99 protein-coding genes and 1 riboswitch (2 of these 100 cut by a window edge) are annotated in these 115343 nt (G+C 54.7%); of the genes, 50 read left to right on the top strand and 49 right to left on the bottom strand.

The genetic code is table 11. From position 1 onward, the window contains the following. The 5 genes from carB to folA all read left to right on the top strand — a co-directional run. Positions 1 to 2073: the 3' portion of a carbamoyl-phosphate synthase large subunit gene (gene carB / locus HYQ67_RS02615; RefSeq protein WP_202301262.1), read on the top strand. Its footprint begins 1152 nt before the window's first position; only the last 2073 of its 3225 coding nucleotides appear in the window; its start codon lies beyond the left edge, outside the window; the stop codon is at positions 2071 to 2073. A 147-nt stretch (positions 2074 to 2220) separates the two neighbouring features. Beyond that, positions 2221 to 2454 (top strand): YgdI/YgdR family lipoprotein, encoded by a 234-nt coding sequence (locus HYQ67_RS02610; protein WP_202301260.1) that lies wholly within the window; start codon positions 2221 to 2223, stop codon positions 2452 to 2454. 103 nt (positions 2455 to 2557) lie between these two features. Continuing rightward, a complete protein-coding gene (gene kefF, locus HYQ67_RS02605) occupies positions 2558 to 3088 on the top strand; it encodes a glutathione-regulated potassium-efflux system oxidoreductase KefF (protein WP_202301258.1) in 531 nt (176 codons plus the stop codon). Then, positions 3081 to 4940, top strand: coding sequence for a glutathione-regulated potassium-efflux system protein KefC (kefC, locus tag HYQ67_RS02600; protein WP_202301257.1), 1860 nt, complete (start codon positions 3081 to 3083; stop codon positions 4938 to 4940). The genes kefF and kefC overlap by 8 nt, the downstream gene beginning before the upstream one ends. A gap of 176 nt (positions 4941 to 5116) precedes the next feature. Continuing rightward, entirely contained in the window at positions 5117 to 5596 is a 480-nt protein-coding gene (gene folA, locus HYQ67_RS02595; RefSeq protein ID WP_202301256.1) for a type 3 dihydrofolate reductase, read from the top strand. A 92-nt stretch (positions 5597 to 5688) separates the two neighbouring features. Here folA and apaH read toward each other — a convergent pair whose 3' ends face one another. From apaH to lptD, 6 genes are read right to left on the bottom strand one after another with little or no spacing between them, the layout of a single operon-like run. Then, entirely contained in the window at positions 5689 to 6540 is an 852-nt protein-coding gene (gene apaH, locus HYQ67_RS02590) for a bis(5'-nucleosyl)-tetraphosphatase (symmetrical) ApaH (RefSeq protein WP_202301255.1), read from the bottom strand. A gap of 4 nt (positions 6541 to 6544) precedes the next feature. Continuing rightward, positions 6545 to 6922 carry a Co2+/Mg2+ efflux protein ApaG gene (apaG, locus tag HYQ67_RS02585; protein ID WP_202301254.1) on the bottom strand — a complete coding sequence of 126 codons (378 nt, stop codon included), beginning with the start codon at positions 6920 to 6922 and terminating at the stop codon, positions 6545 to 6547. A 2-nt stretch (positions 6923 to 6924) separates the two neighbouring features. Continuing rightward, a complete protein-coding gene (gene rsmA / locus HYQ67_RS02580) occupies positions 6925 to 7746 on the bottom strand; it encodes a 16S rRNA (adenine(1518)-N(6)/adenine(1519)-N(6))-dimethyltransferase RsmA (RefSeq protein ID WP_202301253.1) in 822 nt (273 codons plus the stop codon). Further along, positions 7743 to 8732: a 4-hydroxythreonine-4-phosphate dehydrogenase PdxA gene (gene pdxA, locus HYQ67_RS02575; RefSeq protein ID WP_202301252.1), complete on the bottom strand. Its 990-nt coding sequence runs from the start codon at positions 8730 to 8732 to the stop codon at positions 7743 to 7745. Before pdxA ends, rsmA begins: the two co-directional genes overlap by 4 nt. Further along, positions 8725 to 10017 (bottom strand): peptidylprolyl isomerase SurA, encoded by a 1293-nt coding sequence (surA, locus tag HYQ67_RS02570; protein ID WP_202301251.1) that lies wholly within the window; start codon positions 10015 to 10017, stop codon positions 8725 to 8727. The genes pdxA and surA overlap by 8 nt, the downstream gene beginning before the upstream one ends. A gap of 56 nt (positions 10018 to 10073) precedes the next feature. Next, positions 10074 to 12428 carry an LPS assembly protein LptD gene (lptD, locus tag HYQ67_RS02565; protein WP_202301250.1) on the bottom strand — a complete coding sequence of 785 codons (2355 nt, stop codon included), beginning with the start codon at positions 12426 to 12428 and terminating at the stop codon, positions 10074 to 10076. A gap of 182 nt (positions 12429 to 12610) precedes the next feature. Between lptD and djlA the strand changes: the two genes are divergently transcribed. Then, entirely contained in the window at positions 12611 to 13420 is an 810-nt protein-coding gene (djlA, locus tag HYQ67_RS02560; RefSeq protein WP_202301249.1) for a co-chaperone DjlA, read from the top strand. Between the two features lie 48 nt (positions 13421 to 13468). Here the strand turns inward: djlA and rluA are convergent, their stop codons facing one another. The 6 genes from rluA to araB form a co-directional block, all read right to left on the bottom strand. Continuing rightward, positions 13469 to 14128: a bifunctional tRNA pseudouridine(32) synthase/23S rRNA pseudouridine(746) synthase RluA gene (gene rluA / locus HYQ67_RS02555; RefSeq protein ID WP_202301248.1), complete on the bottom strand. Its 660-nt coding sequence runs from the start codon at positions 14126 to 14128 to the stop codon at positions 13469 to 13471. Further along, a complete protein-coding gene (gene rapA, locus HYQ67_RS02550; RefSeq protein WP_202301247.1) occupies positions 14128 to 17034 on the bottom strand; it encodes an RNA polymerase-associated protein RapA in 2907 nt (968 codons plus the stop codon). Before rapA ends, rluA begins: the two co-directional genes overlap by 1 nt. Positions 17035 to 17176: 142 nt before the next feature. Continuing rightward, entirely contained in the window at positions 17177 to 19537 is a 2361-nt protein-coding gene (gene polB / locus HYQ67_RS02545) for a DNA polymerase II (protein WP_202301246.1), read from the bottom strand. A 75-nt stretch (positions 19538 to 19612) separates the two neighbouring features. Next, on the bottom strand, positions 19613 to 20308 hold the full coding sequence (araD, locus tag HYQ67_RS02540; protein WP_202301245.1) for an L-ribulose-5-phosphate 4-epimerase: 696 nt from the start codon (positions 20306 to 20308) through the stop codon (positions 19613 to 19615). A gap of 70 nt (positions 20309 to 20378) precedes the next feature. Further along, on the bottom strand, positions 20379 to 21881 hold the full coding sequence (araA, locus tag HYQ67_RS02535) for an L-arabinose isomerase (protein ID WP_202301244.1): 1503 nt from the start codon (positions 21879 to 21881) through the stop codon (positions 20379 to 20381). A gap of 10 nt (positions 21882 to 21891) precedes the next feature. After that, complete coding sequence (araB, locus tag HYQ67_RS02530; protein ID WP_202301242.1) at positions 21892 to 23598, bottom strand: ribulokinase; 1707 nt, start codon at positions 23596 to 23598, stop codon at positions 21892 to 21894. Positions 23599 to 23937: 339 nt separating this feature from the next. On the opposite strand from araB, the gene araC reads away from it, so the two are divergent. Both araC and HYQ67_RS02520 read left to right on the top strand, forming a co-directional pair. Next, on the top strand, positions 23938 to 24783 hold the full coding sequence (gene araC / locus HYQ67_RS02525) for an arabinose operon transcriptional regulator AraC (protein WP_202301240.1): 846 nt from the start codon (positions 23938 to 23940) through the stop codon (positions 24781 to 24783). An 87-nt stretch (positions 24784 to 24870) separates the two neighbouring features. Then, positions 24871 to 25644, top strand: coding sequence for a DedA family protein (locus HYQ67_RS02520; protein WP_202301238.1), 774 nt, complete (start codon positions 24871 to 24873; stop codon positions 25642 to 25644). On the opposite strand, the gene thiQ is transcribed toward HYQ67_RS02520, so the two are convergent. From thiQ to sgrR, 4 genes are all read right to left on the bottom strand, one after another. Then, positions 25635 to 26342 carry a thiamine ABC transporter ATP-binding protein ThiQ gene (gene thiQ / locus HYQ67_RS02515; RefSeq protein WP_202301237.1) on the bottom strand — a complete coding sequence of 236 codons (708 nt, stop codon included), beginning with the start codon at positions 26340 to 26342 and terminating at the stop codon, positions 25635 to 25637. The genes HYQ67_RS02520 and thiQ overlap by 10 nt on opposite strands. Continuing rightward, positions 26326 to 27936, bottom strand: a complete 1611-nt coding sequence (gene thiP / locus HYQ67_RS02510) for a thiamine/thiamine pyrophosphate ABC transporter permease ThiP (RefSeq protein WP_202301236.1) — start codon at positions 27934 to 27936, stop codon at positions 26326 to 26328. Before thiP ends, thiQ begins: the two co-directional genes overlap by 17 nt. After that, entirely contained in the window at positions 27912 to 28895 is a 984-nt protein-coding gene (gene thiB / locus HYQ67_RS02505) for a thiamine ABC transporter substrate binding subunit (RefSeq protein ID WP_202301235.1), read from the bottom strand. The genes thiP and thiB overlap by 25 nt, the downstream gene beginning before the upstream one ends. 35 nt (positions 28896 to 28930) lie before the next feature. After that, positions 28931 to 29031, bottom strand: a riboswitch (TPP riboswitch). A 35-nt stretch (positions 29032 to 29066) separates the two neighbouring features. Further along, the gene (sgrR, locus tag HYQ67_RS02500; RefSeq protein WP_202301234.1) at positions 29067 to 30725 is read right to left on the bottom strand and encodes an HTH-type transcriptional regulator SgrR; all 1659 of its coding nucleotides are present in this window, start codon (positions 30723 to 30725) and stop codon (positions 29067 to 29069) included. Between the two features lie 88 nt (positions 30726 to 30813). Here sgrR and sgrT point away from each other — a divergent pair, with 88 nt between their 5' ends. Both sgrT and HYQ67_RS02490 read left to right on the top strand, forming a co-directional pair. Beyond that, positions 30814 to 30984, top strand: coding sequence for a glucose uptake inhibitor SgrT (gene sgrT / locus HYQ67_RS02495; protein WP_202301233.1), 171 nt, complete (start codon positions 30814 to 30816; stop codon positions 30982 to 30984). A gap of 107 nt (positions 30985 to 31091) precedes the next feature. Then, positions 31092 to 32270 carry a sugar efflux transporter gene (locus tag HYQ67_RS02490; RefSeq protein ID WP_202301232.1) on the top strand — a complete coding sequence of 393 codons (1179 nt, stop codon included), beginning with the start codon at positions 31092 to 31094 and terminating at the stop codon, positions 32268 to 32270. Positions 32271 to 32357: 87 nt separating this feature from the next. Here the strand turns inward: HYQ67_RS02490 and leuD are convergent, their stop codons facing one another. Genes leuD through leuA form a run of 4 tightly spaced genes read right to left on the bottom strand, consistent with a single transcriptional unit; the run spans position 32358 to position 37039 of the window. After that, positions 32358 to 32963, bottom strand: a complete 606-nt coding sequence (leuD, locus tag HYQ67_RS02485; RefSeq protein ID WP_202301231.1) for a 3-isopropylmalate dehydratase small subunit — start codon at positions 32961 to 32963, stop codon at positions 32358 to 32360. A gap of 11 nt (positions 32964 to 32974) precedes the next feature. Next, on the bottom strand, positions 32975 to 34375 hold the full coding sequence (gene leuC / locus HYQ67_RS02480; protein ID WP_202301230.1) for a 3-isopropylmalate dehydratase large subunit: 1401 nt from the start codon (positions 34373 to 34375) through the stop codon (positions 32975 to 32977). A 2-nt stretch (positions 34376 to 34377) separates the two neighbouring features. Next, positions 34378 to 35469, bottom strand: coding sequence for a 3-isopropylmalate dehydrogenase (gene leuB / locus HYQ67_RS02475; RefSeq protein WP_202301228.1), 1092 nt, complete (start codon positions 35467 to 35469; stop codon positions 34378 to 34380). 1 nt (position 35470) lies between these two features. Next, complete coding sequence (leuA, locus tag HYQ67_RS02470; protein WP_202301226.1) at positions 35471 to 37039, bottom strand: 2-isopropylmalate synthase; 1569 nt, start codon at positions 37037 to 37039, stop codon at positions 35471 to 35473. Positions 37040 to 37874: 835 nt separating this feature from the next. Here leuA and leuO point away from each other — a divergent pair. The 20 genes from leuO to lpxC all read left to right on the top strand — a co-directional run bounded on the left by leuO (position 37875) and on the right by lpxC (position 61067). Further along, the gene (gene leuO, locus HYQ67_RS02460; RefSeq protein ID WP_202301224.1) at positions 37875 to 38819 is read left to right on the top strand and encodes a transcriptional regulator LeuO; all 945 of its coding nucleotides are present in this window, start codon (positions 37875 to 37877) and stop codon (positions 38817 to 38819) included. Positions 38820 to 39225: 406 nt separating this feature from the next. Beyond that, positions 39226 to 40950 (top strand): acetolactate synthase 3 large subunit, encoded by a 1725-nt coding sequence (gene ilvI / locus HYQ67_RS02455; protein ID WP_202301222.1) that lies wholly within the window; start codon positions 39226 to 39228, stop codon positions 40948 to 40950. A 1-nt stretch (position 40951) separates the two neighbouring features. After that, positions 40952 to 41443 (top strand): acetolactate synthase small subunit, encoded by a 492-nt coding sequence (ilvN, locus tag HYQ67_RS02450; protein WP_202301221.1) that lies wholly within the window; start codon positions 40952 to 40954, stop codon positions 41441 to 41443. A gap of 175 nt (positions 41444 to 41618) precedes the next feature. Further along, positions 41619 to 42623: a catabolite repressor/activator gene (gene cra / locus HYQ67_RS02445; RefSeq protein ID WP_202301220.1), complete on the top strand. Its 1005-nt coding sequence runs from the start codon at positions 41619 to 41621 to the stop codon at positions 42621 to 42623. A gap of 571 nt (positions 42624 to 43194) precedes the next feature. Beyond that, the gene (gene mraZ, locus HYQ67_RS02440) at positions 43195 to 43653 is read left to right on the top strand and encodes a division/cell wall cluster transcriptional repressor MraZ (protein WP_202301219.1); all 459 of its coding nucleotides are present in this window, start codon (positions 43195 to 43197) and stop codon (positions 43651 to 43653) included. 3 nt (positions 43654 to 43656) lie between these two features. Further along, a complete protein-coding gene (rsmH, locus tag HYQ67_RS02435; RefSeq protein WP_202301218.1) occupies positions 43657 to 44598 on the top strand; it encodes a 16S rRNA (cytosine(1402)-N(4))-methyltransferase RsmH in 942 nt (313 codons plus the stop codon). Then, positions 44595 to 44957, top strand: a complete 363-nt coding sequence (gene ftsL / locus HYQ67_RS02430) for a cell division protein FtsL (protein WP_202301217.1) — start codon at positions 44595 to 44597, stop codon at positions 44955 to 44957. Before rsmH ends, ftsL begins: the two co-directional genes overlap by 4 nt. 15 nt (positions 44958 to 44972) lie before the next feature. Then, positions 44973 to 46739, top strand: coding sequence for a peptidoglycan glycosyltransferase FtsI (locus tag HYQ67_RS02425; RefSeq protein ID WP_202301216.1), 1767 nt, complete (start codon positions 44973 to 44975; stop codon positions 46737 to 46739). Next, positions 46726 to 48213 (top strand): UDP-N-acetylmuramoyl-L-alanyl-D-glutamate--2,6-diaminopimelate ligase, encoded by a 1488-nt coding sequence (gene murE, locus HYQ67_RS02420; protein WP_202301215.1) that lies wholly within the window; start codon positions 46726 to 46728, stop codon positions 48211 to 48213. The genes HYQ67_RS02425 and murE overlap by 14 nt, the downstream gene beginning before the upstream one ends. Continuing rightward, positions 48210 to 49568: a UDP-N-acetylmuramoyl-tripeptide--D-alanyl-D-alanine ligase gene (murF, locus tag HYQ67_RS02415; RefSeq protein WP_202301213.1), complete on the top strand. Its 1359-nt coding sequence runs from the start codon at positions 48210 to 48212 to the stop codon at positions 49566 to 49568. The genes murE and murF overlap by 4 nt, the downstream gene beginning before the upstream one ends. Further along, complete coding sequence (gene mraY / locus HYQ67_RS02410; RefSeq protein WP_202301211.1) at positions 49562 to 50644, top strand: phospho-N-acetylmuramoyl-pentapeptide-transferase; 1083 nt, start codon at positions 49562 to 49564, stop codon at positions 50642 to 50644. Before murF ends, mraY begins: the two co-directional genes overlap by 7 nt. A gap of 2 nt (positions 50645 to 50646) precedes the next feature. Then, the gene (gene murD, locus HYQ67_RS02405; RefSeq protein WP_202301210.1) at positions 50647 to 51963 is read left to right on the top strand and encodes a UDP-N-acetylmuramoyl-L-alanine--D-glutamate ligase; all 1317 of its coding nucleotides are present in this window, start codon (positions 50647 to 50649) and stop codon (positions 51961 to 51963) included. Then, entirely contained in the window at positions 51963 to 53207 is a 1245-nt protein-coding gene (ftsW, locus tag HYQ67_RS02400) for a cell division protein FtsW (protein WP_202301209.1), read from the top strand. Before murD ends, ftsW begins: the two co-directional genes overlap by 1 nt. After that, a complete protein-coding gene (gene murG, locus HYQ67_RS02395) occupies positions 53204 to 54271 on the top strand; it encodes an undecaprenyldiphospho-muramoylpentapeptide beta-N-acetylglucosaminyltransferase (RefSeq protein ID WP_202301208.1) in 1068 nt (355 codons plus the stop codon). Before ftsW ends, murG begins: the two co-directional genes overlap by 4 nt. A gap of 74 nt (positions 54272 to 54345) precedes the next feature. After that, positions 54346 to 55821, top strand: a complete 1476-nt coding sequence (gene murC / locus HYQ67_RS02390; protein ID WP_202301207.1) for a UDP-N-acetylmuramate--L-alanine ligase — start codon at positions 54346 to 54348, stop codon at positions 55819 to 55821. Then, complete coding sequence (locus tag HYQ67_RS02385; RefSeq protein WP_202301206.1) at positions 55814 to 56734, top strand: D-alanine--D-alanine ligase; 921 nt, start codon at positions 55814 to 55816, stop codon at positions 56732 to 56734. The genes murC and HYQ67_RS02385 overlap by 8 nt, the downstream gene beginning before the upstream one ends. Before the next feature lies 1 nt (position 56735). Continuing rightward, the gene (gene ftsQ, locus HYQ67_RS02380) at positions 56736 to 57572 is read left to right on the top strand and encodes a cell division protein FtsQ (protein ID WP_202301205.1); all 837 of its coding nucleotides are present in this window, start codon (positions 56736 to 56738) and stop codon (positions 57570 to 57572) included. A 2-nt stretch (positions 57573 to 57574) separates the two neighbouring features. Next, positions 57575 to 58831 (top strand): cell division protein FtsA, encoded by a 1257-nt coding sequence (ftsA, locus tag HYQ67_RS02375; protein WP_202301204.1) that lies wholly within the window; start codon positions 57575 to 57577, stop codon positions 58829 to 58831. A 63-nt stretch (positions 58832 to 58894) separates the two neighbouring features. Continuing rightward, positions 58895 to 60049: a cell division protein FtsZ gene (gene ftsZ / locus HYQ67_RS02370; protein WP_202301202.1), complete on the top strand. Its 1155-nt coding sequence runs from the start codon at positions 58895 to 58897 to the stop codon at positions 60047 to 60049. A gap of 100 nt (positions 60050 to 60149) precedes the next feature. Next, positions 60150 to 61067, top strand: a complete 918-nt coding sequence (gene lpxC / locus HYQ67_RS02365) for a UDP-3-O-acyl-N-acetylglucosamine deacetylase (RefSeq protein WP_202301200.1) — start codon at positions 60150 to 60152, stop codon at positions 61065 to 61067. Positions 61068 to 61076: 9 nt separating this feature from the next. Here the strand turns inward: lpxC and HYQ67_RS02360 are convergent, their stop codons facing one another. Continuing rightward, the gene (locus tag HYQ67_RS02360; RefSeq protein WP_202301198.1) at positions 61077 to 61592 is read right to left on the bottom strand and encodes a DUF721 domain-containing protein; all 516 of its coding nucleotides are present in this window, start codon (positions 61590 to 61592) and stop codon (positions 61077 to 61079) included. Between the two features lie 22 nt (positions 61593 to 61614). Here HYQ67_RS02360 and secM point away from each other — a divergent pair, with 22 nt between their 5' ends. The 3 genes from secM (at position 61615) to mutT (ending at position 65344) form a co-directional block, all read left to right on the top strand. Beyond that, positions 61615 to 62118 carry a secA translation cis-regulator SecM gene (secM, locus tag HYQ67_RS02355; RefSeq protein ID WP_202301196.1) on the top strand — a complete coding sequence of 168 codons (504 nt, stop codon included), beginning with the start codon at positions 61615 to 61617 and terminating at the stop codon, positions 62116 to 62118. Between the two features lie 66 nt (positions 62119 to 62184). Continuing rightward, the gene (secA, locus tag HYQ67_RS02350) at positions 62185 to 64890 is read left to right on the top strand and encodes a preprotein translocase subunit SecA (RefSeq protein ID WP_202301194.1); all 2706 of its coding nucleotides are present in this window, start codon (positions 62185 to 62187) and stop codon (positions 64888 to 64890) included. A gap of 64 nt (positions 64891 to 64954) precedes the next feature. Next, entirely contained in the window at positions 64955 to 65344 is a 390-nt protein-coding gene (mutT, locus tag HYQ67_RS02345) for an 8-oxo-dGTP diphosphatase MutT (protein ID WP_202301192.1), read from the top strand. Between the two features lie 134 nt (positions 65345 to 65478). Here the strand turns inward: mutT and yacG are convergent, their stop codons facing one another. The 3 genes from yacG to coaE are packed head-to-tail and all read right to left on the bottom strand — an operon-like array spanning position 65479 to position 67049. Further along, on the bottom strand, positions 65479 to 65676 hold the full coding sequence (yacG, locus tag HYQ67_RS02340; protein WP_202301190.1) for a DNA gyrase inhibitor YacG: 198 nt from the start codon (positions 65674 to 65676) through the stop codon (positions 65479 to 65481). A gap of 9 nt (positions 65677 to 65685) precedes the next feature. Beyond that, entirely contained in the window at positions 65686 to 66429 is a 744-nt protein-coding gene (zapD, locus tag HYQ67_RS02335; RefSeq protein ID WP_202301188.1) for a cell division protein ZapD, read from the bottom strand. Further along, the gene (coaE, locus tag HYQ67_RS02330) at positions 66429 to 67049 is read right to left on the bottom strand and encodes a dephospho-CoA kinase (RefSeq protein ID WP_202301186.1); all 621 of its coding nucleotides are present in this window, start codon (positions 67047 to 67049) and stop codon (positions 66429 to 66431) included. The genes zapD and coaE overlap by 1 nt, the downstream gene beginning before the upstream one ends. Positions 67050 to 67324: 275 nt before the next feature. On the opposite strand from coaE, the gene HYQ67_RS02325 reads away from it, so the two are divergent. Further along, positions 67325 to 68368 carry a GMP reductase gene (locus tag HYQ67_RS02325; RefSeq protein WP_202301185.1) on the top strand — a complete coding sequence of 348 codons (1044 nt, stop codon included), beginning with the start codon at positions 67325 to 67327 and terminating at the stop codon, positions 68366 to 68368. Positions 68369 to 68398: 30 nt separating this feature from the next. Here the strand turns inward: HYQ67_RS02325 and hofC are convergent, their stop codons facing one another. From hofC to nadC, 4 genes are all read right to left on the bottom strand, one after another. Beyond that, on the bottom strand, positions 68399 to 69604 hold the full coding sequence (hofC, locus tag HYQ67_RS02320) for a protein transport protein HofC (RefSeq protein WP_202301184.1): 1206 nt from the start codon (positions 69602 to 69604) through the stop codon (positions 68399 to 68401). After that, positions 69597 to 70982 (bottom strand): type II secretion system protein GspE, encoded by a 1386-nt coding sequence (gene gspE, locus HYQ67_RS02315; RefSeq protein ID WP_202301183.1) that lies wholly within the window; start codon positions 70980 to 70982, stop codon positions 69597 to 69599. The genes hofC and gspE overlap by 8 nt, the downstream gene beginning before the upstream one ends. Positions 70983 to 70984: 2 nt before the next feature. Next, a complete protein-coding gene (ppdD, locus tag HYQ67_RS02310) occupies positions 70985 to 71434 on the bottom strand; it encodes a prepilin peptidase-dependent pilin (protein ID WP_202301182.1) in 450 nt (149 codons plus the stop codon). 187 nt (positions 71435 to 71621) lie between these two features. Continuing rightward, a complete protein-coding gene (nadC, locus tag HYQ67_RS02305; RefSeq protein ID WP_202301181.1) occupies positions 71622 to 72512 on the bottom strand; it encodes a carboxylating nicotinate-nucleotide diphosphorylase in 891 nt (296 codons plus the stop codon). Between the two features lie 81 nt (positions 72513 to 72593). Here nadC and ampD point away from each other — a divergent pair, with 81 nt between their 5' ends. Both ampD and ampE read left to right on the top strand, forming a co-directional pair. Further along, positions 72594 to 73157, top strand: a complete 564-nt coding sequence (gene ampD, locus HYQ67_RS02300) for a 1,6-anhydro-N-acetylmuramyl-L-alanine amidase AmpD (protein ID WP_202301180.1) — start codon at positions 72594 to 72596, stop codon at positions 73155 to 73157. Beyond that, entirely contained in the window at positions 73154 to 74008 is an 855-nt protein-coding gene (gene ampE, locus HYQ67_RS02295) for a beta-lactamase regulator AmpE (RefSeq protein WP_202301179.1), read from the top strand. Before ampD ends, ampE begins: the two co-directional genes overlap by 4 nt. Before the next feature lie 15 nt (positions 74009 to 74023). On the opposite strand, the gene HYQ67_RS02290 is transcribed toward ampE, so the two are convergent. From HYQ67_RS02290 to aroP, 3 genes are all read right to left on the bottom strand, one after another. After that, the gene (locus HYQ67_RS02290; RefSeq protein WP_202301178.1) at positions 74024 to 74974 is read right to left on the bottom strand and encodes a glycoside hydrolase family 43 protein; all 951 of its coding nucleotides are present in this window, start codon (positions 74972 to 74974) and stop codon (positions 74024 to 74026) included. Continuing rightward, the gene (locus HYQ67_RS02285) at positions 74974 to 76380 is read right to left on the bottom strand and encodes a glycoside-pentoside-hexuronide (GPH):cation symporter (protein ID WP_202301177.1); all 1407 of its coding nucleotides are present in this window, start codon (positions 76378 to 76380) and stop codon (positions 74974 to 74976) included. The genes HYQ67_RS02290 and HYQ67_RS02285 overlap by 1 nt, the downstream gene beginning before the upstream one ends. A gap of 164 nt (positions 76381 to 76544) precedes the next feature. Next, positions 76545 to 77918 (bottom strand): aromatic amino acid transporter AroP, encoded by a 1374-nt coding sequence (gene aroP / locus HYQ67_RS02280; protein ID WP_202301175.1) that lies wholly within the window; start codon positions 77916 to 77918, stop codon positions 76545 to 76547. A gap of 554 nt (positions 77919 to 78472) precedes the next feature. Here aroP and pdhR point away from each other — a divergent pair. From pdhR to yacL, 6 genes are all read left to right on the top strand, one after another. Then, positions 78473 to 79237, top strand: a complete 765-nt coding sequence (gene pdhR, locus HYQ67_RS02275) for a pyruvate dehydrogenase complex transcriptional repressor PdhR (RefSeq protein WP_202301174.1) — start codon at positions 78473 to 78475, stop codon at positions 79235 to 79237. A 143-nt stretch (positions 79238 to 79380) separates the two neighbouring features. Continuing rightward, positions 79381 to 82044: a pyruvate dehydrogenase (acetyl-transferring), homodimeric type gene (gene aceE / locus HYQ67_RS02270; protein WP_202301173.1), complete on the top strand. Its 2664-nt coding sequence runs from the start codon at positions 79381 to 79383 to the stop codon at positions 82042 to 82044. Between the two features lie 15 nt (positions 82045 to 82059). Next, positions 82060 to 83928 carry a pyruvate dehydrogenase complex dihydrolipoyllysine-residue acetyltransferase gene (gene aceF, locus HYQ67_RS02265; RefSeq protein WP_202301172.1) on the top strand — a complete coding sequence of 623 codons (1869 nt, stop codon included), beginning with the start codon at positions 82060 to 82062 and terminating at the stop codon, positions 83926 to 83928. A gap of 218 nt (positions 83929 to 84146) precedes the next feature. Continuing rightward, entirely contained in the window at positions 84147 to 85571 is a 1425-nt protein-coding gene (gene lpdA, locus HYQ67_RS02260; RefSeq protein WP_202301171.1) for a dihydrolipoyl dehydrogenase, read from the top strand. 1303 nt (positions 85572 to 86874) lie between these two features. After that, positions 86875 to 89472, top strand: a complete 2598-nt coding sequence (gene acnB / locus HYQ67_RS02255) for a bifunctional aconitate hydratase 2/2-methylisocitrate dehydratase (RefSeq protein ID WP_202301170.1) — start codon at positions 86875 to 86877, stop codon at positions 89470 to 89472. A 152-nt stretch (positions 89473 to 89624) separates the two neighbouring features. Continuing rightward, a complete protein-coding gene (gene yacL / locus HYQ67_RS02250; protein ID WP_202301169.1) occupies positions 89625 to 89987 on the top strand; it encodes a protein YacL in 363 nt (120 codons plus the stop codon). 33 nt (positions 89988 to 90020) lie between these two features. Here the strand turns inward: yacL and HYQ67_RS02245 are convergent, their stop codons facing one another. The 4 genes from HYQ67_RS02245 to HYQ67_RS02230 all read right to left on the bottom strand — a co-directional run bounded on the left by HYQ67_RS02245 (position 90021) and on the right by HYQ67_RS02230 (position 92953). Then, positions 90021 to 90989, bottom strand: a complete 969-nt coding sequence (locus tag HYQ67_RS02245) for a hypothetical protein (protein ID WP_202301168.1) — start codon at positions 90987 to 90989, stop codon at positions 90021 to 90023. 18 nt (positions 90990 to 91007) lie between these two features. Next, the gene (locus HYQ67_RS02240; protein ID WP_202301166.1) at positions 91008 to 91457 is read right to left on the bottom strand and encodes a lysozyme; all 450 of its coding nucleotides are present in this window, start codon (positions 91455 to 91457) and stop codon (positions 91008 to 91010) included. After that, positions 91441 to 92205, bottom strand: coding sequence for a DUF2589 domain-containing protein (locus HYQ67_RS02235; RefSeq protein ID WP_202301164.1), 765 nt, complete (start codon positions 92203 to 92205; stop codon positions 91441 to 91443). The genes HYQ67_RS02240 and HYQ67_RS02235 overlap by 17 nt, the downstream gene beginning before the upstream one ends. Before the next feature lie 85 nt (positions 92206 to 92290). Then, positions 92291 to 92953 (bottom strand): DUF2589 domain-containing protein, encoded by a 663-nt coding sequence (locus HYQ67_RS02230; protein ID WP_202301162.1) that lies wholly within the window; start codon positions 92951 to 92953, stop codon positions 92291 to 92293. A gap of 312 nt (positions 92954 to 93265) precedes the next feature. Here HYQ67_RS02230 and HYQ67_RS02225 point away from each other — a divergent pair, with 312 nt between their 5' ends. Beyond that, the gene (locus HYQ67_RS02225) at positions 93266 to 93886 is read left to right on the top strand and encodes a response regulator transcription factor (protein ID WP_202301160.1); all 621 of its coding nucleotides are present in this window, start codon (positions 93266 to 93268) and stop codon (positions 93884 to 93886) included. 34 nt (positions 93887 to 93920) lie between these two features. On the opposite strand, the gene speD is transcribed toward HYQ67_RS02225, so the two are convergent. The 3 genes from speD to HYQ67_RS02210 form a co-directional block, all read right to left on the bottom strand. Then, positions 93921 to 94715, bottom strand: coding sequence for an adenosylmethionine decarboxylase (gene speD / locus HYQ67_RS02220; RefSeq protein WP_202301158.1), 795 nt, complete (start codon positions 94713 to 94715; stop codon positions 93921 to 93923). A 14-nt stretch (positions 94716 to 94729) separates the two neighbouring features. Then, entirely contained in the window at positions 94730 to 95596 is an 867-nt protein-coding gene (gene speE / locus HYQ67_RS02215; RefSeq protein ID WP_202301157.1) for a polyamine aminopropyltransferase, read from the bottom strand. A gap of 107 nt (positions 95597 to 95703) precedes the next feature. Further along, the gene (locus HYQ67_RS02210; protein ID WP_202301156.1) at positions 95704 to 96051 is read right to left on the bottom strand and encodes a YacC family pilotin-like protein; all 348 of its coding nucleotides are present in this window, start codon (positions 96049 to 96051) and stop codon (positions 95704 to 95706) included. A 144-nt stretch (positions 96052 to 96195) separates the two neighbouring features. Here HYQ67_RS02210 and cueO point away from each other — a divergent pair, with 144 nt between their 5' ends. Beyond that, entirely contained in the window at positions 96196 to 97797 is a 1602-nt protein-coding gene (cueO, locus tag HYQ67_RS02205; protein ID WP_202301155.1) for a multicopper oxidase CueO, read from the top strand. Positions 97798 to 97891: 94 nt separating this feature from the next. On the opposite strand, the gene HYQ67_RS02200 is transcribed toward cueO, so the two are convergent. Beyond that, positions 97892 to 100276 carry a glucose/quinate/shikimate family membrane-bound PQQ-dependent dehydrogenase gene (locus HYQ67_RS02200; protein WP_348519205.1) on the bottom strand — a complete coding sequence of 795 codons (2385 nt, stop codon included), beginning with the start codon at positions 100274 to 100276 and terminating at the stop codon, positions 97892 to 97894. A 193-nt stretch (positions 100277 to 100469) separates the two neighbouring features. On the opposite strand from HYQ67_RS02200, the gene hpt reads away from it, so the two are divergent. Further along, entirely contained in the window at positions 100470 to 101006 is a 537-nt protein-coding gene (hpt, locus tag HYQ67_RS02195) for a hypoxanthine phosphoribosyltransferase (protein ID WP_202301153.1), read from the top strand. A gap of 53 nt (positions 101007 to 101059) precedes the next feature. On the opposite strand, the gene can is transcribed toward hpt, so the two are convergent. Then, on the bottom strand, positions 101060 to 101740 hold the full coding sequence (gene can, locus HYQ67_RS02190) for a carbonate dehydratase (RefSeq protein ID WP_202301152.1): 681 nt from the start codon (positions 101738 to 101740) through the stop codon (positions 101060 to 101062). Between the two features lie 107 nt (positions 101741 to 101847). Here can and HYQ67_RS02185 point away from each other — a divergent pair, with 107 nt between their 5' ends. The 4 genes from HYQ67_RS02185 (at position 101848) to HYQ67_RS02170 (ending at position 105423) form a co-directional block, all read left to right on the top strand. After that, positions 101848 to 102771: an ABC transporter ATP-binding protein gene (locus HYQ67_RS02185; RefSeq protein ID WP_202301151.1), complete on the top strand. Its 924-nt coding sequence runs from the start codon at positions 101848 to 101850 to the stop codon at positions 102769 to 102771. Continuing rightward, the gene (locus HYQ67_RS02180; RefSeq protein WP_202301149.1) at positions 102768 to 103538 is read left to right on the top strand and encodes an ABC transporter permease; all 771 of its coding nucleotides are present in this window, start codon (positions 102768 to 102770) and stop codon (positions 103536 to 103538) included. Before HYQ67_RS02185 ends, HYQ67_RS02180 begins: the two co-directional genes overlap by 4 nt. A 119-nt stretch (positions 103539 to 103657) precedes the next feature. Beyond that, positions 103658 to 104089 carry a PTS sugar transporter subunit IIA gene (locus HYQ67_RS02175; protein ID WP_202301147.1) on the top strand — a complete coding sequence of 144 codons (432 nt, stop codon included), beginning with the start codon at positions 103658 to 103660 and terminating at the stop codon, positions 104087 to 104089. 83 nt (positions 104090 to 104172) lie between these two features. After that, positions 104173 to 105423 carry a polysaccharide deacetylase family protein gene (locus HYQ67_RS02170; RefSeq protein WP_202301145.1) on the top strand — a complete coding sequence of 417 codons (1251 nt, stop codon included), beginning with the start codon at positions 104173 to 104175 and terminating at the stop codon, positions 105421 to 105423. An 834-nt stretch (positions 105424 to 106257) separates the two neighbouring features. Here the strand turns inward: HYQ67_RS02170 and panD are convergent. From panD to thpR, 9 genes are all read right to left on the bottom strand, one after another. Beyond that, positions 106258 to 106638, bottom strand: a complete 381-nt coding sequence (gene panD / locus HYQ67_RS02165) for an aspartate 1-decarboxylase (RefSeq protein WP_202301143.1) — start codon at positions 106636 to 106638, stop codon at positions 106258 to 106260. A gap of 94 nt (positions 106639 to 106732) precedes the next feature. Continuing rightward, positions 106733 to 107587 carry a pantoate--beta-alanine ligase gene (gene panC / locus HYQ67_RS02160; protein WP_202301141.1) on the bottom strand — a complete coding sequence of 285 codons (855 nt, stop codon included), beginning with the start codon at positions 107585 to 107587 and terminating at the stop codon, positions 106733 to 106735. A 13-nt stretch (positions 107588 to 107600) separates the two neighbouring features. Next, the gene (gene panB, locus HYQ67_RS02155) at positions 107601 to 108395 is read right to left on the bottom strand and encodes a 3-methyl-2-oxobutanoate hydroxymethyltransferase (protein ID WP_202301139.1); all 795 of its coding nucleotides are present in this window, start codon (positions 108393 to 108395) and stop codon (positions 107601 to 107603) included. A gap of 57 nt (positions 108396 to 108452) precedes the next feature. Beyond that, positions 108453 to 108932 (bottom strand): 2-amino-4-hydroxy-6-hydroxymethyldihydropteridine diphosphokinase, encoded by a 480-nt coding sequence (folK, locus tag HYQ67_RS02150; RefSeq protein WP_202301138.1) that lies wholly within the window; start codon positions 108930 to 108932, stop codon positions 108453 to 108455. Continuing rightward, positions 108929 to 110326 carry a polynucleotide adenylyltransferase PcnB gene (pcnB, locus tag HYQ67_RS02145; protein ID WP_271131840.1) on the bottom strand — a complete coding sequence of 466 codons (1398 nt, stop codon included), beginning with the start codon at positions 110324 to 110326 and terminating at the stop codon, positions 108929 to 108931. The genes folK and pcnB overlap by 4 nt, the downstream gene beginning before the upstream one ends. A 57-nt stretch (positions 110327 to 110383) precedes the next feature. Beyond that, entirely contained in the window at positions 110384 to 111280 is an 897-nt protein-coding gene (gene gluQRS / locus HYQ67_RS02140; RefSeq protein WP_202301136.1) for a tRNA glutamyl-Q(34) synthetase GluQRS, read from the bottom strand. A gap of 63 nt (positions 111281 to 111343) precedes the next feature. Further along, the gene (gene dksA / locus HYQ67_RS02135) at positions 111344 to 111799 is read right to left on the bottom strand and encodes an RNA polymerase-binding protein DksA (protein WP_202301135.1); all 456 of its coding nucleotides are present in this window, start codon (positions 111797 to 111799) and stop codon (positions 111344 to 111346) included. Between the two features lie 192 nt (positions 111800 to 111991). Continuing rightward, complete coding sequence (gene sfsA / locus HYQ67_RS02130; protein WP_202301134.1) at positions 111992 to 112696, bottom strand: DNA/RNA nuclease SfsA; 705 nt, start codon at positions 112694 to 112696, stop codon at positions 111992 to 111994. Further along, a complete protein-coding gene (thpR, locus tag HYQ67_RS02125; protein ID WP_202301133.1) occupies positions 112697 to 113236 on the bottom strand; it encodes an RNA 2',3'-cyclic phosphodiesterase in 540 nt (179 codons plus the stop codon). It abuts the gene before it with no gap. A gap of 73 nt (positions 113237 to 113309) precedes the next feature. Between thpR and hrpB the strand changes: the two genes are divergently transcribed. Further along, positions 113310 to 115343: the 5' portion of an ATP-dependent helicase HrpB gene (gene hrpB, locus HYQ67_RS02120; RefSeq protein ID WP_202301132.1), read on the top strand. 399 nt of this gene lie beyond the right edge of the window; only the first 2034 of its 2433 coding nucleotides appear in the window; its start codon is at positions 113310 to 113312; its stop codon lies off the right edge, out of view.

The raw sequence follows: 115343 nt of genomic DNA, 5'->3' as shown, positions 1-115343 counted from the left end.
ATGGCGATTGGCCGCACGCAGCAGGAATCTCTGCAAAAAGCGCTGCGCGGTCTGGAAGTTGGCGCAACGGGCTTTGATCCGAAAGTGAATCTGGACGACCCGGAAGCGCTGACCAAAATCCGCCGTGAGCTGAAAGACGCGGGCGCTGACCGTATCTGGTACGTGGCCGACGCCTTCCGTGCTGGCCTGTCCGTCGACGGCGTGTTCAACCTGACCAACATCGACCGCTGGTTCCTGGTGCAGATTGAAGAGCTGGTGCGCCTGGAAGAAAAAGTGGAAGAGCTGGGGATCACCGGCCTGGACTACGACTTCCTGCGTATGCTCAAGCGTAAAGGCTTCGCCGATGCGCGCCTGGCTAAACTGGCTGGCGTGCGCGAGTCTGAAATCCGCAAGCTGCGTGAACAGCATAACCTGCACCCGGTTTATAAGCGCGTTGATACCTGCGCGGCGGAGTTTTCTACCGATACCGCCTACATGTACTCCACTTATGAAGACGAGTGTGAAGCCAATCCGAACAACGACCGTGACAAAATCATGGTGCTTGGCGGCGGGCCGAACCGTATCGGCCAGGGCATCGAGTTCGACTACTGCTGCGTACACGCCTCGCTGGCGCTGCGTGAAGATGGTTACGAGACCATCATGGTTAACTGCAACCCGGAAACCGTATCTACCGACTACGATACCTCCGACCGCCTGTACTTCGAGCCGGTAACCCTGGAAGACGTGCTGGAAATCGTCCGCGTTGAGAAGCCAAAAGGCGTTATCGTGCAGTACGGCGGCCAGACCCCGCTGAAGCTGGCTCGTGAGCTGGAAGCCGCTGGCGTACCGATTATCGGCACCAGCCCGGACGCAATCGACCGCGCCGAAGACCGCGAGCGCTTCCAGCACGCGGTTGACCGCCTGAAGCTGAAGCAGCCTGCCAACGCCACCGTGACCGCAATCGAAATGGCGGTAGAGAAAGCGGCGCATATCGGGTATCCGCTGGTCGTTCGTCCTTCTTATGTGCTGGGCGGCCGCGCGATGGAAATCGTCTATGACGAAGCCGACCTGCGTCGCTACTTCCAGACCGCAGTTAGCGTCTCTAACGATGCGCCGGTGCTGCTGGACCGCTTCCTGGACGACGCGGTTGAAGTGGACGTCGACGCCATCTGCGACGGCGAAACCGTGCTGATTGGCGGCATCATGGAGCACATTGAGCAGGCGGGCGTGCATTCCGGCGACTCCGCATGTTCTCTGCCAGCCTATACGCTGAGCAAAGAGATCCAGGACGTGATGCGCCAGCAGGTGCAGAAACTGGCCTTCGAGCTGCAGGTTCGCGGCCTGATGAACGTGCAGTTTGCGGTGAAGGACAACGAAGTCTATCTGATTGAAGTGAACCCGCGTGCCGCCCGTACCGTACCGTTTGTCTCTAAAGCAACCGGGATGGCGCTGGCAAAAGTAGCCGCGCGCGTGATGGTTGGGCAGACGCTGGTTGAGCAGGGCATGACGAAAGAGATCATCCCGCCGTACTACTCTGTTAAAGAAGTGGTGCTGCCGTTCAACAAGTTCCCGGGCGTCGACCCGCTGTTAGGGCCAGAAATGCGCTCTACCGGTGAAGTCATGGGCGTGGGCCGCACCTTCGCAGAAGCCTTCTCCAAGGCGATGCTGGGTAGCCAGTCCACCATGCGTAAACCTGGCCGTGCGCTGCTCTCCGTTCGCGAAGGCGACAAAGAGCGCGTTGTTGATCTGGCCGCCAAGCTGCTGAAGCAGGGCTTCGAGCTGGACGCGACCCACGGCACGGCTATCGTGCTGGGCGAGGCGGGCATCAACCCACGCCTGGTGAACAAGGTGCATGAAGGTCGTCCGCACATTCAGGACCGTATTAAGAATGGCGAGTACACCTACATCATCAACACCACCGCGGGCCGCCAGGCGATTGAGGATTCCAAGCTCATCCGCCGCAGCGCGCTGCAGTATAAAGTGCATTACGACACCACGCTGAACGGCGGCTTCGCCACCGCGATGGCGATGAACGCGGATGCGACCGAGAAGGTAATTTCGGTGCAGGAAATGCACGCGCAAATCACGAAGTAATCACTTCGGCACCATGCAAAACCCGCTTCGGCGGGTTTTTTATTGCCTGCTTTATCCGTTCAGAGTGTTCCGTATTTTTCTGCGACGCCGGAAAATCCTGCTAAAGTTTTCAGTCAGATAATCAGGTTTACCCACAGGGAGAGCAACATGCAAAACAAAATTCTGATGGCTTCCATCTTCGCTGCCGCAACGCTGTTTACCGTAGCTGGCTGTTCGTCTAACCAGGCGGTGAAAACAACCGACGGCAAAACCATCGTTACCGACGGCAAACCTCAGGTTGATGATGAAACTGGTCTGGTTTCTTATAAAAACGCTGAAACCGGCAAGACCGAGCAGATCAATCGCGACCAGGTGAAGTCGATGGGCGAACTGGATAACTAATTCAGATTTACCCGTTTAGCCCGTCAAGAATATTGACTATTAGCCTGTTAGATTACTGACTACACTCTTTGGAAAAGACGTCGGTAAAACAACAGGCTAATTGATGATATTAATTATTTATGCGCACCCCTATCCGCAACACTCTCACGCCAATCGAAAAATGCTCGAAAGTGCTACGACGCTGCCCGATGTGGAAGTCCGTTCGTTGTATGAGCTCTATCCTGATTTCAATATCGATATTGCCGCTGAACAAGAGGCGCTAAGCCGTGCCGATCTGGTTATCTGGCAGCATCCCATGCAGTGGTACAGCATGCCGCCGCTGATGAAGCTGTGGATCGATAAAGTGCTTGCCCACGGCTGGGCTTACGGTCGTGGCGGGAAGGCTCTGCATGGCAAAAACGTGATGTGGGCGGTAACCACAGGCGGGGGAGACGGTCATTTCGACCTGGGGGATCATCCGGGGTTTGACGTACTGGGACAGCCGCTGCAGGCGACGGCGATCTATTGTGGAATGAGCTGGCAGCCAAATTTTGCCATCCATTTCACTTTTGTCTGTGATGAGGCGACGCTGGACGCGGAGGCTGAGCAGTACAAGCAGCGCCTGCTGGCATGGCGGGAGGTAAACCGTGGATAGTCACAGCATGATTCAGGTTCTTATTTATCTCGGCGCAGCCGCACTGATTGTGCCCATCGCCGTTCGTCTGGGGTTAGGCTCGGTCCTTGGCTACCTGATTGCGGGCTGTATTATCGGCCCGTGGGGGTTACGGCTGGTGACGGATGCCGGGACGATTCTGCACTTCGCTGAAATCGGCGTGGTGCTGATGCTGTTTGTTATCGGCCTTGAGCTGGATCCGCGCAGGCTATGGACGCTGCGCGCCTCGGTGTTTGGCGGGGGCTTCCTGCAAATGGCCGCCTGCGGCTTGCTCCTTGGGCTGTTCTGCATGCTGATGGGTCTGCGCTGGCAGGTCGCGGTGCTGGTAGGTCTGACGCTTGCGCTGTCCTCAACCGCCATCGCCATGCAGGCGATGAACGAACGTAACCTGACCCTCTCGCAAATGGGGCGCAGCACCTTTGCCGTTCTGCTCTTCCAGGATATTGCCGCCATCCCGCTGGTGGCGATGATCCCCTTGCTGGCAACCAGCGGGGCGACCACTACGCTTGCGGCATTTTCTCTATCAGCCTTAAAGGTCGTCGGCGCGCTGGCGCTGGTGGTGGTCCTGGGGCGTTATGTGACGCGCCCGGTGCTGCGCTTTGTGGCCCGCTCCGGCCTGCGCGAAGTATTCAGCGCCGTGGCACTCTTCCTCGTGTTTGGTTTTGGGCTGCTGCTGGAAGAGGCTGGTTTATCCATGGCAATGGGCGCGTTTCTGGCGGGTGTATTGCTGGCAAGCTCCGAATATCGCCACGCGCTGGAGAGCGATATCGAACCGTTTAAGGGGCTGCTGCTCGGGCTGTTCTTTATCGGCGTCGGCATGTCGATAGATTTCGGCACGCTGATGGATAATCCGCTGCGCATTATCGGCCTGCTGGTGGGGTTCCTGGTGATCAAGTGCGTGATGCTGTGGCTGGTTGCTAAACCATTGAAAGTACCGCGTAAGCAGCGCCGTTGGTTTGCCGTACTGCTGGGCCAGGGGAGCGAATTCGCCTTTGTGATTTTTGGTGCTGCCAGAATGGCTGAGGTGCTGGACGACAGCTGGGCGAAATCGCTGACCCTGGCGGTAGCGCTTTCTATGGCTGCCACACCGCTGCTGCTTGTGCTGCTCAGCCGTCGGGAGAAATCCGGTAAAGAGCAGGCCCGCGAGGCGGATGAAATTGATGAAGAGCAGCCGCGGGTGATTATTGCCGGCTTTGGGCGCTTCGGGCAAATCGCCGGGCGTCTGCTGCTAACCAGCGGGGTGAAAATGGTGGTGCTTGACCACGATCCTGACCATATCGAAACGCTGCGTAAATTCGGTACCAAAGTATTTTATGGCGATGCGACGCGGGTAGATTTGCTCGAATCCGCAGGGGCGGCAAAAGCCGAGGTGCTGATCAATGCCATCGACGATCCTGATGCGAATATGCAGCTCTCCGGGCTGGTGCAGGAGCACTTCCCGAACCTGCGGGTTATCGCCAGGGCGAGGGACCTCGACCACTTTATTCGCCTGCGTCAGGCGGGCGTTGAGCAACCTGAGCGTGAAACCTTCGAGAGTTCGCTAAAAGTGGGGCGTCGTGCGCTTGAGGCGCTGGGCGTTGGCAGCTATGAAGCGCGCGAGCGGGCCGATCATTTCCGTCGTTTCAATACTCAAATGGTGGAAGAGATGGTTATCGCCGCTGATTTGCCCGCGAGGGCGGATGTGCTCAAACGCACCAGTGCGATGCTGACGGAGGTCATTAACGAAGACCGCACGCATCTCAATGTTATTCAACGCCACGGCTGGCAGGGAACGGAGGAGGGCGTTCACAGCGGTAAATTAGCAGACGAACCTCCTGCCAAACCAGCGGACTGATTTTCCGCAAGAATCGGCGCTAACTCATTGTTCGTGTTAGCGCACCTTGCCAATTAAGGAAGCTGCGGCTTTGCAGAACAAAAAAAATTCTTCCGGCAAGAGGATCGGGCAGTCGACGAAAGATTGCGCTTTCCGTATAGTGGCGGCAATTTTTTCACCTTCCTTGGGTTAACAGAATGATCAGTCTGATTGCTGCATTAGCGGTAGATCGCGTTATTGGTATGGAAAACGCCATGCCATGGAATTTGCCTGCCGACCTGGCCTGGTTTAAACGTAATACGTTAAATAAACCGGTGGTGATGGGGCGTTTGACCTGGGAATCCATTGGTCGCCCGCTGCCAGGCCGTAAGAATATTGTTATCAGCAGTAAGCCGGGCACCGACGACCGCGTTGAATGGGTGACTTCCGTAGAGGATGCTATCAGCGCCTGCGGTGACGCGGAAGAAGTGATGGTGATCGGCGGTGGCCGCATCTATGAACAGTTCCTGCCAAAAGCGCAGCGCCTGTATCTGACGCACATTGATGCCGAAGTAGAAGGGGATACCCATTTCCCGGATTACGATCCGGACGAGTGGCAGTCAACGTTCAGCGAATTCCACGACGCCGACGAGCAAAACTCGCACGGTTATTGCTTTGAGATTCTGGAACGTCGCTAAAACGGGGTCGGTTGTTGAGTCGGATGGCGCTTCGCTTATCCGACCTACGGCTTTTCCGACCAACGTAAAAACCCGGTTTTCACCGGGTTTTTTTATGAGGCTATTGCGGTATCACCGTCGCCGACGTCGGCTTTACGGTTCGAGGGCTGCACGAAATACGCTTTATCTTCCCAGCGCAGGCAGGTTAAATCCCCACCCCAGCAGCAGCCGGTGTCCAGACCGTAAATGCCTTCCGGCGTTCCTTTCCCTTCAAGCGAAGCCCAGTGGCCGAAGATCACCGAGTACGCATCCGTTACCGGCCCGGGAATGGCAAACCACGGCTTGAGCGGCGCAGGCGCGCTTTCCGGCGTGTCTTTGCAGTACATGTCCAGCTGGCCGTTCGGGAAGCAGTAGCGCATGCGGGTAAGAGAATTAGTGATGAACCGCAAACGCGCAAGCCCCGACAGCTCCGGGGACCAGTTGTTCGGCATATCGCCGTACATGGCGTCCAGGAACAGCGGATAGCTGTCGCTTGAGAGCACGGCTTCGACATCACGGGCGCAGGCTATAGCGGTGTCGATATCCCACTGCGGCGTGATTCCCGCATGGGCCATCACCAGCATTTTTTCGTTATCGACCTGGATTAGCGGCTGGCGACGCAGCCAGTTCAGCAGCTCGTCAACGTCCGGTGCTTCCAGCAGCTGTGACACGCGGTCTTTGGGTTTATTGCGGCTGATACCGGCGTATACCGCCAGCAGGTGCAGGTCGTGATTGCCGAGCACCAGACGCACGCTGTCGCCCAGCCCACGCACATAGCGCAGGACTTCAAGCGAACCGGGGCCGCGCGCGACTAAATCGCCCGTGAGCCATAAAATATCTTTGCCAGGCGTGAACTCAACCTGTTGCAGCAGGGCGATCAGTTCATCGTAACAGCCGTGAACATCGCCAATCAGGTATGTTGACATCGTATCAGTGAATGAAGGCTGGAATGGCCAGACGGAAGACGGGAACAGCGACGCGGAATGCCTCGCCCTGAGAATCGACCATTTCGTAATGGCCTTGCATGGTGCCCAGCGGCGTTTCAATGACCGCACCGCTGGTATAGCTGTATTCGTTGCCCGGTTCGATGTGGGGCTGGACGCCAATCACGCCTTCGCCCTGGACTTCGGTTTCATGGCCGTTACCGTTGGTAATTAGCCAGTAACGCCCAAGAAGCTGCACCGGCGTTCGCCCCAGGTTTCGGATGGTTACGGTATAAGCAAAGACGAAACGTTCATTCTCCGGGGAGGACTGGGATTCGATATAGACGCTTTGTACCTGCACGCATACGCGGGGCGAATTTAACATCGTTAACTCTCCTTCGGCTGTGGGTGCTCAGCCAAATAGTTTGCCAGCTGGCAATACTGGGCGACTGAGATGTTCTCAGCGCGCAGGGTCGCGTCGACGCCCAGCTCTGCCATCACCTCAGCGCTGAACAGATGGCCAAGGCTGTTGCGAATTGTCTTGCGGCGCTTGTTAAAGGCCTCAGTCGTGATGCGGCTCAACACGCGCAGCTCTTTGACCGGATGCGGAATGGTGGCATGAGGCACCAGGCGCACCACGGCGGAATCCACTTTCGGCGCAGGCGTAAAGGCCGTTGGCGGCACTTCCAGCACCGGGATCACGTTGCAATAATATTGCGCCATCACTGATAAACGACCATACGCTTTACTGTTTGGTCCTGCAACCAGACGGTTCACCACCTCTTTTTGCAGCATGAAGTGCATGTCCGCAATGGCATCAGTATAGCTAAAGAGATGGAACATCAACGGCGTAGAGATGTTGTACGGCAGGTTACCGAACACGCGCAGCGGCTGGCCGATTTTCTTCGACAGCTCGGCGAAGTCCATGGTCATGGCATCCTGCTGATAAATGGTCAGCTTCGGTGCGAGGAACGGATGCGTTTGCAGACGGGCCGCCAGATCGCGGTCGAGTTCGATAACGGTCATTTCGTCCAGGCGTTCACCCACAGGCTCGGTTAATGCACCGAGGCCGGGGCCGATTTCAACCATCGCCTGGCCTTTCTGTGGATTAATAGCGGAGACAATACTTTCGATAACGAACTGGTCATTAAGGAAGTTTTGTCCAAAACGTTTACGGGCTAAATGGCCCTGGTGGACGCGAGTATTCATTGAGTATTCGTAATCATTTTGATGGCGAGATTAAGCGCCGTAGTAAAACTGCCGACATCTGCTTTTCCCTGGCCTGCCAGCTCTAGCGCTGTGCCATGGTCAACCGAAGTGCGGATAAAAGGTAAGCCTAACGTGATATTCACCGCGCGACCGAAGCCCTGATATTTCAGAACCGGTAATCCCTGGTCGTGATACATCGCCAGTACTGCATCGGCGTGGTCGAGATACTTTGGCTGAAAGAGTGTATCAGCAGGCAGCGGGCCGGATAAATTCATGCCCTGTGCGCGCATCTCGTTAAGTACCGGGATTATCGTATCGATCTCTTCCGTACCCATGTGTCCACCTTCCCCTGCATGAGGGTTCAGGCCACACACCAGCACGTGAGGCAGTGCAATACCAAACTTGGTTTGCAGGTCATGATACAGGATGGTGATTATCTGACGTAATAAATCTGGCGTAATTGCCTCAGAAATGGCTTTTAGCGGCAAATGCGTCGTGGCCAGCGCAACGCGAAGCTCTTCGGTTGCGAGCATCATCACCACTTTTTCGCTGTGCGAGCGCTCTTCAAAGAACTCGGTATGACCGATAAACGGCACGCCTGCGTCGTTGATAATGCCTTTATGCACGGGCCCGGTTATCAGCGCGGCGAATTCACCGCTTGTGCAGCCGTCGCAGGCGCGAGCGAGTGTTTCTACCACATAAGTGCTGTTACGGACATCAAGCTGGCCTGGTACCACCGGAGCATGCAAAGCAACGGGCAGAATCGTTAGCGTGCCTGCTGCCTGCGGCTGCGGAGCCTGGTCGGGCCGGTAAGGAATCAGGGTCAGCGGGAGGTTCAGCGTGGCGGCTCGTTCGAGCAGTAATTCAGGGGAGGCGCAGACGACCAATTCAGCAGGCCAGTCGCGGCTTGCCAGCGCGACAACCAGGTCGGGACCAATCCCGGCGGGTTCGCCGGGAGTGATGGTCACACGAGCAATATTAGCCATTGCTGCCGATGATCTTAACGTATGCGCTGGCGCGTTGTTCCTGCATCCAGGTCTGCGCTTCTTCCGAGAACTTACGGTTAAACAGCATACGGTAGGCACGATCTTTCTGAGCCGCGTCAGTTTTATCCACTTTACGGGTATCCAGCAGCTCAATTAAGTGCCAGCCGAAGGAGGAGTGAACTGGTTCGCTGGTCTGGCCCTTGTTCAGCTTCATGATCGCATCGCGGAAGGCAGGGTCGTAGATGTCTGGAGATGCCCAGCCCAGATCGCCACCCTGGTTTGCAGAACCCGGATCGTCAGAGAACTCTTTCGCCGCTTTATCGAAGGTGGTTTTACCACTTTTGATGTCAGTTGCGATTTGCTCAAGCTTCAGACGCGCCTGCTGATCGGTCATGATCGGTGACGGCTTAAGCAGAATGTGACGAGCGTGAACTTCGGTGACAGAGATGCTCTGAGTCTGACCACGCAGATCGTTCACTTTCAGGATATGGAAACCTACGCCGGAACGAACGGGACCAATAACGTCACCTTTTTTGGCGGTAGCCAGTGCCTGCGCGAAGATAGACGGCAGCTCCTGGATACGTCCCCAGCCCATCTGGCCACCTTTCAGGGCCTGCTGGTCAGCAGAGTAGGTAATCGCCAGCTTGCCAAAGTCCGCGCCGTTTTGCGCCTGAGAAACAATGTCACGCGCCTGTTTTTCCGCATCGTCAACCTGAGCAGACGTTGGGTTTTCCGGCAGCGCAATCAGGATGTGGCTCAGGTTCAGCTCGGTGCTGCTGTCGTTCTGGCTGCCAACCTGCTGCGCCAGCGAGTCAACTTCCTGAGGCAGGATGGTGACGCGACGACGCACTTCGTTGTTACGCACTTCCGAAATCGTCATCTCTTTACGGATCTGGCTACGGTAAGTGTTGTAGTTGATGCCGTCATAGGCCAGACGGCTACGCATCTGATCCATATTCATTTTGTTCTGTGCTGCGATATCCGCAATCGCTTTATCAAGCTGATCGTCGGTGACCTTCACGCCCATCTTGGTGCCCATCTGCAGGATGATTTGATCCATGATCAGACGTTCCAGGATCTGGTGGCGCAGGGCGTTATCGTCAGGTAACTGCTGACCAGCCTGCTGAGCGTTAAGTTTTACCGATTGCATCAAGCCATCGACATCGCTTTCCAGAACGACACCGTTATTAACCACGGCTGCTACTTTGTCGACTACTTGTGGCGCTGCGAAGGCAGTGTTCGCCACCAGGGCGACACCAAGAAGCAGCGTTCTCCAGTTCTTCATACTTTTTCCATTTTTACTTAGCCGCAATGCGGATTACGTTTTTAAGTCAAAGTGAATTACAACGAGTTCTGATACGGCAGAATGTTAGAGCGCAGCATCTGCTGTGTGCCCAGGCCATAGTTTGAACTCAGGCCGCGTAACTCGATGTTAAAGCCAAACACGTTGTCGTATTTGCTTTCGGCGTCTTCCCAGCCGTTGATTTTGCGCTCGTAGCCAACACGAATCGCATAACAGCAGGAGTTATACTGCACTGCAAGCATTGAATCCGCTGTCTGCTGTGCCTTGGTATCGTAGTAGTAAGCCCCTACGACGGACCAACGGTCAACAACCGGCCAGCTTGCGGTCATACCAACCTGCGAAATCCCTTCCTTGTACTGCTCTGCCGTTGAGAAACTTGGCAGCGTAGCCTGGATAAAGGCCGGGCTGGCATAACGATAGTTCAGCTGTACCAGACGATCGTTATCACGACGGTATTCGATGACACCGTTACCTGTTGAGACGCTAGCCAGACGCGCATCGTATTGCAAACCACCGCGTAAACCCCAGCGGTCTGTCATACGCCAGTAGGTATCACCAGCCCAAATAACGGAACCTGTATCCTTGTCTTTTTCCCAGTTGATGTTGTCATCGCCGGTACGGGACTGGGTAAAGTAGTAGATTTGACCCAGGGAAACGTTAAAACGTTCAATTGAGGCATCATCATAAATACGTGATGTGACACCGGTCGTCACCTGGTTTGCCGACGCGATACGGTCAAGGCCACCATAAGTTCTGTCACGGAACAGGCCACTGTAATCAGATTGCAGCAGCGAGGAGTCATAGTTGTTGATATTGCTCTGATCGCGATACGGGACATACAGATATTGAACGCGAGGTTCCAGCGTTTGTGACCAGCCCAGGGCTGAATCCATGTCGCGATCGAAGATCAGCTTTCCGTCAACCTTGAACTGCGGCATGGTGCGGTTGACTGAACTCTCAAGCTCGCTGTTTGAATTGACATATTTTTTATATTTATCGAGATTGTCCTGCTGATAGTGTGTTGCCAGCAGCTTCGCTTCGGTATTCAGACTCGCCCAGCCGTTAGAGAGCGGCAGGCTGATGGTTGGCTCGATATGCAGACGCGTCGCTTCCGGCATATTGTCATTCACGTTGGTGAATTTAACGGCCTGGCCATAAACGCGGGTATCAAATGGTCCAACATCATTCTGATAGAAATTGACGTCCAGCTGCGGCTGCGCGCTGTATGAATTTCTGCCTTGCTGGGACTCAAAGACCTGGAACTGTTTGGTCGACAGCGTGGCGTCAAAGTTCTCAACGGCGTAGCCGACGCTGAATTTCTGCGTCGCGTAGCCATCGGTGCTTGAGCCGTATTCGGAGTCGAAGTCATTGAAGTATTTATCATCACTGACTTTGGTGTAGTCAATGTTGAAGCGCCACACCTGATCCAGTACGCCGGAGTGCTGCCAGTAGAATAACCAGCGGCGGCTGTCGTCGTCCGGATTGACACCCGACTCGTTTTTATATTCATCATCCGAGGTCAGGTAGTCAAACTCCATCAAACCTGCACCCGCTTTGGTCAGGTAGCGGAATTCGTTCTGCCACATCGTGCCGCGCTTTTCCATATAGTGCGGCGTGATGGTGGCATCAAAGTTTGGCGCGATGTTCCAGTAATAAGGCAGCGTAAATTCAAGGCCATTATTGGAACTGTACTTACCGTCCGGCAACAGGAAACCGGAGCGACGTTTATCGCCGATCGGTAACTGTAAATACGGGCTGTAGAACACCGGAACCGGACCAATTTTGAAACGCGCATTCCAGATTTCCGCCACTTCTTCTTCGCGGTCCTGAATGACAGTTGTACCCACTACGCTCCAGGTATTTGAACCCGGCAGGCATGATGTAAAGGTACCGTTATCCAGAATGGTATAGCGATTGTTCTCGCGCTGTTTCATCAGGTCTGCGGTGCCGCGGCCCTGGCGGTCAACCATCTGGTAATCGCCTTTCCAGACGTTGGTATCTTTGGTGTTTAAGTTGGACCAGGCTTTAGGACCTTTCAGGATGACCTGATTGTCGTCGTAATGCACATTACCCAGCGCATCTACAGTGCGTACCGGGTCAGGTTGGCCATCAACTTGTTTTTGATGCAGCTGAACTTCGTCGGACTGCAGACGACTATTCCCCTGCTGAATATCTACGTTACCGGTAAACACCGCATTGTCGGGGTAATCCCCTTTTGCATGATCGGCATTAATCGTAACCGGAAGGTTATTGGTGTCGCCTTCGATCAACGGGCGATTATAGCTCGGCACGCCCAGCATACACTGCGAGGCAAGATCGGCAGCCATCCCTTGTTGGCTATAAATCGCTGTGCCAATTAGCGTGGCCAGCAAAGTGGGAATACGTTTTTTCATACGTTTTATTCGTTGTTCCATCATCAATGGCTTAGCGCGGCAAACGGTCAGAGACTAACTTACTCATCATCGCAGCGCTAGTGTTAATCCTGTCCGTTGTACAGTCTGCTGTTAGGCAGCGCTATCAATGACGGGTATGATAAAGCAAATTCTAGCCGACAGCATGACGATTTGGGGAGTATATGCAGTATTGGGGTAAAGTTCTCGGTGTCGCAATAGCACTTATTATGGGCGGTGGCTTCTGGGGTGTGGTATTTGGCTTACTTATCGGTCATGCCATTGATAAGGCTCGCACCCGCCGTAGCGCCTGGTTCTCTAACCAGCAGCAGCGCCAGTCTTTGTTCTTTAGCACCACTTTTGAAGTGATGGGGCATCTCACCAAATCGAAAGGTCGTGTGACCGAAGCCGATATTCAAATTGCGTCGCTGTTGATGGATCGTATGCAGCTGCATGGCGAAGCAAGAGGTGCGGCCCAGCACGCATTTCGTGTCGGAAAAGAAAACGGTTATCCGCTGCGCGAAAAAATGCGCCAGTTGCGAAGCGTCTGTTTTGGCCGCTTTGACCTGATTAGGATGTTTCTGGAAATTCAAATCCAGGCGGCCTTTGCCGACGGTTCGTTACATCCTAACGAACGGGAGGTTTTATACGTCATTGCCGAAGAGCTGGGGATCTCACGCGTTCAGTTCGATCAGTTTTTACGGATGATGGAAGGAGGCCAGCAGTTTGGTGGCGGTTACAGCCAGCAGGGCGGCGGGGGCTTCCAGCAGCAACGCGGTCCGACGTTAGAAGATGCCTGTAACGTATTAGGAGTGAAAAGTACCGATGAGCCAACGGTTATCAAACGTGCTTATCGCAAGCTGATGAGCGAACACCATCCGGATAAGCTGGTTGCCAAAGGCCTGCCGCCGGAGATGATGCAGATGGCGAAGCAGAAAGCGCAGGAAATCCAGAAAGCCTACGATCTGATCAAGACGGCGAAAGGGTTTAAGTAACATCGAACCTCAACCTCGCCCCTTTGGGGAGAGGTTGAGGGGGGGATTTTAAAAATCAGCCGGAGCGCGGAACGTCATTGGCGTGCCGTAGGCGGGGTGGGTGATGGTCAGCATTTCAGCATGCAGCTGCAAACGCGGAGCCATTGCCAGCGCCTCAGGCGTGGCGTAGAAGCGGTCACCCAGAATCGGGTGACCCAGCGCCAGCATATGCACGCGCAGCTGGTGGGAACGTCCGGTTATCGGTTTCAGCAGTACGCGGGCGGAGTTATCCGCTGCGTACTCCAGCACTTCATATTCCGTCTGCGCCGACTTGCCGGTTTCATGACACACCATCTGCTTTGGTCGGTTCGGCCAGTCGCATATCAGCGGTAAATCCACCAGGCCCGTTTCCGGCTGTGGATGACCCCATACCCGCGCCACATACTGCTTCTTCGGCTCACGTTCACGGAACTGGCGTTTCAGCTCGCGTTCGGCGGCCTTGGTCAGCGCCACCGCAATCACGCCGCTGGTGGCCATATCCAGGCGATGAACAGATTCCGCCTGCGGGAAGTCGCGCTGAATGCGCGTCATCACGCTGTCTTTATGCTCTTCCAGACGCCCTGGCACGGACAACAACCCCGAAGGCTTGTTGACCACCATGATGTGGTCATCCTGATAAAGGATGACCAGCCAGGGATCGGCTGGCGGGTTATAGGGTTCCATAATCATTACTGGTGCGTCACCACGATGAGACGCAGCGCGTCCAGTCGCCAGTTGGCCTGCGCGAGGCTTTCCAGCACCTGCAGGCGGTTGCTTTCGATGGCTTCCAGCTCGTCATCACGAATGTTCGGGTTAACGGCCTTCAGCGCTTCCAGACGGGACAGTTCAGCGCTGAGCTTCTCGTCCGCCTCTTCGCGAGCGGCTTTGATCAGCACCTGGGCTGCCTCTTCAACTTTCTCTTCTGCAAGCTGCAAAATGGCATGCACATCAGGCTGCACGGCGTTGACCAGCTTGCTGCCAGTGTGGCGGTTTACCGCGCTCAGCTGGCGGTTGAAGCTTTCGAACTCCACCTGCGCCGCGAGGTTGGTGCCGTTTTTGTCCACCAGCATGCGTACTGGCGTTGGCGGCAGGAAGCGGTTGAGCTGGAGCTGCTTCGGCGCTTTCGCTTCAACGACGTACACCAGTTCCACCAGCAGCGTGCCTACCGGCAATGCTTTGTTCTTCAGCAGGGAGAGCGCACAGCTGCCGGTATCGCCGGAGAGAATAAGATCCAGACCGTTGCGGATGATTGGGTGTTCCCAGGTAACAAACTGCGCGTCTTCACGGGACAGGGCGACGTCACGCTCGAAGGTAATCGTGCAGCCATCTTCCGGCAGACCAGGGAAGTCCGGCACCAGCATGTGATCGCCAGGCGTCAGCACGACCATATTGTCGCCGCGATCGTCCTGGTTAATACCCACGATATCGAACAGGTTCAGGGCGAAGCTCACCAGATTGGTGTCGTTATCCTGCTCGGAAATCGCCTGCGCCAGCGCCTGGGATTTCTCGCCGCCGTTGGAGTGGATCTCCAGCAGGCGGTCGCGGCCCTGTTCCAGCTGCAGCTTCAGCGCGTCGTGCTGCTCGCGACACTGTTTGATAAGCGTGTCGAAGCCGTCGGTATTTTCAGGTGACGCCAGGTACTCAATCAGCTGGGTATAAACGTTGTCGTAGATTGCGCGGCCGGTAGGGCAGGTGTGTTCGAACGCATCCAGCCCTTCGTGGAACCACTTCACCAGCACCGACTGCGCCGTTTTTTCGAGGTACGGCACGTGGATCTGAATATCGTGCGCCTGGCCGATACGGTCCAGACGGCCGATACGCTGCTCGAGCAGGTCCGGGTTGAACGGCAGGTCGAACATCACCAGGTTGCTTGCGAACTGGAAGTTACGGCCTTCGGAGCCGATTTCAGAACACAGCAGCACCTGCGCACCGGTGTCTTCTTCGGCAAACCAGGCGGCGGCGCGGTCACGCTCGATAATCGACATGCCTTCGTGGAACACGGCGGCACGAATGCCTTCACGCTCGCGCAGTACCTGCTCGAGCTGAAGTGCCGTGGCTGCTTTGGCACAAATCACCAGCACCTTTTTAGAGCGATGGCTGGTCAGGTAGCCCATCAGCCACTCAACGCGCGGGTCGAAGTTCCACCAGGTACCGGTGTCACCTTCAAACTCCTGATAAATCTGCTCCGGGTAGAGCATATCGCGGGCGCGGTCTTCTACAGACTTACGAGCCGCCATAATGCCGGAGACTTTAATGGCGGTCTGATACTGCGTTGGCAGCGGCAGGCGAATCGTGTGCAGCTCGCGTTTCGGGAAGCCTTTCACGCCGTTACGGGTATTACGGAACAGCACGCGGCTGGTGCCGTGGCGGTCCATCAGCATGGAAATCAGTTCCTGACGGGCGGCCTGGCTGCCGTCACGATCGCTGTTGGCGGTTTGCAGCAGCGGTTCGATGTCCTGCTCGCCGATAAGCTCGCTCAGGGCATTAAGCTGGTCGTTGGTCAGCGGGTTCCCCGCCAGCAGAAGCGCTACGGCATCGGCCACCGGGCGGTAGTTCTGCTGCTCTTCGACAAACTGCTCGAAATCGTGGAAGCGGCTTGGGTCCAGCAGGCGCAGACGCGCGAAGTGGCTCTCCATGCCGAGCTGTTCCGGGGTGGCGGTCAGCAGCAGTACGCCTGGTACACGTTCAGCAAGCTGCTCGATGGCCTGGTATTCACGGCTCGGGGCGTCTTCGCTCCACACCAGGTGGTGGGCTTCATCGACCACCATCAGGTCCCACTCGGCGTCGCACAGGTGCTCAAGGCGCTGTTTGCTGCGGCGGACAAAATCAAGGGAGCAGATAACCAGCTGTTCGGTTTCGAACGGGTTATCGCTGTCGTGCTGGGCTTCGGCGTAGCGCTCGTCGTCGAACAGCGCGAAACGCAGGTTAAAGCGGCGCAGCATTTCCACCAGCCACTGATGTTGCAGGGTTTCTGGTACCACGATCAGCACGCGCTCGGCGCTGCCGGCCAGCAGCTGCTGGTGCAGGATCATTCCGGCTTCGATGGTTTTACCCAGGCCAACTTCATCGGCCAGCAGGACGCGCGGTGCATGGCGGCGGCCTACATCATGGGCGATGTTCAACTGATGGGGGATGAGGCTGGTACGCATGCCGCGCAGGCCGCTCCACGGCTGGCGATACTGCTCGCTCTGATAGACACGGGAGCGGTAGCGCAGGGCAAAACGATCCATACGGTCAATCTGACCGGCAAACAGACGGTCCTGCGGCTTGCTGAAGACCAGCTTGCTGTCGAGGAACACTTCGCGCAGCAGGGTATCAGCCTCTTCGGTGTCCAGACGGGTGCCAACATAGGCGAGCAGGCCGTTTTCTTCCTTAACTTCATCAACTTTGAGTTGCCAGCCTTCATGGCTGGTGACGGTATCGCCCGGATTAAACATCACGCGGGTGATAGGCGAGTCATTTCTGGCGTACAGACGATTTTCACCGGTGGCGGGAAAAAGCAGGGTGACCATGCGTGGGTCGATGGCGACCACGGTTCCCAGTCCCAGTTCGCTTTCGGTATCGCTGATCCAACGTTGACCAAGTGTAAAAGGCATAAGATTTCGGCTCTATTATCAGTGACTAAGATTTGCAGGCAATAGCATTACGACCGCGCGCAAAGGGCGGTAGGTTAAAAAGTAGATTCAGGAAAGTGAAAGAGGGCGCTATGGTACTGGAAGCTGGCGCGTTCGTCACCGTCTAAAATAGCCCAAGTTGCCCAGTCATCAGTGTAGCAAAGTCATCTTCAAGGAAGGGTAAAATTCCTTCCGCCACGGGCTGGAGCTGTCGAGTGAGATAATGATCGTAGTCCAGCGGCGACTGCTGGTAATCCACAGGTTCAGGGCCGCTTAGCGTCATGACGTACTTTATGGTGCCGCGATTCTGGTACTGAGACGGCCGACCGAGGCGCTGATTGTGCTCGTCGGCAAGGCGGGCCGCCCGTACGTGAGGCGGCACGTTTTTTTGGTATTCACTCAGCGGACGGCGCAGTCTTTTTCTGTAAACCAGCTGGTTGTCCAGCTCGCCCGCCATCAGGCTGGCGATAGTCTCGCGAATGTAATCCTGGTAGGGCTCGTTGCGGAAGATACGCAGATACAGCGTCTGCTGAAACTGCTGGGCCAGCGGCGTCCAGTCCGTGCGCACCGTCTCCAGTCCTTTGAACACCATGCGCTGCTTATTGCCCTCCTGGATCATCCCCGCGTAGCGCTTTTTGCTGCCCTCAACGGTGCCGCGGATGGTCGGCATCAGGAAGCGGCAAAAGTGCGTTTCAAACTCAATTTCCAGCGCGCTGTTCAGCTGCTGCGTCTCTTGCAGATGCTGTGTCCACCAGCTATTCACGTGCTCCACCAGCTGCTTACCGATGCGCGCCGCGTCCTCCTCAGAATGAGGCTTTTTAAGCCACACAAAGGTGGAGTCCGTATCGCCGTAGATAACATCAAAACCCTGCTCTTCGATGAGCTGCCGGGTTTGCAGCATGATCTGGTGCCCGCGCATGGTGATCGACGAGGCAAGCCGGGGATCGAAGAAGCGGCAGGCGCTGGTGCCCAGCACGCCATAAAAGGCGTTCATGATGATCTTCAGCGCCTGGGAAAGCGGCTTGTTACCGTGACGTTTCGCCTCGTCGCGCCCGTGCCAGATCTGGCTGACGATTTCCGGCAGGCAGTGCTTCGTGCGTGAGAAGTGCGCGCCCAGGAATCCTTCGACAGAGCTTTCTGGCTCCGGGTGCGCCATGCCCTCAACCAGCCCGACCGGGTCGATGAGAAAAGTGCGGATAATCGACGGATACAGGCTTTTATAATCCAGCACCAGCACGGAATCGTACAGGCCGGGACGCGAATCCATCACGTAGCCACCGGGGCTTGCCTGCGGCGGAACTTCGCCCAGATTAGGCGCCACGTAGCCCGCACGGTGCATGCGCGGAATATAAAGGTGGCCGAAGGCGGCAACGGAGCCGCCGTGCTTGTCCAGCGGCAGGCCGTTCACGGTGGCTCGCTCCAGCAGGAACGGCATCAGCTCCGTTTTGTGAAAGATCCGCGTGACCAGCTCGCAGTCCTTCAGGTTGTATTTAGCCAGCGCAGGCTTGTCTTCGGCGAAGCGGCGGTTGATCTCATCCATGCGATCCCACGGGTTGTCGATCGATTTTCCCTCGCCAAGCAGCTCCTGTGAAACGGCCTCCAGCGAGAACGACGAGAAGTTCCAGAAGGCAGACTTCAACGCTTCGATCCCATCAATAATTACTCTGCCTGCGGCCTGGGCGAAAAACACGCCCTGCTTAAAGCCGTGCTCGCGCCACTCCAGCACCGCCTTCCCGCGGCCAAGCCGCAGCGGAATCTGGTAGCGTTCCGCCAGCTTTTGCAGCATGCGCAGGTCGAACTGCACCACGTTCCAGCCGATCAGCACGTCCGGGTCGTGCTCCTCAAACCAGGCGTTGAGCTTTTCGATTAGCTGGGGGCGGCTGGGGACGTATTCCAGCGTGAAGTCCAGCCCGCTGGCGTCGCCGTTTTCCGGGCCGAGCATGTAGACAATACGCTGACCGCAGCCTTCCAGCCCGATGCAGTACAGCTCGCCGTGGCGGTTAGTTTCGATGTCCAGAGAAACCCATTTCAGCGGCGGACGATAATCAGGCGCGGGCTTGAGCTTTGCTTCGGTAATTTCGCCGTTGCGCTCCACGCCGCTAAACCAGACTGGCGCGGTAATAAAGCGCTCCATCAGGAAGCGCTCCGGCGGCCGAATATCGCCTTCATAAACCTTTACGCCGCCGTCGCGCAGGATCTTTTCCAGGCGCATAAGCTGGCGGTGCTGGCGGCAGTAAAGGCCGCAGACGGGCTGCTGGTGGAAGTCTTTGAGAGAAAGAGGGGTAAGCCGATAGTTGCTTTCGGCTGCAAGAATTCGTGCCGCTTCGCTTTGCTGCGGTTGCGGGATAAAGGCGACGGACTCCTGGTGCGGCAGGCAGACCTTAACCGGGCCATTATCCGTTGCCAGCCAGAATTCCACCTCTGTACCACGCGGGGTGTCCCGCCAGTGACGCGTTAGCAAAAAACCCTGACGAACTTGCGGCACGCTGCATTCTCATAACGGAAAAAGTGGCCTGATTATAGACCACTTCGCTGAAGATTACTGCTTTTATGTACAGTGTTACTGACCGTAATAGGCCTTCGCGCCGTGTTTGCGCAGGTAGTGTTTGTCCAGCAGGGTTTGCTGCATATCAGGCAGGTCAGGCGTGAGCTGGCGGCAGAAGATCCCCATGTAGGCGACCTCTTCAAGCACGATAGCATTGTGCACTGCATCAACAGCATCTTTACCCCACGCAAACGGGCCGTGGGAATGCACCAGCACCCCCGGCATCTGAAGCGCGTCGATACCGCGTTCGGCGAAGGTTTTGACAATCACCTCGCCTGTTTGCCACTCATAATCGCCGTTGATCTCTTCATCGGTCATTTTGCGGGTGCAGGGAATGGTGCCGTAGAAGTAGTCCGCGTGGGTGGTGCCGGTGGCGGGGATGGACTGCCCGGCCTGCGCCCAGATTGTGGCGTGGCGCGAGTGGGTGTGAACAATGCCGCCAATGTGCGGGAACTGCAGGTAAAGCAGACGATGGGTTGGCGTATCGGAAGAAGGTTTCTTTGTCCCTTCCACCACTTCACCGGTTTCCAGGCTCACTACTACCATATCTTCCGCGGTCATCAAGCTGTAATCAACGCCCGAAGGCTTAATGACCAGCACGCCGCGCTCGCGATCGACGGCGCTGACGTTGCCCCAGGTCAGGGTCACGAGGTTGTGTCGCGGCAGGGCCAGATTGGCTTCCAGCACCTGGCGTTTTAAGTCTTCTAACATAGCAGGTCCTTGGACGTTGTAGGGCGGATGGCGCACTGCTTATCCGCCCTACAAACACGTCAGGTAAGAGTTATCTTTTAAAGCTGTAATAAACCTCGTTCCAGCGCAGGGCGTCTTTGAACGCTGGCAGGCGGGTTTCGTTATCGATAACGGCGATTTCGATGCCGTGCAGCTCTGCGAAGGTGCGCATATCGTCAAGCGTCAGGGACTGGCTGAACACGGTATGGTGCGCGCCGCCTGCCAGGATCCACGCTTCGGAAGCGGTTGGCAGATCCGGCTGGGCTTTCCACAGCGCGTTCGCCACCGGCAGTTTTGGCAGCTGGTGCGGGGTTTCAACCGCATCGACGCAGTTCACCAGCAGGCGGAAGCGATCCCCAAGATCGATCAGGCTGGCGTTCACCGCCGGGCCGGTTTTGGTGTTGAAGATCAGACGAGCCGGATCGGCCTTCCCGCCGATGCCCAGGTACTGCACGTCCAGCACCGGTTTTTCCGCCGTGGCGATAGTCGGGCAGACTTCGAGCATGTGCGAGCCGAGCACCATGTCGTTGCCGTTTTCGAAGTTGTAGGTGTAGTCCTCCATAAAGGAGGTGCCGCCGGCAAGACCGGTTGACATCACCTTCATGATGCGAAGCAGGGCGGCGGTTTTCCAGTCGCCTTCGCCCGCAAAGCCGTAGCCCTGCTGCATCAGACGTTGTACCGCAAGGCCCGGCAATTGCTTAAGCCCGTGCAGGTCTTCAAAGGTGGTGGTGAAGGCGTGGAAACCGCCGTCTACCAGGAATTTCTTCATGCCCAGCTCGATGCGCGCGGCATCCAGCACGTTCTGGCGCTTTTCACCGTTAACCTGCGCCGCAGCGGTCAGGCGATAGCTACTCTCGTATTCATCAACCAGTGCGTTAATCTCGCCTTCGCTGATGGCATTCACGACGGAGACCAGATCGCCCACCGCGTAGGTGTTCACGGCGAAACCAAACTTCATCTGCGCCGCGACTTTATCGCCGTCGGTGACCGCCACTTCGCGCATGTTGTCACCGAAGCGAACGACCTTCAGCTGGCGGGTATCCTGTTTAGAGACGGCCTGACGCATCCAGGCACCAATACGTTTATGCGCCTGAGGATCCTGCCAGTGGCCGGTTACCACGGTATGCTGCTGGCGCATACGCGCGCCGATAAAGCCGAACTCGCGGCCGCCGTGCGCGGTCTGGTTCAGGTTCATAAAGTCCATATCAATGCTGCCCCACGGGATTTGCGCATTGAACTGGGTGTGGAACTGCAGCAGCGGCTTGGTCAGGATGCTCAGGCCGTTAATCCACATTTTGGCCGGTGAGAAGGTGTGCAGCCATACGACCATGCCCGCGCACTTATCGTCGTAGCTCGCATCCCGGCAAATCGCCGTGATTTCGTCAGGCGTGGTGCCCAGCGGCTTAAGCACCAGCTTGCACGGCAGCTTAGCTTCTTTATTCAGCGCGTTGACGACGTGTTCGGCATTCTGCGTCACCTGACGCAGCGTTTCCGGGCCGTACAGATGCTGGCTACCAATCACAAACCACACTTCATACTGTTCAAAAATATTCATCGTTATGTCCTTAAAGAGTCGTCGCGGCCTGCTTTGCGGCAGAAGCTGCCGCAGGCGCTGAAGGAAGATAATGTTGCTCGGCGCTGGTGGCCCACTGCTGGTAGCGGCGGTAGAGCTGTTCAAAGCGTTCAGCGCGTAGCGGAATGGGTTGCAGCGTGCTTTCGACAGGGCTGGCCATCGCCTTCTGCGCCTGGGCGATATCCGCGTGCTTGCCTGCGGCTACGGCGGCGAAGATAGCCGCGCCCAGCGCACAGCACTGATCGGAAGCAACGATTTGCAGCGGACGGTTCAGCACGTCGCAGCACACCTGCATGATCACCGGTGACTTGCGGGCGATGCCGCCCAGCGCCATGACGTTGCTCACCGGGATACCCTGCTCGGTGAAGCACTCCATAATGGCGCGGGCGCCGAAGGCCGTGGCGGCAATCAGCCCGCCGAAAAGCGCTGGCGCATCGGTTGCCAGATTCAAGTCTGTAATGACGCCCTTCAGGCGCTGGTTGGCATTCGGCGTACGGCGGCCGTTAAACCAGTCGAGGATCACAGGCAGATGCTCGAGGGACGGATTTTTTGCCCAGGCTTCGGTCAGCGCGGGCAGCAGCTGTTTTTTGCTGGCGTTGATCCGATCGCGCAGCTCCGGGTGCTGCTGTGCCAGCTGTTCCAGCGGCCAGCCGAGCACGCGGCCAAACCAGGCGTAGATATCGCCGAAGGCGGACTGTCCGGCCTCAAGGCCAATAAAATCGGGGATGACGCTGCCGTCGACCTGGCCGCAGATACCTTTCACGGCGCGGTCGCCAACGGTCGGTTTATCGGCGATCAAAATGTCGCAGGTGGAGGTGCCGATGACTTTCACCAGCGTATTCGGCTGAGCGCCTGCGCCCACTGCGCCCATATGGCAGTCGAACGCGCCGCCTGAAATCACCACGCTTTGCGGCAGGCCCAGCCGTTCGGCCCATTCTGCGGAAAGATTTCCGACCGGGATGTCGGCGGTCCACGTTTCGGTAAACATCGGATAGGCGAGATTCTGATTGATGATGGGATCCAGCTCATCAAAGAAGCTTGCCGGAGGCAGGCCGCCCCAGCCCTCATGCCACAGGGATTTGTGGCCTGCGCTACAGCGCCCACGACGGATATCCTGCGGGCGGGTAGTACCGGACAGCAGCGCGGGAACCCAGTCACAAAGTTCGATCCAGGACACGGCTGCTTTAGCGACTTTTGGATCTTCACGCGTGACGTGGAGGATCTTCGCCCAGAACCACTCGCTGGAATAAATGCCGCCGATGTAGCGCGAGTAGTCGGACTTGCCCGGCTGATGGCAAAGGCGGGTGATGGCTTCGGCTTCTTCCACCGAGGTGTGATCTTTCCACAGCACGAACATGGCGTTCGGGTTGTCGGCGAATTCTGGATTGAGCGCCAGCACGTTGCCGCTGGCGTCGATTGGCGCGGGCGTAGACCCGGTGCTGTCAACGCCAATGCCGCAGATGGCGGCGCGTTGTTCAGCGCTCAGCTCAGCCAGCACGGATTTTATCGCCTGCTCCATGGATTCAATGTAGTCCAGCGGATGGTGGCGGAAGCGGTTGTTGGGGGCATCGCAGAAGCGGCCCTCCTGCCAGCGGGGATACCACTCTACGCTCGTGGCAAGCTCAGCGCCGTTTTCACAATCTACTGCTAAGGCGCGTACGGAATCGCTGCCAAAATCGAGGCCCAGCGCAATCGACATTTTTCTCACTCCATAAAGTAAAACTCTTGCAGTGAACATTAGATTTCTCAGCGCAAAAGAGTCAGGTCGTATTCGCTGTAGTTATGGAGGAATCTGCTGTGAGATCGCGAAGTGTGACGCCGTGCAAATAATCGATGTGGACTTTTCTGTCGTGGTTATAGACACTTTGGTTGGCTTCAAAAAAGCAGCTTCTCGCCGATGAAAAGCGTAGGTGCTTATTGTTTGCGGCTTTATGATACAAATCAGCCTGTTCGTGAAAGCCGGTGCGCAGGCAGCGGGGCAGAAAACGGTGATATGGACAAATGGTTTCTGTAAATCAACATAAGAGTGAGCGCAACGATGCCAGAACTGCAAAACGATCCCCTGTTACCCGGCTACTCTTTTAACGCCCATCTGGTGGCTGGCTTAACGCCGATTGAGGCCGACGGGCCGCTGGATTTTTTCATCGACCGGCCGCTGGGCATGAAAGGCTATATTCTGAATCTCACCGTGCGCGGCGAAGGGGTGATTAACAACCAGGGTAAGAACTACATCTGCCGCCCCGGCGACATGCTGCTGTTCCCGCCGGGGGAGGTACATCACTACGGCCGTTCGCCGGAAAGCAAAGAGTGGTATCACCAGTGGGTTTACTTCCGCCCCCGCGCCTACTGGCAGGAGTGGCTGAACTGGGAGTCGCTGTTCGCCAACACGGGGTTTTATCGCCCGGACGATACGCATCAGGAAGGTTTTTCGCAGCTGTTTCAGCAGATTATCGACGCGGGTCAGGCGGAGGGGCGCTATGCCGAACTGCTGGCGATTAACCTGCTTGAACAGCTGTTATTGCGCCGCATGGAGGCGCTTAACGCTTCGCTGCAGCCGCCGCTGGATAACCGTGTACGGGACGCCTGCCAGTTCATCAGCGACCATCTTGCGGACAGCCATTTTGATATAGCTGGCGTGGCGCAGCATGTCTGCCTTTCCCCCTCTCGTTTATCGCATCTGTTCCGCCAGCAGCTTGGCGTGAGCGTGCTGAGCTGGCGTGAAGATCAGCGAATCAGCCAGGCGAAGCTGCTGCTGAGTACGACCCGCATGCCGATTGCCAGCGTCGGGCGCAACGTCGGCTTCGAGGATCAGCTCTACTTTTCCCGCGTTTTTAAGAAGTGTACCGGGGCCAGCCCGAGCGAATTCCGCGCCGGATGCGAATAACCGCTATTATCTATTCATACAATTGATGGCTTGACGATCCGTTCGTCACTCAGGAGAATCGCCCACAGATTTCTCGACGGATGCCCTATGGAAGCTTTTCTGCAACACCTGATTACCCAGTCTGCGGCGTACTCGCTTATTGCCGTGATGCTGGTGGCATTTCTCGAGTCGCTGGCGCTGGTTGGCCTCATTTTACCGGGCACGGTAATGATGGCAGGGCTTGGCGCGCTGATTGGCAGCGGTCAGGTCGATTTCTACCACGCCTGGGCGGCGGGCATTGCCGGCTGCCTGCTGGGCGACTGGATTTCGTTCTGGCTGGGCGGGCGTTTTAAAGGGCCGCTGCACCGCTGGTCCTTTATGAAGAAGAACAAAGCGTTGCTTGACAAAACCGAGCATGCGCTGCACCAGCACAGCATGGTTACCATTCTGATTGGCCGCTTTATCGGCCCGACCCGCCCGCTGGTGCCGATGGTGGCGGGCATGCTGGATCTGCCGGTTTCCAAGTTCATTCTGCCCAATATCATCGGCTGCATTTTCTGGCCACCGCTCTATTTTATGCCGGGCATTCTGGCCGGTGCGGCCATCGATATTCCTGCGGATATGCAAAGCAGCAGCTTCAAATGGCTGCTGCTCGGCGTGGCGCTGCTGCTGTGGGTGGCCGGCTGGCTGTGCTGGCGCTGGTGGCGCAGCGGCAAATCGGGAACCGATCGCTTAACGCGTTTCTTACCGCGTGGGCGACTTCACTGGCTCGCGCCGCTCACCGCGATCGCAGGTATTGCCAGCCTGGCTGCCCTTTCAATGCATCCGCTGATGCCGATCTATCTGAAGATTGTCTGGAAAGTGCTTTCGGGTCAGGCCTGATCCTTCCTGATGCCGAGAAGGGCTGAAGCGCTCGCTTCACCGCTTAAAAGCGTTGCCGTGTCGCCATCCCAGGCGATGCGGCCATCCACCACGACAAGGCTCCGATTTGCAATGCGCACCGCGTCCTCAATGCTGTGGGAAACCATCAGCAGCGTGAGCCGCTGCTGCCCGCAAACGTCATCCAGCAGCTGAAGCATTTCCTGGCGCAGCGCCGGGTCAAGGGCCGAAAAAGGCTCATCCAGCAGCAGGATGGGCCGCTGGCGGACCAGGCAGCGGGCAAGGGCCACGCGCTGGCGCTGGCCGCCGGAAAGCTGGGTCGGCTGGCGGTCGAGCAACTCCCCGATTCCCATCTGCTCAGCAATAGATTGCAGCCGCTGTCGCTGCTGCCGGTCGAGCTTTAACCCCGGATGCATGCCTAGGCCAATGTTGTCCCGCACGCTCAGGTGGCTGAACAGATTGTTCTCCTGAAACAGCATCGAAACCGGGCGCCGGGCGGGGACGGTGCGCGTATGTTCCTGACCGTCTAAAAGGATCTCCCCGCTGGCAGGCTCCAGAAACCCCGCGATTAAACTCAGCAAGGTGCTTTTGCCCGCGCCGCTTGGCCCGAGCACCGCAACGCGTTCGCCCGCGTCCACGCTGAGGGAGAAGCGCATCGGCAGGTGGTGATAAAGCCAGGTTACATCAGTCAGCGTCAGCATGGCGTCCCGGGAGTTTTTCAATCAGGGTGAACAGAATAAAGCACAGCATCAGCAGGATGAGCGCGGTGACGGCACCGTCCTGGCTGCGATAAGAGCCAATTTGTTGATAAAGATAGAACGGCAGCGTGCGGAAATCTTCGTTGCCAAACAGCGCCACCACGCCAAAATCGCCGATGGATAACACGCAGGCAAAGGCAAGTGCCTGTGCCAGCGGGATTTTTATCGCCCGCAGATCGATAAGGCGCAGGCGGTTAAGCCCCGTGATATCCAGCGACTGACAAAGCTTGCCGTAGCGGCCCGCCACGTCCAGCATCGGGTTTTCCAGCACCTTTAGCGCGTAGGGGATGGCCATCAGCGCGTTGGTGAATATCACGATGCCGTCGGCAGATTGCGGTAACCCGATGGTGCTGTTGAGCAGCAGGAAAAAGCCCGTAGCCAGCACGATGCCCGGCATCGCCAGAATTAACATGCCGCTTAACTCCAGCGCCTGCCCGGCGAAAGCTTGGTTTCGCAGCCGCAATTCTCGCGAACTCCATAAAAGCATCATAGTTATCATCACGCAGAGAATACCTGCGGCTACGGCGATACGCAGCGAGGTCAACAGCGCCTGCCAGAGGGCAGACTGCGAGAGCACCGAACCGAAACCAGAGTTGATGCCATCAATGATGACCGCCAGCAGCGGCGGCAGTAACAGCAGCAGGGCAAGGCCAATCAGCACCCCGTCGCAAAGCCTGCGGCGCAGGTTATCCTGCGGGTCCCGCCAGCCCTGCACCTGGCTTACGCCAACCGGGATCGCTTTGCTTAGCCGCTGGCTCATCACAACGAGGCCGAGGCAGCAAAGCATCTGGACCAGCGCCAGAAGCGCGGCGCGGGCGGGGTCGTAGTCAAAGCTAAGTGCCTGAAAAATAGCAAGCTCGATGGTGGTCGCCCGTGGCCCGCCGCCAAGGGAAAGCACCGTGGCGAAGCTTGCGAAGCAGAGCATAAAGATGAGCGCTCCGGCGGGCAGGAGCTGGCGGCGCAGCCACGGCCATTCGACCAGGCGGAAGAAGTTCCAGCCCTGCATGCCCAGCTGGGCCGCGAGCTGGCGCTGTTCGCCGGGAATGTTTTCCAGCGCCTGAAGCAGTAGCCGGGTTGCCATCGGCATATTAAAGAAGACGTGGGCGAGCAGAATGCCCTGCAGGCCATACGGCGAAAACGACCAGTCAACGCCGAGCCACGCGCAAAGCGAGGCCAGCCAGCCCTCTCGCCCATAGACGGTCAGAATGCCAAACACCGCGACCAGTACGGGCAGCACCAGCGTCATGGCGCATAAGCGTAACAGCGCGAGACGGCCAGGGAAGCGGCGTCGATAAAGCGCCCGGGCGAGGAAAATCGCCGGGATCACCGACAGTAGGGCTGAGAGAAACGCCTGCCAGAACGAGAAGCGCAGGACGTGCCACAGATAGCTGTCCTGGGCCAGCGCCCGGAAATCCGTCTGCGGCGCGTTGAACCACAGCGCCAGAAAGGCCGTCAGGGCGACCGCCACCACAAGCGTGGCAGCGATGAGGCCCGGAAACAGCCAGCCGGGAATTAGCGGCTGGTGGCGCGAAGCCATACGCTGATCCAGCTTGCCCGCAGGTCGGACACTTGTTGTGGCGTGAACTCCAGCGGAGTTTGCGGCTTATTCAGGCCGCTAAAGCCTTCCGGTAGCTTCACGTCCGTAACGGGGTACATCCAGTTGCCGGTGGGGATAGCGTTCTGGAAACCTGGCTGGGTGATAAACTTCATAAACTTCGCTGCCAGCTCCGGCTGCTTGCTTGAGGCCAGACGGGCAGCGACTTCAACCTGCAGATAGTGACCTTCGCTGAAGTTCGCGGCTGCATAGTTATCTTTCTTCTCTTCAATGATGTGATAAGCAGGAGAGGTGGTGTAGCTCAGTACCAGATCGCCTTCGCCCTTCAGGAACAGGCCGTAGGCTTCAGACCAGCCTTTGGTGACGGTCACGGTTTTCTTCGCAAGCTTCGCCCAGGCGTCCGGCGCTTTGTCGCCGTACACTTTTTGCATCCACAGCAGCAGGCCCAGGCCCGGCGTGCTGGTGCGCGGATCTTCGTAAATCACTTTCCAGTTCTGGTCACTTTCAACCAGCTCTTTCAGGCTTTTCGGCGGATTCTTCAGCTTGTTTTTGTCATACACAAAGGCGAAGTAGCCGTAGTCGAACGGCACGAAAGTCGTATCTTTCCAGCCGCCGGGTACTTTCAGCGCGCTGGTATCAACGTTGCTCGGGGCAAAAAGCCTGGTCTGCGTGGCGGCGGCAATCAGGTTGTTATCCAGGCCCAGCACCACGTCGGCCCTGCTGTTTTTACCTTCCATGCGCAGACGGTTTAACAGCGAGACGCCATCTTCCAGCGCCACGAATTTCAGCTCGCAGTTACACTCGGCCTCAAAGGCTTTTTTGACGGCAGGCCCAGGCCCCCAGTCGGCGGAGAAAGAGTCGTAGGTATAAACGGTGAGCAGCGGTTTGGCAAAAACGGGGGCGGCGATGAGTATGAGCAGCGGCAGTAATTTTTTGAACACTTTGCACCTCTTGAAGTAGGGGTGGCAAAGGACTTTGAGCAAAACCTCTCAAATCCCTTCGCCGGCGTTATCCGGATCAGGTTCGACGGGTATTATCTCAGCCAGAATTTTTCATCCAGCACCCCGTTGAGCAGCAGCGATTGTACGTATTTCCTGAATGTTTCGGAAGCGTTAAGGCTCCGGCGGCGCAAACCAGGCGGATTTAAAGTCGAACCAGCCGAGCGTGTTCATCTTCACGCCGCGCATGCTGCGCTGACCCTCTATGCGCAGCCAGTGGTGAATCAGCGGTAAAATATCATTGTTCTCAACGCGCTGCTGACACCACTCCGGCAGCGCCAGCTCGCCGCTGTGCCACTTACGGGTGTCGGTTTCCCAGTCGATGCTGATGCATTTCTGAATCAGCGGCACTTCATACAGGTGCGAGAAGAGCGAAAACTCCAGCGGCAGGGTAAAATTGGCGCTGTTGAGCCAGATATCGCTCTCCACGTCTCCCGCGTGCCACTCTTCGTAATCCACCTCCTGCACCTCAAGATGCACGCCGTGGGCCGCAAGCAGTTTGCACATGATGTTGCTGATGATGCGGTGCTCAACGTGGGCGCGGTAATAGGTCAGCGTGATAGTTTCAAGGCCAGCGGGTTTATCAAGCATCGGCTGCGGGCGGATGTGGTGCCAGCGGGGCAGCAGGCCGTACGCCGGGAACCAGTACTGCTGGTTTTGTTCCCCCGCGCCGTACAGCAGGTGAATAGGGGCCAGCACGTGGCTCAGCCATGAACGCACGCCCTCGTGTCCACAGCGGGATGAGCGGCTGTCGAACAGCAGGTAGTAGCACCCCTCTTCGAGCCTGCTTTCGATGGCTTTCTCGCTGTCCGGCATGCCCTGAAGCTGCACGGCGCAGCTGACGTCTTCACCTATTTCCGGCAGCACCCAGAAATTCACCTCATCAATCAGGGCGCGGAAGCCGAAATAGTCGTCGTAGGCGTGTATTTTCAGCTGGTTGTTATTGTTGCGCACCACGGCATAGGGGCCGGTGCCGACGGGCTGACTGGCAAACTTCGGCAACGTTGCCCATTCGCGGGGAAGGATCATGGCGTTGACGCTGCCCAGCAGCCAGGGGAGCCAGCGGTCGGGCTGGGAGAGATGAATATCCAGCGTCCATGCCGTGGGCGAGCTGATTTCGCTGATGTGCGCATAAAGGGGAAGGGCGTTAATGCGCTGGAGCGATGCCATCACATCCAGCATATCCAGCTCGCGTCCGTGGTGGAAATGGATACCGGGACGGAGGTAAAAGCGCCAGTGTAAAGGGGAGATCTGCTGCCAGTGGTGGGCGATATCCGCCTCCAGTTCCCCGTTTTCCTCATTTATACGCGTCAGGCCGCTGAAAATCTGCCGGGCGATATGCGTCTCCGAGCGGCGCAGCGCCGAGCCTGGCAGCAGGTTCAACAGCGGGCGGTAGTAGAGCACGCGCAGAATGTGCCGGCCCTGGCGGAAGCTGCGCCCGAGGTGGGAGATCAGCATCTGGCGAACAGCGGCTTTATCGCCGACGATCTGCACCAGCTGATCGATGCGATCCTGCTCGAGAAGATCCTCCGCCCGCTGCTGCTGGAGCGCCAGCCCGGTATACAAAAATTCCAGCTGAGAACGCTTTCCGCGCCCGGCCTCGGCCTTCCAGCTTAGCCAGCCTTTGTCCTGCATCGCGCTCAGCAAAGTACGCATATGGCGGCGCGAACAGCTGAGCATATCGGCAAGATCGTTAAGCGTAGTCTCTTGCGGCTTACCGTCGCAGCACTGCCACAGGCGGATGAACTGTTGTTGCAGACGAGCAGAGGACATAAAAGGGGAACTCCACGCAAAAAGTCATCAATTTAACTTTCCCTATATTACGTCAATAATCATCAACGATGAAAGCGAGGAGGGGCATATGAAACGGTTATCAGCTGTGGAGTTTTACCGAAGTTACTTTGCCGCAACGCAGCGCGTTGGTGCTGGATGGCTGGCTCGCCTGACGGCAGGGCAACGTCTGAGGATGCTTGAGGACTTAATGCAGTGGGAGGTTACAGCCCCGACGACCGATATCCCGCTTCCTCGCTAATATCGTGTGACTGAGTATTGGTGCTTTTCACCAGCCAGCAGGTTAACTGCTGGCTTTTTTAGTTTATGATTTCGCCACTTAACGCGCGCACTTCTCAAGGACCTCCAATGATTTGGTTTCTCACCAAAGACCGACGCATTAACCCGATCTACGCCGCTTTCATGGTTGTCGCTTTTATGATGGGAATTGCGGGAGCGCTACAGGCGCCGACGCTGAGCCTGTTTTTGTCGCGGGAAGTGGAGGTCCGGCCATTCTGGGTGGGGCTGTTTTATACCGTTAACGCCATCGCGGGGATTCTGGTTAGCCTGCTGTTGGCGAGGCGCTCCGATAGTCGGGGAGACAGGCGTAAACTGATCATGGTCTGCTGCGTAATGGCAGTCGCCAACTGTGTGCTGTTCGCGTTTAACCGCCATTACCTGACGCTGATCACCATCGGCGTGATGTTTGCCTCGATTGCCAATACCGCCATGCCGCAGATTTTTGCTCTGGCGCGGGAATACGCGGATAGCTCGGCGCGTGAAGTGGTGATGTTCAGCTCGGTGATGCGTGCCCAGCTCTCGCTGGCATGGGTTATCGGCCCGCCGCTCTCTTTTATGCTCGCACTGAACTACGGCTTCACCACTATGTTCCTGATCGCGGCTGGGATCTTTGTTATCTCGCTGGCGATTATCTTTTTTGCGCTGCCGAGCGTGACACGCATCGAGCAGCCTGCCGATGTAGCCTTGACCGAGGTCAGCGGCTGGAAAGATAAAAACGTCCGCCTGCTCTTTATCGCCTCGATGCTGATGTGGACCTGCAACACCATGTACATCATCGACATGCCGCTGTGGGTGAGCAGCGATCTGGGCCTGCCTGAATCACTGGCTGGCCTGTTGATGGGGACGGCGGCGGGGCTGGAGATCCCGGCGATGATCCTGGCTGGCTACTATGTGAAGCGGTTTGGTAAACGCCGCATGATGGTCATCGCCGTCGCCGCTGGCGTGCTGTTTTATCTGGGGCTGATTATGTTCCACAGCCGCACGGCGCTTATCGTATTGCAGCTTTTCAACGCGGTGTTTATCGGTATCGTGGCGGGAATTGGTATGCTGTGGTTCCAGGATCTGATGCCGGGTCGGCCTGGGTCTGCCACGACATTGTTCACCAACAGTATCTCAACAGGGGTCATTCTGGCAGGGGTGCTACAGGGCGCTTTGACAGAGAGCTACGGACATTATTCGGTGTACTGGCTGATCGCGGGACTTGCGGTGGTGGCGCTGGTGCTGACCAGCCGGGTGAAGAATATTTAAACTTTGTGACCTCTCCCTTGCAGGGAGAGGTCACCTGATTTCCTCCCTCGCCCCCTTTGGGGAGAGGGCTAGGGTGAGGGGAAAGAATCAGCGCATAAACTCAGGCTGTTTCTGCTCGTAGGTAGAAATCGCGCCCTCGTGCTGCAGCGTCAGGCCGATGCTGTCCAGCCCTTCTAACATGCAGTGGCGACGAAACGTATCAATGCTGAAAGAGTACGTTTTTTCACCTGCCGTGACGGTTTGCGCCTCAAGATCGACAACAAACTTGATCCCCGGATTTGCCGCCACCAGTTTAAACATCTCATCCACTTCTTCTTCGCTCAGCGTCATCGGCAGCAGCTGGTTGTTGAACGAGTTGCCGTAGAAGATATCCGCGAAGCTTGGTGCGATAACCACTTTAAAACCGTAGTCGGTCAGCGCCCAGGGCGCGTGTTCACGAGAAGAGCCGCAGCCAAAGTTTTCACGCGCCAGCAGGATAGAAGCCCCTTTGAACTCCGGGAAGTTCAGCACGAACTCCGGGTTCGGCTGCTGGCCTGCATCGTCCAGGAAACGCCAGTCGTTAAACAGGTGCGCGCCAAAGCCGGTGCGGGTGACCTTCTGCAAAAACTGCTTCGGGATAATTGCGTCGGTATCAACGTTTGCGGCATCCAGCGGAACGACCAGGCCGGTATGTTGAATAAATTTCTCTGCCATGGTGTTTTCCCTTATTTCAACGTGCGGATGTCAGCAAAGTGACCGGATACGGCAGCGGCAGCGGCCATCGCCGGGCTGACCAGATGCGTACGACCGCCGCGGCCCTGGCGGCCTTCAAAGTTGCGGTTGCTGGTGGAGGCGCAGCGCTCGCCCGGTTCCAGACGGTCGTTGTTCATCGCCAGACACATGGAGCAGCCCGGCAGACGCCATTCAAAACCGGCTTCGATAAAGATCTTATCCAGGCCTTCTTCTTCCGCCTGGGCTTTCACCGGGCCGGAACCAGGGACGACCAGCGCCTGCACGCCTGGTGCCACCTTGCGGCCTTTAGCGATTTCTGCAGCGGCTCGTAAATCTTCGATACGCGAGTTGGTACAGGAGCCGATAAAGACTTTATCGATAGCCACTTCGGTCAGCGGGATGCCCGGCTTCAGGCCCATATAGGCCAGCGCTTTCTCGGCAGAGGCGCGCTCAACCGGATCGCTGAAGGAGTCTGGATTAGGGATGTTTTCGTTGACGGAAATCACCTGGCCTGGATTGGTTCCCCAGGTCACCTGCGGCGCAATATCGGCGGCGTCCAGGGTGACAACGGTATCGAACTTCGCGCCTTCGTCAGTGGTGAAGGTTTTCCACCAGGCGACGGCATCGTCCCATACTGCCGCTTTCGGTGCGTGCAGACGGCCTTTCACATAGTTAAAGGTGGTTTCATCCGGTGCAACAATACCTGCTTTGGCACCCATCTCGATTGCCATGTTGCACAGCGTCATGCGGCCTTCCATCGACAATGCCTGAATGGCGCTGCCGCAGAACTCAACCACGTGACCTGTACCGCCAGCGCTGCCGGTTTTACCGATGATCGCCAGTACGATGTCTTTGGCGGTGATCCCCGGTGCTGCTTTGCCGGTGACTTCAATCTTCATCGTTTTGGCACGGCCCTGCTTCAGGGTTTGCGTCGCCAGCACGTGCTCAACTTCTGAGGTGCCGATACCAAACGCCAGAGCGCCAAATGCGCCGTGGGTGGCGGTGTGGGAATCGCCGCAGACGATGGTCATGCCCGGCAGGGTAATACCCTGCTCCGGCCCCATCACGTGGACAATACCCTGATAAGGGTGGTTCAGGTCATACAGCTCCACGCCGAACTCTTTGCAGTTTTTCATCAGCTCCTGCATCTGAATGCGGGCCATTTCGCCGGAGGCGTTGATGTCTTTGGTCTGCGTGGAAACATTGTGATCCATGGTCGCGAAGGTTTTACCCGGCTGACGCACCGGACGCTTATGGGCGCGCAGGCCGTCAAACGCCTGCGGCGAGGTGACTTCGTGAACCAGATGACGGTCAATGTACAGCAGCGGCGTTTCATCTACCGCTTCATACACGACGTGCGCATCGTATAACTTTTGATATAACGTCTTCGCCATGATTATTTCCCCTGTGCTACGAAGCGGGCAATGGTATCGCCCATTTCTTCTGTGCTGATGGCATTGCCATCGCGCGCTAAGTCGCCGGTGCGGAAGCCTTCTTCCAGGGCGAGGTTAACGGCGTTTTCGATGGCCCGTGCTGCTTCTTCAGCGTCCAGGCTATAGCGCAGTAACAGAGCCAGGGAGAGGATCTGCGCAATAGGGTTGGCGATATTTTTCCCTGCGATGTCAGGCGCGGAGCCGCCCGCAGGTTCATAGAGGCCGAAGCCTTGTTCGTTCAGGCTGGCGGACGGCAGCATGCCCATCGAGCCGGTGATCATCGCGCATTCATCAGACAGAATGTCGCCGAACAGGTTGGAGCACAGCAGCACGTCGAACTGCGACGGGTCTTTAATCAGCTGCATGGTGGCGTTGTCGATATACATATGCGACAGCTCCACGTCCGGGTATTCATTGGCGATTTCGTTGACGATTTCGCGCCACATGACGGAAGTTTGCAGCACGTTTGCTTTATCAATGGAGGTCACTTTATTGCGGCGTTTGCGGGCGGACTCAAAGGCGATGCGGGCAATACGCTCGATTTCGAAACGGTGGTACACCTCGGTATCAAAGGCCTTCTCATGCATACCTGAGCCTTCGCGCCCCTTTGGCTGGCCGAAATAGATCCCGCCGGTTAACTCACGGACGCACAGAATATCGAAGCCGTTAGCGGCAATGTCAGCACGCAGCGGGCAGAACTCTTCCAGCCCCTGGTAGAGACGCGCAGGGCGCAGGTTGCTGAACAGTTTGAAGTGCTTACGCAGCGGTAACAGTGCGCCGCGCTCTGGCTGCTGGGCCGGTGGCAAATGTTCCCACTTCGGTCCGCCAACGGAGCCAAAAAGAATGGCATCCGCTTGCTCGCAGCCTTCAACGGTGACCGGCGGCAAAGGGTTGCCGTGACGGTCGATGGCGATGCCGCCAACGTCATAAGAGCTGGTGGTTACCCGCATATCAAAGCGCGTACGAACGGCTTCCAGCACTTTCAGCGCTTGTGCCATAACTTCCGGGCCGATGCCGTCACCCGGCAAGACTGCTATATGATGAGATTTTGACATGTCACACGGTTTCCTGAGTTTCTTTATTATTGGCTTTGCGTTGCAATTCTTTTTCGACTTCGCCTGCGCGCCAGATGTTGTTCAGCACGTTGATCATCGCTTTTGCTGAGGACTCAACGATATCCGTCGCCAGGCCCACGCCGTGGAAGCGGCGGCCTTTATAGGTCACTACGATATCGACCTGACCCAGCGCGTTTTTGCCCTGGCCTTTTGCCGACAGCTGGTATTTCACCAGTTCAACGTCGTAGTGGGTGATGCGGTTAATCGCCTGGTAGACGGCATCCACCGGGCCGTTGCCGGTTGCGGCTTCGGAGTGCTTCTCTTCACCACAGTTCAGCTGCACGGAAGCGGTTGAGATGACGCTCGAGCCGGACTGCACGTTGAAGTATTCCAGGCTGAAATGCTCTGGCTCTTCCTGCTGTTTACCGATGAACGCCAGCGCTTCCAGATCGTAATCGAAGACCTGGCCCTTTTTGTCGGCCAGCTTCAGGAAGGCGTCGTACAGGGAGTCCATGTTGTAGTCGGTTTCTTTGTAGCCCATTTCGTCCATGCGGTGTTTGACCGCCGCGCGGCCGGAGCGGGAGGTCAGGTTCAGCTGTACCTGATTCAGACCGATGGATTCCGGGGTCATGATTTCGTAGTTTTCGCGGTTTTTCAGCACGCCGTCCTGGTGAATACCGGAGGAGTGGGCAAATGCGCCGGTGCCGACAATCGCTTTGTTTGCCGGAACCGGCATGTTGCAGATCTGGCTGACCATCTGGCTGGTGCGCCAGATTTCATGGTGATTGATATTGGTGTGCAGGTTCATGATGTCCTTGCGCACCTTGATCGCCATGATCACTTCTTCCAGCGAGCAGTTCCCCGCACGTTCACCGATGCCGTTCATCGCGCCCTCAACCTGACGCGCACCCGCATGGACGGCTGCCATGGCGTTGCCTACGGCCAGCCCCAGGTCATCATGGGTGTGTACGGAAATAATTGCTTTATCAATGTTCGGCACGCGCTCATACAGGCCGCTGATGATGTTGGCGAACTCAAACGGCATGGTGTAGCCGACGGTGTCCGGGATGTTAATGGTGGTAGCGCCTGCTTTAATGGCGGCCTCTACGACGCGAGCTAAATCGGCGATGGGGGTACGGCCCGCGTCTTCGCAGGAGAACTCAACATCGTCGGTGTAATTACGAGCGCGCTTAATCATGTAGATCGAGCGCTCAATCACTTCGTCCAGCGTGCTGCGCAGCTTGGTGGCGATGTGCATTGGCGAGGTGGCAATAAAAGTGTGAATTCGGAAGGCTTCGGCGACTTTCAGGGATTCAGCTGCCACATCAATGTCTTTCTCAACGCAGCGGGCCAGACCGCAGACGCGGCTGTTTTTAATGTTGCTGGCAATGGTCTGCACGGATTCGAAATCGCCAGGGGAGGAGACCGGGAAGCCCACTTCCATCACATCCACGCCCATACGCTCCAGCGCCATCGCAATCTGCAGCTTTTCTTTTACGCTCAGGCTTGCCTGCAGCGCTTGCTCACCATCACGCAAAGTTGTATCGAAAATAATGACTTGTTGGCTCATGTTGTGGTCCTTTTTATTGTCCTGTGGGCCGTTACTGCGAGCATAAAAAAACCCGCGCAGCGGCGCGGGTTTTTTCAGTCTGATGGCTTGAATCAACGCTTGATGTCGCCCACCAGTCTACCGCGCAAGTAAGATGCGTTTAGTAGTAGAACTAGTAGGCGGATGCTGCGAATCATGTTTCAAGCCTCAATTGATTTTGTGTTGTATTCATTGGTACTTGATCTGCTTTGCGGTGTCAACCTTTCACAAGCAACTTGAAGAATTTGCAAGTGCGCTGCACTCTCGCGTAATAAGCGAATCATGCTAAAAAAGGACATTATCTGAAAATATCGTAAAGATGCCTGTGGTTCGCGACGCGCTTAGAATGTTACATAATGACATTTCATGATATAGGCTTGTAAAAAAGCGCACTTTTATCCATAACCTATCCTTTTGATTTACGTGAACTAATAAAATATTTATATATTTCGCACCGTTTTTGAAAGATTTTTAATCTCTTTCACTCAAACATGTTGATGACTTATCGGCGACGTTTTATTGGTGCTTAACATATTATTCACCATATCAATTATTGTGTGTCGTCCTCTTTTATGGTGAGATTCTTCAGATTCGTAAGATAGGTTGATGAATGCACAAGTTGCTCCGGTCAAAGTGAGATATTTGTTGTGCTTATAATTCCTGATATGGCCGTTCGATTAATTAACACCTCTGTTTTTTAATTAATCTGACAAGACATGTCAGGTTTTGCTGTCAGCATATTTGTCCGAAAGCTAAAAATGGAATTACATACAGTTATGTCTGTAAAGAGGGAACTTTCCTGTCAAATGGAGTATTTATGTCAGATAACAACCTGGATTTACCGCAGGCGGTTGACAATGCTAAACCTCAGCTACGCACGGTAGATCTAAATTTATTAACAGTATTTGACGCAGTCATGCAGGTGCAAAACATTACCAAAGCCGCCCAGCTTCTTGGCATGTCGCAACCTGCGGTCAGCAATGCAGTCTCCCGCTTAAAAATCATGTTTAATGATGAGCTGTTCGTTCGATATGGCCGCGGTATTCAGCCCACAGCCCGTGCGTTTCAGCTGTTTGGCTCAATACGGCAGGCACTTCAGCTTGTACAGAATGAATTGCCAGGTACAGAGTTTGAACCTTCTGATAGCGACAGGATTTTTCATCTCTGCGTCAGCAGCCCGCTGGACAGCCTGCTAACCTCAGTCATTTTTAATAACGTCCGTAATTTCGCGCCAAACATACAGCTATTATTTAAGTCTTGCTTAAACAAAGATATTGAACACCAGTTACGTTATCAGGAGACGGAGTTCGTTATCAGTTACGATGAGTTTCGTCGTCCAGAATTTACCTGCGTACCGTTATTTAAAGATGAGATGGTGCTGGTGGCAAGTAAGAAACATCCACGATTGTTAGCGCCATTAACAGAAGCTGATGTTTATAACGAGCAGCATGCCGTCGTTTCCCTCGAGCGCTTTGCCTCTTTTAGCGCGCTCTGGTATCAAAATCCACAAACCCAGTCCTGTATTTCATATCAGGGTATGGCAATGACTAGCGTGTTAAATGTTGTTTCCCAGACGCAATTGGTGGCTATTGCACCTCGCTGGTTAGCCGAGGAGTTTTCTGAAAGTCTGAATCTGAAAATATTCCCACTGCCACTCGAAGAAAATACGCGAACCTGTTATCTGTCATGGCATGAAGCCGCAGGCAGAGATAAGGGACATCAGTGGATGGCTGAATTGCTGACATCTATTTGCGGAAAATAACCGCCAGCGGAAAGATCAATGAAACCGGTTAGAGAGGCTATCCGGTTTTTCTCTTTATTTAGTGTAGTCTGGCATTTTATGCTGTCATGACGAGTGAACAGACAGAGCATCAACATTCCCAGGCGTAAGAATGAGTTATCTCCTGCTATTTGGCCATTTCATAACATAATCAATCATCATATTCCTTTCTGTTCAGGGCTAAACGCTGCCGGCACGGTATTTTGTAGCAAATAAGTGAAAAGTGGCAGCTGGCGGGCTTTTGCCGGGTGATTGCGTGCCTGATTTTCAACGGTTATGTTAGGTACCATTCCAAGAAATAAAAATCAGGCAGGCCCAAGAACCTGCCTTATCGACCGGGTGGAGATAATTTCTACTCCCGGTCAAAATGTGAGCCTGGAGGCAAACCATGGAGATGTTGTCAGGAGCCGAGATGGTCGTCCGATCGCTTATCGATCAGGGCGTTAAACATGTATTCGGCTATCCCGGAGGCGCAGTACTCGACATTTACGACGCGCTCCACACCATTGGTGGAATTGAGCATGTGCTGGTTCGCCACGAACAAGCGGCCGTGCATATGGCTGATGGCCTGGCCCGTGCCACAGGGGAAGTCGGCGTAGTGCTGGTCACCTCAGGCCCTGGTGCGACAAACGCAATAACAGGTATTGCCACTGCTTATATGGACTCCATTCCTTTAGTCATCCTGTCCGGTCAGGTTGCTACCTCGCTTATTGGTTACGACGCTTTCCAGGAATGTGACATGGTGGGGATCTCTCGCCCGGTGGTAAAACACAGCTTCCTGGTTAAGCAGGCAGAAGATATTCCCACCGTTATCAAGAAAGCGTTCTGGCTGGCAGCAAGCGGTCGTCCTGGCCCGGTAGTTGTTGATCTGCCTAAAGATATTATGAGTCCGGCAAATAAGTTCCCGTACAGCTACCCCGATACGGTGAGCATGCGCTCCTATAATCCGACGACTCAGGGACATAAAGGCCAGATCAAACGAGCCTTGCAAACGTTGCTGACGGCGAAAAAACCCGTCATGTATGTTGGCGGCGGTGCCATTACTTCTGCCTGCCATGCTGAGCTGCGTGAGCTGGCGGAAAAGCTCAACGTTCCCGTCGTTTCCTCATTAATGGGGCTGGGTGCATTTCCTGGCACACATCGTCAGGCCATGGGCATGTTAGGCATGCATGGCACCTATGAAGCCAATATGGTGATGCACAATTCCGATGTGATATTCGGTGTGGGGGTGCGTTTTGACGACCGCACAACCAATAACCTGGCCAAATACTGCCCGCATGCCACCGTGCTGCATATCGATATTGACCCAACGTCGATTTCTAAAACGGTTGGGGCTGATATCCCTATCGTCGGCGATGCCCGTCAGGTACTGCAGCAGATGCTCGAACTGTTAGCTCAGGAAGAGACAACACAATCCGCTGATGAGATCCGCGACTGGTGGCAGCATATTGAAAACTGGCGTGCAAAACAGTGTCTGGAGTTTGACCGCGAGAGCGAGAAAATTAAGCCACAGGCCGTTATCGAAACGATCTATAAGCTGACCAACGGTGAGGCGTACGTTACCTCAGATGTTGGCCAGCACCAGATGTTTGCCGCGCTCTACTACACCTTTGACGAACCCCGCCGCTGGATTAACTCTGGTGGCCTCGGCACGATGGGCTTCGGCCTGCCTGCGGCACTGGGGGTGAAGATGGCTCTGCCAGACGAAACCGTCGTTTGCGTGACCGGTGATGGCAGTATTCAGATGAACATTCAGGAGCTGTCGACTGCGTTGCAGTATGGGCTTCCGGTGTTGGTTTTGAATCTGAACAACCGTTTCCTGGGGATGGTCAAACAATGGCAGGATATGATCTATTCAGGCCGTCATTCGCAGTCTTATATGGAATCGCTGCCTGATTTCGTGCGCATCGCCGAAGCTTATGGGCATGTGGGTATCAGCATTACTCAGCCTGATGAGCTGGAAAGCAAGCTGGCAGAGGCGCTCGAGGCCGTTAAAAACCAACGTCTGGTGTTTGTGGATGTCATGGTGGACGGAACCGAGCACGTTTACCCGATGCAGATTCGCGGCGGGGGAATGGATGAAATGTGGCTAAGCAAAACGGAGAGAACCTGATATGCGCCGGATACTGTCTGTCTTACTGGAAAACGAATCCGGGGCGCTGTCGCGCGTTATCGGCCTGTTCTCCCAGCGTGGCTATAACATCGAGAGCCTCACCGTAGCGCCTACCGACGATCCAACGTTATCTCGCATGACTATCCAGACGGTCGGCGATCAGAAAGTGCTTGAGCAGATCGAAAAGCAACTGCACAAACTGGTCGATGTCCTGCGTGTCAGCGAGCTGGGGCAGGGGGCACATGTCGAGCGTGAAATTATGCTCGTCAAAGTCCAGGCCAGCGGCTACGGGCGTGAAGAGGTGAAACGCAGCGCGGAAATCTTCCGTGGGCAAATCATTGATGTGACGCCAACGCTTTATACGGTTCAGCTTGCCGGCACCAGCGATAAGCTAGATGCTTTCCTCAATACCATCCGTGAAGTCGCGAAAATTGTTGAGGTTGCGCGTTCGGGGATCGTCGGCGTCTCCCGCGGCGATAAGATCATGCGCTAGCTCTGAATGTGACTCGATTCACATGCCCGGTAACCGCTACCGGGCTTTTTTTTGTAATCCATTCAGCAACTGGCCGCAAAAGCAGTTGCTGGAGTGATTATTCTGCGCTTAGATGTCAATGTTGTAACCATGACCAGGGTATGGTTTTGGAAAACTTATTGATTAAGGGGCTTCTGTGAAATTGGATGAAATCGCGCGCCTGGCTGGAGTATCTCGCACCACGGCGAGCTACGTCATCAACGGTAAAGCAAAGCAGTATCGTGTCAGTGACAAGACCGTTGAGAAAGTCATGGCGGTTGTACGCGAACATAACTACCACCCCAATGCGGTGGCGGCAGGTTTGCGGGCGGGGCGCACGCGCTCAATAGGTCTCGTTATACCTGATCTGGAAAACACCAGTTATACCCGAATCGCTAATTATCTGGAGCGTCAGGCGCGTCAGCGCGGCTACCAGCTGCTGATCGCCTGTTCTGAGGATCAGCCAGATAACGAGATGCGCTGCATTGAGCACCTCCTCCAACGGCAGGTTGATGCGATAATCGTTTCAACTTCTCTGCCTCCGGAGCACCCGTTTTATCAACGTTGGGCAAACGACCCTTTCCCAATCATTGCGCTCGATCGCGCGCTGGATCGTGAACATTTTACCAGCGTTGTTGGGGCCGATCAGGACGATGCTGAGATGCTGGCCGAAGAGCTGCGTAAATTTCCTGCTGACACCATCCTTTATCTGGGGGCGCTGCCTGAGCTTTCTGTTAGCTACTTGCGTGAGCAGGGATTCCGAACAGCGTGGAAAGATGACCCCCGCGAAGTCAATTTCTTGTACGCCAATAGTTATGAGCGTGAAGCCGCAGCACAGCTATTTGAAAAATGGCTGGAAACGCATCCGATGCCGCAGGCGTTATTCACCACTTCCTTCGCCTTGTTGCAGGGCGTGATGGACGTAACCTTACGTCGCGAAGGGCGCTTACCTTCGGAGCTGGCCATTGCGACTTTCGGGGATCACGAGCTGCTGGATTTCCTGCAATGCCCGGTTCTGGCCGTAGCCCAGCGCCACCGCGATGTTGCGGAACGTGTGCTGGAGCTGGTGCTTGCCAGCCTTGACGAGCCTCGTAAACCGAAAGCAGGACTGACGCGTATACGGCGTAACCTGTATCGCCGCGGAAGTTTAAGCCGCCACTGATGCCAATAATTTGAAGGCAGTTTCCGCTGCCTTTTTTAAATAAGACTTTTCTTCTGTAATTTCCCTTATTATTTCAGGTAATTAATTTTGTCGGCATTTATGTAAAGAAAGTAATGCCAAAAAGTAATAACTAGCCCCTCTGTATTATTTTGTTACATACCAATGGATAAAAAGTGTCGGATAAATAAACAATAATTCTTCTTACCGCTGTGAGCCCGCCCCTGGGCTGCGTTCCGCCTGCATCTGACGCTGTTATCCTGCAGGGAAATACCTTAAAATGCCGACCGCGTCGCAAACTGAGTACTTTGTGTTTTTGTTATCAGGTTTTCAGTCGATTTAACGAACAACGTGTTTATTCGTCTCTTTTCTTTCAAATATTCATAACGTTAATTTCCGCCTCGCTAAAGCAGTGCTTTTCACGCCAGCCATTTTTCAATCGCTTAGGTGAGGAAATTTATTTCCCGCAGCGACGAGGCTTGCTTGACAAGCTTTTCCTCCGCTCCGTAAACTCCTTTATGTGGGAATTTGTGGGGTAAAGTGGTGGAAAGGGTCAATTTAGGGTGAGGCTGGCATGTTCCGTGGGGCAACATTAGTCAATCTCGACAGCAAGGGGCGGCTCGCCGTACCTACCCGTTACCGGGAAAAGCTGATCGATACCTCTGAAGGTCAGATGGTTTGTACCATCGACATCCATCACCCCTGCCTGCTGCTCTATACCCTTCCCGAATGGGAAATTATTGAACAAAAGCTAGCCCGTTTGTCGAGCATGAACCCCGCAGAACGTCGCGTTCAGCGTCTGTTACTGGGGCATGCCAGTGAATGTCAGATGGATAGTGCCGGGCGATTACTGTTGGCGCCTGTTTTACGCCAGCACGCCGGGCTGACCAAAGAAGTCATGCTGGTCGGGCAGTTCAATAAGTTTGAACTGTGGGATGAAGCGACCTGGCATCTACAAGTTAAGGAAGACATCGACGCTGAGCAGGCTACGACGACAGAGCTGTCGGACCGCCTGCAGGACTTGTCACTATAAGTAATGATGGAAAATTTTAAACATACTACGGTGCTGCTTGATGAGGCCGTCAATGGCCTTAATATTCGTCACGATGGCATCTACATTGATGGCACGTTTGGTCGCGGTGGCCACTCACAACTGATTCTCTCCCAGCTGGGAGCAGAAGGACGTCTGCTGGCTATTGACCGCGATCCGCAGGCAATTGCTGCCGCCAAAGCCATTGATGACCCTCGTTTCTCCATCATTCACGGACCTTTCTCTGAGCTTGCGCAATATGTTAGTGAGCGCGGGCTTACCGGTAAAATCGACGGGATCCTGCTTGATCTTGGCGTTTCCTCCCCGCAGCTTGACGACGCTGAACGCGGCTTCTCATTTATGCGCGATGGCCCGCTGGATATGCGTATGGACCCCACCCGTGGTCAGTCCGCTGCGCAGTGGTTGTTGACCGCTGACGAAGCCGATATCGCCTGGGTGATTAAAACCTTCGGCGAAGAGAAGTTCGGTAAACGCATTGCACGTGCCATTATCGAACGCAATCGCGAAGAGCCAATGACGCGTACCAAAGAGCTGGCTGCGGTTGTCGCGGCTGCTATGCCGGTCAAAGATAAGTTCAAACATCCGGCAACACGCACGTTCCAGGCTATTCGCATCTGGATTAACAGCGAACTTGAAGAGATTGAGAAGGCGCTGAAAGGTTCCATCGAAGCATTATCACCAGGCGGACGTCTGTCGATTATCAGCTTCCACTCTCTGGAAGACCGTATTGTTAAACGCTTCATGCGTGAAAACAGCCGTGGCCCACAGGTGCCGGCTGGTTTACCGATGACGGAAGCACAGCTGAACAAACTCGGTGGCCGCTATCTGAAATCCCTCGGCAAGATGATGCCGGGTGAAGCGGAAGTGGCGGAAAACGTTCGCGCCCGGAGTTCGGTGCTGCGTATCGCTGAGAGGACGAACGCATGATCAACAGAGTGTCAGAAGCCCTGGGGAAAGTGACCCAGCTTGGCAGCAACGAGCGGCACGCGCTGCCAGCGGTTATTGGCGGCGATCTGTTTCGCCACGGCAAACTGCCACTCTGCCTGTTCATCGCCATTATTTTTACCGCGATTTCCGTGGTCACTACCGCGCACCACACCCGTCTGCTCACCGCTCAGCGCGAACAGATGGTCGTGGAACGCGATGCGCTGGATATTGAATGGCGCAACTTAATTCTGGAAGAAAACGCGCTCGGCGATCATAGCCGGGTTGAAAGGATCGCGACGGAAAAGCTGCAGCTGCAGCATGTCGATCCTTCACAGGAAAACATCGTAGTTCAGCAATAAGGATTAGCGCGACAGATGAGAGCAGCGGCAAAAAAGCTTAAACCAAAACGCCAGGAAGAGCAGGCCAACTTTATCGGTTGGCGTTTTGCGTTGCTTTGCGGTTGCATATTGTTAGCGCTGGCGTTCCTGTTAGGCCGTGTAGCCTGGCTGCAAATCATCGCGCCTGACATGCTGGTGCGCCAGGGGGATATGCGTTCCCTGCGCGTACAGGAAGTCTCAACGTCACGCGGCATGATCAGCGATCGCGCCGGTCGTCCGTTAGCGGTCAGCGTGCCGGTAAAAGCGATTTGGGCAGATCCTAAGGAGCTGCATGACGCTGGCGGCATTACTCTGGATAACCGTTGGAAGGCACTCGCCGACGCGCTTAAAATTCCACTCGATCAGCTCGCTTCCCGCGTTAACAGCAACCCGAAGGGACGCTTTATCTACCTGGCCCGTCAGGTGAACCCGGATATCGGCGACTACATCAAAAAACTGAAGCTGCCGGGGATTCACCTGCGCGAAGAATCGCGCCGTTACTATCCTTCTGGCGAAGTCACCGCTCACCTCATTGGTTTCACCAACGTCGACAGCCAGGGCATTGAGGGCGTTGAAAAAAGCTTCGATAAATGGCTCACCGGCCAGCCCGGTGAACGCGTCGTGCGTAAAGACCGCTACGGTCGCGTTATCGAAGACATCTCCTCTACCGACAGCCAGGCGGCCCATAACCTGGCTTTAAGCATTGATGAACGCCTGCAGGCGCTGGTGTATCGCGAACTGAACAATGCGGTAGCGTTTAACAAAGCCGAGTCGGGCAGCGCCGTGCTGGTGGATGTGAATACCGGGGAAGTGCTGGCGATGGCGAACAGCCCATCGTACAACCCGAACAACCTGAGCGGCACGCCGAAAGACATCATGCGTAACCGCACCATCACTGACGTGTTCGAGCCAGGCTCCACCGTGAAACCGATGGTGGTCATGACCGCGCTCCAGCGCGGCGTCGTGCAGGAAAACAGCGTCCTGAATACCGTACCGTACCGCATCAATGGTCATGAAATTAAAGATGTGGCGCGCTACAGCGAATTGACCCTTACCGGGGTACTACAGAAGTCGAGTAACGTCGGGGTTTCTAAACTGGCGTTAGCGATGCCCTCCTCAGCGTTAGTAGATACTTACTCACGTTTTGGACTGGGAAAAGCGACCAATTTGGGGCTGGTCGGGGAACGCAGTGGCTTATATCCTCAAAAACAACGGTGGTCTGACATAGAGAGGGCCACCTTCTCTTTCGGCTACGGGCTAATGGTAACGCCGTTACAGTTAGCGCGAGTCTACGCAACGATTGGCAGCTATGGGATTTACCGACCGCTGTCGATCACCAAAGTTGATCCGCCGGTGCCCGGCGAGCGTATCTTCCAGGAATCCACCGTCCGCACCGTTGTCCACATGATGGAGAGCGTGGCGCTACCCGGCGGCGGCGGTGTGAAGGCAGCCATCAAAGGCTACCGTATCGCGATTAAAACCGGTACGGCGAAAAAGGTCGGCCCGGACGGAAAATACATCAACAAATACATCGCCTACACCGCGGGTGTCGCACCGGCCAGCAACCCACGCTTTGCGTTGGTTGTGGTCATCAACGATCCGCAGGCGGGTAAATACTACGGTGGTGCCGTATCGGCACCGGTGTTTGGTGCCATCATGGGCGGCGTACTGCGCACCATGAACATCGAGCCGGATGCGCTGGCGACCGGTGAAAAAAGCGAATTTGTAATTAATCAGAAAGAGGGATCAGGTGGCAGATCGTAATTTGCGCGACCTTCTCGCTCCGTGGGTGCCAATGGTACCGGAGAGAGCACTGCGAGAGATGACACTCGACAGCCGCGTGGCGGCTGCGGGCGACCTTTTTGTGGCGGTGGTCGGTCATCAGGCGGACGGGCGTCGGTATATCCCGCAGGCGATTGCGCAGGGCGTAGCTGCCGTCGTGGCTGAAGCAGATGGCGTTGCCCAGGACGGCGAAATCCGTGAGATGCACGGCGTGCCGGTGATTTACCTCAGCCAGCTGCATCAGCGTCTCTCTGCCCTGGCAGGCCGTTTTTACCATGAGCCATCCTCCGCCCTGCGGCTGGTTGGCGTGACCGGCACTAACGGTAAAACCACTACCACGCAGCTGCTGGCGCAGTGGGCCACGCTGCTGGGCGAAACCAGTGCCGTAATGGGCACGGTGGGCAACGGGCTGTTAGGTCAGGTCATACCGACCGAGAACACCACCGGCTCCGCCGTGGACGTCCAACAAATCCTCTCTAACCTGCACGAGCAGGGTGCCTCTTTTGCCGCGATGGAAGTCTCTTCCCACGGCCTGGTGCAGCATCGCGTTGCGGCGCTGAAATTCCAGGCCTCCGTATTCACCAACCTGAGCCGCGATCACCTGGACTACCATGGCGATATGGCTGGCTACGAAGCGGCTAAATGGCTGCTGTTCTCCGAGCACGAAGCCGGGCAGGCCATCATCAACGCTGATGACGAAGTCGGCCGCAAGTGGCTTGCACGTTTGCCGGATGCCGTGGCGGTGACCATGGAAGACAATCTTCAGTCGGGATGCCGTGGACGCTGGTTGAAAGCAACCAATGTGCATTATCACGATGGTGGTGCCACTATCCAGTTCAGCTCCTCCTGGGGCGATGGCGAAATAGAAAGCCGCCTGATGGGCGCGTTTAACGTCAGCAATCTGTTGCTGGCGCTGGCTACGCTGCTGGCGCTGGGCTATCCGCTTCAGGATTTACTGAAAACCGCACAACGTTTGCAGCCTGTTTGTGGGCGTATGGAAGTGTTCACCGCACCGGGTAAAACTACCGTAGTGGTGGATTACGCGCACACGCCGGATGCGCTTGAAAAAGCGCTCCAGGCTGCTCGCCTGCACTGTACGGGCAAATTATGGTGCGTGTTTGGCTGCGGCGGCGACCGTGATAAAGGTAAACGTCCAATGATGGGCGCGATTGCTGAACAGTATGCTGATGTGGTTGTGGTCACCGATGACAACCCAAGAACAGAAGAGCCTAAAGCCATCGTGAACGATATTCTGGCCGGCATGCTCGACGCAGGCCGCGCTTATGTGGTTGCTGGCCGTGCCGAAGCTGTAACCAATGCCATCATGCAGGCCAAAGAGAATGATGTGGTGCTGGTGGCGGGTAAAGGCCATGAAGATTATCAGATTGTCGGCACTCGCCGTCTGGACTATTCCGACCGCGTAACCGCTGCTCGCCTGCTGGGAGTCGTAGCATGATCCGCGTAGCGCTCAGCAAACTGGCAGAAATCCTGCCTGGTCAGCTGTATGGCTCAGATAACGACATCATCGATGTCACCACCGATACGCGAAAATTAACCCCGGGCTGCCTGTTTGTGGCGCTGAAAGGTGAGCGTTTCGACGCGCACGATTTTGCGCAGGATGCCGTAAACGGCGGGGCTGGCGCACTGCTGGTGAGCCGTAAACTGCCAATTGATGTTCCTCAGCTGGTGGTTGATGACACCCGCCTCGCGTTTGGCCAGCTGGCCGCGTGGGTCCGTCAGCAGGTGCCCGCTCGTATTGTTGCCCTTACCGGTTCATCCGGGAAAACCTCTGTTAAAGAGATGGCGGCTGCCATTCTGCGCCAGTGCGGTAACACGCTGTACACCGCCGGGAATCTGAATAACGACATCGGCGTGCCCATGACGCTGCTGCGCCTGACGCCAGAGTATGACTATGCGGTCATTGAACTCGGCGCCAACCATCAGGGTGAAATTGCCTGGACGGTAGGACTGACCCGCCCGGAAGCTGCCCTGGTTAACAACCTTGCAGCAGCACATCTGGAAGGATTTGGCTCCCTGGCCGGCGTGGCAAAAGCAAAAGGCGAGATTTACGCCGGCCTGCCCGCCAACGGCATCGCCATTCTCAATGCCGACAATAACGACTGGCTGAACTGGCAGGAAGTGATTGGCGAGCGCAAAGTCTGGCGCTTCTCACCGAATGCGGCTGACAGCGATTTCACGGCGACCAACCTGCACATCACCACGCACGGCACGGAGTTCACTTTGCAAACCCCAACGGGTGAAGTGGATGTGATCATGCCGCTGCCGGGTCGCCATAACATTGCTAATGCACTGGCGGCCGCAGCGCTGGCAATGGCCGTAGGCGCGCCGCTTGAGGCGATTAAAACAGGGCTGGCTGAACTGAAGGCTGTTCCTGGACGTCTGTATCCCATTCAACTGTCTGAAATGCAACTGTTGCTGGATGACAGCTACAACGCGAACGTAGGCTCTATGACTGCCGCCGCTCAGGTGCTGTCTGAAATGCCAGGCTTCCGCGTGATGGTGGTCGGCGATATGGGCGAGTTAGGCAAAGATGCACAGCAGTGCCACCGTGAGGTGGGGGAAGCGGCGAAAGCTGCGGGAATTGATTGCGTAATAAGTGTTGGCAAACTGAGTGAAACTATCAGTAAAGCGTCTGAAGTTGGCGAGCATTTTACAGATAAAAAAACTGCGATCGTGCGCCTGAAAGCGCTGCTCGCGGAGCATTCAATGATGACTATTTTAGTGAAAGGTTCACGTAGTGCGGCCATGGAAGAGGTGGTTCGCGCATTACAGGAGAAAGGTACATGTTAGTTTGGCTGGCCGAACATTTGGTCAAATACTATTCCGGCTTTAACGTCTTTTCCTATTTGACGTTTCGCGCCATCGTCAGCCTGCTGACCGCGCTGTTCATCTCTTTGTGGATGGGCCCGCGCATGATCGCACGTTTACAGGAACTCTCTTTCGGCCAGGTCGTGCGTAATGACGGCCCGGAATCTCACTTCAGCAAGCGCGGCACACCGACGATGGGCGGGATCATGATCCTGACGTCAATTGTGATATCCGTGCTGATGTGGGCATACCCTTCTAACCCGTATGTCTGGTGCGTACTGTTTGTGCTGGTTGGCTATGGCGCGATTGGCTTTGTGGATGACTATCGCAAAGTGGTGCGTAAAGACACTAAGGGATTGATCGCACGCTGGAAGTACTTCTGGATGTCGGTCATTGCCCTTGCCGTGGCCTTCACCATGTATATCGCCGGAAAAGGAACGCCAGCCACCGAGCTGGTTGTACCGTTCTTTAAGGACGTGATGCCGCAGCTTGGCCTGTTCTATATCCTGCTGGCTTACTTCGTCATCGTCGGCACCGGTAACGCCGTGAATCTTACCGACGGGCTGGATGGGCTTGCCATCATGCCAACCGTGCTGGTTGCCGGGGGCTTTGCGCTTGTCGCCTGGGCAACGGGTAATATCAAGTTCGCTGAGTATCTGCACATTCCTTATCTGCGTCATGCGGGTGAGCTGGTTATCGTCTGTACGGCGATTGTCGGTGCGGGTCTGGGCTTCCTGTGGTTTAACACCTATCCGGCTCAGGTCTTTATGGGCGATGTCGGTTCGCTGGCCCTGGGCGGCGCGTTAGGCACTATTGCCGTGCTGCTGCGCCAGGAGTTCCTGCTGGTGATCATGGGCGGCGTGTTTGTGGTTGAAACTCTTTCCGTCATTCTGCAGGTCGGCTCCTTCAAGCTGCGCGGTCAGCGCATCTTCCGTATGGCGCCTATCCACCACCACTATGAACTGAAAGGCTGGCCGGAGCCGCGCGTCATCGTGCGCTTCTGGATTATCTCACTGATGCTGGTCCTTATTGGCCTGGCTACCCTGAAGGTGCGTTAATCATGGCAGATTACCAGGGTAAAAAAGTCGTCATTATCGGGTTAGGATTGACCGGACTGTCGTGCGTGGACTTCTTCCTTGCCCGCGGCGTGACGCCGCGCGTGATGGATACCCGCATCGCTCCGGCAGGCCTGGATAAACTGCCTGCGGCGGTGGAACGCCATCTCGGCAGCCTGAACGAAGACTGGCTGCTGGCCGCTGATTTAATCATCGCAAGCCCTGGTATGGCTTTGGCACTCCCGGCATTAAGCAAAGCGGCGGAGAACGGCGTAGAAATTATTGGCGACATCGAGCTGTTCTGCCGCGAAGCGCAGGCGCCGATAGTCGCCATCACCGGTTCTAACGGTAAAAGCACCGTGACGACGCTGGTCGGAGAAATGGCGAAAGCGGCAGGGGTTAACGTTGGGGTCGGGGGCAATATTGGCCTGCCGGCGCTGATGCTTCTCGAGCAACACTGCGAGCTGTACGTGCTTGAACTGTCCAGCTTCCAGCTGGAAACTACCCACAGCCTGAAAGCGGCGGCGGCCACGATCCTTAACGTGACCGAGGATCATATGGATCGCTATCCGTTCGGCCTGCAGCAGTATCGTGCGGCTAAGCTGCGCGTTTATGAAAACGCCGACGTTTGCGTAGTGAACGCGGATGATGCACTCACCATGCCGGTACGCGGCGCGGACGAGCGCTGCATCAGCTTTGGCGTCGACGTGGGGGATTATCATCTCAACCGCCAGCAGGGCGATACCTGGCTGCGCGTGAAGGGTGAGAAGGTGCTGAACACCAAAGAGATGAAAGTGGTGGGGCAGCATAACTATACCAATGCGCTGGCTGCGCTGGCGCTGGCTGATGCGGTGAAGCTCCCGCGTTCCAGCAGCCTGAAGGCGCTGACCACCTTCACCGGTCTGGCCCATCGCTTCCAGCTGGCCTATGAACATAACGGTGTGCGCTGGATTAACGATTCCAAAGCCACCAACGTTGGCAGCACCGAAGCGGCGCTGAACGGCCTGCACGTTGATGGCACGCTGCACCTGCTGCTGGGCGGCGACGGCAAATCTGCTGATTTCTCCTCGCTTGCACCGTATCTGCAGGGTTCTAACGTCCGTATCTACTGCTTTGGCCGTGACGGTGCTGAACTGGCGCAGCTGCGTTCTGACATTGCCGAGCAAACCGAAACTATGGCGCAGGCCATGGCGCTGATTGGTCCGCGTGTACAGCCTGGCGATCTGGTGCTGCTGTCCCCGGCCTGCGCGAGCCTCGACCAGTTCAAAAACTTTGAGCAGCGCGGCGATGTCTTTACCCAATTAGCGAAGGAGCTTGGCTGATGCGTTTATCACTCCCTCGCCTGCGTATGCCACGTATTCCCGGATATGCCATCCTGGCATGGGTGTCCTCGGCGTTAAAAGGCTGGGTGATGGGTTCCCGCGAGGGCGACTCCAACAGCATGGTGCTTTACGATCGAACCTTACTGTGGCTGACGTTTGGTCTGGCGGCCGTGGGTTTCATCATGGTGACCTCGGCATCGATGCCTGTCGGTCAGCGTCTGGCAAACGATCCGTTCCTTTTTGCCAAACGTGACGGGCTTTATATCATTCTGGCTTTTGTGCTCTCCATGATAACGCTGCGCCTGCCGATGGAGTTCTGGCAGCGCCACAGTACGGCGATGCTGCTATTGTCCATCGCCATGCTGCTGATAGTTCTGGTCGTAGGGAGCTCGGTTAACGGGGCATCCCGCTGGATTGCCTTCGGTCCGCTGCGTATACAGCCTGCTGAATTTACCAAGCTGTCGCTGTTCTGTTACCTGGCAAACTACCTGGTTCGTAAGGTGGATGAAGTCCGTAACAACCTGCGTGGCTTCCTCAAACCGATGGGCGTGATTCTGGTGATGGCGGTTCTGCTGCTTGCCCAGCCTGACCTCGGTACCGTTGTTGTCCTGTTCGTCACGACACTTGCGATGCTATTCCTGGCCGGCGCAAAACTCTGGCAGTTCCTGGCCATCATCGGCATGGGGATCTCGGCGGTTATCCTGCTGATCCTCGCCGAACCGTATCGTATTCGCCGTGTGACCTCCTTCTGGAACCCGTGGGAAGATCCGTTTGGCAGCGGCTACCAGCTGACGCAGTCCCTGATGGCATTCGGACGCGGTGAACTCTGGGGCCAGGGCTTAGGAAACTCGGTGCAAAAACTGGAGTATCTGCCGGAAGCGCACACTGACTTTATCTTCTCTATTATCGGCGAAGAACTGGGATATATCGGTGTGGCACTGGCATTAATGATGGTATTCTTCGTCGCTTTTCGCGCGATGTCCATCGGCAGACGCGCCCTCGATATGGACCAGCGTTTCTCGGGCTTCCTGGCCTGTTCAATCGGTATCTGGTTCAGTTTCCAGGCGCTGGTTAACGTAGGGGCTGCTGCGGGGATGTTACCGACGAAAGGTCTGACGCTGCCGCTCATCAGTTACGGTGGCTCCAGCCTGATAATTATGTCTACGGCAATTGTGATGTTGCTACGAATCGATTATGAAACGCGTCTGGCAAAAGCCCAGGCGTTTACGCGGGGTGTGCGATGAGCAATCAATCCCGGCGGTTAATGGTGATGGCAGGCGGCACCGGGGGACACGTTTTCCCGGGGCTTGCGGTAGCCCATCATCTGATGGACCAGGGCTGGCAGGTTCGCTGGCTCGGCACTGCCGACCGAATGGAAGCGGACCTTGTTCCGAAGCACGGCATTGAAATCGACTTTATTCGGATTTCTGGCCTGCGCGGAAAAGGACTGAAAGCAATGCTGCTGGCACCGGTGCGTATCTTCAACGCCTGGCGGCAGGCAAGAGCGATCATGAAGGCGTATCGTCCGCAGGTCGTGCTGGGTATGGGCGGCTATGTCTCAGGTCCTGGTGGTCTGGCGGCGTGGTCCCTTGGCATTCCGGTTGTGCTCCACGAGCAAAATGGGATTGCGGGCCTGACTAACAAATGGCTCGCAAAAATCGCTAAAAAAGTCATGCAGGCATTCCCTGGCGCATTCCCGAACGCGGATGTCGTTGGGAATCCGGTACGCACCGATGTGTTGGCACTTCCACTGCCACAAGAACGTTTTGCTGGCCGTGAAGGGCCGGTACGCGTGCTGATAGTCGGTGGTTCGCAGGGCGCTCGCGTGCTCAACCAGACTATGCCACAGGTAGCAGGGCGACTCGGTGGAGGCGTCACTATCTGGCACCAGTGTGGTAAAGGCGCTCAGGCTGTTGTACAGCAGGCGTATGCCGAGGCAGCGCAGCCGCAGCATAAAGTATCCGAGTTTATTGATGATATGGCTGCTGCCTATGCATGGGCAGACATTGTGGTTTGTCGCTCCGGTGCGTTAACCGTCAGCGAAATCGCGGCCGCAGGATTGCCTGCGCTGTTCGTTCCCTTTCAGCACAAAGACCGGCAGCAGTACTGGAACGCGCTGCCGCTGGAAAAGGCAGGCGCCGCAAAAATACTGGAGCAACCGCAGTTTACCGTGGATGCCGTTACCGAAACGCTCTCCGGATGGGACAGAGCAACGTTGCTGGCGATGGCCGAACGTGCGCGTGCTGCCTCCATTCCTGATGCAACTGAGCGGGTAGCCAAAGAAGTCAGCGCCGCAGCACTGGCGTAAAGATTTAAAGGTTGTGGGTGGACGTTCACCCGTGAATTTTTGATGTAATAGCGCAATGCGCTGCAGGTTAGAGAATGAATACACAACAACTGGCGAAACTGCGTTCTATCGTGCCCGAGATGCGTCGCGTCCGGCACATCCACTTCATTGGTATCGGCGGCGCCGGTATGGGCGGTATTGCCGAAGTTCTGGCCAATGAAGGTTATCAGATTAGCGGTTCTGACCTGGCGCCGAACCCGGTTACGCAACAGTTGTCGGCACTGGGTGCCACTATTTATTTTAATCACCGCCCGGAAAACGTGCGTGATGCAAGCGTTGTGGTGGTTTCTACCGCCATTTCACAGGATAACCCGGAAATTGTTGCCGCTCATGAAGCTCGTATCCCGGTTATTCGTCGCGCTGAGATGCTGGCGGAACTGATGCGTTTTCGCCACGGCATTGCCATTGCGGGGACGCACGGCAAGACCACCACAACCGCGATGGTTTCAAGCATTTATGCAGAAGCAGGCCTGGATCCTACGTTCGTTAACGGCGGTCTGGTAAAAGCAGCGGGAACGCACGCTCGCCTGGGGCATAGCCGTTATTTGATCGCGGAAGCGGATGAGAGCGATGCGTCATTCCTCCATCTGCAGCCGATGGTCTCTGTCGTGACCAACATCGAAGCTGACCACATGGATACCTACCAGGGCGACTTCGAGAATTTAAAGCAGACATTTATTAATTTTCTGCACAATCTGCCGTTTTATGGTCGGGCAGTGATGTGCGTGGACGATCCGGTTATTCGTGAGCTGTTACCACGCGTAGGTCGTCAGACAACAACCTACGGTTTCAGCGAAGATGCGGACGTGCGCATTGAGTCTTATCAGCAGAAAGGGCCTCAGGGTCATTTCACTATCGTGCGACGGGAATTACCTGCGCTGCATGTGACGCTGAACGCACCTGGACGCCATAACGCTCTGAACGCAGCAGCAGCAGTTGCCGTTGCTACAGAAGAAGGCATTGATGACGAGGCCATTCAGCGCGCGCTGGAAAGCTTCCAGGGCACGGGACGTCGTTTTGATTTCCTCGGTGAATATCCTTTGGCGCCCGTTAATGGCAAAGAGGGAAGCGCAATGCTGGTGGACGACTATGGTCACCACCCAACGGAAGTGGATGCGACGATTAAAGCAGCACGTGCAGGCTGGCCGGATAAAAATCTGGTTATGATTTTCCAGCCGCACCGCTACACGCGTACGCGCGACCTGTATGACGATTTTGCTAACGTCCTGTCGCAGGTAGATTCTCTGCTGATGCTGGACGTTTATGCTGCCGGAGAAGCTGCTATTCCAGGGGCTGACAGTCGCTCACTGTGCCGCACCATTCGCGGTCGCGGTAAAGTTGACCCGATTCTGGTTCCTGATGCGACCCAGGTGGCAGAAATACTCGCCCCTGTGTTGACGGGAAATGACCTGATCATCGTGCAAGGTGCCGGTAACGTCGGGAAAGTTGCCAGAAACCTGGCTGAAATCAAATTGCAGCCCCAAACTAAAGAGGAGGACCATCATGGCTGATAAAATAGCTGTTTTGTTGGGTGGTACTTCCGCTGAGCGTGATGTCTCTTTGCAATCTGGTGCCGCGGTGTTGGCTGGGCTACAGGAAGCTGGTGTTGATGCACATGGTGTCGATCCAAAAGATACCGCCGTTACTGAACTTAAAGCTCAGGGATTTGACAAAGTATTCATAGCCTTGCACGGACGTGGCGGCGAAGACGGCACGCTTCAGGGACTATTAGAGTTTCTGGCGTTGCCGTATACCGGCAGCGGCGTGATGGCTTCGGCCATCACTATGGATAAACTGCGTACCAAATTGCTCTGGCAGGGCGCGGATTTACCGGTTGCTCCGTGGGTTGCGTTAACTCGCCGCGATGTAGAAGCAGGCATTACAGCAGGCACTGTGGAGCGCATCGCGCAGCTTGGTCTGCCGGTTATCGTGAAGCCGAGCCGCGAAGGTTCAAGCGTTGGCATGTCGAAGGTTGATGATGTGGCAGCATTACCAGCCGCGCTGGAGCTGGCATTTGAGCATGACGAAGAGATCCTGATCGAGAAGTGGCTGAGCGGGCCTGAATACACGGTAGCCATCCTCGGCGAGGAAATATTACCGTCAATTCGTATTCAACCGGCTGGAACCTTCTATGATTATGAGGCGAAGTATCTCTCTGATGAGACACAGTATTTCTGCCCGAGTGGTTTAATTGAGCTGCGAGAGCAAGAATTGCAGGCATTAGTGCTGCAGGCATGGCAAGTTTTAGGCTGTAGCGGTTGGGGCCGGGTAGATGTCATGCTCGATAGTGACGGGCAGTTTTATCTGCTGGAAGTGAACACTTCACCCGGCATGACCAGCCATAGTCTTGTACCCATGGCGGCGCGGGAGGCAGGGATGACGTTTTCACAGCTGGTAGTGCGTATTCTGGAGTTAGCAGACTGATATGTCCCAGGCAGCCCTGAATGCGCGTAACCGCGAGGAAGAACAAGCTGACAGCAATAGCCGCCGGAGTAACGGTGGACGGCTGGCGGGAATCATCTTCCTGAGCGCGGTGTTGCTTACGGTGTTTATCGGTGGCTGGATTGTGGTCGGCTGGATGGAAGACGCCCAGCGTCTGCCGCTCTCTAAGCTGGTTGTCACGGGTGAACGGCATTACACGCGCAACGACGATATTCGCCAGTCCATCCTGGCTCTGGGGCCTCCGGGCACCTTTATGACGCAGGATGTGAATATCATCCAGCAGCAGATCGAACGTTTGCCATGGATTAAACAGGCTAGTGTAAGAAAGCAGTGGCCGGACGAATTGAAGATTCATCTGGTTGAATTTGTTCCCATCGCGCGCTGGAATGATCAGCATATGATTGACGCCGAGGGTAATTCCTTCAGCGTGCCGGCAGAACGGACAGGAAAGCAGACTTTACCTATGTTATCTGGCCCGGAAGGCAGTGAAGGTGAAGTGTTGCAGGGCTATCGCGCAATGGGCGAAGTGCTGGCAAAGGATAAATTCACGTTGAAAGAAGCGGCAATGACCGCTCGTCGTTCCTGGCAGTTGACGCTCAACAATGGCATCAAGCTCAATCTGGGCCGGGGCGATACGATGAAACGCCTGAGTCGTTTTGTGGAATTGTACCCAATTCTGCAACAGCAGGAGCAAGCCGAGGGCAAGCAGGTAAGCTACGTCGACTTGCGGTATGACTCTGGCGCGGCAGTGGGCTGGCAGCCCGCTCCCGTACAGGACGCTAATCCTAATCAGCAACAGAATCAGTCACAGGCAGAATAACAATGATCAAGGCGACGGACAGAAAACTGGTAGTAGGACTGGAGATCGGGACCGCGAAGGTCGCCGCTTTAGTAGGGGAAGTTCTGCCCGACGGTATGGTCAATATTATCGGCGTGGGTAGCTGTCCATCCCGTGGTATGGACAAAGGTGGCGTAAACGACCTCGAATCGGTCGTCAAATGTGTGCAGCGGGCAATAGATCAGGCTGAATTGATGGCGGACTGCCAGATCTCATCAGTTTATCTGGCGCTGTCAGGCAAGCATATTAGCTGCCAGAACGAAATTGGTATGGTGCCTATCTCTGAAGAAGAGGTTACGCAGGAAGACGTTGAGAACGTCGTCCATACCGCGAAATCGGTGCGTGTTCGTGACGAACATCGCGTTCTGCATGTAATCCCGCAGGAATACGCCATTGATTATCAGGAAGGGATCAAAAATCCGGTAGGGTTATCGGGTGTGCGAATGCAGGCCAAGGTGCATTTGATCACCTGCCACAACGACATGGCGAAAAACATCGTTAAAGCCGTGGAACGCTGTGGCCTGAAAGTTGACCAACTGATTTTTGCCGGGCTGGCTGCGAGCTATGCCGTATTAACCGAAGACGAACGTGAACTCGGCGTCTGCGTAGTTGATATCGGTGGTGGTACAATGGATATCGCGGTCTACACTGGCGGCGCGCTGCGCCACACCAAAGTTATTCCTTATGCAGGAAACGTGGTGACCAGTGATATCGCTTATGCCTTTGGTACGCCTCCAAGCGATGCCGAAGCCATTAAAGTCCGCCACGGCTGTGCGCTGGGGTCGATTGTCGGTAAAGATGAGAACGTTGAAGTACCCAGCGTCGGTGGGCGTCCACCTCGCAGCCTGCAGCGCCAGACGCTTGCAGAAGTCATTGAACCGCGCTACACCGAGCTGCTAAACCTGGTCAATGAAGAGATTTTACAGTTACAAGAGCAGCTTCGCCAACAGGGTGTTAAGCATCATCTGGCGGCGGGGATTGTGTTAACTGGCGGTGCAGCACAAATTGAAGGCCTCGCGGCCTGTGCTCAGCGCGTGTTCCATACGCAGGTGCGTATCGGACAACCGCTAAATATTACTGGCCTGACTGATTATGCCCAGGAGTCGTACTATTCGACTGCCGTTGGCTTGCTGCACTACGGGAAAGAGTCTCATCTCAGTGGTGAAGCAGAAGTGGAAAAACGGACCTCTGTCGGCTCATGGGTCAAGCGATTCAACAGCTGGCTGAGAAAAGAGTTTTAATTTTTATAAGAGACCGGACAAAATTAGCGGTCTCAGGCGACAGGCACAAAACGGAGAGAAACTATGTTTGAACCTATGGAACTGACCAACGACGCGGTGATTAAAGTCATCGGCGTCGGTGGCGGCGGCGGTAATGCCGTTGAACACATGGTGCGCGAGCGCATCGAAGGCGTTGAATTCTTCGCAGTCAATACCGACGCGCAGGCGCTGCGCAAGACTGCTGTAGGCCAGACAATCCAGATTGGTAATGCTGTTACCAAAGGTCTGGGCGCTGGCGCTAACCCTGAAGTGGGCCGTACCGCTGCGGAAGAAGACCGTGATGCGTTGCGTGCTGCGCTGGAAGGGGCTGATATGGTATTTATCGCCGCAGGTATGGGCGGGGGTACCGGTACAGGTGCAGCACCTGTTGTTGCCGAAGTCGCAAAAGATTTGGGTATCCTGACCGTTGCCGTTGTGACTAAGCCTTTTAACTTTGAAGGTAAGAAGCGCATGGCATTCGCTGAGCAGGGGATCGCCGAGCTGTCCAAGCACGTGGATTCTCTGATCACCATTCCAAACGACAAGCTGCTGAAAGTGCTGGGTCGTGGCATCTCTCTGCTGGACGCTTTTGGCGCAGCAAACGATGTGCTGAAAGGGGCGGTGCAGGGTATCGCGGAACTGATTACTCGTCCGGGTCTGATGAACGTCGACTTCGCTGACGTGCGTACCGTGATGTCCGAGATGGGTTATGCCATGATGGGCTCCGGTGTTGCCAGCGGCGAAGACCGTGCAGAAGAAGCGGCCGAAATGGCTATCTCCAGCCCGCTGCTGGAAGATATCGACCTGTCTGGTGCGCGCGGCGTGCTGGTTAACATCACCGCTGGCTTTGACCTGCGTCTGGATGAGTTCGAAACCGTGGGTAACACTATCCGTGCGTTTGCCTCTGACAACGCTACCGTAGTGATCGGGACTTCTCTGGACCCAGAGATGAACGACGAACTGCGCGTGACTGTTGTTGCGACAGGTATCGGTATGGACAAGCGTCCTGAAATTACTCTGGTCACTAACAAGCAGCAGACTCAGCAACCTGTTCTCGACCGCTACCAGCAGCACGGTATGGCGCCCCTGACTCAGGAGCAAAAACCAGCTGCGAAAGTAGTGAATGACAATACGCCACAGACTGCGAAAGAACCTGACTACCTGGATATTCCAGCATTTTTGCGTAAGCAAGCTGATTAAGAATAAACCGGAAGTTGGGCATCTCCGCTCTTTGTGCTAAACTGGCCCACCGTTAGTGATATACACTTCGGTTGGATAGTTAATTTGGCGAGATTAAACGATGATCAAACAAAGGACACTTAAACGTATCGTTCAGGCGACTGGCGTCGGTTTACACACCGGCAAAAAGGTCACACTGACGCTGCGCCCTGCGCCGGCCAATACCGGGGTCATCTATCGTCGCACTGACTTGAATCCTCCGGTAGATTTTCCGGCAGATGCCAAATCCGTGCGTGATACCATGCTCTGTACTTGCCTGGTGAACGAGCACGATGTGCGGATTTCTACCGTAGAGCACCTTAACGCGGCCCTGGCTGGGTTGGGTATCGACAACATTATGATTGAAGTCGATGCACCAGAAATCCCAATCATGGACGGTAGTGCTGCGCCGTTTGTCTACCTGCTGCTTGATGCCGGGATTGACGAACTGAACTGCGCGAAGAAATTTGTACGCGTCAAAGAGACGGTTCGTGTTGAAGATGGCGATAAATGGGCTGAATTCAGGCCGTACAATGGTTTCTCGTTGGACTTTACCATCGACTTTAACCATCCGGCGATTGATGCCAGTACCCAGCGTTACAGCATGAATTTCTCTGCTGACGCCTTTATGCGCCAGATCAGCCGCGCTCGTACTTTCGGTTTTATGCGTGATATCGAATATCTGCAGTCCCGTGGTTTGTGCCTGGGCGGCAGCTTCGATTGTGCCATCGTTGTTGACGATTATCGCGTACTGAACGAAGACGGCCTGCGTTTTGAAGATGAATTCGTTCGTCACAAAATGCTGGATGCTATCGGTGACCTGTTCATGTGTGGCCACAACATTATCGGCGCGTTTACCGCCTTTAAATCTGGTCATGCGCTGAACAACAAGCTGTTGCAGGCAGTTTTAGCGAAGCAGGAGGCCTGGGAATGGGCAACCTTCGAAGACGACGCTGAACTTCCACTGGCCTTTAAAGCACCCACTATGGTGCTGGCGTAACGCCAACGCTCACGATGACGACTGGTTTTTATTGGTACTCTCTCCGGCCAATGAAGCCAGTCGTTCTATCGCAGCTCTTAATTTCTCCGGGCTACGTTTAGCCACTTCTCTTAATGCTTCCGCACTCTGTTCGCTCAATTCCCGATTGACCTCAAATTGCCCGTTCGGCATCTGACTGCTGTTTTCTTGTACGGAATCCTTACCAGTTGCAGCCAACGATGGATTAATCCTGATGTCGATTGACGTCAATGATGGTAATATTTGTGCGCGTAATGCACTTAACAGCGTGGATTGTTCATAGCGTAATCGCATCAACCAGCTGGCATTCGCCGTTTCGAGTACGAGAACCCCTTGCCGAAAGTTTGCAACCCGGCACCAGGGATGCAGTTGAGCCGGTAATATGCCCCTCACTGCCCGGTTGAGCCTTATCAAGGCTGTCGCGCGTTGTTGCACATTCTGCAATACGCTTTGCGCTCCGGCCTCATCGAACAGATTATCTAAAGATTGCGGGCGACTATCGCGCATACATTAAGCTCCGGCGGAAAAAGTGATTGGTATTTTAAATCGTTGGCGACAATTTGGCAGACGTTATTTCTGGCCGCATCTCCTGTTGGGGATGGTCGCGGCGAGTTTTGGCATGCCTGCGCTCAGCGGAAATACCGAGCATTCTACCCCAGCGGAAACCACCGCCAGTTCTCAAGACTATCTTAACCAGGCCAGTTTCAACAGCCTGGTGTTGTTACAGGAGAGCACCCGGCGACAGACGTTTACGGTAGATTACTGGCATCAGCATGCCATTCGCACAGTCATTCGCCATCTTTCTTTTGCTATGGCGCCGCAAGTGCTGCCAGTGGAAGAAAGCCTGCCGCTTCAGGCTCAGCATCTCGCTTTGCTGGATACGCTCAATGCGTTACTCACCCAGGAAAGCAAACCACCTGTCATTATTCGTCACATCTCACTCTGGCAGCGCCCGGCAGTCGCGACCTTTACCCCCGCGCTGTGGATAAGCCAGGTGCAGGGTATCCGTGCCGGGCCCGAACGCCTCAGCTAAGCAAAACATCCTTTAATTATAACACTATTTGTCGATCTGCTTTTAGCAGGCGTTTGAGAATTTATTATGCTAATCAAATTGTTAACTAAAGTCTTTGGTAGTAGGAACGACCGTACCTTGCGTCGTATGCGTAAAGTTGTGACCATGATCAACGGTCTGGAACCGACAATGGAAAAGCTCACCGATGATGAGCTGAAGGCTAAAACCGTTGAGTTCCGCGCCCGCCTTGAAAAGGGTGAGGTGCTGGAAAATCTCATTCCTGAAGCGTTTGCCGTCGTACGTGAAGCAAGTAAGCGCGTATTTGGCATGCGTCACTTCGACGTGCAGCTGCTTGGCGGTATGGTACTTAACGACCGCTGCATCGCGGAAATGCGTACCGGTGAAGGTAAAACCCTTACTGCAACCCTGCCAGCTTACCTCAATGCGCTAAGTGGCAAAGGCGTCCACGTCATTACCGTGAACGACTATCTTGCCCAGCGAGATGCCGAAAACAACCGTCCGTTGTTCGAGTTCCTGGGCCTGAGCGTGGGTATTAACCTGCCAAACATGCCTGCACCAGCCAAGCGCGAAGCGTATGCCGCGGATATTACCTACGGTACTAACAACGAATACGGCTTTGACTACCTGCGTGACAACATGGCGTTCAGCCCGGAAGAGCGCGTACAGCGTAAACTGCATTACGCGCTGGTGGATGAGGTTGACTCAATTCTTATCGATGAAGCCCGTACGCCGCTGATTATCTCCGGCCCGGCTGAAGACAGCTCCGAGCTGTACAAAAGAGTCAACAAAATCATTCCACACCTGATCCGTCAGGAAAAAGAAGACTCCGACACCTTTGAAGGTGAAGGTCACTTCTCCGTGGATGAAAAATCTCGCCAGGTTCACCTCACCGAACGCGGTCTGGTGCTGATTGAAGAACTGCTGATGAACGAAGGCATGATGGAAGAGGGGGAATCGCTGTACTCCCCAACCAATATCATGCTGATGCACCACGTAACCGCTGCGCTGCGTGCCCACGCGCTGTTTACCCGTGACGTTGACTACATCGTTAAAGATGGTGAAGTCATCATCGTTGATGAGCACACCGGCCGTACCATGCAGGGACGTCGCTGGTCTGATGGTCTGCACCAGGCTGTAGAAGCCAAAGAAGGCGTGGATATCCAGAACGAAAACCAGACGCTGGCCTCAATTACTTTCCAGAACTACTTCCGTCTGTATGAAAAACTGGCCGGTATGACCGGTACTGCGGATACCGAAGCGTTCGAATTCAGCTCAATCTACAAACTCGACACCATCGTTGTCCCAACAAACCGTCCGATGATCCGTAAAGACATGCCGGATCTGGTCTACATGACCGAGCTGGATAAAATCGGCGCGATTATTGAAGACATCAAAGAGCGTACAACGAACGGGCAGCCGGTGCTGGTGGGGACCATCTCCATCGAAAAATCCGAAGTAGTTTCTGCAGAGCTGACCAAAGCAGGCATCAAGCACAACGTTCTGAACGCCAAGTTCCACGCTAACGAAGCAGGCATCGTTGCCCAGGCGGGTTACCCGGCGGCAGTGACTATTGCAACCAACATGGCTGGTCGTGGTACAGATATTGTGCTGGGCGGCAGCTGGCAGGAAGAAGTGGCTCAACTCGAAGAGCCAACCCCTGAGCAAATTGCTCAGATCAAAGCAGACTGGCAGATTCGCCACGATGCCGTTCTGGCCTCAGGTGGTCTGCACATCATTGGTACCGAGCGTCACGAATCTCGCCGTATCGATAACCAGCTGCGCGGCCGTGCTGGTCGTCAGGGTGATGCGGGTTCTTCTCGTTTCTACCTGTCTATGGAAGATGCTCTGATGCGTATCTTCGCCTCAGACCGTGTGTCCAGCATGATGCGTAAACTGGGTATGAAGCCGGGTGAAGCGATTGAACACCCGTGGGTCACCAAAGCCATTGCCAACGCACAGCGTAAGGTTGAAAGCCGTAACTTCGATATTCGTAAGCAGCTGCTGGAATATGATGATGTGGCGAACGACCAGCGTCGCGCTATTTACTCCCAGCGTAACGAACTGCTGGACGTGAGCGACGTTAGCGAAACCATCAGCAGCATCCGTGAAGATGTCTTTAAAACCACGATCGATGCGCACATCCCACCTCAGTCTCTGGAAGAGATGTGGGATGTTCAGGGCCTTACGGATCGCCTGAAAAATGACTTCGACCTTGATATGCCAATCAAGGAGTGGCTGGACAAAGAGCCAGAGCTGCATGAAGAGACGCTGCGTGAGCGTATTCTGCAGAACGCGATTGAAGTTTATCAGCGTAAAGAGGAAGTGGTTGGCGTCGAGATGATGCGTTACTTCGAGAAAGGCGTCATGCTGCAGACTCTGGATTCTCTGTGGAAAGAGCATCTTGCGGCAATGGATTACCTTCGCCAGGGCATCCACCTGCGTGGCTACGCGCAAAAAGATCCTAAGCAGGAATACAAGCGCGAATCCTTCTCGATGTTTGCGGCCATGCTTGAATCACTGAAATACGAAGTGATCAGCACGCTGTGTAAAGTCCAGGTTCGCATGCCGGAAGAAGTGGAAGCGATGGAGCAGCAGCGTCGTGAAGAGGCCGAGCGTCTGGCCCAGATGCAGCAGCTGAGCCACGTTGACTCAGAAACACAGGCAGCACAGGAACTGGCTGAGGAGACTGGTGAACGCAAAGTGGGTCGTAACGATCCGTGCCCATGCGGTTCCGGTAAGAAATTTAAGCAGTGCCACGGCCGTTTGAGCTAAGCACCTTCCGAAAGATAAAGGCGCAGCTTGCTGCGCCTTTTTTACAGGGATCATCTGAACAATAATGAAACAGTTGAAAATTGCAGCGGGGATTATTCGCAATCCTCAGGGTGATGTTTTTATCACGCGTCGTCCTGCCGATGTGCATATGGCGAATAAACTGGAATTCCCAGGCGGCAAAATTGAAGCCGATGAAACGCCCGAGCAGGCGCTGGTCAGGGAATTAGAGGAAGAGCTTGGCATTACTGCCACCCGCTACTCGCGCTACGAAACCATCGTATGGGAAAAGGATGCGCTGCATATTACGCTGTGGTTCTTTATGGTGGACGAATGGCAGGGCGAGCCGTGGGGCAGGGAAGGACAGCAGGGACAGTGGATTGCGGTGAATAAACTGGTCGCCAGCGAATTCCCTCCCGCCAACGAACCCGTCGTTAAGAAACTCCAGCAGCCTTAAGGATGCTGAGATAACTGACAAAGAAGGAAAAAACGTGGTTTTTCCTTCCTTGTGGTTATTCGAAAATCAATAGTATTTCTCAGGTTAGATCTCGTCGTCTATCAAACGTTTTAGCTAAGGCATTAGTCTGAGCCCTAAGGCTGCTGCTCTTCGCTCCAGCCGTCGCTATCTGAAAGATCGTTGTTGCTGGGGATGCGTTTTTCTTCTGCAGCCCACTCGCCTAAATCAATTAGCTGGCAGCGTTTACTGCAAAATGGACGGTAGGGGCTTGTCTCATTCCAGATAACGGCTCTGCCGCAGCCGGGGCAGTTTACTACGGTTGGTTCAGACATTTTGTCTCCTTAACAGCACGCCAGATCGAAATCCAGACGCTCAGGAATAATTCCATGCTCGCTATCCAGCGGCAAAAAACGAATCGCAAAACGGCTTTTATGGCCGGAGATCTGCGGGTAAACCTGATCTACAAGCTCCATGCGTAATCGCAGAAGATCGGCATCGTCGCCGTTGTCCTGGTAGAAGCCATTGATGCTGGTCTGTTTGCGTAACGGTGCGGAGTGACGAATGATATCCAGCAGTAATTCCAGCGAACTCTTTAGCGGTTGCAGGCTGTTGAGCCAGAGTTCAATCTGATCGTCACGCTGCTTTTGTGGCAGGTGCAGCCAAAGGTGCAGGGTTGGCAGGTCAAAGCTACAGCAACCGCCAGGAATGCTCAGACGCTGTCGAACCAGCGCAATAAGACGATCTTCACGCAAATACTGTCCTATACGTGGTGCGGACATTAACACGCTGCCGCGATCTTTCAACTGGCTACGCAAAGAGTCGATGCGCTGCATATCGACACCCGGCACTTCTGACCAGTTCAGAAGCTTACGTTGTTGACGCTCCAGCTCTTTTAAAATGTCAGTTCGTATTTCACCTCGTTCAAATACATCCAGCAGATCGCCAAGATTGCGGAAAAAATGCAGGGCGCTGGCCGCATCGGTAACAGGAAGAGAGGATTCAAACTGCTGGGTCAGAAATTCTATACGCAGCCAGGTGCGCATTTTTTCATTCAGGGGGTGCTCATAAAGGATCTGAGTGGTCATTATTTTTTATCCAGTTGTGCGGCCTGACTCGCCAGTTTCAGATACTGGCGGTGCAAACGGTCAACATGAACGGCCACCTCGTCGGGGGAGCCGTCGTTATTAATCACATCATCGGCAACGGCCAGGCGCTGTTCGCGGGTCACCTGGGCGGCAAGGATCTGCTCGGCATGCTGGCGGCTGACATTATCGCGGCCAGTGGTCCGTGCGATTTGTATTTCTGGAGAAACATCCACAACCAGCACGCGGTCTGCTTTGTGCTGCAGATGATTTTCTACTAAGAGAGGCACCACCCATAATGCATAGGGCGAACGGGCGCTGCTGATTTCTGTTTGGGTTCGCTGATGGATAAGCGGATGTAAAAGGGCATTGAGCCACCGTTTTTCATCCGCCTGATCAAAAATTTTTTCGCGGAGCATCCGACGATTAAGCGAGCCGTCTGGCAGCAAAATTTCATTACCAAAATGTGCCGAAATTTCGCTCAAAGCTGGCTGTCCTGGCTCTACAACCTGACGTGCGATGATGTCAGCGTCGATGACGGCGATACCCAGGCGGGAAAAATGGTTGGCGACAGTACTTTTTCCGCTCCCTATTCCACCTGTTAATGCAACCGTATAAACCATGAAAGCAGGACCTTAAATCTATGTTTAATCAAATAGATAGAGTGTTTTTTGGCCTGAGCATGTAAAGCATAAAAAAAACGGCAAGAAGACATTTCAGAATCCCGTGATACCGTTTTGCTCTTTCTCAGGTAAATTTTAACGATTGTAGCGTAAAAAAGACTGTTTTCGCAGTCTTGCGGCGCCATTATTAGTGCGTATGATAGCGTCACTGGAGTTGGCAGTTGTACCGCCGATAACGTTCCCGCGTCCATCGCCATTTACCAGGAATTCGCAACATGCGTATTGAAGAAGATTTGAAGTTAGGTTTTAAAGACGTTCTGATCCGCCCGAAACGTTCCACTCTGAAAAGCCGCTCTGATGTAGAACTTGAGCGCCAGTTTACTTTCAAACATTCCGGTATTGCATGGTCTGGTGTGCCAATTATCGCCGCAAACATGGATACTGTGGGTACCTTTGGCATGGCGCAAGCGCTGGCCTCCTTCGATATCCTCACTGCCGTGCACAAGCACTATTCCGTTGAGCAGTGGAGTGCCTTCGTTAAATCCGTTCCTGAAAATGTTCTGCGCCACGTGATGGTTTCTACCGGCACGTCTGAAGCAGACTTCAATAAAACAAAACAGATTCTGGCGCTACATCCGGGCCTGACCTTTATCTGTATCGATGTGGCGAACGGCTACTCCGAGCATTTCACCCAGTTCGTCAGCAAAGCGCGTGAAGCATGGCCAGATAAAACTATCTGTGCCGGTAACGTGGTCACTGGTGAGATGTGTGAAGAGCTGATCCTCTCTGGCGCTGATATCGTTAAAGTTGGCATCGGCCCTGGTTCCGTCTGCACGACTCGCGTGAAAACTGGCGTTGGCTACCCTCAACTGTCTGCGGTCATTGAATGTGCTGATGCGGCACACGGCCTTGGTGGACAGATTGTCAGTGACGGTGGCTGTACCGTTCCGGGTGACGTTGCAAAAGCCTTCGGTGGCGGTGCGGACTTCGTTATGCTGGGCGGCATGCTCGCCGGTCACGAAGAGAGCGGCGGCACCGTGGTTGAAGAGAACGGCGAAAAATTCATGCTGTTCTACGGCATGAGCTCTGAGTCCGCCATGACTCGTCACGTTGGTGGCGTTGCGCAGTACCGTGCGGCAGAAGGCAAAACCGTTAAGCTGCCCCTGCGTGGCCCCGTTGAAAATACTGCCCGCGATATCATGGGCGGCCTGCGTTCAGCCTGTACTTACGTTGGTGCATCCCGACTGAAAGAGCTGACTAAACGTACAACCTTTATCCGCGTTGCGGAGCAAGAGAACCGCGTATTTAACAGTCTGTAAGCTGTTCGTGGCGCAGCGTCCGCTGCGCCATTATCCCCCGCTCATGGCATCCCCCAGCTGGAATATCGGCAAATACATGGCGATGACCAGCGTGCCGATGATGAGGCCAATGATCACCATCATCATGGGTTCGAGAGCGGAAGCCAGGTTATCGGCAAGCTCCTGCGTTTGTCCATGGTGCCAGATAGCCAGCTTCTCCAGCATTAAATCCAGCGCCCCAGACTCTTCACCGATGCGTATCATTTGCGCGCACAGAGGCGAAAAGCATCCGGCCGAACTGACGAGCTGCCAGAAGGGCATGCCTTGAGCAACATGAAGGCCAATCTGATGAATGACTTTTTTCCAGAATATCGCTGGGATGGTCTGCTCAACGGCTGCCAGCCCCTGAAGCAAAGGAATACCCGCCTGCTGAGAAAGGGAGAGTGTAGTGTAAATCTGGCTGAGCATTTGTCCGCGCCATAAAGGCGCAACAAGGGGAAGCCTGAGCAAAAGCGTTTGCTCTTGTTCCTGCCACTGTGGTTTTCGCCGTCGTAACAGTAGCCAGATTGCTACCAACAATATGAAGCCAGAAAGCCACCAGAGACCTTGAGAAACTACCCACCTGGAAATCGCCATCACCCCGACTGTAATCGTAGGCAGTGGTGCGTTAAACGAACGATAGATGGCGGCAAACTCCGGGAGTACAAAACCCATCATGCCAGCCATCACCGCGAGTGCGACCACCATGATAAAGAGAGGGTAACGCAGCGCTTTTTTTACTTTTTTATGAAGTAAGTGAAGCTGTTCCTGTTGCTCTGCCAGGCGGCGCGTACATTCATCGAGTTTGCCTGTCAGCTCACCTATATGCACCAGCGCGATAAAAAGCGGCGGAAATATTTTTGGCCACTGGCGAAGCGCGTCGGAGAAAGGTGTCCCGTGAGAGACCTGCTGACTAATCCTCTGTAGCAGCGCGCGCCATTCGCCATATGGATGCTGATTTGCCATCAAATTCAGCCCGTCTGCAAGAGAGATCCCAGCCTGTAGTAGCGTCGCCAGTTGACGAAACAGCTGGATTTTTTGCTGGATATGCCAGCATCCACGCCGTGCCTGGGAGCGCTTACGTACGCTGATTAACTGCAGCTGCCGATCCAGGAGTTGCTCAATCACTCCCCCTCTCTCTTCTGCGAGCGAGGCACCTTTATGAAGCTGTCCGTACCGATCGATTGCAGTCCAGGTCCAGATAGTCACTTTAGCCATGGGGTACACCCAATACGCGATATACCTCTTCAAGGGTGGTCAACTCTTGTGACACGGCCATACAGCCATTCTCAAACAAGCTGACCATGCCATGCTGGCGGGCGATCTCTTCAAGCTCGTGCATCTGGGCTCCCCTGGTTAAAGCGACGCGCAGGGCGTTATTTACAGGCAGGATTTCGAATAACGCTGTACGGCCGTAATATCCGCCATAGCAACGCTCACAGCCAACCGCCTGCCAGTCAGGAAGAGGTTCAGGCCAGGTGCTTTGCGGCAGGATGTGTTCATGTGTTCCTCTACGTTTGCAGTGGGGACACAGTTTGCGAATCAGGCGCTGAGCAATGACGAGCTGAAGTGCGGAGCCCAGCAGCCAGCGGGCGATGCCCATCTGTTCAAGACGGATCACCGTCTCTATCGTTGAATTTGTATGAAGGGTTGAGAGAACCAGGTGTCCGGTCTGGGCGGCTTTAATGGCGATTTCAGCCGTTTCGGCATCACGAATTTCCCCAATCATGATGACATCGGGATCCTGACGCAGCAGCGCGCGAAGCACGTTCTGAAAGTTCAGGCCAGCCTTGATATTCACCTGAGTCTGATTGAGCCCCGGCAGCGGGATTTCTACCGGATCTTCCACGCTGCAAACATTGGTATCCGTTTTACTTAATGCATTGAGCGCGCTGTAGAGGGTCACCGTTTTGCCGCTGCCAGTAGGGCCGGTGACCAGGATAATTCCTTGCGGTAACGCCAGCGCCGACTGAAAGAGTTTTGCGTCACGCATCGACATTCCCAGCCCGCCAGGTTTCAGTGGCTGTTCAGTTTGCTGAAGCAGACGCAGAACAACTTTTTCCCCATGTCGAACCGGAAGCGTTGAAATTCGGAAGGAGGCCTTACCGCCCCCCAGTTCCATGTCCATCTGCCCGTCCTGAGGCAGGCGGCGTTCTGCTATATCAAGATTACCGAGCACCTTGAGTCTGGCCGTGATAGCAGCAGAGAGGTGAGCGGGGAGGGTAGGCTGTAGCTGCAATACACCATCTATCCGCAATCGGATCCTGTAATGCTGTTCCGCTGGCTCAAAATGGATGTCTGATGCCCGCAGATCCATAGCCTTCTGTAGCGTCTCGTTCAGTAAGGTCACAATGGAGAGGCTGCTTTCCGGTAATTCCTCGTGTTGAGGTTCATCCGGGAGATGTCTGGCCTTTTCCAGACGCTCCGCGGGCCAAATCTCCAGCTCAATGTGTTTATCGCAAACAAAACGGAGTGCTTCAAACAGTTGTGCTGGAGGATTAGGAGCGGCCGCAATTTTTATGCGAGTATCTTCTTCGCCTAGTAATACAGCATTAAATTGCGAGCACAGCGCGAGCACCTGCGGGCTGGTTGACATACTTATTCCCCCGTGGACTCGTTATCAAAGCGGAAAACTTCTTCGCAGGATTGTTTCAGCGAGCCGTTGTCAGCGACGGCGCAGCTTCTGGACCATCCCTTCACGCCTTCAGCATCTGACCAGCTCGGCGTCAGTTGCACAGACAAGCCATTCAATGTTTCCTGACCGGTGAGCGCAATCACCCCCTGGTTTACCGTCATACTGCTGACATAACGGGTAGTTCTCACTGCCGGAATGCTGTTGCTACCCGCATTACATTGCGTGACACCTCCTCGATCGATGGCACAAAGCTCTACCGCAGTGCGATAGGGGGTGAAGGTTTGCAGCATATCGGTGAGTGCCGCTTTGCGAAGGTAGCTCTGGTAGGCCGGAATGCCGATGGCGCTAAGAATGGCAATAATGCCAATGACCACCATCAGTTCAATAAGGGTAAATCCTTGCTGTTTGTTCATCTGTCGCTCCTTGTTAAAGAGACGACACTTTGCCAACAGAAAAAATCGCTGGCGACGATCAAAAGGAGCTTCAGGAAGCCGCTTTCCAGGGGTTTTCGATTATTTGCATAATCAGACAGGAGCTTTGCGAAGCACTACGCAAAAAGGTAATGCAGACGGGCCTGTTGACCCATCTGCATGGAGGGAGTTAGCGGAAACGCATCGAGAGATCGAGAGCGCGAATGTGCTTAGTCAGCGCGCCAACAGAGATGAAATCAACGCCAGTCATAGCAAATTCACGGATAGTTTCTTTCGTTACGTTGCCCGAGACTTCAAGGCGCGCTTTGCCTGCGGTTAATGCGACCGCCTGCTGCATCTGCCCGACGTCGAAGTTGTCCAGCATGATGATGTCAGCCCCCGCTTTCAGGGCCTGCTCCAGCTCATCCAGCGACTCGACCTCCACTTCAACCGGCACGTCCGGATGTAGCCAGAAAGCTTTTTCAACCGCCTGGCGAATCGAACCTGAAGAAATAATATGGTTTTCTTTAATCAGGAAGGCGTCAGACAGGCCCAGACGATGGTTGCTGCCGCCGCCGCAAAGTACGGCGTATTTCAGCGCGGTGCGCAGTCCTGGCAGAGTTTTTCGGGTATCTAATAGCTGGGTATTCGTCCCTTCAAGCAGGTTTACGTAGGTACTGACTTCACTGGCGACACCGGACAGCGTCTGCACAAAGTTCAGCGCGGTACGTTCACCCGTCAGAAGAACGCGTGACGGTCCATCAAGCTCAAATAGCGGTTGATTTACCGTCACTTTTTGCCCATCTTCCACGTGCCATTTCACTTTTACGTCACCCCCGAGCTGAATAAAGACCTCTTCAACCCAGCGTTTACCACAGAACACGCCATCTTCGCGGGTGATGACCACCGCATGTGAGATATGGTCTTCCGGCAACAGTTGAGCAGTGATGTCTTTATTCGGGTCAACGTCACCGCCAAGATCTTCGCGCAGGGCAAGAGAAACGGCCTGAGGAATATCAAGGCTGATACGTTCGAGAAGCTCGTCACGTCGGCGATCTGGGTTATAACGGCGGGGCGGCATAAAAACTCCGAAATGGCAAAGTTAAGGTCGAAACATGCTACTCTGATGCGACGTCGAGTACCACTCAAAGGAGAACCACGCATGCAGCTTTTAGACGGCTGGCTGGTGGGCGTAAAGCATGTACCTTCCCCACATTTTGATTGCCGACCGGAAGACGATTCCCCTTCGCTGCTGGTGGTGCATAACATCAGTCTGCCACCGGGTGAATTTGGTGGTCCGTGGATTGATGCATTGTTTACCGGTACGCTCGATCCTGACGCTCATCCCTATTTTGCAGACATCTCACATTTGCGAGTCTCCGCGCATTGTCTGATTCGCCGCGACGGCGAAATTGTGCAATACGTTCCCTTTGATAAACGGGCCTGGCACGCCGGGGTCTCGGTATATCAGGGACGCGAGCGATGTAATGACTTCTCCATAGGTATTGAGCTGGAAGGAACGGATACGGTGCCCTACACTGACGAGCAATATCAGCAGCTCGCTGCCCTTACCCGTTTGTTAATTAAGCAATATCCGTCTGTTGCAGAGAACATGACAGGCCATTGTGATATCGCGCCCGTACGCAAGACCGATCCGGGTCCCTCTTTTGACTGGCCGCGTTTTCGTCAGTTGGTGGAAGTCACGTCGAATAAGGAGATGCCATGACGCTGTTTACCCTTTTGCTGGTCATTATCTGGGAGCGGCTGTTCAAGATGGGCCAGCACTGGCAGCTGGATCATCGCCTTGAGGTGCTGTTTGGGCGCGTGAAGCACTTTTCTATGTTCCGCACGTTGCTGATGGCTGCGCTTTGTATGCTGGCTGTGTTTCTGTGTATCAAAGGCTTACAGGGGCTGTTCTTTAATGTGCCGCTGCTGGTGTTCTGGATTGCGCTGGGCGTGTTGTGCATTGGCGCCGGTCAGGTTCGGCTGCATTATCATGAATATCTGAAAGCGGCCAGCCACGACGATCTTCATGCCAGAGATAAAATGGCAGGCGAGTTAACCTTGATCCACGGTATTCCTCCTGAATGCGACGAGCGCGAATATCTCAAAGAACTGCAAAACGGGCTGCTGTGGATTAACTTCCGCTATTACCTGGCGCCGCTGTTCTGGTTTGTCGTCGGCGGTGTCTGGGGGCCAGTCACGCTTGTTGGCTATGCGTTTCTGCGGGCCTGGCAAACCTGGCTTGCCCGGCATCATACGCCGCATCAGCGCCTGCTCTCGGGGATTGACGCGATATTACATGTGCTGGACTGGGTACCCGTGCGCCTGGTTGGGGTCGTCTACGCCCTTATTGGCCACGGTGAAAAGGCGCTCCCGGCGTGGTTTGCATCACTTGCCGATCGCCATACCTCGCAGTACCAGGTTCTGACACAGCTGGCGCAATATTCTCTGGCTCGTGAACCTCATCTTGATAAGGTTAAAACGCCAAAAGCGGCGGTTTCTATGGCTAAGAAAGCGTCGCTGGTCGTTGTCGTTGTGGTGGCACTGCTGACAATTTACGGCACTCTCGTTTAAGAGAGGCCGTATTTTCTAGCAATGATCGGCTGGAGGTATGCCAAACACTGGCATGCCTTCGGCGTCCCAGCTAAGGGTTTTCAGACGCGTATGGCGGTTTGGATCGTAAAGCGGGTCACCCTCGATTTCCGTGTAATTCCGCGCGTGATACACCAAAACATCCTCACCCACCTTCGTTCTGACAAAGCTGTTGTGCCCAGGCCCATACTGCTTGTTTTCATAGCTGGTGGTGAACACGGGCTGCGAGGATTTGTGCCAGTTCTCCGCTTTGGTTGGGTCTGCTGACATGTCAATCCACAGCAGGCCAAGGCAGTAATTCTCATCCGTTGCACTGGCAGAGTAACTGACAAAAAGTTTCTCGCCATGGGTGATGACGGCGGGCCCTTCATTCACAGAAAATCCGCGACACTCCCAATCCAGCTCAGGTTGACTCAGCATGACTGGCTCACCCTTGATTGACCACGGCGTATCCATTTCGGCGAGATAGATATTCGAATTGCCGGGAATGTGCGGGGATTTTTGCGCCCACAGATACCACTGCTTACCCTGATGGCTGAATGTGGTCGCGTCCAGGCAGAAGGTATCGAACTGGGTTTTTACCTGTCCTTTTTCAATCCATTTTCCGGTCATCGGGTCCGCATCGGCGCATTCCAGCGCAAACATGCGATGCTGGAACATCCCCAGCGAATCGAACGCTTTGGTGTGGGCTGCCGCGAAATAGATGTACCACTTGCCTTCAATAACATGCAGCTCAGGTGCCCAGATGAGCTCGCTCATCGGCCCGCTTTCGTGTTTACGCCACACCACAACCGGGTTTGACTGCGGCAGGGCTTCCAGCGACGAGGCTCGGCGGATCTCCAGCCGATCGTATTCTGGTACCGAAGCAATAAAATAGTACCAGCCGTCATGGAGCAGAATAAACGGATCGGCCCGCTGTTCGATAAAAGGATTTGCCCAGTTACTCATTACACGTTCCTCAGGTTTTCAGTTGGGTGGATCTCCGGGCGATCGTTTAGCTCGCGGTAGCTGATGCGGCGTTTTTCCAGATCCAACTGAATTTGTTTCATCAATTCACGATCGACTTTCAGCAGGCGGACCACGCCCGCGGTGATGAGATAGCCCACGCCGGGGATAATAGTAAACAGCATCACGATGCCGTTAAGCGCTTCCGGCCCCTGTTGTTTTAAGCTCGCATCATAACCATACCAGGAGAGCAGGAAGCCAACCATCGCGCCCGCCACGGCCAGGCCGCATTTAAGGAAGAACAGGTTGCCGGAAAAGCTGATCCCGGTGATGCGTTTGCCGGTTTTCCATTCGCCGTAATCGTCAACGTCGGCCATCAGCGACCAGTGAAGCGGGGAAGGAAGCTGATGCAGGATGTTCAGTACGAAATAGGCGACCAGAATCAGCGTGGTGGCATGCGGGTCAAGGAAATAGAAGCCGCAGGAGAAAAGGGTGAGAATGATATTTGTCCAGAAGAACACTTTGAGCTTGCAGTATTTATCGGTAAGCGGTTTTGCCAGCGCGCTACCAATCATCATGCCGACCACGCCAAGGCTGATAAACATGCTCGCAAACGAAGTGGATTTTTCCATCACCCATGTTACGTAGTACATGGTGGCGGCCATACGAATAAAGCCGGGACACACGTTGCAGAAGGTTAGCAGCAGGATCCGCACCCACTGGTCGTTTTTCCACACATCTTTCAGGTCGGCCTTCAAAGCATGTTTCGACGGGATGGCCGGCTTAATACGCTCTTTCACCGTGGCGAAGCAGAACAGGAACATGAAGAGCGCGATGATCGCCATCACGCCCATCGACATTTGATACCCTTTGGCCTTATCCGCGCCGCCAAACCAGTCCGCCATTGGCAGCAGGGTGGAGGAGAGGATCAGGGTCGCAATACCCACCATAAAGAAGCGGTATGACTGGCAGGCCACGCGCTCATGCGGATCGGCCGTTATTACGCCGCCCAGCGAGCAGTAAGGAATGTTGATGGCGGTATAGGTGAGTGACATAAGGAAATAGGTCACGAAGGCATAGACAACCTTGCTATTGTAGCTCCACTCCGGGGTAGTGAACATCAGCACGCTAAACAGAACATACGGCAGGGAAATCCACAGCAGATAAGGACGAAATCTTCCCCAGCGTGAAGTAGTACGATCGGCGATAGCCCCCATAATCGGGTCGGTTACGGCATCAATCACCCGCACGGATAACAGCAGTACGCCGACCAGCGCCGGGGCCAATCCAAATACATCAGTATAAAAATAATTAAGAAACAGCATGATGGCGCCGCCAATCATGTTGCACCCGGCATCGCCCATACCGTAGCCGATTTTTTCGCGTACAGATAATTTACCGTTTTCCATCGACAACACTCCTGAACTGAATATGGACAAGAGTATTGGCTTGATAGGTCGGAATCGTGCAGCAGTAATTCGTCGAAGGGATGGACAATCGTGTCATGAAAGGGAAAGTGTGAGGCAGATAACAAAGCGCCCGGGCTGGCCGGGCGCTTTTAAAACACAGAACATCAGGCTTTTACAGATTTCCGGCTTTGCTGAGTTTTAACCCAGTAACCAACGGCGAGGATCAGCACCCAGACAGGGATCAGCCATACGGAGATTGCCATGCCCGGCGTAATCGCCATAATCACCAGAATCGCGGCCATGAACAACAGGCAGACCCAGTTCCCAAACGGGTAGAAGAGGGCAGGGAAACGGGTCTTCACACCCTGCTGATCTTTCTTACGGCGGAACTTGATATGCGCGAGGCTTATCATCGCCCAGTTGATAACCAGTGCAGAAACAACCAGCGCCATCAGCAGGCCAAAGGCTTCACCCGGCATCAGATAGTTGATCAGTACGCACAGAGCGGTAGCAACAGCCGAAACCAGGATAGTGGTCACCGGCACGCCACGCTTATCAACTTTCAGCAGTGCTTTCGGGGCGTTGCCCTGTTGCGCCAGGCCGAACAGCATGCGGCTGTTACAGTAAACGCAGCTGTTATACACCGACAGCGCAGCCGTCAGAATAACGATGTTCAGCGCGTTGGCGACAAACGAATCTCCCAGTTCGTGGAAGATAAGCACGAACGGGCTGGTGTCGGCAGTAACGCGGGTCCACGGCATCAGGGACAGCAGAACGGCCAGCGAGCCCACATAGAAAATCAGGATCCGGTAGATAACCTGGTTAGTGGCTTTTGGAATGCTAACTTCAGGATTGTCGGCTTCGGCGGCGGTAATACCAACCAGCTCCAGGCCACCGAAAGAGAACATAATAATGGCCATCATCATGACCAGCCCCGTCATGCCGTGTGGCAAGAACCCGCCCTGTTCCCAGAGGTTGCGCACCGTGGCCTGTGGCCCTGCGGTATCGCTGAACAGCAGCCAGCCGCCGAAGAGAATCATGGCGACAACGGCGACAACTTTAATGATGGCAAACCAAAACTCCATTTCGCCAAACACTTTAACGTTGGTGAGGTTGATGGCGTTGATCAGCACGAAGAAGGCGGCAGCGGAAGCCCAGGTTGGAATTTCAGGCCACCAGAACTGCACGTACTTACCCACTGCGGTCAGCTCTGCCATCGCTACCAGTACGTAAAGCACCCAGTAGTTCCAGCCGGAAGCAAAGCCCGCGAAACCGCCCCAGTATTTGTAGGCAAAATGGCTGAATGAACCGGCTACGGGCTCTTCAACGACCATCTCGCCGAGCTGGCGCATAATCAAAAATGCAATAAATCCAGCGATTGCGTAACCGAGAATAATCCCCGGCCCCGCCGACTGAATAACGGACGCGCTGCCGAGAAACAGGCCCGTCCCGATAGCTCCACCTAAAGCGATGAGCTGAATATGGCGGTTTTTGAGGCCGCGCTTTAGCGTGTCGCCGCCCTGCTGATGAGCATCCATCGATAAACCTCGTGATTGTGGTTGTTCTTATACGCTCGTAACGGCGTGTGTAATTTTGTGATTCCGTAAGGTGTAGTCTTTATTTTACGGTTGTTAATTCCAGTATTTTGCTTAATGGACTACCGCAGCGCCAAGAATAGTGGTAAGCGCCTGTGTTTGCACCTGCTTTCTCTTATTGCTGTGACGAGTTGGATAAAAAGAGAACAGCGTTAAATATAGCGGGCTCTCTCAGTTAACAACGATTGGCCAAAAATAAGCGGTGGTTTTGAATTTATATTCATTTTTTAAGCTGTTGAATCGGTTCGACTTGCAAATTAACGCAGATTCTTACGTTTCCTTAAGGTTAAATTTCCGGCGGCGGTGGTAAACGTAAAATTTGTGCAAAGTTACATGTATGAAACGGTACTTCTGTGATGTTGTTAAAATGTGCCCGCTTTACTGATTTCAATCAAAACCAGGATGGACAGAAGGTGAATACTTTGTTACTTTAGCGTCACGAATGTGAAATTGGTCATACCAATTGACTCTGGGCTAAATGGCAGAGATAGGGAAGAATGGCCTACAGCAAAATCCGCCAACCAAAATTATCCGATGTGATTGAGCAGCAGTTGGAGTTTCTCATCCTTGAGGGCACCTTGCGTCCCGGCGAAAAACTCCCACCCGAACGTGAACTGGCAAAGCAGTTTGACGTTTCTCGTCCTTCCCTCCGTGAAGCTATCCAGCGTCTCGAGGCCAAAGGACTTCTGCTTCGTCGGCAGGGCGGTGGTACTTTTGTCCAAAACAGCCTCTGGCAGAGCTTAAGCGATCCGCTTGTAGAGCTGCTTTCTGACCATCCCGAATCCCAGTTTGACCTGCTTGAAACCCGCCATGCCCTGGAAGGGATTGCTGCGTATTACGCTGCATTGCGTGGTACGGATGAAGATCTCAAACGCATCGGCGATTGCCATATTGCTATTCAGCAGGCCCAGGAGTCCGGCGATTTAGACGTCGAATCCGATGCCGTTATGCAGTACCAAATTGCAGTAACGGAAGCCGCACACAACGTTGTACTACTACACTTGTTGCGCTGTATGTCGCCAATGCTCGAACAAAATGTTCGTCAGAATTTTGAATTGCTCTACGCGCGTCGCGAAATGCTGGCGCAAGTGAGCAGCCATCGCGCCAGCATTTTTGCGGCGATTATGGCTCGTCAGCCGGAGCAGGCGCGTGAAGCGTCGCACCGTCACCTGGCGTTTATTGAGGAAATATTGCTGGATCGCAGCCGTGAAGAGAGCCGTCGTGAACGTTCTCTGCGCCGCCTTCAGCAACGTAAGGAATAAGGGCCAGATTTCTGGCTCTAAGCGCCATTCTTAGAGCGCGGCAACTAAACGCAGAACCTGTCTTATTGTGTTTTTTCAAGGAAAGCGCAATGGGACAGGTTCCAGATAATCAACGTATTAGACACAGATAAGGAATACCACCCATGTCAGAACGTTTCCCAAATGACGTGGATCCGATCGAAACTCGCGACTGGCAACAGGCGATCGAATCGGTCATCCGTGAAGAAGGTGTTGAGCGTGCTCAGTATCTCATCGACCAGCTATTGTCCGAAGCCCGCAAAGGCGGCGTTAAAGTGGCAGCTGGCACAGGTGCAGCCAACTACGTAAACACTATTGCCGTTGAAGATGAGCCGGAATATCCGGGCAATCTGGAGCTGGAACGCCGTATTCGTTCTGCTATCCGCTGGAACGCCATCATGACCGTGCTGCGTGCGTCTAAAAAAGACCTCGAGCTGGGTGGCCACATGGCATCCTTCCAGTCTTCCGCAACTGTCTATGATGTGTGCTTCAACCACTTCTTCCGTGCTCGCACAGAAAAAGATGGCGGCGATCTGGTGTACTTCCAGGGCCACATCTCTCCGGGCGTTTACGCACGTGCCTTCCTGGAAGGTCGTCTGACTGAAGAGCAGATGAACAACTTCCGTCAGGAAGTTCACGGCAACGGTCTGTCTTCTTATCCGCACCCGAAACTGATGCCTGAGTTCTGGCAGTTCCCGACCGTCTCTATGGGTCTGGGTCCAATCGGTGCGATTTATCAGGCTAAATTCCAGAAATACCTGGAGCACCGTGGTCTGAAAGACACCTCCGCTCAGCGCGTTTACGCGTTCCTGGGCGACGGCGAGATGGATGAGCCTGAATCTAAAGGCGCCATCACTATCGCGACTCGTGAAAAACTGGACAACCTGTGCTTCGTCATCAACTGTAACCTGCAGCGTCTTGACGGCCCGGTCACCGGCAACGGCAAAATCATTAACGAACTGGAAGGCATCTTCGCGGGCGCCGGCTGGAACGTGATCAAAGTGATGTGGGGTGCCCGTTGGGACGAGCTGCTGCGTAAAGATACCAGCGGTAAACTGATTCAGCTGATGAACGAAACCGTTGACGGCGACTATCAGACCTTCAAATCCAAAAACGGCGCATATGTGCGTGAGCACTTCTTCGGTAAATACCCGGAGACTGCAGCACTGGTCGCTGACTGGACTGACGAGCAGATCTGGGCCCTGAACCGTGGTGGCCACGATCCGAAGAAAGTCTACGCTGCACTGAAAAAAGCGCAGGAAACCAAAGGCAAAGCAACTGTGATCCTGGCTCATACCATTAAAGGGTATGGCATGGGTGATACCGCCGAAGGGAAAAACATCGCTCACCAGGTTAAGAAAATGAACATGGAAGGCGTGCGTTACGTGCGTGACCGTTTCAACGTGCCTGTGACTGATGCCGATCTCGAAAAACTGCCATACGTTAAGTTTGAAGAAGGTAGCGAAGAGTACAACTACCTGCATGGCCAGCGTGAAAAGCTGAACGGCTACCTGCCTTCTCGTATGCCTAAGTTCACCGAGAAGCTTGAGCTGCCTAAGCTTGAAGACTTCAGCCAGCTGCTGGAAGAGCAGAACAAAGAGATCTCCACCACTATCGCTTTCGTTCGTGCCCTGAACGTGATGCTGAAGAACCCGTCTATCAAAGACCGTCTGGTTCCAATCATCGCCGATGAAGCGCGTACCTTCGGTATGGAAGGCCTGTTCCGTCAGATTGGTATTTACAGCCCTAACGGCCAGCAGTACACCCCGCAGGACCGTGAGCAGGTTGCTTACTACAAAGAAGACGAGAAAGGTCAGATCCTGCAGGAAGGTATCAACGAGCTGGGCGCAGGTTCTTCCTGGCTGGCTGCTGCGACCTCTTACAGCACCAACAACCTGCCGATGATTCCGTTCTACATCTACTACTCCATGTTCGGTTTCCAGCGTATCGGCGACCTGTGCTGGGCAGCAGGTGACCAGCAGGCACGTGGCTTCCTGGTAGGCGGGACTTCCGGTCGTACCACCCTGAACGGTGAAGGTCTGCAGCACGAAGATGGCCATAGCCATATTCAGTCTCTGACTATCCCGAACTGTATCTCTTACGATCCTTCTTACGCTTACGAAGTGGCTGTCATCATGCATGACGGTCTGGAGCGTATGTACGGTGAAGCACAAGAGAACATTTACTACTACATCACGACCCTCAACGAAAACTACCACATGCCTGCGATGCCGCAGGGTGCGGAAGAAGGTATCCGTAAAGGTATCTACAAACTGGAAACCGTTGAAGGTAGCAAAGGTAAAGTTCAGCTGATGGGCTCTGGTTCTATCCTGCGTCACGTACGTGAAGCAGCGCAGATCCTGGCTAAAGACTACGGCGTAGGCTCTGACGTATTCAGCGTCACCTCCTTCACCGAACTGGCCCGTGACGGTCAGGACTGTGAGCGCTGGAACATGCTGCACCCAACTGAAGAACCACGCGTACCGTACGTTGCTCAGGTTCTGAGCGATGCACCAGCGGTGGCATCTACTGACTATATGAAACTGTTCGCTGAGCAGATCCGTAACTTCATCCCGGCAAGCGACTACCGCGTACTGGGCACTGATGGCTTCGGTCGTTCAGACAGCCGCGAAAACCTGCGTCACCACTTTGAAGTTGACTCATCCTACGTGGTTGTTGCCGCGCTGGGCGAGCTGGCTAAACGTGGTGAAATCGATAAGAAAGTGGTAGCGGAAGCCATCACTAAATTCAATATCGATGCAGATAAAGTTAACCCGCGTCTGGCGTAAGAGGTAAAGAAGATAATGGCTATCGAAATCAACGTACCGGACATCGGGGCTGATGAAGTTGAAATCACCGAGATCCTGGTCAAAGTGGGCGACAAAGTTGAAGCTGAACAGTCGCTGATCACCGTAGAAGGCGACAAAGCCTCTATGGAAGTTCCGTCACCTCAGGCTGGCGTTGTTAAAGAGATCAAAGTCTCTGTTGGCGACAAAACCGAGACTGGCAAACTGATCATGATTTTCGATTCCGCCGAAGGTGCAGCAGCCGCTGCACCTGCTCAGGCAGAAGAGAAGAAAGAAGCGGCACCAGCGGCTGCGGCAGCAAAAGAAGTGAACGTACCGGACATCGGCGGTGACGAAGTAGAAGTCACCGAGATCATGGTTAAAGTTGGCGACAAAGTTGAAGCAGAGCAGTCTCTGATCACCGTTGAAGGTGACAAAGCTTCAATGGAAGTCCCGGCGCCGTTTGCAGGCGTTGTGAAAGAGATCAAAATCAATACCGGCGACAAAGTGTCTACCGGCTCCCTGATTATGGTCTTCGAAGTGGCGGGTGCTGCACCTGCTGCAACAGAGTCCAAAGCTGAAGCCGCTCCGGCAGCAGCGCCAGCGGCATCCGGCTCGAAAGAAGTGAACGTGCCTGATATCGGCGGTGACGAAGTAGAAGTGACCGAAGTGATGGTGAAAGTGGGCGACAAAGTTGCCGCTGAACAGTCACTGATCACCGTTGAAGGTGACAAGGCTTCTATGGAAGTGCCGGCTCCGTTTGCGGGCGTAGTTAAAGAGATCAAAATCAGCACTGGCGACAAAGTGTCTACCGGCTCCCTGATCATGGTCTTCGAAGTTGAAGGCGCAGCGCCTGCTCCGGCGGCTAAGCAAGAAGCAGCGGCTCCGGCCCCTGCGGCAAAAGCTGAGAAACCAGCGGCTGCACCAGCTGCGGCTTCCGGCAAAACTGAATTCGCTGAAAACGACGCTTACGTCCACGCGACTCCGCTGATTCGCCGCCTGGCGCGCGAGTTCGGTGTAAACCTGGCGAAAGTGAAGGGCACTGGTCGTAAAGGCCGTATCCTGCGCGAAGACGTTCAGGCTTACGTGAAAGACGCTGTTAAACGCGCTGAAACTGCTCCGGCAGCGACGGGCGGCGGTCTGCCTGGCATGCTGCCATGGCCGAAAGTCGACTTCAGCAAGTTTGGTGAAATCGAAGAAGTGGAAATGGGTCGTATCCAGAAAATTTCTGGTGCCAACCTGAGCCGTAACTGGGTGATGATCCCGCACGTTACCCACTTCGACAAAACCGATATCACCGATCTGGAAGCGTTCCGCAAACAGCAGAACGAAGAAGCGGCTAAGCGTAAGCTGGACGTGAAGTTCACTCCTGTGGTGTTCATCATGAAGGCTGTTGCAACTGCACTTGAGCAGATGCCTCGCTTTAACAGCTCCCTGTCCGAAGACGGCCAGAAGCTGACGCTGAAGAAATACATCAACGTCGGCGTGGCGGTTGATACGCCAAACGGCCTGGTGGTTCCGGTGTTCAAAGATGTGAACAAGAAGAGCATCACTGAACTGTCCCGTGAACTGATGGCTATCTCCAAGAAAGCCCGTGACGGTAAGCTGACCGCTGGTGAAATGCAGGGCGGCTGCTTCACTATCTCAAGCCTGGGCGGTATCGGGACAACTCACTTCGCGCCAATCGTTAACGCGCCGGAAGTGGCTATCCTCGGTGTCTCCAAGTCCGCGATGGAGCCTGTGTGGAACGGTAAAGAGTTCGTGCCGCGTCTGATGATGCCAATGTCTCTCTCCTTCGACCACCGCGTGATCGACGGTGCTGATGGTGCGCGCTTTATTACCATCATCAACAACACCCTGGCAGATATTCGTCGCCTGGTGATGTAAGCCAAAAAGCCGGCCTGCTGGTCGGCTTTTTTCTGATAATCTCATGATGTTGTCTGGGATTATCTGCTGCATAGGACAAAACGTTTGCCGTTTGTTGTTTCAAAATTGTTAACAATTTTGTAAACTGCACGCGGATAGAACGTCCCGGTGGATGATGGGCGTTGTGATACATCAGAAAAATAACGTCAGACCCGCCGGAAATAAATTAAGAGGTCATGATGAGTACTGAAATCAAAACTCAGGTCGTGGTACTTGGGGCTGGTCCTGCTGGTTACTCCGCTGCATTCCGTTGCGCTGATTTAGGTCTGGAGACCGTCATTGTTGAACGTTACAGCACCCTTGGTGGTGTTTGTCTGAACGTTGGCTGTATCCCTTCTAAAGCTCTGCTGCACGTTGCTAAAGTTATCGAAGAAGCGAAAGCTTTGGCCGAGCACGGCATCGTTTTCGGCGAGCCGAAAACCGACATTGATAAAATCCGTACCTGGAAAGAGAAGGTTATCAACCAGTTGACTGGTGGCCTGTCCGGTATGGCGAAAGGTCGTAAAGTTAAGGTCGTTAACGGTCTGGGTAAATTTACCGGCGCTAACACTCTGGTTGTCGAAGGTGAAAACGGCCCGACTACCATCAACTTTGATAACGCGATTATCGCGGCGGGTTCCCGTCCGATTCAGCTGCCATTCATTCCGCATGAAGATCCGCGCGTATGGGATTCCACCGACGCTCTGGAACTGAAATCCGTACCAAAACGCATGCTGGTTATGGGCGGCGGAATCATCGGTCTGGAGATGGGTACCGTTTACCATGCGCTGGGTTCAGAGATTGACGTGGTCGAGATGTTTGACCAGGTCATCCCTGCCGCCGATAAAGACGTGGTTAAGGTGTTCACCAAGCGTATCAGCAAGCAGTTCAACCTGATGCTGGAAACCAAAGTGACCGCCGTTGAAGCCAAAGAAGACGGTATCTACGTCTCTATGGAAGGCAAAAAAGCCCCGGCAGAAGCGCAGCGTTATGATGCGGTGCTGGTTGCTATCGGCCGTGTCCCTAACGGTAAGCTGCTGGACGCGGGCGCTGCCGGCGTTGAAGTTGACGACCGTGGCTTCATCCGTACCGACAAACAAATGCGCACCAACGTGCCGCACATCTACGCAATCGGCGATATCGTCGGTCAGCCGATGCTGGCGCACAAAGGTGTTCACGAAGGTCACGTTGCCGCGGAAGTTATCGCCGGCATGAAGCACTACTTCGACCCGAAAGTAATCCCATCGATTGCTTACACTGAACCAGAAGTTGCGTGGGTTGGCCTGACCGAGAAAGAAGCGAAAGAGAAAGGCATCAGCTACGAAACCGCCACCTTCCCGTGGGCTGCTTCTGGCCGTGCTATCGCTTCCGACTGCGCAGACGGTATGACCAAGCTAATCTTCGACAAAGAGACTCACCGTGTTATCGGTGGTGCGATTGTCGGGACTAACGGCGGCGAGCTGTTAGGTGAGATTGGCCTGGCTATCGAAATGGGCTGTGACGCAGAAGACATCGCGCTCACCATCCATGCGCACCCGACTCTGCACGAGTCAGTGGGTCTGGCTGCCGAGATCTTCGAAGGTAGCATCACCGACCTGCCAAACCCGAAAGCGAAGAAAAAGTAACTTTTCGAGTTTGACGAAACGGCCCTGCGGGGCCGTTTTTTTTGGCTAAAAGGCCGCCCTTGCGGGCGGCCAGTAGCTTAATTGCCCAGGTTCAGCACCAGCAGAACCGTGATGTCTGAAATGTTCCAGCCACCCTGACTCAGTGCGATAACCGAACCCAACACAAGGATAAGCGCGTAGAGCAGACGCATTTCCATTGCGTGTTTCCGTAAAAACTACGGCGATCCCTTCTTCACCGGGAAAGGCAGAACCAGGCAAGTGTATTAGATTTGCCACGTAGGATGGATGAACTGCTTCCAGGCCCGGTGACTGGCTGCTACACCAGCGAAGCAGGCCGCTGGTGAATATAGATAAAAGCGGTGTACTTGAATATGGCAATTTAGTGTTTGCATAGAGTTGCATCCACTTTCCGGTAGGTGTGCACAAAACGAACAGTTTAACTTGCACCTGGTCATTTCAGGAGGCAAAATAGTTTTCGTATTAGGTTTGCCACAAAACACTTCTCCGCATCGTGTGCTACCACCTTGCAGAGACAAACTAACCGCCGAAAGGCGGTTTTTTTGTACCCAAACGAAAAGGCCGCCCTTGCGGGCGGCCAGTAGCTTAATTGCCCAGGTTCAGCACCAGCAGAACCGTGATGTCTGAAATGTTCCAGCCACCCTGACTCAGCGCGATAACTGAACCCAACACAAGGATAAGCGCGTAAAGCAGACGCATTTCCATTGCGTGTTTCCGTAAAACTACGGCGATCCCTTCTTCACCGGGAAAGGCAGAACCAGGCAAGTTTACTGAGCTTGCCACGTAGAGCAGATGAACTGCTTCCGTGCCCGGTGACTGGCTGCTACACCAGCGAAGCAGACCGCCGTCGAATGTAGAGCAGAAAAGGATGCTGATAAACAGCCATTTTCGGTTTGCAGCAAGTTACATACGTTTTCTGGTGGCAGTACGCAAAATAAACAATTGGTCTTGCACGGTTAAAAATTTGGATGCAAAATCCTTCATGTACTGAGCTTGCCACAAAACACTTCTCCGCAACGTGTGCTACCACCTTGCAGAGACAAACGAACCGCCGAAAGGCGGTTTTTTTGTGAACGATATTCATTTCTGAACGCGTAAACCCCGTCCGTAACGATTCAGCAAAAATAGTATGTTGCTTTTTTGTAAACAGATTAACTCCCCCTGAAAATCCTGCTATGCTGCCCGACGCGGTATCGGGCATTTACCCTACAAACTGCTGTCTCACAGGAGCGTGAAGAGATTAGCCTGGTGGCGCCATATGACAATGAGAGCGAGGAGAACCGTCGTGCTAGAAGAATACCGTAAGCACGTAGCTGAACGTGCCGCCGAGGGGATTGTTGCAAAACCATTAGATGCAACCCAAATGGCCGCACTGGTTGAGCTGCTGAAGAATCCGCCTGCTGGCGAAGAAGCATTCCTGTTAGATTTGATCACCAACCGCGTTCCGCCAGGCGTCGATGAAGCCGCCTACGTTAAAGCCGGATTCCTGGCTGCCCTCGCTAAAGGCGATGCGACCTCCCCATTAATCTCCCCGGAAAAAGCAGTTGAGCTGCTTGGCACCATGCAGGGCGGATACAACATTCACCCGCTGATTGACGCGCTGGACAACGAAAAGCTGGCTGCTATTGCTGCCAAAGCGCTGTCCCATACGCTGCTGATGTTCGATAACTTCTATGACGTCGAAGAGAAAGCAAAAGCGGGCAATAGCCACGCACAGCAGGTACTGAAGTCCTGGGCTGATGCCGAGTGGTTCCTGGCTCGTCCAAAGCTTGCCGAGAAAATCACCGTTACCGTCTTTAAAGTCACCGGCGAAACCAACACCGATGACCTGTCTCCGGCACCAGATGCCTGGTCCCGTCCGGATATCCCACTGCACGCTCTGGCGATGCTGAAAAACGCCCGTGAAGGCATTGATCCGGATCAGCCGGGCAGCGTCGGTCCCATCAAGCAAATCGAAGCCCTGAATAAGAAAGGCTTCCCGCTGGCGTATGTTGGTGATGTTGTCGGTACCGGTTCATCCCGTAAATCCGCCACTAACTCCGTGCTGTGGTTCATGGGGGATGATATCCCGAACGTGCCGAATAAGCGCGGCGGCGGTGTGGTTCTGGGCGGTAAAATTGCGCCAATCTTCTTCAACACTATGGAAGATGCCGGTGCGCTGCCGATTGAAGTAGACGTTAACGACCTGAACATGGGCGATGTTATCGACATCTATCCGTATAAAGGCGAAGTGCGTAATCACGACACCAACGAAGTTATCGCTAATTTCGAACTGAAAACTGACGTGCTGCTTGATGAAGTGCGCGCCGGTGGCCGCATTCCGCTGATCATCGGTCGCGGTCTGACGACTAAAGCTCGTGAAGCGCTGAACCTGCCGCACAGCGAAGTTTTCGTGCAGGCGAAAGACGTGGTGGCCAGCACCCGTGGCTTCTCTCTGGCGCAGAAAATGGTTGGCCGTGCCTGCGGCGTGGACGGCATCCGTCCTAACCAGTACTGCGAACCAAAAATGACGTCCGTCGGCTCTCAGGACACCACCGGTCCAATGACTCGTGATGAACTGAAGGACCTTGCGTGTCTGGGCTTCTCCGCAGATCTGGTGATGCAGTCCTTCTGCCACACGGCTGCTTATCCTAAGCCTGTAGACGTGACCACTCACCACACTCTGCCTGACTTCATTATGAACCGTGGCGGCGTGTCGCTGCGTCCGGGCGATGGCGTTATCCACTCCTGGCTGAATCGCATGCTGCTGCCGGATACCGTAGGTACCGGTGGTGACTCCCACACCCGTTTCCCTATCGGCATCTCCTTCCCGGCTGGTTCCGGTCTGGTGGCATTTGCTGCTGCGACCGGGGTTATGCCGCTGGATATGCCTGAGTCGGTGCTGGTGCGCTTCAAAGGTAAAATGCAGCCGGGTATCACCCTGCGTGACCTGGTACACGCTATCCCGCTGTACGCTATCAAGCAGGGCCTGCTGACCGTTGAGAAGAAAGGTAAGAAGAACATCTTCTCCGGCCGTATTCTGGAAATCGAAGGTCTGCCAACGCTGAAAGTCGAGCAGGCGTTTGAGCTGACGGATGCTTCCGCAGAGCGTTCCGCTGCGGGCTGCACCATCAAGCTGGATCGCGAGCCGATCGAAGAGTACCTGAACTCCAACATCGTGCTGCTGAAGTGGATGATCGCCGAAGGCTACGGCGACCGCCGCACGCTGGAGCGTCGTATCCAGGGCATGGAAAAATGGCTGGCGGATCCTCAGCTGCTGGAAGCTGACGCAGACGCGGAATACGCAGAGATCATCGAAATCGATCTGAACGATATCAAAGAGCCGATCCTGTGCGCACCAAATGACCCGGACGACGCGCGTCTGCTGTCTGACGTTCAGGGCGAGAAAATCGATGAAGTGTTTATCGGCTCCTGCATGACCAACATCGGCCACTTCCGCGCGGCGGGCAAGCTGCTGGACAGCCACAAAGGCCAGCTGCCAACTCGTCTGTGGGTTGCCCCGCCAACGCGTATGGATGCGGCACAGCTCACCGAGGAAGGTTATTACAGCGTCTTCGGCAAGAGCGGGGCGCGTATCGAAATCCCTGGCTGTTCACTGTGCATGGGTAACCAGGCGCGTGTGGCAGACGGTGCAACCGTAGTATCGACTTCCACCCGTAACTTCCCGAACCGTTTAGGGACCGGGGCGAACGTCTTCCTGGCTTCCGCAGAGCTTGCCGCAGTTGCCTCACTGCTCGGCAAACTGCCAACGCCTGAGGAATACCAGACCTTTATGGCGCAGGTCGATAAAACGGCGGTGGACACCTATCGCTACCTGAACTTCGACCAGCTTTCCCAGTACACCGAGAAAGCAGACGGCGTGATTTTCCAGACCGCGGTCTGATAAATAAGCAAAACGCGTATGGGAGGCTCAGGCCTCCCTTTTTTATTCTCTGTCTGAAGGTTTCCACGCTGTTTTTCGCCGTCTTTACTGCGATACTTACCCTATACGCGATGAGGGTGCTGGCTTTCCCTCAGCAGGCAGAGGAAAACACCATGGAATATGAATTTTTGCGCGATGTCACAGGTCTTGTGAAGGTGCGTATGTCGATGGGCCACGAAGTGGTGGGTCATTGGTTCAACGAGGAAGTCAAAGACAATCCGGGCCTGCTTGATGAAGTGGAGCAGGCGATGGCGTCGGTGAAGGGTAGCGAGCGCCAGTGGCAAAGCATCGGACACGAATACACCCTGTGGCTCGACGGCGAAGAAGTGATTATCCGCGCAAACCAGCTGGAGATCTCCGGCGATGAAATGGAAGAGGGGATGAGCTACTACGACGAAGAAAGCCTGTCGTTCTGCGGCGTGGAGGATTTCCTGCAGGTCATGAACGCCTACCGGGAATTTTTGCAGCAGCGTTAAAACATCCCCATCAGCGTGCTGATGGGGATGCCATCAAAGAACAAACTGCATAATGTTCTGTGACACTTGTACCGGGGTGAGCAGTATATGCTTACCTAAATCCCATACCTGGCACTGACTAGCTGTAGGCATGCCGTCATTACGCACCAGATATTTCAAACCGGATGGATGGGGAGCCGAATAGTCCATAGGCATGCCGCAAGCAATCAGGAAATCAAGCTGACATCCACTTTTTTCCAGCTCATCGATACGTTGTTGCCAGTTTGCAGGCTTCTGATTCTGTAGGTTGCCGTAGTCCAGACAAATATCCACGCCAAAATCGATTATGCCAGGCAATGAGTTTGCGAAGCGGGTAGAAATTGCCGTGCCGTTCAAAGAGGTTGCTACGGCCTCGGAAGATGTGGAGATCCGTATACTGCTACCTTCTGGCAGTGTGGCAACAAAATACGGTGAGCCATCAGGTGCTGGCATCATCTGCTGAAAGAAATCTATCCGTGACGTACGGCGTTTCGGCCACAGAGTAATTGATCTATCGGTACGTTTGTTACTGGCACCAAGCATCCAGTTCAATGGGGTATAAATATTTTCTTTAACGTTCAAACGTATCTTCTCCTGCTCATTGCAGTAAAGGACGGCGCAGGTACCTGCCAGGAAAATTATTTCTCCTGCTTTGGGATAGATTGCTGGTGGGAAGCTATCGACCAGTTTATTAACGTAAATCGCCATCCTGTCGAGATAAAAACTGCACAGCGCCTGGATGCTGGCCTCATCTTTTAAATTATCCCACCGTGTATTCCAGAAGAACTCAGGCAGTGTGAAAAAAGTTGCCTGATAAGTTGCCGGATCGCGGGTCAGTGATTCTTGTAGCTGTGTGACAACATCGTTTAGTCGTGCATCAAGAATAGATTCGACATGATTCACCAGCGTCACGCCTTGTTTGGGCGTATCGCTGATCTCGTGATTCCAGGTATCAGTACAGAAAGAAAGTATACGAATAGACATGATGATTTCTCCAGTATGTCAGGAAATGAACAGTTGACGTTCTGCCTCACGGCGGCGTGTTAACCCTGAAACCTCTTTGCCTCCTGCCTGGTTCCAGCGCATAAACTCATTGGCAGCTTCCTTTGCGTTACCCGCGTTCAACTTTCTTAATAACGTTGAATTTTTCAGGCTTTGGCTGCCTAAATTGAAAGAGAAGCTGATCAGAGCATCGAACTGATTTTGCGTAACTTCTACCGTCAGCATGCTGTTTACGGCTCTTTCAAAACGTTGTAGATCCTCTTTGAGAATTTGATCTGCTTGCTGCTCGCTGATGGTTCGTTTCCCTCCTGGCGGCAGCGGATGCTCTACGTGTCCATAGCCAATGGTGGCGATACCTACGATGTCTTTGTAAGTGGTGAGCCTGAGTCCCTCAAAGTGCTTGATCAGATTGAGACCAGGGGTGGCGATAGTTTTATACTGACGGCTCATTTCTGTTCTCCTGTCTGGCGATCGGGGTCATGCGGTGGATGAACTCATCAAGCAGCCGCATAACAGCCTCCGGCGGCTCCTGGGCAATAAAATTGACTTCAATATCGATGTCGCGGCTGTCGCGACCGTCTGTGACCGCTCCGCTGTGGGGGGCCATTGTGACTTTGAAATGCCCACGTTCCCCCTGGCCCGTCAGATTCTCGACGGTTTCAGTAGCGTCGCCTCTCACAGTCAGGCGCATCACCATTTTGTCTACGGCCAGGTTGCGTGGTGGTGCGAGTGTGACAAGCGGGACATTAATGTGATGGTTATCATCAAGCCGCAGTTCGGCGTAATCGGCGGTATAGCTACCATCCGAATTCTGCGTAAAAAGCTGCGATAACATGACGATATACTGGTGAGTCATATATTGGTTGGCGCTGAAAGCCGCGTGTTGTAGCCCCTGAACCAGCAGATCGAGGCCCATGGCATGGTTACCTTCGTTTCCCGTGGGGGGAAGAGTGCCATCGCCGCCATCCCCGGCTTCAGAATCAGGTGGAGTTGGTGGTTCGTTGCCACCGCCGCTACCACCATTCGATGTGGGAGAGGCATCGCTACTGGTTTTGGTTTCTTGCTGCTCCGGTTGTGTCGATCCCACAGGTTCAGCTGCCTCTGGATCGTCGATGTTGCTAATGTTGCCTGCGAAAGTTTCTTCCTGCGGTGATTCAGTTGGCTTACGGCCAAACCAGTTCGAACGTAATGGTGACATGTTTTACCCTCAGGTAAGGCAGGCACCACCCTGAAGCGGCGCCTGAATTATCTTCTTATTTTTGCTATTAATTTGAGCCGATTTGCTATGCTTTATCCGCTACCGGAGGTGGGTAAAGTCCACTCTTATCGGTAGGAGGAAGTGGGACCGGTGGCGCAACCTTGCCATCTGAGCCAACCGCATGTGCCGGCTTGGTTGAAGCGTCGGTCAAGAAATCCACGACACGGCTAAGCGCTTCCGGCATTGGCTGGCGTTTAACAGAGGTATGGATGCTGTACTTGGCGCGAGTATCGGTTTTGCGGGTTTGTTCTGACTTGTGGCTTACACGGCCCTTAACGCTTACAGAGAAAGGACCCCAGCCAATTTTTCCTTCAAGGCTACCTTCTTGCTCACTATTTTCCGTGCTGGTAGCGCTCTGGCTGATTTCGAGTTCGAAATCAATGCTACCTTCTTCTATGCAGATAATTGGGTGTACGACCGCGGCCAGCAGGGGAATACGCATAATTTTGGTCTGCGTACCTTTACTTGCACCGCTTTCATCAACAATGGTTTCATCATATTCAAATTGAACAGATACCGCTTTCCCGTCTTTAATACAGACGCTTAATAAAAAGTCGGCATAGCTTTTTGCAGCCTGAGTCTGCGCTTTAATCATCGCCTGTAGAGGCGCGGAAATCATATTGTCGAGCGGCAATGAACTAATTACCGAGCCAATAAAAGATGGGTCAACGGGAGTGTCACCAGCCATAATATTATCCTCGTGTTGTTATGTAGGTGCAGAAATATGTCTGCCTGTTCAGCCTGGATTTACTTGTGGATATATGCCATGAACAGGAAGTTATTTTTTTGAAATCAGAAGGTATAGAACGAAAGATACATGAGGAAAGTTATATGGCGGAGGGTAAGTTTCTGTGCTTTATAAATAACCAAGCTGTACTCTTTCGATAAGAAATTTATTTAAATGTTATTGCTTGTATTCCTGACATCCTTGAAAGACTGATATGTTCAGGCGATAGTTAAGTCATACTTAATGACCACCCTTTAATTAAGTGGGAAGATAATGAACATACTTATTTATGATGAACTGCCGCTTTTTATTCATGGCGTGATTTGCCGCTGGGCAGATTTAGCGCCATCAGTTCAGGTTATTCCGACACACAGCGAAGATGAAATATGGCAGGCCATGTCTACAGAGATTCCTGAAGTTATCATCCTTGATGTTGAATATGATCAGCAAAAAAAACTGGATTTACTGCTGAAATTGAAATTACTTAATAGCGCTATTCCGGTACTTATTAATTTAAGGAGGATAGATAATATAAATTTGGTGAGTTTTCTTGAAAAGGGGATTGCAGGAGTTATTTTAAAACAAATGACCTGCGAGGAGATTTTACAGGCGGTAAGATGGGTCGGCAGCAATAGAATATATCTTCCCGGAAGCTGCTTTATTGATGAATATTTACCTAGAGAGGGTAACGTATCGGGTGTATTACGTTTGTTATCCCATCGTCAGCGAGAGATACTCGATCTTCTGGCACAGGGGCAAAGTAATAAACAAATATGCCGTCGACTCGGTATTGCTGAAGGAACAGTTAAAAATCACCTGCATGCGTTATTTCGCCAGTTGGGGGTAAAAAACCGCACTGAAGCCGCACTTAAAATGTCCCAGGTTTGTAGTTAATAAGATTAGCCCTGCCAGGAACAGGGCTAATCAACTACAGCGACGGAATATTGCGTCCGTAATAAATTTCGCGCATCTCTTTCCAGAGCATATCTGTAATGGTTTTACGCTCATCTTCGCTCAGATCTTCCGGGCGGGTATGGAACATGTAATGCTTCAGGTCGAACTCTTTGAGCAGCATCTTGGTATGGAAGATGTTCTCCTGATAAACGTTGACGTCCATCATGTCGTACAGCGCCTTCATGTCGGCAGACATAAAGTTCTGAATCGAATTAATCTCATGATCGATAAAGTGTTTTTTCCCGTGTACGTCGCGGGTAAAGCCGCGCACGCGGTAATCCACGGTCACGATATCGGATTCAAGCTGGTGAATAAGGTAGTTCAGCGCATTCAGCGGCGAGATCACCCCGCAGGTCGACACTTCTATATCTGCCCGGAAAGTACATAATCCGCCTTCCGGATGGCTTTCCGGATAGGTGTGAACACAAATATGGCTTTTATCCAGGTGGGCAACGATGGCATCCGGCAGCGGACCGGGATGCTCGGACTGGTCAATGCTCTGCGGGTCGACAGGCTCTTCGCTGACCAGAATAGTCACGCTTGCCCCCTGCGGCTCGTAGTCCTGGCGGGCGATATTAAGGATATTCGCGCCAATGATTGAGCAGGTTTCGCTGAGGATCTCCGTCAGGCGATTGGCGTTATACAGCTCGTCGATGTAAGCGATGTAGCCGTCCCGCTCCTCGGCGGTCTTGACGTAGCAGATGTCGTAGATGCAAAAACTCAGGCTTTTGGTCAGGTTGTTAAAGCCGTGCAGCTTCAGTTTTTTCAATTTTTATCACCTCCTCAGGATGACTGGTTAGCCAGCGCATCAATCAGATATTGTGGCAAAGCGAACGCTGCCGTGTGGATGGCCGGGTTGTAATAGCGGCAATGAATACCGGCCTTATGAAACCGCGCCTGGAGCGTTTCTGTCGGCAGGTGACGCAGGGCAGAGTTATCCGTCGCCCAGGCAAAGGTCATGATGCCGCCAAAGTAGGTCGGAATGGCCGCCTGGTAAAAGCTCACATCCGCAAAGTAGTGGCTTAACTTGCGATGGCTGTCCAGCGCTTCGTCCTGCTGCAGGAAACAGACGCCGTTCTGCGCAACGAAAATACCACCCGGATTCAGGCAGCGTTTGCAGCCTTCATAAAACGCCGAGGTAAACAGGCTTTCGCCGGGGCCGATGGGATCCGTGCAGTCAGAGATAATCACATCAAAGGTTTGTGCGGTCTGGGTGACGAAGTTGATGCCGTCATCAATGACCAGGCGGAAACGAGGGTCGTCGTAGCTGCCTGCGTTGTGATTGGGCAGATACTGGCGGCAGAAAGAGACCACGCCCGCATCGATTTCCACCATCGTGATGGTTTCAATGGCTTTATGACGGGTCACTTCGCGCAGCATGGCACCGTCACCACCGCCGATGATCAGGACGTGTTTTGCCTGTCCGTGGGCCAGTAGCGGCACATGAGTCATCATTTCGTGGTAGATAAACTCGTCGCGCTCCGTGGTTTGTACCACGCCATCCAGCGCCATAACGCGGCCAAAAGCAGCGTTTTCGAAAATAACCAGATCCTGATGATCGGTCTTTTCGTGGTACAGCACGTTGTCGATAGCAAAGTACTGCCCGAACTTGTCGTGCAGCGTTTCCTGCCACACTTTTTTCTCGGTCATGGAGGACACCTCTTTGGTAACACCCTTGCAAAACAGGCGCAACATCATAGCCAACAACAGCCGTGGGTGCACGGCTATTATTTCAGCAAAAGGGCAGGGGGAGAGGGTTACTTGACGTAGGCGAGCAGGCTTAACGAGTCACGGGCCAGTGATTTACATTTCTTTGCCGTTGGGATCGCAATGCCGCTCAGATCGCGGTAGCTGTCCTCACCGAGCGCTTTCATGTTAAAGCTATTGTAGTTGCTTAAATCCCACTGGTTTTGCTGGGCAAAGAAAACCAGCGCGCGACGAATCTGGCCGTTCGGGAGGTTCTGGTAGCCGCAATCATTTTTTAAAAAAACAAAGACCGCAGTCAGATCGGCCATATCTTCTGCTTCGGATTCGCTAAGTGCCTGACTGCTGGTAGAAAATGCCAGCAAAACACCCAACATTAATGCCTTAACTCCCGTCTTCATCACACCTACCACTTTTCATCAGATACGAAACGTTAACACAGTTAAATGCGGCACGACGACATTTATTCTTTGCTGCAAACTTGACCTTCCCGTTGGGGAAAGGTTTATGCTTTTCGACACGCCTGCTCATGAAAGGAACTGAACATGCATCGTCGTGATTTTCTGAAATATTCTGCTGCTTTTGGCGCATTCAGCGCGCTGCCGCTCTGGAGCCGTACGGCATTGGCTGCGGAACGCCCTATTTTGCCTGTCCCTGAATTACTGGCACCCGATGCCAGAAACAGCATTCGCCTTACGGCCCAGGCCGGGAAAACGCTTTTTGGGGCTAAATCAGCGACAACCTGGGGCTATAACGGCAACTTATTAGGGCCAGCGCTGCGCCTGACCCAGGGTGAAAGCGTTACCGTAGATATTCATAATAGCCTGGCTGAGGAAACAACGGTGCACTGGCATGGTCTGGAAGTGCCGGGCGACGTCGACGGTGGACCGCAGGGTGTGATTGCCGCCGGGGGCAAGCGCACCGTCAAATTCACGCCTCAGCAGCGTGCAGCAACCTGCTGGTTCCATCCCCATCAGCACGGGAAAACCGGACATCAGGTGGCAATGGGGCTCGCGGGGCTGGTGCTGATCGAAGACATCGAAAGCCGCAGGCTGATGCTGCCGAAGCAGTGGGGTATCGACGATATCCCGCTGATCGTTCAGGACAAACGTTTTGGCGCCGATGGCGAGATTGATTACAAGCTGGACATGATGAGCGCCGCCGTTGGCTGGTTTGGCGACACGCTGCTGTGCAACGGCGTTAACTACCCGCAGCATTCCAATCCTCGCGGCTGGCTGCGTTTACGTCTGCTTAATGGCTGTAACGCCCGTTCATTGAATATTGCGGCAAGCGACAATCGCCCTCTGTATGTCATCGCCAGCGACGGCGGCCTGCTGGCCGAACCGGTGAAAGTCACGGAGCTGCCGCTGCTGATGGGCGAGCGTTTTGAAGTGCTGGTGGACACCAGCGACGGTAAGCCGTTTGATATCGTGACCCTGCCGGTGAAGCAAATGGGTATGACCGTTGCGCCGTTCGACCAGCCGCAGCCCATCGCGCGTATTCAGCCGGTGCGTATTGCTGGTTCTGGCGAGCTGCCGGATAAGCTGGTGGAGGTTCCCGCTCTGCCAGCGATCGAGGGCGTGACCGAACGCTGGTTACAGCTGATGATGGACCCCATGCTCGACATGATGGGCATGCAGGCGCTGATGGAGAAATACGGCGAGAAAGCGATGGCGGGCATGAGCATGGGCGGGCATGGCAACATGGGCGGGCATGGCAACATGGGCGGGCATGGCGGCATGAAACATGGCGGTATGGATCACGGCAAGATGAATCATGGCAATATGGGCCACGGTTTCGACTTCCACAATGCCAACAAGATCAACGGCAAGGCCTTTGATATGGCCACCCCGGCGTTCGCCGCGCAGAAGGGGAAATACGAGAAATGGACCATTTCCGGGGAAGGGGACATGATGCTGCATCCGTTCCACATCCACGGCACGCAGTTCCGCATTCTGAGCGAGAACGGCCAGCCGGTCGCGGCGCATCGTCAGGGCTGGAAAGATACGGTTCGGGTAGAAGGGGCGCGTAGCGAGGTGTTAGTACGCTTCGAAAGCGAAGCCTCGAAAGAACATGCCTATATGGCCCACTGTCATCTGCTGGAGCATGAAGACACCGGCATGATGCTTGGCTTTACCGTGGCATAAATTATCCTCACCCCGGCCCTCTCCCTCGATGGGGGAGGGAGAAAGCCAGATCCCCTCGCCCCTTTGGGGAGAGGGTTAGGGTGAGGGGGCAATATTACTTAGCGTCGTCCGGCAAAGCGTAAGCAACAATGTAGTCGCCCATCTTCGTGCCGAAGGAGCCGTGGCCACCCGCGGAGATCACGACGTACTGCTTGCCGTTCGCTTCATAGGTCATCGGCGTTGCCTGGCCACCGGCCGGCAGACGCGCTTCCCACAGCTTGTCACCGTTGCTCATGTTGTACGCGCGCAGATAGTTATCTGCGGTTGCGCCAATAAACAGCACGTTACCCGCGGTAGAAATCGGACCGCCCAGCATCGGCATACCCATTTTGAACGGCAGCGGAAGCGGCGAGCTGTCGCGTACGGTACCGATACGTTTTTTCCATACCACTTCGTTGGTTTTCAGATCCAACGCGGAGATATAGCCCCAGGCCGGCTGCTTACAAGGTAAGCCGAACGGCGACAGGAACGGGTTAAGCGTTACGCCATACGGCACGCCGTACTGCGGCTGAATGCCACTCTCGGAGCCTGAACCTTTCGCATCTTTTGGCGGTTCCATAGGATTGCCAGGACCACGCGGCATCAGTTTAGAGACAAACGGCAGCGCCATTGGGTTAGCAATAGCAACCTGACGGCTTGGGTCGACGGAAATACCGCCCCACTCGAACATCCCCAGGTTACCCGGGAACACCAGCGTGCCCTGCTCGGAAGGCGGCGTGAAGATGCCTTCATAACGCAGCTTGTGGAAGATAATACGGCAGACCATCTGGTCGTACAGCGTTGCGCCCCACATATCTGCGCCGCTCAGATCTTTCTTCGGACGGAAGCTCAGATCGGAGAACGGCTGGGTTGGCGTGACGTAATCACCTTTAGCCGCGCCCTGCGGAACAGGTTTTTCCGGGGCAGGGACAACCAGCTTGCCGTCACGACGGTCCAGCACGAAGATGTTGCCGGTTTTCGCCGGAGCGTAAATCACAGGCACAACGTTACCGTTTTTATCCTGGATATCCGCAAGCGTCGGCTGGGAAGGCATATCCATATCCCACAGATCGTGGTGGACAGTCTGATAGGACCACGCAAGCTTACCGGTGGTTGCGTTCAGCGCCACGATGCTGCTGGCGAAACGCTCCTGTTCAGGGGTACGGTTACCGCCCCAGATGTCCGGCGTGGTGACGCCCATCGGCAGATAAACCATATCCAGTTTGGCATCGTACGCAGCCGGTGCCCAGGAGTTCGGTGAGTTGATGGTGAAGTGATGCTCGTCGCTCGGGATCGCATTCGGGTCTTTAGCACCCGGATCGAAGGCCCACAGCAGCTTGCCGGTATTCACATCAAAACCACGAATGACGCCGGACGGCTCGCGGGTAGAGAAGTTATCCGTTACCGCGCCCGCAATGATAATCACTTTGTCAGTAACGATCGGCGGAGACGTTGGTTCGTACATGCCCGGCGTCGTCACCGGCATGTTGGTTTGCAGGTTCAGAATGCCTTTGTTGGCGAAGCTTTCGCACAGTTTGCCGTTATCGGCATTCAGCGCAAACAGGCGGCCATCGTTTACCGGCAGCAGAATACGTCGCGGACAGTCGGATACCCCATCCGGGCTGGCGTTATCTGCTGTCGCTTCATGATACGAAACGCCACGGCAGGTCACATGCTGGAAGGAAGGGTTGGTATCCAGACGCGGGTCGAATTTCCACTTTTGTTTACCGGTAGCTGCATCCAGCGCAAACAGCTGCTGGTGCGCGGTGCAGAGGTAAAGCGTGTCACGAATTTTAATCGGGGTGACTTCGTTGGTGATTTCACCCGGATCGGTAGGACGCTTCAGGTCGCCGGTCTGGAATCTCCAGGCCTCTTTCAGCTGGCCAACGTTTTTATCGTTGATCTGCTTGAGAGGGGACCAGCGCTGGCCTTCCTGGTTACGACCATAGGCTGGCCAGTCGGCATCAGGAATGCTGGACGATGCGGCAGCAGGTGCGGAAGCATCGGCGCGGAGTGTACCGTTGATTTCCTGCGGATCGTTGAACACCGCCCAGACCAGCGCCACCACGGTGGCGGCCAGCACAACGCCAAGCGCCGGAGCCGCACCCGCGGAAGGCTGAATGAACTGACGATAGACAAACGGCAGCACCAGCCACACGCCGAAGAAGAACAGAACATCTAAACGCGGCGTCAACGCCCAGAAGTCGAAACCAACTTCCCAGATGCTCCATATAACGGTGCAGAGCAGCAGCGCGGCGTAAATCCAGAGCGCCAGCGCTTTACGTTGCCAGAGTAACCATGCGGTGACGAGCATCACCACCCCTGCAATTGGGTAGTACCATGACCCACCAATTGCCACTAACCATATCCCGCCAATAAGTAAATACAGCCCTGTAAGCACGGCAAACAGGGCTGATAAGGTCGCGATTACCCGCGATCCTGATTTATTTGTTTTCACAATTATCACGCTCTTAAAAGTTTGATAGCAATTAATTATAGTTATTAACAAGTGTGATATGCATCACATAAATGGCTTTTTTACCGATAGCGCATGGCAATGTGTTTTGCTGTTATACTGCTGGCCTGAATATTTCGCGTTGGCCGAAGCTGAGCCGGCATGAAGTGATTTGTTTTAAAATCATGTGGTTATAGATATGAAACATACTGTAGAAGTGATGATCCCCGAAGAGGAGATCAAGGCCCGTATCGCGCAGTTGGGCAGTGAAATAACTGAACATTACCGCGACAGCGGCAGTGATATGGTGCTGGTGGGCTTACTGCGTGGCTCATTTATGTTCATGGCCGACCTGTGCCGTGAAGTTCATGTGCCCCATGAAGTCGATTTTATGACCGCCTCCAGCTACGGTAGCGGCATGTCCACAACTCGCGATGTGAAAATCCTCAAAGACCTGGATGAAGACATTCGCGGTAAAGACGTGCTGATCGTCGAAGACATTATCGATTCAGGTAATACGCTGAGCAAAGTGCGTGAAATTCTCCGCCTGCGCCAGCCAAAATCCCTCGCTATCTGTACGCTGCTTGATAAGCCGGAGCGCCGCGAAGTGGACGTCAACGTGGAATGGGTTGGTTTCTCCATCCCTGACGAATTCGTAGTGGGCTACGGCATCGACTACGCCCAGCGCTATCGCCATCTGCCGTACGTCGGCAAAGTCGTCCTGTTAGATGAGTAATAAGGGCGCAGGGCAGTGAAAAAGGGCCTTTAAGGCCCTTTTTGCTATCTGATTTACTGGGAAGGCGTTCTATTCTTATAGCCGGTATTGGCCTGTTTCATATTTGAAATCCCGCTGCGGTAACCCTGTTCGAGCGACTCGCGGCTGGTGGCGGTGACTTCAAGATCGCGCAGGCGACCGTCGTGTATCCCGTAGGCCCAGCCGTGTATCGTCACTTTCTGGCCGCGTTTCCAGGCGGACTGCATAATTGTGGAGTGGCCCAGGTTGTAGACCTGCTCCATCACGTTCAGCTCACACAGCGTATCAAGACGTTGTTCCGGCGGGAGTTCCCCCAGCAGCGAACTATGCTTGTACCAGATATCCCGGATGTGCAGCAGCCAGTTATTGATAAGCCCTAAATCCGGGTTCTCTACCGCCGCCTGCACGCCACCACAGCCATAGTGGCCACAGATGATGATGTGTTCAACTTCCAGCACGTCCACCGCGTACTGCACCACTGACAGGCAGTTTAAGTCGGTATGGATGACGAGGTTTGCCACGTTACGGTGAACAAACAGTTCGCCGGGCTCAAGGCCAGTGAGACGTTCTGCCGGTACACGGCTATCAGAACAGCCAATCCAGAGAAAACGAGGTTTTTGTGCCTGGGATAAACGTTCAAAAAAACCAGGATCTTCATCCTCCATCAGCGTCGACCATGCCTGGTTATTGCTGATGAGGGTATCTATATCATTCATGGAGGTTAACAACCTGTAACCGGAGAAGTGCGTTGAGGTAATATAGGGCAACTCGGAAAATATTTATACAGATAACAAATGTGCATCGCGAAAGGTAACCCCAAACAATGACCATTGCATTAGAACTGGAAAAACTCACCAAGACCTATGCGGGCGGCGTTAAAGCGCTGCGCGGCATCGATCTTAGTGTCGAAGCGGGAGATTTCTACGCCCTGCTTGGCCCGAATGGCGCAGGCAAGTCCACCACCATCGGCATTATCAGCTCGCTGGTCAATAAAACCTCCGGCAAGGTACGCGTCTTCGGTTACGATCTGCAAAGCGATGTCGTGAACGCCAAGCGCCAGCTCGGTCTGGTTCCGCAGGAATTTAACTTCAACCCGTTTGAGACGGTGCAGCAGATTGTTGTCCATCAGGCCGGGTACTATGGCGTCGAGCGCGACGAAGCGATAGCGCGCAGCGAAAAGTATCTCAAGCAGCTCGACCTGTGGGAAAAGCGTAACGAAAGAGCGCGGATGTTATCCGGCGGCATGAAGCGTCGTCTGATGATCGCTCGTGCGCTGATGCACGAACCTAAGCTGTTGATTCTTGATGAACCTACAGCAGGGGTAGATATCGAACTTCGTCGTTCCATGTGGGGCTTCTTAAAAGACCTGAACGACAAAGGCACCACGATTATTCTGACCACCCACTATCTGGAAGAAGCAGAAATGCTCTGCCGCAATATCGGCATTATCCAGAGCGGTGAGCTGGTAGAAAACACCTCGATGAAATCGCTGCTCTCTAAGCTCAAGTCAGAAACGTTCATCCTGGATCTGGCGCCGAAAAGCCCGCTGCCGAAGCTCGATGGCTACCAGTACCGTCTGGTCGATACCGCTACGCTGGAAGTTGAAGTGCTGCGTGAACAGGGAATCAACAGCGTGTTCAGCCAGTTAAGCGCTCAGGGCGTTCAGGTATTAAGTATGCGTAACAAGGCCAACCGTCTGGAAGAGCTGTTCGTCACGCTGGTAAACAAACAAGGAGACCAGGCATGATGCATCTCTACTGGGTGGCGCTTAAAAGTATCTGGACCAAAGAGATCCACCGTTTCACCCGCATCTGGATCCAAACGCTGGTGCCGCCTGTCATCACCATGACCCTTTACTTCATCATTTTCGGCAACCTGATCGGTTCGCGCATCGGTGAAATGCACGGTTTCACCTACATGCAGTTTATCGTACCAGGCCTGATTATGATGGCGGTGATCACCAACGCCTACGCCAACGTCGCATCGTCGTTCTTCAGCGCCAAATTCCAGCGCAACATTGAGGAGCTGCTGGTTGCGCCCGTACCAACGCACGTGATTATCGCCGGCTACGTGGGCGGCGGCGTTGCGCGCGGCCTGTGCGTTGGCGTGCTGGTTACGGCTATTTCCCTGTTCTTCGTGCCGTTCCAGGTGCACTCCTGGCTGTTCGTCGCGCTGACCCTGGTGCTGACGGCGATTCTGTTCTCGCTGGCAGGTCTGCTTAACGCCGTGTTTGCCAAAACATTCGACGATATCAGCCTGATCCCGACCTTCGTGCTGACGCCGCTGACCTATCTGGGCGGGGTATTCTACTCACTGACCCTGCTGCCGCCGTTCTGGCAGGCGCTGTCGCACTTAAACCCGATCGTCTACATGATCAGCGGCTTCCGCTACGGCTTCCTCGGTATCAGCGACGTTCCGCTGCTGTTTACCGTCGTGGTGCTGCTCGCATTTATTGCTGCGTTTTACCTGCTGTGCTGGTATCTCATCCAGCGTGGCCGCGGTCTGCGCACCTGAGCCTCATTGCTTCCCCTACGGGGGAAGCATTTAAGAATTTTTCCACACAGGATTGACTGGTATCAGCTTGCTCAACTTTTATTCTGGCAGACTGGCCTCTCGTTTACGGGAGATGCGCGATGTTGGGATGGGTGATCACAGGTCATGACTACTATGCACAGGATATACTGGACGCCCTGGAAAAGCGTTTTGGTCCGGTATCTCAGTGCGTTGCCGTGAATTTCTGGCACGGGTTAAGCACGAATATGCTCAGCCGCATGTTATGCGATGCGCTTTATAATTGTGATTCAGGCGACGGCGTCATTTTTCTGACCGACAGAACTGGTGCGGCACCGTATCGCACGGCTGCGCAGCTGAGCCATACACACTCCCACTGCGAAGTTATCTCCGGCGTTACGCTCCCTTTGCTCATTCCTCTCTTCGAACAGCGTCAGATGCTGACCAGCGAAGCATTTCGCGAGCTTATCGTTGAGCAGGGCGGGGAAGAGGTCACCAGCCTCTGGCACCAGCAGGGTAAAAACCCGCCGTTTGTGTTACTGCATCAATATTGATCTGAAAGGTTGGTATTGACGGGGTAAATGATAAAATAGCCGCCCCCCTCTCTGGATGTGCAAAAAGTGCTATCAAATTCGTTATGTTAATTCGTCTCTTCTTCGGACTGCTGGCCCTCTTTTGTACGGCTCAGGCCAGCGCCAGCCTGCTCAGCAGTCACGCAACTCCCGCACAATATATGCAAACCACTGAGGATGCGGATATCTGGGCGCAGGTCGGAGATAAAGTCATCTCCGTTGGCACCGTTGAGGAAGGACAGATTTTAGCGGTCGTCCCCATTGCTGCGGACTATTACGAGTTTCGCTTCGGCTTCGGCACCGGGTTTATTGATAAAAGCCACCTGGGGCCGGTGGCAGGAAAGCAAAGGGTTGAGGACAGGTTAGGGGATTTAAACAAGCCGCTAAGCAACCAGAATCTGCTGACCTTCCGGGATGTGCAGATTTATAACGCGCCGAATAACGGCAGCGCACCTTTCGGCACGCTGGCAGACAATATCCGTTACCCCATCAGCGCTAAGCTGAAAGACCGTCTGAACCAGACCTGGTACCAGATCCGCATCGGAAACCGCCTCGGCTACGTGAGCAGCCTGGACGCGCAGCAGGATAACGGCATTCCCGTGCTGACCTATCACCATATCCTGCGGGATGAAGAGAACACACGATTCCGCCATACCTCAACGACTACCTCAGTGGTGGCTTTCAGCAACCAGATGACCTGGCTGCGCGACAGGGGCTACAGCACGTTGACGATGTACGAGCTTGAAGGCTATGTTCGGAACCGTATGAATCTGCCCGCCCGTTCCGTGGTGATTACCTTCGATGACGGACTGAAGTCCGTTTACCGCTACGCCTATCCCATTCTGAAAGAATATGGCTTTAAAGCTACGTCATTTATTATCTCGTCACGCATCAAACGCCATCCACAGAAGTGGAATCCTAAGTCTTTGCAGTTCATGAGTATTTCTGAGTTGCGGGCCAGTCAGGACGTCTTTGATGTGCAATCGCATACCCACTTCCTGCATCGGGTGGACGGCTACCGCCGCCCGATACTGCTGAGTCGTAGCTACCACAACATCCTGTTCGATTTTGAACATTCTCGTCGCGCGCTGGCGCAGTTCGATCCGCACGTGCTTTATGTGTCGTACCCGTTTGGTGGCTACGATGATAAAGCTGTAAAAGCTGCGAATGACGCAGGTTTCCACATGGCGGTCACTACGGTGAGAGGGAAGGTAAAACCGGGGGATAACCCGTTCCTGCTGAAACGGCTTTATATTTTACGGACGGATTCGCTGGAGACAATGTCGCGGTTGATAACGAATCAGCCTGAGTCCTGAGTTTATACCCTCACCCGACACTCTCCCTGAAAGGGATGTCTCTTAGTCACAACTCTCACCGGTCATGCGTCAGGGTGGGATCTGTTAACCTGCTGGTATTCCGTTCACCCGACCGTCTGGCTATCTCTGCTACCGTTGCGAACGGTGAACGTGTCATGGGGATTACGCCATCCCCCTGACGACCCCGGCGCCCGGCAAATAAATCGCCGCTGAAGCGGTAAACTCCGGTTTTTACCCAACATGCAGGGTCGTTCGCGATTCGTTCCCGACGATCGCTCTCTCACGTGGTTCCCGACCACGTGACCCAGCCTGAAGGGCAAAAACCGGAGCGATTTAAGCCGGGAACAGGGTGTCGCTTTAAGCCAGAAATAACATCAGAAATAGCATCGCTTTGAAACCTACAGCGACACCGGAGATGGGACATTCATGGAAGTTAACGCGAGGGTGTTGGGTCCGGCTTAAATCGCCTCCATTTTTGGCTTCATGGCCGGGTCCAGCCGTCGGGAACGGCTGGAGGTTGTGATCGTCGGGAACGAATCGCAACCGACCCGGACAGGGAGCCAAAAATGGAGGTTTACCGCCGCAGGTGGCGATTTATTGCCGGGAGTCGGGAGCCCAGAGGGTGTGACGGCGAACACCCTCTGGACGTTCACCGGTTCGGCAGCTACATATGCCACCTGACGTAAAGTGAACGGAACCTTCTCGATCTCGCCAGTAACTGTTTCAAAGATCTGTATAAGAGACAGCCCCGAAAGGGAGAGGGGGGACAACGGTGACAAGCTGATCGTTCCCCTCGCCCCTTTGGGGAGAGGGTTAGAGCGAGGGGGAAACTTCTTACGCCACCTGAACCGGTACGGCTTTCGCCAGGCGTTTCATCTCGTTGTCACCGTCAAAATAGGCAACTTTTGGCTGCCAGCTGCGCGCCTGCTCGTCCGGCATCGTCACATAGCTTGCGATAATCAGAATGTCATCAACGCTTGCACAGTGTGCCGCCGCGCCGTTAACGGAGACGATTTTTGAACCGCGCTCGCCAGAAATTGCGTAAGTAGAGAAACGCTTCCCATTGGTCACGTTGTAGATATCAATGGCTTCATATTCCAGAATGCCTGCCGCCTCGAGGAAGTCCTGATCGATGGCGCAGGAGCCTTCATAGTGCAAGTCCGCCTGGGTCACTTTCACGCGGTGTAACTTGCCTTGCAGCATGGTGCGAATCATAAGATTAAACCTTTGTCTCTTGGCATAAACCAGACCGACTTTCATCGATCTCATGAATGTATTGGCGCAGTATTGCCCGTTTTTAAAGGGCTGTCTACTCCGCTAAATCAACCTGAATGTTATCAATAAGACGCGCCTGACCAAGCCATGCCGCCATCAGCACCACGGCGCGTTTGCTGTTTTCATCCAGCGCCAGCAGCGTGTCCGCATCACGGATTTGCAGGTCGTCTGCACGCAGACCTTTTTCATTCAGCTCAGTTGCCGCAATCGCCAGAAGCTCTTCCGTCTCTCGCTCACCCGCGCGCAGTTTTTCGGCAACAGAGCTCATCACTTTGCTGAGGCCTGGTGCAATTTTACGCTGCTCGGCGGTCAAATAGCCGTTGCGGGAGCTCAGGGCGAGACCATCTTTCGCACGCACGGTCGGCACGCCGACAATCTCAATGTCATAACCCATATCCGCTGTCATCTTGCGGATAAGTGCCAGCTGCTGGTAATCCTTCTGCCCAAAACAGGCGACATCAGGCTGAACCAGGTTGAACAATTTGCTGACGATAGTGGATACGCCACGGAAATGACCGGGGCGGCTTGCGCCTTCCAGCATGGTGGAGAGGCCCGGCACCTCAACAAAGGTCTGGTCATCCAGACCTTGTGGATAGACATCGGCAGGGGCAGGGGCGAAGACCATATCCACTTTACGGCGATTCAGCTTTTCGCAATCTTCCTGCAGCGTGCGAGGGTAGCGTGACAGATCGTCCGGACGGTCAAACTGCATCGGGTTCACAAAGATGCTGACCACAACCACATCTGCGACGGCCTTTGCTTCTTCAACCAGCTTCATGTGACCGTCGTGCAGGTTGCCCATGGTTGGCACCAGCGCGATGCGCTTGCCTTCCTGACGCCAGCGGCGGATTTGCTGGCGGAGCAGCGGTAACGTTTCGATTATCAGCACAACCTTTCTCCTGTCAGTGGAAACTGTGTTCTTCGGCCGGATAGCTGCCGGATTCAACTTCAGCGGCGTACTGGCGCACCGCGGCGCGCATGTCACCCGCTTCGATAAGGAAGTTTTTGGCAAATTTCGGGATATGGCCGCCGGTAATACCGAAAGCATCATGCATCACCAGAATTTGTCCGTCCGTCACGTTCCCCGCTCCGATGCCGATGACCGGAATCGTCAGTGCTTCAGTAATGCGCTTCGCCAGCGCTACCGGTACGCACTCCAGCACCAGCAGCTGTGCGCCTGCGGCCTCAAGAGCCACAGCATCGTCAAACAGCGTTTGAGCGGCCTGCTCATCGCGACCCTGAACCTTGTAGCCACCGAAAATATTCACCGACTGCGGCGTCAGTCCCAGATGACCGCAAACCGGTACGGCACGTTCGGTAAGCATTCTGACGGTTTCAACCAGCCATTTGCCACCTTCGATTTTCACCATGTTGGCTCCGGCGCGCATCACTTCCGCAGCGTTCACGAACGCCTGCTCCGGCGTGGCGTAAGCCATAAAGGGCAGGTCGGCCAGCAGCAGGCAGTGCGGTGCACCGCGACGTACCGCACGCGTGTGGTAGGCAATATCTTCTACGGTTACCGGCAGCGTGGAGTCGTGCCCCTGAACGGTCATCCCTAATGAATCGCCGACCAGCATCACGCCGATGCCTTCTTCGGCAAACAGTTTGGCGAAGCTGAAGTCATAGGCGGTGATGGTGGCGAATTTACGCTGGGCCTGTTTCCACTGGCGCAGCTGAGACATCGTGATTGGTTTCATGGCGGTCCCTGAATAAGGAAGGGGGAATCGATTGCTACTTTATCAAAAAATTGGGCGTTACCAGTATGAAATGCCTGCGCGGGACAGCGTGGTCAGCACGTCGGCGGCACTTTCGCCGTTCGGGAAAGCGCAGTCAGGGGCGATCTCCAGCAGCGGGACCAGCATAAAGGCTCGGTTATGCATATCGTAATGAGGCACGGTCAGACGTGGCGTGGTGATTGTTTCAGTGCCGAACAGCATGATATCGAGATCTAAGGTGCGCGGCCCCCAGCGTTCAGCTTTGCGAACGCGGCCCTGTTCCAGCTCAATGCGCTGGGTATGATCAAGAAGTGCTTCGGCTGAAAGCTCTGTTTCCAGTGCCACTGCGGCATTCAGGTAGTCGGGCTGGTCCTGTGGGCCGAGCGGCGGGGTACGATAATAAGAGGAAGTGGCAACCACCCGGCTGTGCGGAATGGTTGCAATGGCGTCAAGTGCCTGAGCGACCTGCTCAAGCGGTGACGCCTGGTTACTACCGAGGGCGATAAACGCCAGGGTCACGCGGTACCACCACTGCGTGGCGCACGTTTGCGCGGACGACGATGGCGGCGGCGAGCTGCAGGCTCATCGCCAAGGCCGTCAAGCATGTCTTTCTGCATTGGCGGTGCGGCAACCTGGAACTCGCCCCACCATTTGGTCAGACGCAGCAGTTCCTGATTGTTTTCAACTTCGGCACGCAGAGCCAGCAGATCGTACGCGGCGCGGAACTTAGGATGCTCCATCAGCTTCCAGGCACGTTTGCCCTGGCGGCGCGACAGGCGAAGCTGTAGCGTCCAGATATCTCGTACCAGCGTCGTAATCCGTTTAGGAATAGCCAGCGCGCGGCAGGCTTCATCCAGCACTTCGTTCATTGCCAGGGCGAAAGCGTCCATATAGGCAAGACCGCTTTCCTGGGTAAGCTTCTGCGCCATTTCCAGCTGCGGGTACCAGAACATCGCGGAGAAGAGGAACGCCGGGTTGACGCGCATGTCGTTCTGGATGCGGTTATCGGTGTTCTTCAGCACCTGTGTAATCATCAGCTCCATTGGGCTATCGCCCTGCTCGGTAAAGCAGCGGGTGATGCTCGGGAACAGCGGCTGGAACAGCTGGTATTCGCGCAGCAGCTGATAGGTAGGATAGCCGTGGCCGGCCTGCAACAGTTTGAGGGACTCCTCAAACAGACGGGCAGGCGGAACGTCATTGATTAACGTCGCCAGGCGCGGAATAGGTTCGCCGGTTTCCGGGCTGATGGTCATGTTCAGCTTCGCGGCAAAGCGCACAGCGCGGAGCATACGCACCGGGTCTTCGCGGTAGCGCGTTTCAGGATCGCCAATCAGGCGAATCACCCCGTTACGTAAATCTCGCAGGCCGCCGACGTAATCGCGGATGGCAAAATCGGCCACGCTGTAATAGAGACTGTTGATCGTAAAGTCGCGGCGCTGGGCATCTTCTTCAATCGAACCAAAAATGTTATCGCGCAGCAGCATGCCGTTCTGACCCGTTTGCGAGGTCTGGCGATCCGATTTTTGTTCTTCGTGATGACCGCGGAAGGTTGCGACCTCAATGATTTCAGGCCCGAACATGACGTGGGCGAGGCGGAAGCGGCGACCGACCAGACGACAGTTGCGGAACAGTTTACGAACCTGATCCGGCGTGGCGCTGGTGGTGACATCAAAATCTTTCGGTTTTTTGTCCAGCAGAAGGTCGCGCACGCCGCCGCCGACAAGGTAAGCCTCATAGCCCGCTTTATTCAAACGGTAGAGCACCTTAAGGGCGTTTTCACTGATATCTTTGCGGGAGATGGCATGCTGGTCACGCGGAATGACCGTGATTTGCGGGAGATCTTCGTTCTCCTCAGCCACGATATCATCGCGGTTAAGCACCTTGCGGCAAAAATTAGCGACTCGGGTAAAAATGGTCCACCTCGGCAGTGTCAATCATTAGGGACAAAAAAAACAGCGGCTAATCATAGCTCAGTGTGGGGCATTTGAGAATGATGTATTCATAGCTGCGGTATCCGGAACATCGGACAGCGCCCAATTTTTTACCGCTTCGTTTAACAGGCTTTCGGGAGACAAGTCCTGCCAGTGTGCGATAAGCGGTTGGTTTAAGAATGCTAAAGCATGGATAAGTACCGGACGTGGATCGCCCTGCGGCAGCGCTGGCGCATGGTTTTGCTTGGATAATTTATTACCCTGCTCGTTGACGGCCAGCGGTAGATGGACGTACTGCGGCACTCGCCAGCCAAATTGCTGGTACAAAGAAATTTGCCGCACGGTAGGCTCGATTAAATCCGCGCCGCGCACAATCTCCGTCACGCCCTGGAAGTTATCATCCACCACGACCGCAAGATTATAGGCAAACAGCCCATCGCGGCGGTGAATAATAAAGTCTTCCCGCGCAAGCTGTTCATCCGCGACTAATCTGCCGCGAAGTTTGTCCTCGAAGCTTAATACGGGATGCTGCTGCACCAGGCGCATGGCAGCATTTTCGGAGCCATGGTTAAGCGTCCGGCAGTGGCCGTCGTAAAACCCGCCGATTTGCTGGATGCGGCTGCGCGGGCAGGTACAGTAATAGCTGAGATGTTGGTCGCGTAGCCAGTCCAGCGCTTCGCAATAAGCCTGACGGCGCTGCGATTGCCACAGGACGTCGCCATCCCACTGCAAACCATAATGCTCAAGCTGGCGAAGGATGGTGTCGGCGGCACCGGGCACTTCTCTTGGTGGGTCGATGTCTTCGATACGAACCAGCCACTGGCCGTGACAGGCTCTGGCCTGCAAAAAGCTGCCCAGGGCTGCAATCAGCGAGCCGAAATGGAGTTCACCTGACGGTGAGGGGGCGAATCGCCCAATGTACTGAGGAGCTGTCATGAGTCTACAAATAAGTAAGGCGGGAGAGACTCCCGCCTTTGAAAGTGGTGAAACCGCGAGCTGTTAGCCAGCCATCTGTTTTTCGCGAATTTCTGCCAACGTTTTGCAGTCGATACACAAATCAGCTGTCGGACGAGCTTCAAGACGGCGAATACCGATCTCAACGCCGCAGGATTCGCAGTAGCCGAAGTCTTCGTCTTCTACTTTCTTGAGCGTTTTCTCGATCTTCTTGATCAGTTTACGTTCGCGATCGCGGTTGCGCAGTTCAAGGCTAAACTCCTCTTCCTGAGTTGCCCGGTCAGCCGGATCAGGGAAGTTAGCAGCTTCTTCCTGCATATGCGAAACAGTACGATCAACTTCATCCATAAGCTGGTTACGCCAGGCTTCAAGAATACGTCTGAAGTGCGACAGCTGGGCTTCGTTCATGTATTCTTCGCCCGCTTTCTCCTGGTAAGGCTCCACCCCAGCGATGGCGAGGATACTCAGGGACGATGTTTTACGCTTTTGCCCTTCTTGCATGTTGCTTCTCCTTAACACGCACTATCGGTCCCCTGTTGGGGGAAAATCAGGTCGCTATAAATAGCAGATGCTTTTCAGGTTGGCAATTATATAAATTTCGCTATTGACAACCTTGTGAAGAAAAGCTTATTTACGCGAGCGACCGGCACACAAAACATACAAAAACGTTAACTGCTTTTTATAAATGAAATGTTATAAACAGACAGGTAACGGCGAGGTTAGAGCCAGCCCAACGGCGGAAAGTTCTGCCCGTAAGGCAAGTATTTCTACCCCGCATTCCTGCGCCTCGCACAATAATTGCGCATATTTTGCGTCGATGTGGCGTGCCGGAGAGACCCGAGTGATGGCGGAATGTAATACCGCAAATAGCAGCACTGCGCGCTCTCCATGCCTGACCACGCTCATCAATTCTCGCAAATGCTTCTGCCCACGAAGGCTGACGGCATCTGGAAAAAAGCCACTTCCTTGTTCGGATAACGTGACGGATTTCACTTCAATATAGCAGTTAACTTTATTATCTGCCTGAAGCATAAAATCGATCCGGCTGCGCTCGGCCCCGTACTTTACTTCGCTAAGGATTTTTGTGTAACCGCTTAATTCCGAAAAGCGATTCTCTGTCAGAACTTCCTTAACGATGTTGTTTGCCTGCAGGGTGTTGACGCAAATAAAGTCGCCATTTTGCGTCTGGGTCATTTCCCACGTGTGGGCGTATTTGCGCTTTGGATTGCTCGATGTGGAATACCAGACGGTGTCCCCGGGGGTTGCGCAGCCGGTCATCGCTCCCGTATTCGGGCAGTGTAGCGTCAGCAGCTCTCCCTGCGGCGTCACGACATCGGCAAGAAAGCGCTTGTAGCGTTTAATTAAGGTGGCGGACTGTAGCGCCGGGGAAAACTCCATTTACTCTTCCTTATTACGTAATGGCCAGCGCGCCAGCGGCTGGTAACGGGTGCGGCCCTGGGCAAAAACAGATTCATAAAGCACAAACTCTTCAACCTTAAACTGCCAGCGGAAGTTGGGCTGCGGAATGGCGACGGGCTGGGTCACATGACGATAAAGCGTCACATGCGGGTGGTAGGGCTGCGGGCTTTGATAGCAGCCGTTTCGCGCCGCCTGGGCGCGCAGCATATTGGCGAGCTGGATCAGGCCAAGGGAAGCATGGCGAGGGCCGAGCCAGACGACCCTTGAGCGTACCCACAAGCCCGCATCATCGAGCGTCAGGGTAAAGCCTGACTGCTGAATGCGTCCGGCAAGGCGACCAAGGGCAAGCTGTTTCTCGGCGCTAACGTCACCTAAAAAAGCGAGCGTCAGGTGCAGATTCGCTGCCGCAACGGGGCGACCCGCATCGGCCGGAAAATTTTCAGCGCGCCAGTTGACGATCTGCTGCTGCACCTCGCCGGGCATGTCGAGGGCGAAGAACAGGCGGCGAGTGTCGGCCATGGTGGTCTCTCGGTTAAGTGTGTACGGAATGCTACAATGCGCAAACGCGTATGTTAACCCTTTGGAGCTGTTTGTGTCGTCATTACCCGTCGCCGCGGTCTTACCCGATGTCCTCAACGCGCTGCAAACCGCGCCGCAGGTGCTGCTCAATGCCCCTACTGGCGCAGGTAAATCCACCTGGCTCCCGCTGCAAATCCTTAAAGACGCTGGGCTGAATGGCAAAATCCTGCTGCTTGAACCGCGCCGCCTTGCTGCCCGTAATGTCGCGCAGCGTCTGGCAGAACTGCTCGGTGAGAAAGCGGGGGAAACGGTGGGCTACCGGATGCGGGCTGAAACCTGTGTCGGGCCGCATACCCGGCTGGAGGTGGTGACCGAAGGGATCTTAACCCGCATGATCCAGCGCGATCCTGAACTCGAAGGCGTTGCGCTGGTCATTCTGGATGAGTTTCATGAGCGCAGCCTGCAGGCGGATCTGGCGCTGGCGCTGCTGCTGGACGTCCAGCAGGGGCTGCGCGAAGATCTAAAACTGTTGATCATGTCGGCTACGCTGGATAATCAGCGGCTGCAAAAATGCCTGCCGGAGGCGCCCGTTATCAGCTCCGAGGGGCGCGCTTATCCTGTTGACCGCCGCTACAGCCCGTTGCCTGCTCATCAACGTTTTGACGAAGCCGTTGCTCTCGCGGTGGCGAATTTGCTCCGCGAAGAGTCGGGTTCGCTGCTGCTTTTCCTGCCGGGCGTGGGGGAAATTCAGCGGGTGCAGGAGCAGCTTCGGGAACGCGTTGCCAGTGACGTTCAACTTTGTCCTTTATATGGAGCGCTGCCGTTAAGTGAACAACGTAAAGCCATTCTCCCGCCGGCCGGCGGCACCCGCAAAGTTGTGCTGGCAACGAACATCGCAGAGACGAGCCTGACTATCGAAGGCATCCGGTTAGTGGTGGACAGCACCCAGGAGCGCGTTGCGCGATTTGATGTCCGCAGCGGGCTGACTCGCCTTGTTACCCAACGCATCAGCCAGGCCTCAATGATTCAGCGTGCGGGACGTGCAGGGCGTCTGGAGCCGGGTATCTGTTTGCATCTCACCAGCGCGGAACAGGCTGAACGCGCGGCCAGGCAAAGCGAGCCGGAAATCCTGCAAAGCGATCTTTCCGGCCTGCTGCTTGAGCTTTTACAGTGGGGCTGCCAGCAACCGGAGCAGCTCACCTGGCTGGATCTGCCGCCTGCGGCTAATCTGCATGCGGCACGGGAACTTTTGCGGCAGCTGAGTGCGCTGGATGAGCAAAACCGCCTGACGCCAACGGGCCAGAAAATGGCGCAGCTTGGCAACGATCCTCGTTTTGCGGCCATGTTAGTCGCGGCCAGAACGCCGGACGAACAGGCTACGGCAGCACGCCTGGTTGCGATTCTCGAAGAGCCACCGCGCGGTCAGGATAATGATTTACGCAGCGCATTCAGCCGCCGTCAGGATAACTGGCAGCAGCGCAGCAGCCAGCTGCTGAAACGACTGAACAGCCGCGGCGGGCAGCCAGATATCGCTTTGGCAGGCCCGCTCCTGGCCCACGCCTTCGCCGATCGTATCGCTCGCAGGCGGGGCCAGGAAGGGCGCTACCAGCTGGCGAACGGCATGGGCGCAATGTTAAACCAGGACGATGCGCTCACTTGCTACGAATGGCTTCTGGCGCCGCTGCTTTTGCAGGGAAGCCAGACGCCGGATGCGCGCATGCTCCAGGCTTTGCCGCTGGATATCGACGAGCTGATCGCCCGTGTGCCTGCTGTGCTCGGACAGAGTGATTCCATCGAGTGGGATGAGGCACAGGGCACGCTGAAGGCGTTTCGCCGCCAGCAGATTGGCCAGCTGGTCGTGAAAGTCCAGCCGCTGGCAAAGCCCACTGAAGATGAACTGCATCGGGCCATGCTCAACGGTATTCGCGAGCGCGGGCTGGGCGTGCTTACCTGGTCTGCGCAGTCGCAGCAGCTGCGAATTCGTCTGGCCTGTGCGGCTAAATGGCTGCCTGAGCAAGAATGGTCTGAAATGAGTGACGAGGCGCTGCTACGTGATTTAGAGGGGTGGCTGCTACCGGAAATGAACGGCGTCCACTCGCTGCGCGCC

It is taken from the genome of Dryocola clanedunensis subsp. sulfonylureivorans, assembly GCF_016756775.1.
GTDB lineage: Bacteria > Pseudomonadota > Gammaproteobacteria > Enterobacterales > Enterobacteriaceae > Dryocola > Dryocola clanedunensis.
This window is presented reverse-complemented; position numbering and strand designations above follow the sequence as displayed.

Coding starts and splice junctions, on each gene's coding strand:
- HYQ67_RS02210 (WP_202301156.1), bottom strand. CDS start 96,051: ATGAAGACGGGAGTTAAGGCATTAATGTTGGGTGTTTTGCTGGCATTT.
- panB (WP_202301139.1), bottom strand. CDS start 108,395: ATGAAACCAATCACGATGTCTCAGCTGCGCCAGTGGAAACAGGCCCAG.
- ilvN (WP_202301221.1), top strand. CDS start 40,952: ATGCGCCGGATACTGTCTGTCTTACTGGAAAACGAATCCGGGGCGCTG.
- mraZ (WP_202301219.1), top strand. CDS start 43,195: ATGTTCCGTGGGGCAACATTAGTCAATCTCGACAGCAAGGGGCGGCTC.
- HYQ67_RS02225 (WP_202301160.1), top strand. CDS start 93,266: ATGAACATACTTATTTATGATGAACTGCCGCTTTTTATTCATGGCGTG.
- rsmH (WP_202301218.1), top strand. CDS start 43,657: ATGATGGAAAATTTTAAACATACTACGGTGCTGCTTGATGAGGCCGTC.
- sgrT (WP_202301233.1), top strand. CDS start 30,814: ATGAAACGGTTATCAGCTGTGGAGTTTTACCGAAGTTACTTTGCCGCA.
- leuO (WP_202301224.1), top strand. CDS start 37,875: ATGTCAGATAACAACCTGGATTTACCGCAGGCGGTTGACAATGCTAAA.
- aceE (WP_202301173.1), top strand. CDS start 79,381: ATGTCAGAACGTTTCCCAAATGACGTGGATCCGATCGAAACTCGCGAC.
- ftsL (WP_202301217.1), top strand. CDS start 44,595: ATGATCAACAGAGTGTCAGAAGCCCTGGGGAAAGTGACCCAGCTTGGC.
- mutT (WP_202301192.1), top strand. CDS start 64,955: ATGAAACAGTTGAAAATTGCAGCGGGGATTATTCGCAATCCTCAGGGT.
- lpdA (WP_202301171.1), top strand. CDS start 84,147: ATGAGTACTGAAATCAAAACTCAGGTCGTGGTACTTGGGGCTGGTCCT.
- can (WP_202301152.1), bottom strand. CDS start 101,740: ATGAATGATATAGATACCCTCATCAGCAATAACCAGGCATGGTCGACG.
- murG (WP_202301208.1), top strand. CDS start 53,204: ATGAGCAATCAATCCCGGCGGTTAATGGTGATGGCAGGCGGCACCGGG.
- hpt (WP_202301153.1), top strand. CDS start 100,470: ATGAAACATACTGTAGAAGTGATGATCCCCGAAGAGGAGATCAAGGCC.
- aceF (WP_202301172.1), top strand. CDS start 82,060: ATGGCTATCGAAATCAACGTACCGGACATCGGGGCTGATGAAGTTGAA.
- HYQ67_RS02285 (WP_202301177.1), bottom strand. CDS start 76,380: ATGGAAAACGGTAAATTATCTGTACGCGAAAAAATCGGCTACGGTATG.
- HYQ67_RS02425 (WP_202301216.1), top strand. CDS start 44,973: ATGAGAGCAGCGGCAAAAAAGCTTAAACCAAAACGCCAGGAAGAGCAG.
- panD (WP_202301143.1), bottom strand. CDS start 106,638: ATGATTCGCACCATGCTGCAAGGCAAGTTACACCGCGTGAAAGTGACC.
- coaE (WP_202301186.1), bottom strand. CDS start 67,049: ATGGTTTATACGGTTGCATTAACAGGTGGAATAGGGAGCGGAAAAAGT.
- ftsW (WP_202301209.1), top strand. CDS start 51,963: ATGCGTTTATCACTCCCTCGCCTGCGTATGCCACGTATTCCCGGATAT.
- zapD (WP_202301188.1), bottom strand. CDS start 66,429: ATGACCACTCAGATCCTTTATGAGCACCCCCTGAATGAAAAAATGCGC.
- leuD (WP_202301231.1), bottom strand. CDS start 32,963: ATGGCAGAGAAATTTATTCAACATACCGGCCTGGTCGTTCCGCTGGAT.
- HYQ67_RS02180 (WP_202301149.1), top strand. CDS start 102,768: ATGATGCATCTCTACTGGGTGGCGCTTAAAAGTATCTGGACCAAAGAG.
- pdxA (WP_202301252.1), bottom strand. CDS start 8,732: ATGGCTAATATTGCTCGTGTGACCATCACTCCCGGCGAACCCGCCGGG.
- araC (WP_202301240.1), top strand. CDS start 23,938: ATGCCAGAACTGCAAAACGATCCCCTGTTACCCGGCTACTCTTTTAAC.
- thiP (WP_202301236.1), bottom strand. CDS start 27,936: ATGGCTTCGCGCCACCAGCCGCTAATTCCCGGCTGGCTGTTTCCGGGC.
- ftsA (WP_202301204.1), top strand. CDS start 57,575: ATGATCAAGGCGACGGACAGAAAACTGGTAGTAGGACTGGAGATCGGG.
- leuB (WP_202301228.1), bottom strand. CDS start 35,469: ATGTCAAAATCTCATCATATAGCAGTCTTGCCGGGTGACGGCATCGGC.
- araA (WP_202301244.1), bottom strand. CDS start 21,881: ATGAATATTTTTGAACAGTATGAAGTGTGGTTTGTGATTGGTAGCCAG.
- HYQ67_RS02290 (WP_202301178.1), bottom strand. CDS start 74,974: ATGAGTAACTGGGCAAATCCTTTTATCGAACAGCGGGCCGATCCGTTT.
- HYQ67_RS02235 (WP_202301164.1), bottom strand. CDS start 92,205: ATGTCACCATTACGTTCGAACTGGTTTGGCCGTAAGCCAACTGAATCA.
- apaG (WP_202301254.1), bottom strand. CDS start 6,922: ATGTTAAATTCGCCCCGCGTATGCGTGCAGGTACAAAGCGTCTATATC.
- HYQ67_RS02240 (WP_202301166.1), bottom strand. CDS start 91,457: ATGAGCCGTCAGTATAAAACTATCGCCACCCCTGGTCTCAATCTGATC.
- yacL (WP_202301169.1), top strand. CDS start 89,625: ATGGAATATGAATTTTTGCGCGATGTCACAGGTCTTGTGAAGGTGCGT.
- thiQ (WP_202301237.1), bottom strand. CDS start 26,342: ATGCTGACGCTGACTGATGTAACCTGGCTTTATCACCACCTGCCGATG.
- HYQ67_RS02175 (WP_202301147.1), top strand. CDS start 103,658: ATGTTGGGATGGGTGATCACAGGTCATGACTACTATGCACAGGATATA.
- HYQ67_RS02610 (WP_202301260.1), top strand. CDS start 2,221: ATGCAAAACAAAATTCTGATGGCTTCCATCTTCGCTGCCGCAACGCTG.
- araD (WP_202301245.1), bottom strand. CDS start 20,308: ATGTTAGAAGACTTAAAACGCCAGGTGCTGGAAGCCAATCTGGCCCTG.
- ilvI (WP_202301222.1), top strand. CDS start 39,226: ATGGAGATGTTGTCAGGAGCCGAGATGGTCGTCCGATCGCTTATCGAT.
- gspE (WP_202301183.1), bottom strand. CDS start 70,982: ATGTCAACCAGCCCGCAGGTGCTCGCGCTGTGCTCGCAATTTAATGCT.
- ppdD (WP_202301182.1), bottom strand. CDS start 71,434: ATGAACAAACAGCAAGGATTTACCCTTATTGAACTGATGGTGGTCATT.
- sfsA (WP_202301134.1), bottom strand. CDS start 112,696: ATGGAGTTTTCCCCGGCGCTACAGTCCGCCACCTTAATTAAACGCTAC.
- rluA (WP_202301248.1), bottom strand. CDS start 14,128: ATGATTATGGAACCCTATAACCCGCCAGCCGATCCCTGGCTGGTCATC.
- HYQ67_RS02490 (WP_202301232.1), top strand. CDS start 31,092: ATGATTTGGTTTCTCACCAAAGACCGACGCATTAACCCGATCTACGCC.
- leuA (WP_202301226.1), bottom strand. CDS start 37,039: ATGAGCCAACAAGTCATTATTTTCGATACAACTTTGCGTGATGGTGAG.
- HYQ67_RS02325 (WP_202301185.1), top strand. CDS start 67,325: ATGCGTATTGAAGAAGATTTGAAGTTAGGTTTTAAAGACGTTCTGATC.
- kefF (WP_202301258.1), top strand. CDS start 2,558: ATGATATTAATTATTTATGCGCACCCCTATCCGCAACACTCTCACGCC.
- hofC (WP_202301184.1), bottom strand. CDS start 69,604: ATGGCTAAAGTGACTATCTGGACCTGGACTGCAATCGATCGGTACGGA.
- HYQ67_RS02360 (WP_202301198.1), bottom strand. CDS start 61,592: ATGCGCGATAGTCGCCCGCAATCTTTAGATAATCTGTTCGATGAGGCC.
- HYQ67_RS02170 (WP_202301145.1), top strand. CDS start 104,173: ATGTTAATTCGTCTCTTCTTCGGACTGCTGGCCCTCTTTTGTACGGCT.
- murF (WP_202301213.1), top strand. CDS start 48,210: ATGATCCGCGTAGCGCTCAGCAAACTGGCAGAAATCCTGCCTGGTCAG.
- HYQ67_RS02230 (WP_202301162.1), bottom strand. CDS start 92,953: ATGGCTGGTGACACTCCCGTTGACCCATCTTTTATTGGCTCGGTAATT.
- HYQ67_RS02520 (WP_202301238.1), top strand. CDS start 24,871: ATGGAAGCTTTTCTGCAACACCTGATTACCCAGTCTGCGGCGTACTCG.
- gluQRS (WP_202301136.1), bottom strand. CDS start 111,280: ATGACAGCTCCTCAGTACATTGGGCGATTCGCCCCCTCACCGTCAGGT.
- yacG (WP_202301190.1), bottom strand. CDS start 65,676: ATGTCTGAACCAACCGTAGTAAACTGCCCCGGCTGCGGCAGAGCCGTT.
- araB (WP_202301242.1), bottom strand. CDS start 23,598: ATGTCGATTGCGCTGGGCCTCGATTTTGGCAGCGATTCCGTACGCGCC.
- speE (WP_202301157.1), bottom strand. CDS start 95,596: ATGACCGAGAAAAAAGTGTGGCAGGAAACGCTGCACGACAAGTTCGGG.
- ampD (WP_202301180.1), top strand. CDS start 72,594: ATGCAGCTTTTAGACGGCTGGCTGGTGGGCGTAAAGCATGTACCTTCC.
- HYQ67_RS02245 (WP_202301168.1), bottom strand. CDS start 90,989: ATGTCTATTCGTATACTTTCTTTCTGTACTGATACCTGGAATCACGAG.
- ftsQ (WP_202301205.1), top strand. CDS start 56,736: ATGTCCCAGGCAGCCCTGAATGCGCGTAACCGCGAGGAAGAACAAGCT.
- thpR (WP_202301133.1), bottom strand. CDS start 113,236: ATGGCCGACACTCGCCGCCTGTTCTTCGCCCTCGACATGCCCGGCGAG.
- pdhR (WP_202301174.1), top strand. CDS start 78,473: ATGGCCTACAGCAAAATCCGCCAACCAAAATTATCCGATGTGATTGAG.
- secA (WP_202301194.1), top strand. CDS start 62,185: ATGCTAATCAAATTGTTAACTAAAGTCTTTGGTAGTAGGAACGACCGT.
- murC (WP_202301207.1), top strand. CDS start 54,346: ATGAATACACAACAACTGGCGAAACTGCGTTCTATCGTGCCCGAGATG.
- cueO (WP_202301155.1), top strand. CDS start 96,196: ATGCATCGTCGTGATTTTCTGAAATATTCTGCTGCTTTTGGCGCATTC.
- folA (WP_202301256.1), top strand. CDS start 5,117: ATGATCAGTCTGATTGCTGCATTAGCGGTAGATCGCGTTATTGGTATG.
- leuC (WP_202301230.1), bottom strand. CDS start 34,375: ATGGCGAAGACGTTATATCAAAAGTTATACGATGCGCACGTCGTGTAT.
- surA (WP_202301251.1), bottom strand. CDS start 10,017: ATGAAGAACTGGAGAACGCTGCTTCTTGGTGTCGCCCTGGTGGCGAAC.
- HYQ67_RS02185 (WP_202301151.1), top strand. CDS start 101,848: ATGACCATTGCATTAGAACTGGAAAAACTCACCAAGACCTATGCGGGC.
- ampE (WP_202301179.1), top strand. CDS start 73,154: ATGACGCTGTTTACCCTTTTGCTGGTCATTATCTGGGAGCGGCTGTTC.
- lptD (WP_202301250.1), bottom strand. CDS start 12,428: ATGAAAAAACGTATTCCCACTTTGCTGGCCACGCTAATTGGCACAGCG.
- murD (WP_202301210.1), top strand. CDS start 50,647: ATGGCAGATTACCAGGGTAAAAAAGTCGTCATTATCGGGTTAGGATTG.
- sgrR (WP_202301234.1), bottom strand. CDS start 30,725: ATGTCCTCTGCTCGTCTGCAACAACAGTTCATCCGCCTGTGGCAGTGC.
- HYQ67_RS02385 (WP_202301206.1), top strand. CDS start 55,814: ATGGCTGATAAAATAGCTGTTTTGTTGGGTGGTACTTCCGCTGAGCGT.
- ftsZ (WP_202301202.1), top strand. CDS start 58,895: ATGTTTGAACCTATGGAACTGACCAACGACGCGGTGATTAAAGTCATC.
- nadC (WP_202301181.1), bottom strand. CDS start 72,512: ATGCCGCCCCGCCGTTATAACCCAGATCGCCGACGTGACGAGCTTCTC.
- dksA (WP_202301135.1), bottom strand. CDS start 111,799: ATGCAAGAAGGGCAAAAGCGTAAAACATCGTCCCTGAGTATCCTCGCC.
- mraY (WP_202301211.1), top strand. CDS start 49,562: ATGTTAGTTTGGCTGGCCGAACATTTGGTCAAATACTATTCCGGCTTT.
- rapA (WP_202301247.1), bottom strand. CDS start 17,034: ATGCCTTTTACACTTGGTCAACGTTGGATCAGCGATACCGAAAGCGAA.
- apaH (WP_202301255.1), bottom strand. CDS start 6,540: ATGTCAACATACCTGATTGGCGATGTTCACGGCTGTTACGATGAACTG.
- djlA (WP_202301249.1), top strand. CDS start 12,611: ATGCAGTATTGGGGTAAAGTTCTCGGTGTCGCAATAGCACTTATTATG.
- lpxC (WP_202301200.1), top strand. CDS start 60,150: ATGATCAAACAAAGGACACTTAAACGTATCGTTCAGGCGACTGGCGTC.
- aroP (WP_202301175.1), bottom strand. CDS start 77,918: ATGGATGCTCATCAGCAGGGCGGCGACACGCTAAAGCGCGGCCTCAAA.
- rsmA (WP_202301253.1), bottom strand. CDS start 7,746: ATGAATACTCGCGTCCACCAGGGCCATTTAGCCCGTAAACGTTTTGGA.